Genomic DNA, 115,069 nt, shown 5'->3' with positions numbered 1-115,069 from the left:
CGGTCGCGGCTCGCGGGTCTGGGGTTCGGCACCGCCGCACCGGGGGTGTGGATCGCGCCTGCGCGGCTGCACGACGAGACCCGGCACACCCTCCGACGGCTGCGTCTCGATCCGTACGTCGACCTCTTCCGCGGCGAGCATCTGGGCTTCTCACCGACCGTCGAGTCCGTCGCCCGCTGGTGGGACCTGGCGGCCATCGCCAAGGAGCACGAGACGTTCCTCGACGGTCACGCGCGCGTGCTGCACGCCTGGCTGCAGCGTCCGGACACGCCGCCGGAGGAGGCCTACCGGGACTACCTCCTCGCCCTGGACTCCTGGCGTCACCTGCCCTACACCGACCCAGGTCTGCCCGCTCGTCTGCTGCCCGAGGACTGGCCGGGGACCCGTTCGGCGGCCGTGTTCCGGGGACTGCACGAGCGACTGCGGGACGCGGGGGCGCAGTTCGCGGGAGTGACCCCGCACGCGTCGTGAGTCACTCACTCAAACCCGTCGTCCCCGTGATCGCGCCCTACGCCGACAGCCGCGAGGCGGTGCGGCTCCGGCACGAGAAGAGCGGCACACCGTACGTCGAGGTGCGTGTCGCGACCCCGGTCGAGGTGTGCCGGGAGCGGGACGTGAAGGGGCTGTACGCCCGGCAGGCCGCGGGCGGGCTGACGGGGCTGACGGGTGTCGACGCCCCGTACGAGGCCCCGGTCGACCCCGAGCTGGTGCTGACGAAGCAGGACCGGACCCCGCCGGACTCGGCGGACGCGGTGTATGCGGTGCCGGCAGATCGGGGACTGGTGTGAGCCCGGCGGTTCTCGTCGCACCCAGGCAGGCTCCGCGCGCCGGCTCACCTGCGGCTCCCTCACCGGTTCCCGGGTCGCCTCCCGGACCGATGTCCGGACCGAGGCCCGGGCCGGCTCCCGTGCCGACTCCCGGGCCACCCGACTCTCGTGCCGACTCCCGGGAGTCGGCTGCCGGGTCGGCTCTCGGGTCTTTGCCCTCCCCCCCCCCGCCGCCTCAACTCGTCAGCGTGAGGCGGGGTTTGGGCGCGTCCGTGCGTCCCGTGCGCGGCGGCCTGCTGCCCGCGCGATAGGGGGCGGGCCACTCGGCGCCCGGGCCGCTGTAGCCCTGCTCGGCGGCCGCGTGCAGGGTCCAGTTCGGGTCGTAGAGGTGCGGCCGGGCGAGGGCGCAGAGGTCCGTTCGGCCCGCAAGGATCAGTGAGTTGACGTCGTCCCAGGAGGAGATCGCGCCGACCGCGATCACGGGGACCCGCACCTCGTGCCGGATCCGGTCCGCGAACGGTGTCTGGTACGAGCGGCCGAACTCGGGTCGCTCGTCGGCCACCACCTGGCCCGTCGACACATCGATCGCGTCGACGCCGTGCGCGGCGAAGGCGCGGGCGATCTCGACGGCGTCGTCGGCCGAAGTGCCGCCCTCGGCCCAGTCGGTGGCCGAAATGCGGACGGTCATCGGTCGTTCCGCGGGCCACACCGCGCGGACCGCGTCGAAGACCTCCAGCGGGAAGCGCAGCCGCTTGGTGAGCGTGCCTCCATAGGCGTCGGTTCGGTGGTTGGTCAGCGGGGAGAGGAAGCCGGACAGCAAGTAGCCGTGGGCGCAGTGCAGTTCGAGCAGATCGAAGTCGGACCGGGCGGCGCGGGCGGCGGCTGCGGCGAACTCCTGCCGGAGGTCGGTGAGTTGGGCTCGGGTGAGCGCGCGGGGCAGTCGGCTGCCCGGCTTGTACGGCAGCGGCGAGGCGGCCACCAGCGGCCAGTTGCCTTCGGGCAGCGGTTCGTCCATCCCCTCCCACATCCGTTTCGTCGACCCCTTCCGCCCGGAGTGACCGAGTTGGACGCCGATCGCGGTGCCGGGCGCCCGGTCGTGCACGAAGTCGGTGACGCGGCGCCAGGCTTCGGCCTGACGGCCGGTGTAGAGGCCGGTGCAGCCGGGCGTGATGCGCCCCTCGGGAGACACGCACACCATCTCGGTCATCACGAGTCCGGCTCCGCCGAGGGCGCGGGCGCCGAGGTGGACGAGGTGGAAGTCGCCGGGGAGGCCGTCGGTGGCCGAGTACATGTCCATGGGCGAGACGACGACCCGGTTGCGCAGGGTCAGGCCGCGCAGCCGGAACGGGGTGAACATCGGGGGTGTGCCGGGCGGGCAGCCGAACTCGCGCTCCACTGCGTCGGTGAAGTGGGGGTCGCGCAGGCGCAGGTTGTCGTGGGTGACGCGGCGGCTGCGGGTGAGGAGGTTGAAGGCGAATCGGCGGGGCGGCTGGTCGAGGTAGAGGCCTATGTTCTCGAACCACTCCAGGCTGGCCCGGGCGGCCCGCTGGGTGGAGGCGACGACGGGCTTGCGCTCCTCCTCGTAGGCGGTCAACGCGGTGTGCAGGTCGGGTTGTTCGTGCAGGCAGGCCGCGAGCGCCAGGGCGTCCTCGACGGCGAGCTTGGTGCCGGAGCCGATGGAGAAGTGGGCGGTGTGGGCGGCGTCGCCCAGCAGGACGATGTTGCCGTGCGACCAGCGCTCGTTGACGACGGTCCGGAACCTGGTCCAGGTGGATCGGTGGGACTTGAGCGAGCGTCCGCCGAGGGCGTCCGCGAAGATCTTGGCGCAGCGCTCGACCGACTCCTGTTCGTCGAGTTCGTCGAAACCGGTTGCCCGCCATACCTCTTCGCGCATCTCGACGATCACGGTCGAGGAGTCGGGCGCGTAGGGGTATCCGTGCAGTTGCATCACGCCGTGCGGGGTCTCGGCGATCTCGAAGCGGAAGACGTCGAAGGCGAAGTCCGCGGCGAGCCAGATGTAGCGGCAGCGGTGGCCCGTCACCCGGGGGCGGAAAGCCTGGGCGTACGCCTCGCGGGTGGTGCTGTGCACACCGTCGGCGGCGATGACGAGGTCGTACTCCTGCGCCAGCCGCGCGGGGTCCGGCGCCTCGGCGCGAAAGCGCAGGTCGACGCCCAGCGAGCGGCAGCGCTCGTGCAGGATCTCCAGGAGTCTGCGCCGGCCGAGGGCGGCGAAGCCGTGTCCGGTGGAGGTGTGCCGGCAGTCGCGGCGCACGATGTCGATGTCGTCCCAGCGGACGAAGTCCTGCTGGAGGGCGGCGTAGACCTGCGGGTCGGCGTGTTCGATGCCGCCGAGGGTCTCGTCGGAGAGGACGACGCCGAAGCCGAAGGTGTCGTCGGGGGCGTTGCGTTCCCAGAGGGTGATCTCGCGGGCGGGGTCGAGGCGTTTCAGCAGGGCGGCGGCGTAGAGACCGCCGGGGCCGCCGCCGATGACCGCGACGCGCCGGGGCCGGCCGGTGCCGTCGTGCGGCGGCGGGCCGCCCACTGCCGGTCGCGGACCTCCGGGAAGTCGCGGGTCGGCGCCGCCCGGCACCGTTGACGCCGGTGTCCGCGTGTCGGTCGACGTGATCACCGTCCCCGCCACCTCGGTCGACGTGGTCACGGCCCCCGCCACCTCGGTCGACGTGGTCACCGCCCCCGCCACCTCGGTCGTCATGGTCACCGCCCCCGCCACTTCGGCGGCCGCTTCTGCGTGAACGCCTCGTGGAACTCGGCGTAGTCCTCGCCGTTCATGAGCAGTGCCTGGGTGGCGGCGTCCAGTTCGACGGAGGCGGCGAGCGGCATGTCCAGTTCCGCGGTGAGGAGTGCCTTGGTCTGGGCGTACGCCAGTGCGGGTCCGTCGGCCAGGCGGCGGGCGAGTGCCTGGGCGGCCTCGTCGCAGCGACCCTCGTCCGTCAGTTCGCTGATCAGGCCGATGCGCTCGGCCTCGGGGGCGCGGACCGGCTCTCCGAGCATGAGCAGCCGGGTGGCGTGGCCGAGGCCGACGACCCGGGGCAGCAGATAGGCGGCGCCCATGTCGCCGCCGGAGAGGCCGACGCGGGTGAAGAGGAACGCGAAGCGGGCGCTGGGGTCGGCGATCCGGAAGTCGGCGGCCAGGGCGAGGACCGCGCCGGCGCCCGCCGCCACGCCGTGCACGGCGGCGATGACCGGGAACGGGCACTCCCGTACGGCCCGCACGACCTGGCCGGTCATCCGGTTGAAGTCGAGCAGCCGGGCGGTGTCCATGCCGAGGGTGGCGCCGATGATCTCGTCGACGTCTCCGCCGGAGCAGAAGCCACGGCCCTCGCCGGCCAGCACCAGGGCGCGGACCGACCGCTCCCGGGACAGCTCGGCGAGCAGATCGCGCAGGTCGGCGTAGGCGCCGAAGGTGAGGGCGTTGAGTTTCTCGGGTCGGGCCATGGTGACGGTGGCGATGCCGTCGGTGCGCGAGACGCGCAGGTGGTGCCAGTCGGAGGTGCGGGCGGCGGAGCCGGTGAAGGGACTCATGAGGGCGGCCTCCTCGACAGTCACTCCGAAGCTATCACCTTCTCGTGACTGTCGTCAGGAGTACGCGATAGAGGCCCCGGGAAGAATCGCTGTGTCACCGCACGGCATGTTCTCGTCACACACGTCACCGGTCGTCAATAAGGCGGTAACAACGGGATCAGGTGCGCGAGAGGGACCGTTGACCCGGGTAAGTCGCCGGGCAGGGGCCGAAGGTCCCGTACGGCGCCCGACGAGCGCCTCTGCCGGAGGCCGCCGTACCATTCCTGAAGTTGAAAGCAGGGCCACCTGATGTCGACCATCGGAACCTGCGCCATGAACGGACTCGCCTTGTACGAACGCCCCTCCGAGCCGCCCGCCTCCTGGCGTATCGCGCTGCCGCACTCCGCCGCGGCCGTGCCGGTGGCCCGTGCTCTGGTCCGAACGGCGCTGGCCGAGCTGAAGCACGGGGCGGACAGCGACACCGCGGAGCTGCTCACCGCCGAGTTGGTGGCCAACGCCGTGGAGCACACCGCAGGGGACGCTCCGATAGAGCTGGTGGTGGAGCTGCAGCCGACCGGCTGCCAGGTCGAGGTGCACGACCCCGACCCGGTGCCGCCCGGCGATCTCACCCACCCCTCCGGGGAGGAACCCGACCCCTGGCAGGAGCACGGGCGCGGGCTGCTGCTCATCCGCACCCTCAGCTCGTCCTGCGGTCACCGGCCCACCGAGCAGGGCAAGGCGGTGTGGTTCAGGCTGGCCGCCGTTCCGGCACAGTGGCGCCCGCACCCGGCGTGACGTCGGCCGCCCCGGCCGCGACGGGCGCGCCTCACGTCACCCGTCACCCGTCACCCGTCACCCGCAGGCTGTCACCCGTGAGCCCGTCACCCCTGAGCCGTCGACCATGGGCCGTGGCGTTTGTGGCGGGCGTGGCGTGTGAGTCCGGGCCGCCCGCTCAGGCGAGCGTCGCCACCAGTACGGCCTTGATCGTGTGCAGGCGGTTCTCGGCCTCGTCGAAGACGACCGAGTGGGCCGACTCGAACACCTCGTCCGTCACCTCGAGGGAATCCAGCCCGTGGGCCTCGTGGATCTCGCGCCCGACTTTGGTGCCGAGGTCGTGGAAGGCCGGGAGGCAGTGCAGGAACTTGACGTCCGGGTTTCCCGTGGCGCGCAGGACGTCCATGGTCACGGCGTACGGGCCGAGGGCGGCGATCCGCTCGTCCCAGACCTCCTTGGGCTCCCCCATGGAGACCCACACGTCGGTGGCGACGAAGTCGGCGCCCGTGACGCCCTCGGCGAGGTCCTCGGTGAGCAGGATCGCGGCGCCGGAGTCCTCGGCCAGCTTGCGGGCCTGCGCGACCACCTCGTCGGCGGGCCAGTACGCCTCGGGCGCGACGATACGGACGTCCATGCCGAGCAGGGCGCCGGTGATCAGGTAGGAGTTGCCCATGTTGAAGCGGGCGTCGCCGAGGTAGGCGAGGACGAAACGGTCCTCACCGAGGTTCTTGGCGCAGTGCTCGGTCATCGTGAGCACGTCGGCGAGCATCTGGGTGGGGTGCCAGTCGTCGGTGAGGCCGTTGAAGACGGGCACGCCCGCGTGGGCGGCGAGCTCCTCGACCTTGTCCTGGCTGGCCCCGCGGTACTCGATGCCGTCGTACATCCGGCCCAGTACGCGGGCGGTGTCCTTCACCGACTCCTTGTGGCCGATCTGCGAGCCGGAAGGGTCGAGGTAGGTGGTGGAGGCGCCCTGGTCGGCGGCGGCGACCTCGAACGCGCAGCGGGTGCGCGTAGAGGTCTTCTCGAAGATCAGGGCGATGTTCTTGCCGCGCAGGTGCTGGACCTCGGTCCCGGCCTTCTTGGCGGCCTTCAGCTCGGCGGCCAGCTCGATCAGGCCGCGGAACTCCTCCTCGGTGAAGTCCAGCTCCTTGAGGAAGTGGCGGCCGGCGAGGGCGGTCGGGACTGTCGCCATGGGGGTCGCTCCAGAAGTGCGGTGAAGAGATGCAGCATGGACTGCGGTGACGAGGACCCTCGGAAGTCTATACGACACTCAACATTTTTATACAGACACCCGAGCGACACCCGTACACCCGCACGGCACACCCACACGCGTGCCCAGACGCCATGCCCAGAAGACTCACCCAGAACGCCACGCCCAGAAGGCTCGCCCGCACGGCGCGCCGGTACGGCCACGTCCGTACGACCCATCCGCACGACCCATCCGTACGGCTCGCCCGCACGGCRCGCCKGTACGGCCACRTCCGTACGCACGCCAGCCCGGCACAACCGTCCGGCACACCTATACGGCGCTCCGTTCGACCGGGCAGCTCATGCAGCGCGGCCCGCCCCTCCCCCGGCCCAGCTCGCTGCCGGGGATCTCTATCACTTCGATGCCCTGTTTGCGCAGATGGGTGTTGGTGGTGACGTTGCGCTCGTAGGCGACGACGACGCCCGGCTCCACGGCGAGGACGTTGCAGCCGTCGTCCCACTGCTCCCGCTCGGCCGCGTGGACGTCCTGGGTGGCGGTGAGCACCCGGATCTCGCTCAGACCGAGGGCGGCGGCGATCGCGCGGTGCATGTGCTCCGGCGGATGGTCGGTGACCTTGAGCTCCTTCTCGCCGACGCCCGGCTCGATGGTGTACGAGCGGAGCATGCCGAGGCCCGCGTACTGGGTGAAGGTGTCGCCGTCGACCATCGTCATCACGGTGTCGAGGTGCATGAAGGCGCGCCGTTTCGGCATATCGAGGGCCACGATGGTCTGGGCCGAGCCCGCCGCGAACAGTTTGTGGGCGAGCATCTCGACGGCCTGCGGAGTGGTGCGCTCGCTCATGCCGATCAGTACGGCGCCGTTGCCGATGACGAGGACGTCGCCGCCCTCGATGGTGGACGGATAGTCCGCCTGCCCCTCGGACCAGACGCGGAACGTTTCGCCGCGGAACAGGGGGTGATGCCGGTAGATCGCCTCGAAGTGGACGGTCTCGCGCTGCCGGGCCGGCCAGCGCATGGCGTTGATCGCGACACCGTCGTAGATCCAGGCGGAGGTGTCCCGGGTGAAGAGGTGGTTGGGGAGCGGGTCGAGGAGGAAGTCGTCGAGGTCCATGACATGGAAGCGCACGGAGGTCGGTTCGGGATGCGCTTCCAGAAACTCCCTCTTGGTCATACCGCCGACGAGGGCCTCCACCAGTTCCGGGGCGGGGAGCTTCTCGAAGGCGGCGCGGAGGTGGTCGGTGGCGAGCACCCCGTATTCCTTCTCGTCGAAGACGCGGTCCAGGACGAGCGCTCGGGCCGCCGGGATCTCCAGGGCCTCGGTGAGCAGGTCGCCGAAGAGGTGTACGGCGACACCGCGGTCGCGCAGCACGTCGGCGAACCCGTCGTGCTCGGCGCGTGCCCGGCGCACCCACAGCACGTCGTCGAAGAGAAGGGTGTCCTTGTTGCTGGGGGTGAGCCTTTTGAGCTCGAGATCCGGCCGGTGAAGGATGACGCGGCGCAGCCGCCCGGCCTCGGAGTCGACGTGGAATCCCATGCCTCCATCCTGACCATCAGGGACCGTCTTCACCCCCTGCTGGACCGTTTCCGCATGAGCTTGTTCCCCCCTCGTCACCCTCGGGCACCTCCCACCCGTTCTCGTCCCCTTGACGACAAGGGGAACGCGCGACTATCGTTTTCTTATCGTCGCATTGACGAGAAACGGATCGAGGGGGGTCTCTCATGGCCGACATCACCCGGCGCCTGGGCTGGCGCCATCTGCGCGGCGCACCGACGGCGCATGTGCGCCACCACCGCTCCGGCAAGCTGGCGCACGACGGTCCCGGGCTCAGCTTCTGGTTCCGCTCGCTGAGCGCGGCGCTCTCCGAAGTGCCGGTGGACGACCGCGAGTTGGCGATGACCTTCCACGCCCGTACGGTCGACTTCCAGGACGTGACGGTGCAGGCGACGGTGACCTACCGGATCAGCGACCCGGCCGTCGCCGCCGCCCGCCTCGACTTCTCCATCGACCCCGACACCGGGATCTGGCGCAGTGCGCCCCTGGAGCAGCTCGGCACCCTGCTGACGGAGACGGCGCAGCAACACGCGCTGGACGTCCTCGCGCGTACGTCACTGGCGTCGGCGCTGGTGGACGGCGTGACGTCGGTACGGGAGCGGGTCGCGGCGGGGCTGGCGGCGGAGCCTCGGCTGCCGGCCACGGGCATCGAGATCGTGGCCGTGCGGGTCGTGGCGCTGCGGCCGGAACCGGAGGTGGAGCGGGCGCTGCGCACCCCGGCGCGCGAGCAGATCCAGCAGGAGGCCGACCGGGCGACGTACGAGCGGCGGGCGGTGGCCGTCGAGCGGGAGCGGACGATCGCCGAGAACGAACTTGCCAGCCAGATCGAACTGGCCCGCCGCGAGGAGCAGTTGGTTGAGCAGCGCGGCACGAACACCCGTCGCGAGGCGGAGGAGAACGCGGCGGCGGACAAGGTGCGCGCGGAGGCGGAGGCCTCCCGGTCCGTGCGGCTCGCGGAGGCGGAGGCCGCGCGGTCGGTCAAGCTGGCGGAGGCGGAGGCCGCGAAGCAGGTGCGGCTGGCGGACGCCGAGGCACAGCGCACGGAGCGGCTCACCCTGGCGGAGGCGGCGCGCACCGTCCGGCTCGCGGAGGCGGAGGCGGCCCGCTCGGTCCGGCTCGCCCACGCCGAGGCCCAGGCGGCGCGTGAGGTCGGCGAGGCGCGGGCCCAGGCGCAGGCCGCCTGGCTGCGCGTGCACGCGGACGTCGACGTGGCGACCCTGCACGCCCTGACCGGGACGCGTCTGGCCGAGAACCTGCCGCACATCGACAGCGTGACGATCTCGCCTGACGTCCTCACCGGGCTCCTGTCGAGGCTCGGCGCCGGGGAACGGGAATGAGTCTCGCCCCGCGGGCCGTGCTGGTCCACCGCACCACGGAGTACGAGGAGTTGGTGGCCCGGCACGGCACCCACGGCCAGGCCGCCTTCTTCCTCTCCTCGCGGGGCCGGGACATCGAGGAGGTCGCCGAACGCCACCGGCGCACCAGGCGGGCCATGGCGGAGGTGACGGCTGCCATTCCTCTGACCTGGCGTCAGACGCGGGTGGAGCGCGGGGACTTGGACCGCTTCCTCTTCGCCCCCGAGGACGTGGTGGTCGTGGTCGGCCAGGACGGACTGGTGGCGAACGTCGCCAAGTACCTGACCGGCCAGCCGGTGGTGGGCATCGACACCGACCCCGGCCGCAATCCGGGCGTCCTGGTCCGCCACCGCCCGGCGGACGCCCGGCTGCTCCTGCCCTCCGTGTTCGCCGCGGGCACCGGCACGGACGGGCTGACCATGGTCGAGGCGGTGGCCGACGACACCCAGCGGCTGCTGGCCCTGAACGAGATCTATCTGGGCGCCGCGGGTCACCAGACCGCCCGCTACCGCCTGGGCCTCGACGACGACGGGGGTGCCGTCGAGGCCCAGGCCTCCTCAGGGGTGCTGGTGGGCACCGGCACCGGGGCGACCGGCTGGATCCGGTCCGTGTGGCAGGAGCGGGGCGGCGCGGGCGACGGGGGCCCGCGCCTTCCAGGCCCGACGGAGGACCGGCTGGTGTGGTTCGTGCGGGAGGCGTGGCCGTCCCCCGCGACCGGCACCTCGCTGGTCGCGGGCGAACTCGCGGCCGGCGGCCGGCTGACGCTCACCGTCGAGTCGGAACGGCTCATCGCCTTCGGCGACGGGATCGAGAGCGACGCGGTGGAGCTGACCTGGGGGCAGCGGGTACGGGTGGGAAGGGCGGAGACGGCGCTGCGGCTCGTCGGTTGAGCCGCAGCGCCGCCTCCGGCCGCCGGGCACGGCGGCGGCTCCTCCACGGGCCTTCACCGTGCGGGCGGAACCGCCGCGCCGCACACCGGCGCCCCGCTCACAACCGCGGGTCCACCGGCTCCGACTCCAGGGCCAGCACGCCGAAGACCGCCTCGTGGACGCGCCACAGGGGCTCGCCCTCGGCGAGGCGGGCCAGGGCCTCCAGGCCGAGGGCGTACTCGCGGATCGCCAACGACCGTTTGTGGTTGAGGAAGCGCCCGCGCAGCCGGGTGAGGTTGTCGGGACGGGTGTACTCCGGGCCGTAGATGATCCGGAGGTACTCGCGGCCCCGGCACTTGATGCCGGGCTGGACCAGGCGGCCCTCGCCGCTGCGGACCAGGGCGCCCAGCGGCTTGACGACCATGCCCTCGCCGCCTCGGCCCGTCATCTCCAGCCACCAGTCGACACCCGCCTGGACCGACTCGGGGTCGGCCGTGTCGACGTAGAGACGGCGGGTCGTCTGGAGCAGACCCGTGTTGTCGTGTTCCACCAGCCGGTCGAGGAGCGACAGCTGCTCGTCGTGGGGCAGGTCGGCGAGGCTGCGGCCCTGGACCGCGAGGATCTGGAACGGGGCCAGCCGTACGCCCTCCAGACCGTCCGTCGTCCAGCAGTAACGGCGGTACGCCTCGGTGAACGCGGCGGCGTCCGAGGCGCGTTCACGCTGACGGGAGAGAAGGTCCCCGACGTCGACACCGCGTGCCGCCGCGCCCTCCAGGGCGGACAGGGCGCCCGGGAAGACCGCGCGGGACGCGGCGCCCACGGCCGCGTACTGCGAGCGGAGCAGACCCGATGCCTTCAGCGACCAGGGCATCAGCTCGGCGTCCAGCAGCAGCCAGTCCACCGTGCCGGAGGCGCTGCCGGGGGCGGCCAGCTCCGTCCAGAGACCGGCCTCGTCCACCGCGGTCCGTATCCGGCCGAGGATCTCCTCCGTCACGCTCTCGTCGTCGAAGAACGGCCGGCCCGTGCGGGTGTACAGGGACCCGGTGGGGCCGTCCACGCCGAAGCGCTTGCGCGCCGTTTCCGCGTCGCGGCACACCAGGGCCACCGCCCTCGAGCCCATGTGCTTCTCCTCGCACACGACCCGCGCGACACCGTCCTGCGCGTACTGCGCGAACGCCTCCGCCGGGTGCTCCAGGTAGCCCTCGACGTGCGAGGTGGCCGTGGGAGCCATCGTCGGCGGCAGGTACGGCAGCAGCCGCGGGTCCACCGCGAAACGGCTCATGACCTCCAGGGCCGCGGCCGCGTTCTCCTCGCGGATCGAGACCCGGTTCTGACCCTCGTAACGGGTTTCGACAATGCGTCGGCCCTGTACGTCCGCCAGGTCCAGCGGGCGGCCGTCGTGCCCGCCGGGTGCCTCGGAGCGCAGCGGCTTCGTCGGCTCGTACCAGACCTGCTCCGCCGGTACGTCGACCAGCTCGCGCTCCGGCCAGCGCAGCGCGGTCAGCTTGCCGCCGAACACGGCGCCGGTGTCCAGGCAGATCGTGTTGTTCAGCCAGGTGGCCTCCGGGACGGGCGTGTGGCCGTAGACCACCGCCGCGCGGCCCCGGTAGTCCTCGGCCCACGGGTAGCGCACCGGCAGGCCGAACTCGTCCGTCTCGCCGGTGGTGTCGCCGTACAGCGCGTGCGAGCGGACCCGTCCGGAGGTGCGGCCGTGGTACTTCTCCGGCAGACCCGCGTGACAGACCACGAGCCTGCCGCCGTCGAGGACGTAGTGGCTGACAAGGCCGTCGATGAACTCCCTTACCTCGGTGCGGAACTCCTCGCTCTCGCTCTCCATCTGCTCGATGGTCTCGGCCAGTCCGTGGGTGTGCTGGACCTTGCGGCCGCGCAGGTGACGGCCGTACTTGTTCTCGTGGTTGCCGGGCACGCACAGGGCGTTGCCCGACTTGACCATCGCCATCACCCGACGGAGCACGCCCGGGCTGTCCGGGCCCCGGTCGACCAGGTCACCGACGAAAACGGCCTGCCGGCCCTCCGGGTGGACGCCGTCCACATAACCCAACTTGCCCAGGAGGACGTCGAGTTCGAAGGCGCATCCGTGGATGTCTCCGATGATGTCGAACGGGCCGGTGAGGTGGGTCAGGTCGTTGTAGCGCTTCTCGGTGACGACCGAGGCGTTCTCGACGTCCTCGACGCCCCGCAGGACGTGCACCTTGCGGAAGCCCTCGCGCTCCAGGTGACGCAGCGAGCGGCGGAGTTCGCGGGTGTGACGCTGGATGACCCGGCGGGGCATGTCGGCGCGGTCGGTACGGGCCGCGTTGCGTTCGGCGCACACCTCCTCCGGCACGTCCAGCACGATGGCGATGGGCAGCACGTCGTACTGCTTCGCCAGGTCGATCAGCTGACGGCGGGCGTCCTGCTGCACGCTGGTGGCGTCGACCACCGTGCGACGGCCGGCCGCGAGCCGCTTGCCCGCGATGTAGTGCAGGACGTCGAAGGCGTCCCGGGTCGCGCTCTGGTCGTTCTCGTCGTCGGAGACCAGGCCTCGGCAGAAGTCGGAGGAGATGACCTCGGTGGCCTTGAAGTTGCGGCGGGCGAACGTGGACTTGCCGGACCCGGACGCACCGATCAGCACGACCAGGGAGAGGTCGGTGACGGGCAGGACGCGGCCCTGGTTCGTGGAAACCTGAGTGTCGGTCATGCTGCCTTCGCCTCCTTCTCGTTCACGCTGCTCATGGTGAAAACGGCCATCTGGGTGGGCGGACCGACCTCCGGGTCGTCCAAGCCGACCGGGACGAACTCGACGGCGTAGCCGTGCCGTTCGGCGACAGCGGCCGCCCAGCCGCGGAACTCCTCGCGGGTCCACTCGAAGCGGTGGTCGCCATGCCGGACGTGTCCTGCCGGGAGGCTCTCCCAGCGGACGTTGTACTCGACGTTCGGGGTGGTCATCAAAACCGTGCGCGGACGGGCGGAACCGAACACCGCGTACTCCAGGGCGGGCAGCCTGGGCAGGTCGAGGTGCTCGATCACCTCGCTGAGCACGGCCGCGTCGTAGCCCTTGAGCCGGGTGTCGGTGTAGGCGAGGGAGCTCTGGAGGAGCTGGACGCGGGAGGCCTGCCGCTCGCCCATCCGGTCCAGCTTCAGTCGCCGGGAGGCGATGGTGAGCGCGCGCATCGACACGTCGACCCCGACGATCTCGGTGAATCGCGGGTCCTTCAGCAGCGCCTGCACCAACTGGCCCTGTCCACAGCCGAGGTCGAGGACCCGGGCGGCCCCGGATTCCGTCAGCGCCGTGACGATCGCCTCACGGCGCAGCACGGCCAGCGGGGTCGGGCGCTCCTCCGTCTCGGCCTCCGCCTCGACCGCGTTGTCGATCTCCTCGACCTCGCTGTCGTCGGCCTCGGCGAGCCGGACCAGCTCCAGCCGCTCCATCGCCTCGCGGGTCAGCGACCAGCGGCGGGAGAGGTAACGACTGGTGATCAGTTTCTGCTGGGGGTGATCCGACAGCCATCCCTCACCGGCGCGCAGCAGCTTGTCGACCTCGTCGGAGGAGACCCAGTAGTGCTTGGCGTCGTCGAGGACGGGCAGCAGGACGTACAGGTGACGCAGAGCCTCGGCGACGGTGAGCGTCTCCGCCTCCAGGACCAGGCTCACATACCGCGAGTTTCCCCACTCCTCGAACTCCGTGTCGAGGGCCACCGGTTCGGCGTTCACGGCCCAGCCGAGCGGCTCGAACAGACCACGCACGAGGTCGACGCCGCCGCGGGCGGGCAGCGCGGGGACCTCGACACGCAACGGCCTTGTCTGCGAAGGGAGTTCGGGCTTCGCCGTGCACACACCGCGCATCGCGCTGGAGAACACGCCGCTCAGGGCGACCGCGAGCAGCGAGGAGGCCGCGTAGGGGCGGTCGTTGACGTACTGGGCGAGGGCCGCGTCCGGAGCACCGCCCCGGCCCTTGCCCTTGCCGCGCCGGACCAGCGCCACGGCGTCCACCTCCAGCAGCAGCGCCGCCGTGCAGCGCTCGGCATCGGCCTCGGGATAGAGGACGTGGGCCTTGCCGTAGGAGGTGGAGAACGCCTGCGCCTTGTCGGGATGCTTGTGCAGCAGAAAGCCCAGATCGGTGGCGGGGCGTTCAGGGGTGCCGGTGGTGCTGATCGTCAGGAACACGTGGGTGCCTCGGTGGGTTCGGAAGAAGAGCGGAAGCGCTGATCGTGCGCTCGCGCACTCCTACAACGTACAGAGAACGCCGCCGCGCCACTCACGATTTTCCCAGCCGATCGACGACCGTCCGCGCTGGTCAGACGGCGGGCGCCGGGGGTGGGGGGAGGAGGCGGGGGCGGGCCGGGAGCGGGCCGGGCCCCGCGGGGCGGGCGGTTCCGAAGCAATTGGCGCGGGACGGGCGGGACCGGCGGGACCAGGGGGACGGGTGGGACCGGCAGGACCGGTGGGACCGGTGGGACCGGTGGGACCGGCGGGACCGGCGGGACCGGCGGGACCGGCGGGACCGGTGGGACCGGCGGGACCGGCGGGACGTCCGCCCTTATGTGACTCCGTCGATTCGTCCGTGCGTCATACCGCCCGTCCGCTACTCCGTCCGTCTGCCATTCCGTCCGTCTGCCATTCCGTCCGTCTGCTACTCCGGTGGCCTTCGCCACGGGCTGACGCCCAGCTTTCCGGTGGTGCCTAGGTCCAGGTGGGGGGTCACCATCACCGGCTCGGCGTCGGACTCGGCACGCACCCGGACGTACGGGACGTCGACCGCGGTGCCGAAGCCGGTGGTGTTGCGCCACATCAGGCCGGCGTTCGCGCGTTCGCCGGGCTTCAGGGTGACGGGCCGGGGCGGGTCGTCGAACCCGGTGACGGTGGAGATGCCGCCGCTGCCCTGGAAGATCTTGACGCCGTCGATCGGCTCGTGGTCCTCGTCCAGGAGGGTCACCTGCGGGTAGCCGTCCACCGTGTAGTCCCGATCGCCGCAGTTCTCCAGGATGAGTCCCACGACGCGCAGTCCCATCGCGGCGTCGCCCTCGTCGGCGGAGACGCGGATCCCGGAGGCGGGGCAGACCCCGGGCTCGGTCGGAGCCTCGTCCGCCGGGACCTTCGTCACCTCACCCACCTTCACCGTCGTCACCTGCGACGCTCCCAGAACGAGCGGGCCCTGTCGTACCGTGCCCCGTACCGTCCGGCCTGCCCCCACCGAGCGCACGGTCACCCGCTCGTTGCCCATGGTCTCGCCCGCGCTCGTCGTGAAGTCGAAACGGACGGTGTACGTCAGCTCTTCGGTACCGGAGTTGGTGACCTCGTACGCGGCCGAGACGCCGGAACCGGCGGCGAGCCCGGTCGGGAGGCGCTCGGCCTTGACGGGGCCGCCGTCCGATGCGCTGGGGCCGGCGGAGGCCGAGGCGGAGGGAAGGGTCACCGAGGTGATCCGGACCCCGTCCACCGCGGGCTGGATGACCTGCGTCCGCGGCGTCGAGTCGCTCGCGCCGACTCCGCCGTTCCGGGTGCCGGCCTGTTCCGACCCGCACGCCGCGAGGAGCAACACGGCGGCGAGGGCCGGGAGAAGGGGGAGGGGTCTGCGCATCCGGCCACCTCATCAAGGCGCGGCCATGCCGACTGTGACGGAAGCCATACCTCCGGTCACAGCCGTGTCACAGATGATCGGCGGCACGTCCCGGCCGTCCGGACAATCGCGACAACGGACAACGAAGACAACGGAGATAACGGAGATAACGGAGACAACGATGTCCAAGCCCGGCCGGAAGCGCCGCCGTTCACGACCCCGATCGCCGCACTAGTTCAGCTGTGCCTGCACCTGCGCGGAGATCAGCTCCAGGTGATCCAGGTCGTGCAGGTCGAGGACCTGGAGGTAGAACCGCCGGGATCCGGCCTCGGCGTAACGGCCGATCTTGTCGACGACCTCGGCGGGAGAACCGGCCAGCCCGTTGGCCTTCAGCTCGTCGACCTCACGGCCGATCGCGGCGGCGCGCCGGGCGAGCTCCTGGTCGTCCTTGCCGACGCAGACGACGAGGGCGTTGGAGAAGGTGATCGCGTCGGCTGCGCGGCCCGCCTCCTGCGCGGCGGCCCGCACCCGTCCGAACTGGCGCTCACTGTCCTCGACCGAACCGAACGGCATGTTGAACTCGTCGGCGAAGCGGGCGGCCAGCCGCGGCGTGCGGGTCGCGCCGGTGCCGCCGATCAGCACCGGGATCCTCGCCTGCGCGGGCTTGGGCAGCGCGGGCGAGCCGGTGAGGTCGTAGTACGTGCCGTGGAAGTCGTACGTCTTGCCGGGCTCCGTCGCCCACAGGCCCGTGACGATCTCCAGCTGCTCCTCAAGCCTGCCGATCTTCTCTTTCGGGAAGGGGATCCCGTACGCCGTGTGCTCCTCCTCGAACCAGCCCGCGCCCAGGCCCAGTTCGACCCGCCCGCCGGACATCTGGTCCACCTGCGCGACCTGGATGGCGAGGACACCGGGCAGCCGGAACGTGCCGGCGGTCATCAGCGTGCCGAGGCGGATGCGCTTGGTCTCGCGGGCAAGTCCGGCGAGGGTGATCCAGGCGTCCGTGGGGCCCGGGAGGCCGCTCACGTCGCCCATCTTCAGATAGTGGTCGGACCGGAAAAAGGCGTCGAACCCAAGGTCCTCGGTTGCCTTCGCCACGGCGAGGAGGGTGTCGTAGGTCGCCCCCTGCTGGGGCTCGGTGAAGATACGCAGATCCATACCTCCATCCTGCACTCCGGCCTTCCCGTCAACCCCACCGGTCCCGTCTCCCCCGGCCGTCCCCGGTCGGGTGAAAATCGCTCGTGCCGTGCGTGGGGGGTTGCCCGGGCCAGTGACCCGCCCCTCGGGTGATCGTTGGGCGGGCGGAGCCGGACCGCCCGGCGCCCGCGCCCGGCCGGTCAGCGCCGGGACGTCACCCGCATAGGCCCTCCTCGCTAGGGGGCCAGGGCCGAGGAGGCCGTCATGTCCGAAGAGACCGTGCCGCAGCAGGGCGGGGGCCCCGCGGCAGCCCAGCCGAAAGGACTGCTGCAGCAGATGGAGGAGCTCATGGCGGCACTCAACGCGGATCTTTCCGCACTGGATGCGGATTTCCAGTCGGCCGGGGGTACGCGGCGGGGGCCGAGGGAAGAGGGTGGCACGGCGGGCTGAGCCTCTCCACCCGCTTCCCCCCCTCCCCTCCCCCCACCCCCCAACCCGCCCCTTGCGACCCTCTCTGGCATCTCTGCACCTGCGCCGGGCGCCAAGCCTCGGACGCCGAGCTTCGGGCGCCGCCCCTCGGGCACCAGGCACCGGGCGTTGACCCTCGGGCACCGGGCACCGGGCACCGGGCTTCGGGCACCGGGCACCGGGCGCCAGGTTCCAGGCGTCGAGACTCGGACGCCGAGCACCGGGCGCCGAGCACCGGCACCGAGCGCCGGGCGCCGGACAGGCCGGCTTTCCTCACCTCTCCGGCAACGCGCCCTCTCTCTCCTCCCGTTCCTCTCTCGCCGCCAGCTTGCGCAGCATCTCCAGGACCCGGTCCCTGGACTCGTCCGCCGCGTCGATGGCCTCCATGCACTTCCAGTACGTGCCCTGGTCGTCCGCCGAGCTGGCGAGGCCGACCAGGGCGATGCCGACCTCGCCCAGCAGGCCGCTCAGGTCGAGCAGCGCCCGACGGGCGTCGTCCAGTTCGGTGAGCCGGGCGGCGAGCAGGTCCCCGGGATCGAGGTCCGGCGCGCCCAGCACACCGCAGCCTCTGCCCGCCAGCTCGGTCAGTCCCAGTGCCTCGCCGCGCAGTTCGGGCGGGCCGGAGACGGCGAGGCGACTGCCGATCGCCTGCGCCAGGGCCTGCGCCTGCCACACCTCCTCAAAGATCCTTGCTCCCTCGCCGCTGCCCGCGAGCGCGCTCCTGCTCGTCAGGATGAGCCGCACCGCATCCATGCGCTGCCCCCGTCTGCCCGACGTGCTGCCCGCACGTCCGCCCGAACACCCGTGTCCACCAGTCCACTACCCAGAGTGAGGGTCTGTGGGGCGAAAAGCCAGAGGAAGACCGAAATCTGTGGACAACAAATCGATTTCGGTCCGCCGACTGACTGCGGAGAGTGAAAACGGACTGTTCGGCTCACCTCCGAGGTGCCGCCACGAAGCTGCCCCGAAGCCGCCACGAAGCCGTCTGGAAGCCGCCACGAAGCCGCCACGAAGCCGCCGCTGAGCCACCACGTCACTGCCGGAGTCGCCGCCGGGTCGCACCCGGTGGCAGTCGCGCCGACGCTACGGCGCCGGGAACCTGTGCTCGTTGCGGTCGATCTTCGCGTTCAGCGCCGCCAGCGGATCGACACCGAGCACTTCGCAGAGCTGGAGCAGATAGGCGAGCACGTCGGCGACTTCGTCCGTCACCCGGTGGGCGGTCTCCGGGTCCTCCATGACGTTCGCCGACTCCTCCGGCGTCAACCACTGGAAGATCTCGACCAGTTCCGACGCCTCCACGCTGAGCGCGGAGACGAGGTTCTTGGGGGTGTGGAAGGGCTGCCAGTTCCGCGCGGCCGCGAACTCGGCAAGTCTGCGCTGGAGCTTCGCCACGTCGAGGTGTTGTTCTGTCACGGACCCAGGTGTACCACCGTCACTCCCTCGGTCCGGGCGGCCCCGTACCCGTCGCCGACGGCGCCGACGCAGCGGATGTGCCCCCGCTCGGCCATCCGCACCGCCAGCCGCAGCAGTTCGGCTCGCTGGCGTACGTCGAGGCCGCGGTCGAGGCCGTCCGCGAGCAGGGTGAGGGTCTGCATCGCGGCGGGAACCTCGCCGGCCGGGTCCACGTCGAGGACGCCCGGTCCGGTGAGCAGCACCAGCGCGAGGGCGACGTACCGCAGTTCGCCGTAGCCCAGCCGGGCGAGCTCCGTGCGGCTGCCGTCCGCGCGGTGCACCAGTGCGCGGACCGTGCCGTCGGCCAACGGCTCGGCGCGCAGGTCCACGACCGGTCCCGTGGATCCGGCGGACAGCGCGGCCACCAGTTGCGCGTGCCGCCGTCCGCACTCCTCGCGGGTGCGCCAGAGGACGTCGGCGAGGTTGTCGCAGCCGGCGAGCAGCCTGCCTGAGCCGGTAGGGACGGGTACCCCCATCCAGTCCGGCTGCGGATCGCAGGCGAAGACGGACCGCAGGGCGACGACCATCTGTTCCGCGGCGGCCAGCACCTGCCGCTGTCCGTCGGTCTTGCCGGCCACGCGCAGCGGCAGCAGTGCGGTGCCGAGCCGGTCGTCAGGCAGGGGGGCGCGCGTCACCGGTGCGGAGCCGCCGGTGTGCCAGGCCGCCTGTACCGTGCGGCGCCCGGGATCGCGCAGCGCCGTCTCCAGCAGCACGACGCCCGCCGCGCTCAGCCGTTCCCCGACGATGCGCAGCTCGGGTTCGGCCTGCACGGCGACGTCGAGCAGAACCGGGCCGCCGGGTCCGTCGGCCGTGCAACCGATACGGAACCCCCGACGGCGCTGGCCATCGGGCCGCGACCCCTGCGGCACACACGCGGCCGGGTCGGCGAACACCTCGCCCAGCGGGGCCCCGCCCCCCAGCCGGGCCAACGCCTCGTAAGCCCGCAGCGCGCTGCTCTTGCCACTCCCGCTCGCCCCGACGAACAGCGTGACCGGCCCCAGCGGAAAACGGGCCCGGCGATGCCCCGCGAAGGCGGAGAGCCGCAGTTCGGTGACACAGGGCCGGACGTACCGCGCCTGGGCGGACGCCGCACGAAGACCCGGCGTGGGGGACGGATCATGTCGCTCGGCAAAGGACGGCGCCTGGGCGGGCACGGTACGGGCGACGTCCCCGGGCGACGGCTCGTCGGACGCCCGTGGAGGCAAGGCCGGGGGAGGTAAGGGCGTGGAGGAGGCGGAGGAGGACGCAAACGGCGAGGGCATATCCGGACCGTAGGACTCCGCCACCAGACGAACCGTTCCGCCCCGAAAAGCTTCCTACGATCGAGCGACCCGACGACCACGCAGAACCGACGACCACGCCGACCACATTGCCCACCGATCCCCGCCGACCCTGCCGACCCCGCCGACCCCGCCGAGTTGAGGATCCGAACAACCCAGAGGCCCCGGAAGCCCCGGAAGCTCCAAGGGACCGCGGTACGACTCCTGCGACTGAAGCGGTCCCGGCGACGCAGGGGGACTCAGAGGGCTGAGAGGACTCAGGGGACCGTCGCGGAGTGCGACAAGCGATGGGGGTGACGCGGCTGGCGAGCCGACGTGTCCGGGGGGCGTCGAGCAGCGCGCTCAGTGCGGCCGCTCGACGCCCACGGACCGCTCAGACTCCGGGAACCCCCGCCCCTTCCATGATCCCGCTGACCTCGGTGCCCGGCGGGGTCAGCAGGAAGACGTTGCGATCGACCCGGTGCATGCCGCTGGCCAGGCCGAAGACGACTCCCGTGGAGAAGTCCAGGACGCGCTTGGCGGTGTCGGTCTCCGCGCCTGTCAGGTCGAGCAGCACAGGGATGCCCGCCATCAGCGTCTCGGCGACCTCGCGGGCGTCAGCGAAGACGTTGACCCGCAGCACGACGAAACGGCGGCGGGTCTCCGTCTCCGCGTCGGGGAGCGAGCGGTGGCTCACCGCCGACGGCCACGCGTCCCGGCCCCGCAGCGGAACAACCTGAGCGAGCCCTTCCCACTGTTCATCGGTGACGTCGTAACGGTTCACCGGCACCCCCCGAACTGACTCGCCTTCAATGCCTGCACCAGCCATTCTTACGCCAAGTCACCCGTTCAGCCCAACAGCGACACGGTCCGCCACCGTCTCGGCTGCCGCGCAACGGCCTCCCACCTTGGCCGCACCGGAATCCTCACGTCCAGGCACACCCCGCCCACCAGCCCCGATAGGCGTTGTGAAACCGGTTGCCCGGCAGAAACAGCGCAAGTAACACCCACCGAAACCGAGATCCTGCGGCGTCCGCCGGACAGGGGTGAGGGGCTCACAATATGCGCAAGCGGGTAGCGCGACAGCGGCGGTACCGGCGCTGTCCGTGCTGTCGGCGTCGCTGTTCGTGCTGTCGGCGTCGCTGTTCGTGCTGTCGGCGTCGCTGTTCGTGCGGCGCTCGGTCCGGCGGTTACCGATCCGCCCCGGCCCGCGCCGTCCCGCCCCGCGCCGTGCCGGTCCCCGGCGCGTACGGCATCCGCCGTGACGGGACGACGCCCCCTGTGTGCATGCGGGTCACATCGGCCCGCCGCGCCGCCGCCGACAGGGCAGGGAGTGGTAGCGGATGGTCACCAGGAACCTCGGATGCCGCGCCGTCTCAGGCGACCGCGCGCGTGAAGCGGAGCGTGGTGGTGATCGTTGTCAGGCCGCCCATCATGCCGAGCTGGTTCAGGGTGATCCCGAACTCGTTCCGGTCCACGGTGAATGTGGCGTCCAGGGTGACCGCGTCGCCGTCCGCCCGGCTCAGGCGAGCGGTGAAGTCGTGCGGTCGGCTGATGCCGCGCACCGTCAGCCGGCCGGACACCTTCACGGCCCCGTCGGCGCCGAGTTCGGCCGCGCGCACCGCGTAGGTGATCTCGGGGTACTTCTCGACGTCGAAGAAGTCCGCGCTGCGCAGGTGGGTGTCCCGCTTGGCGTTCTTGGTGTCGATGGAGGCCGCGTCCAGGACCAGGGTTCCGGTGACGGTTCCGTCGGCGGCCACCTCACCACCGCCGCTGACGATGGCGAAGACTCCCTTGGCAGCGACCAGGCCCCACATCGACTTGTGCCTCAGGGCGACGGTGGAGGCGCCCGTGTCGAGCTGCCACAGTCCGGTTTCCACGGCGACGGTCATGGCCGTTCTCCTTGATAATCCAAATTTGGATGAAGCTGGGACGGCTCACGGTAGCCGGTAATCCAAACCTGAACAACCTGGTCGTGCAAATTTGGACCACAGATACACTCGTAGCTATGGCAGACCCCTCTGAGCACCCCACCGACCTGCCCTCATGCCCGTCCGCACAGGGCGCCGGCCTCCTGCCGACCGAACTGCGCGGCTGGATGATCCTGCTGGCCGCGACCGGAGCGGTTGAACAGCGGCTGCGCTCGGTGGTCAAGGAGCGGCTCGACGTCTCGCACGACGAGTTCCTGGTCCTGTGCCTGCTGGCGGAGCATTCCCGGGAAGGCCTCCGCATGACCCGTATCGCGGAGCTGCTGGGGCGGCCCAAGACACGGCTGACCTACCAGATCGCCTGTCTTCAGCACGCCGGTCTCGTGACCCGCAAGTCGGTCTGCGGCGACAAGCGCGGCGTGGAGGTGGCCCTCACCGACAAGGCCCGGAGCATGCTCCGGGAGGCGTCAGGCGCCCTGGCCGAGACGGTGACGGGGGCGCTGGCCCATGTCATGGGTCCCGAGCAGTGCGCCGCGATGAGCGGGCTGATACCGAAGACGGCCACGGCCACGGCGACGGCGACGACTACGGTCACAGCTCTGGAGCCGACTCCAGAGCCGAAGCCGAAGCCGGAACCGGAACCGGAGGCGGAGCTGGAGCCGAAACCGGAGCCGGAGCCGGAGGCCGAGCCGCAGCACTCCATCGTCTCCGACTGATGTCCGTCTCCGACTGATCTCCGGCTCCGACTGATGTCCGGACGCCGGACGCCCCACCGGCGGGTTCCGAGGAACACCACGGCAGGGCGGGGCGAGCGGGCAGCGGGGCGACGAGGCGGGTCGCCCTAACGGGAAGCGTCGGAGTACTCCTCCGCGGACGCGGCCTCCTCCGACCGCTCAGACCCCTCAGAGCCCTCAGACCGCTCCACCCGCTCCGCGTCCGCCGAGGCCTTACGGCCGGGCAGGACCGCGAAGACGATCATCGTGCCGGCGGCCATGATGATCCCGCCGACCAGGCTGGTCTGGGCGACACCGTGCGCGAAAGCCTCGTGCACCGCCTCGATCAGGGCCTGCGCCTGCTGCGCCCCGCCGGCGGGGTCCTTCGCGACCTGCTCGGCGACCGCCAGGCCACCGCCCACGGAGTCCTTGGCGGTCTCCAGCGCTGCGCCCGGAAGGTTGCCACCGACCAGGTCGGTCAGTTCGTCGCGGTACGCGGTGCCGAGGAGCGAGCCCAGGATCGCGATGCCGAGCGAACCCCCCAGCTCCAGCGCGGTGTCGTTGGCGCCGCCGCCGACACCGAGCTCACTCTCCGGGAACGAACCCATGATCGTGTCGGTGGCCGGGGACACGCTCAGGCCGATCGCGAAGCCCAGCATCATCATCGGCGCGAGGAAGTCCGCGTACGTCGAGCCCGTGTCGACCCCGGCGAGCAGGAAGACACCCGCCGTGCCGATCGCCATGCCGGACACGACCATCGCCCGGACCCCCAGCTTCGGGGTCAGCCGCCCGGTCACCGCGGCGCCGACGAAGACCGCACCGGCCAGCGGCAGCAGTCGTACACCGGTCTCCAGCGCGTCGTAGTCCAGCACGAACTGGAGGAACTGGGTGGAGTAGTAGATCGCGCCGAAGGTGCCGAAGAAGAAGAACAGCACCGCCAGCATCGACCCGCTGAAGGGCCGCAGCCGGAACTTGCGGACGTCCAGCATCGGATGCGGATGACGCAGCTCCCAGGCCACGAACCCCACCAGACCGACCCCGGCGACCACGGCCGCGGCGATCGGGCCGGTGCCCCAGCCGAAGTGCGGACCCTCGATGGTCGCGTACACCAGCGAGCCGACGGAGACGATCGACAGCAGTCCACCGACGTAGTCGATCCGGCCCATGCCCGCCGCCTTGGACGGCGGGACCAGCGCGAGCGCGCCGACGACGGCGACGACCGCGATGGGGACGTTGATCAGGAACGTCGAGCCCCAGGCATGACCCTGGAGCAGCCAGCCCGCGACCAGCGGACCGACGGCTATGGCCAGCCCCGAGGTGGCCGTCCAGGCCGTGATGGCCTTGGCCCGCTCACGCCGCGGGAAGATCGCGACCAGCAGTGACAGCGTGGCCGGCATGACGACCGCGGCACCGACTCCCATGATCGCGCGGGCCGTGATGACCAGCTCGGTCCGGTCCACGAGGCTACCCATCACCGAACCGCCCGCGAAGACCAACAGCCCGGTGACGAGCGCGCCGCGACGGCTGTACTTGTCGCCGATCGACCCCAGCACCAGCATCAGCGCCGCATACGGGACCGTGTAGCCGTCGATGACCCACTGAAGGTCACTGCTGCTCAGGCCCAGGTCCGTGGTCATGTCCGGCGCGGCCACGATCAGCGAGGTGTTCGCCATGACCACGATCAACAGGCTCAGACAGAGCACGATCAGCGCCGACCAGCGCTTGGCGTAGGGCCCGGTCATCTTCTCGACGGGCGTATTGACGGGGAAGGGCATGGGGGGCTCCTAAGAGAACGAGTTAATTGCCCATCGATGTGCAGACTAGTTTATTGCCCATCAGTGTGCAAATATTCCGATGCCCTGCTGCCCCGAGCACCGAGCTCCCAGCCCGAGGAGGCGAAGTGACCGGCCGACCGCCCCGCGCGAACGGCGGTGCCATGCCTCCCCACACCCCACCCCCGATCTGCCCGCCCCCAACGCCCGCGTCAGGGAGACGGCCTACGGGACCGAGCAGCGCCCGACGGGACCGAGCCGCGACCCCGATGCCGGGATCACCCGCCTCACCGGGATCGCCGACGCCACGAGTGCCCCGGCTCGCTCCGTCCTCACCTCGTGCACGATGAACGACCGCTTTCGTGCGCTCATCGGGCTCACATGGGGCTCACCCATCGGACTTCACCCATCGGCCTCGTACGCCGGTCTCGTAGCCGCCCTTCATGAAGGAGAGTTGATGTACCAGTCCACGTACGAGACCGGCGCGTCCTACGACACGACCGAAGCACCCCGCACCCGACGCAGGCGGCGACCGGCCGCCACGACCATCGCCCTTGCCGCCCTGCTCACGCTGATCCTGGTCCCCGTGACGGTCGACCGGCTCGTGACGGCACGGGTGGAGTCACGAACGGCGGAGGCGTTCCAGGAAGGCATGGGCACCCCGGCGCCACCCGAGGTCCACGTGCGCGGGTTCCCCGTCCTGACGCAAGTGGCCTCCGGCACCCTGCGACGGGTGGACATCACCGCCCATGACATCCCCGCCGACGGGTCGGCCCGCCCGCTGCCGCTGTCCGAACTCGACCTACGGCTGGACGGGCTGACCAGGTCCGACGACGGCAGCGAGGCGCGGGCCCGTTCGGCGGCGGCGACCGCCCGTCTGTCCTACCCGGACGTGTCCGAGGCCCTCGGCCTGGAGGTGTCCCAGGGCGAGGGTCCGGGCCGGATCAGCGCGGACATCCCGCTGCCTCTCGGCGGAGGGCAGGTCACGGTGACCACGACCGTCTCGGCGGCGTCCGGCAACCGGATCGCCTTCGACGACTTCCAGGTGGATGGCGGGCCGCTGCCCGCGGCCGGTGAAGCGGTGCTCGACCAGCTCTTCGCACAACCGATCCAGCTGCGGAACATCCCCGACGGCCTGACCCTGCGCTCCGTGACCACCACCGCCACCGGCCTCGACGCCCGGTTCACGGGCAGGTCGGTCACCTTCCGACCGGACGGAGCACAGTCGGCCCAGGACCTGTGAACGCAGAAGGCAGAAGCAGAAGACGGCAGACGGCAGACGGCATGCACCACCGAGAGGAGAGGGAACCCGGTATCTGAGCAACCGGGGAACCCGGGAACCCGGGAATTACGGCGACCCGAACGACTCAGGCCCCCGGCTCAGCACCCGCTGCTGCTGCCGAAACTGCCGCCGCTGCCGCCGCCGACACGACCTCGCCGACCACGGCCCGGGCCCGTTCCTCCGGCACCCCGGCCGCGACGAGCGTCACGACGGCCGTCCGGGTCCCGTCGTCCTCCAGCGCCCCGGTGTTGACCTCCTCCAGCAGCGCGACCTGCATCGCCTCGAGCCCCGCGCTCAGCACGGCGGGCGGCAGCTGCGTGTGGAAGACACCGTCACGCTGCCCGCGCGCCAGGATGTTGGTGACCTCGTCGCGGGCCGGGGAGAGGATCTCGGCGACACGCTCGTCGCCCAGGTCACGCCGGGCCAGCGCGAGGAGCAGCCGGTAGCGGTCGCCCACCGGCCAGATCGTGTGCACGAAGTGCGCGAGCGCCCGCTCGGCCGGCTCCTGCGGGGCCGTCGCGACCGCCAGTGCGCCGCGCAACGCCTCGGACGCCTCCTCCGCGAGTGCCTCCAACAGCGCCGCCCGTCCGGGAAAGTGGCCGAAGAGCGTCCGTCGTACGACGCCGGAGGCCCGCGCGATCTCCTCCAGCGTGACGTCCGGGTTCCGGCCGAGCTCCTGCCGGGCCGTGGCCAGAATGCGCGCCCGGTTGGACCGCGAATTACGCCGCTGCGGCTCGCGGGCCACGGAGTGGGTCACGGGAAACCTCGGGTGGTTCGGTGCGGACGAACGGATGACGGGCGCCCATTGTGGCCGATCTTCGCCGCGGGGGCGACTCGGATGCGACCAGGGTTTCACCCCGGCCGCGACCCGGGCGCGCCCCGGCCAGCACCCGGCTGCGCCTCGAAACGAGGGCAACGCCTCGCCGGGAGCAGCACCGGCCCGACGGCAAGGTCACACCGACGGCAGCATCAGACCGACAGCCGTGCCGGACCGACAGCCGCGTCAGACCGAGGCGGCCGGTTCCCGTGCCCCTGCCACGGCCGGGCCAGCCCGACCAGGGCGAGTCCCGCCCCCGCGGCGGCGGCCAGCATGATGAGGGCCATCGGCAGGGAGCTGTCCTCCCCGAACACCCCCACCAGCGGCGAGGCCAGTGCTCCGAAGAGGAACTGGAGTCCGCCGAGCAGCGCGGACGCAGCTCCCGGCGCCATCCGCCCCACCGCCTGTCCGATGCTCATGCCGCCCGGAAAGACCAGCCCGATGCCGCTCGCGGTCACGAACAACGTGACCCACGTGCCCAGGAGGCTCTCCCCCACGGACAGGACCAGCAGAACCTGCCCCAGCGAGCCCATCAGCACCACACCGACCCCGGCCGTGAGCAGGGTGTTCAGCCGCACGCCCCGCCCGGCGAGCCGGGAGAAGACCGTACCGGCGAGCAGCATGCCGACCGCGTTGGTGGCGAAGATGAGGGAGTACGTCGTCGAGGAGACGCCGTGGAGGTTCTCGAAGACGAAGCTGGAACCGCTGATGTAGGTGAACAGGGCCGCCGCGACGAAGGCGACGACCAGGACGTATCGCATGAACGCCCGGCGGCCGAGCAGCGTTCCCATGGCGCGGAACGTGTTCACGAACCCGCCGCTCCGACGCCGCTCGGGCGGCAGCGACTCCGGCACCCGGCGCACCACGGCCCGATCAGCAACTGCCCGACGACCAGCCCGGCCAGGAACGCCGCCCCAGGACCGCCCGTCACCAGAACCGCCCGCCTCTCCGCGCGCGTCCTGCTCTACGGTGCCAACAGTCACCTGGGATCGGGGAGGAACCGTGCAGCAGCCGAAGGCGGCACTCGCCGAACGCATCGCCGAGCGCAGAGGCGGAGGCGACGACCCGCGTGCTCTGGTCGGCGAGATGCGGCGCTCGGTCCTCCTGGTGCCGATGGCCGACGGAGGCCTCTGGTCGGTGCGTTCGGGCGGCGTGCGGTGGATCTGCGGGTTCACCGACGAGGCCGCGCTGGCCCGGTTCGCCCTGCGCCACGCGCGCGGTGACCAGCCCACGGACTACGCGGCGCTGCTGGGCGCGCGCATCGTCGACGAGATCGTGCCCGCCCTGGGCGAGCCCGCCGGTCTCGCCGTCGACATCGCCACCGAGGACGGGTCGATGTTCTTCCCGCCGGTCGTCGGCATCGTGCCGGACGCGGTCGCCGTCGACGCCGGTGCGGCGGGACAGGGGCCGCGGTCATGAGCGACGACGGAACGGACCTGCGGCTCGGCAAGGAGGCCGTCGCCAAGTTCACCCAGGGCGTGGGCGCGACCATCGACGAGCTGGGTGAACTCGGCGGCGCCACCGGCTCGGTGATGGGAAAGGGCTTCTCGGAGCTGGCGATGACCGGGATGGAGGCCGGGCACCACGGTCTGTCGGTCGACTTCGAGGACTTCTGCGAGCGCTGGGAGTGGGGTGTCCGTGCCCTGGTGAGTGACGCCAGCGCGATCGCGAACCTCCTCGGCCTGGCGGCGGGCACGCAGTGGGAGCACGACCAGTACGTGGCGGGCACGCTGAAGGTGGGCGTCAACTCCCTGATGGGCGGCAATCCGCACGCGAGCGAGGAGGAGATCGCCCAGCAGGACTGGGGCGATGTGTTCACACCGGACTACCTGAACCCGGACTGGAGCGCCGAGTCGTTCGACAAGGCCGGTCAGGACATGGAGCAGACCTGGAAGGACACCGGTCGCACCGTCCTCACCGAGGGCCACGGCGGTCAGCAGTCGCAGGTGCTCAACGACGCTCTGGGCATCTCCGACGACCAGTGGAACCAGGCGCTGGACGACACCTTCGGCCCTTCGCCGGAGGAACGCGCCCAACAGGAGCAGCAGGAGCCGCAGGAGCCGCAGCAGGGTGAGTCCGGGGGGAACTGACGGTGGGCATCGGCGACTTCATCAGTGACATCACGCCCGACTCGGTGGAGGACGCGGTCGAGGACGGCGTCGAATGGGTGGGCAACCGGGTCGAGGACGCGGGCGAATGGACCGCCGACCGGCTGGAGGACGTCGGCTGGGAGTCCGGTGCGGACTGGGTGCGCGAGCAGTCCCGTTCGGTCGCCAACCGGTTGGGCGCCGAGGTCGACGAGATGGACCTCGGGCAGACCGAGGACAAGACCAAGCTGATCTACGGCAGCGCGGACAAGATCCGCTCCACCGCCGGGAAACTCCGGGCTTTCCAGGCGGCCTTCGACAACGCGGGCGAGGGCCTCAAGGGCCTGGACTCCTCCCGGCTCAAGGGCGAGACGGCCGAGGCCGTGCGGACCGCGGTGAGCACCCAACCGCCCAAGTGGTTCACCGGTTCCGACGCGGTCGAGAAGGCGGCCGCCGCGCTGGAGGCGTTCGCCGGCACCGTCACCTGGGCCCAGGGACAGGCCCAGACGGCGATCGACAAGTGGAAGGACGGCGTCAAGGCCTCGGAGGACGCGGCCGACGCCCACCGCAAGAAGGTCGACGACTACAACAGCGCCGTCGACCGCTACAACGCCCAGCCCGCCGACAAGCGCGACCCGGCCTCGCTGCCGCCCAGGCCCGCGGCGACGTTCGACGACCCCGGCAAGAAACTGCTGCAGGATGCCCAGGACCTCCTCGCCGACGCCCGCAAGCAGCGGAACTCGGCCGCGGAGACCGCGCGTTCCGCGGTACGGGCCGCACGTGACCTGGCGCCGAAGAAGCCGTCGTACGCCGAACAACTGGGCGACGGCGTCCAGGAGCTGCAGATCATGGGGGACCACGTCGGCGGCGGTGTCATCAAGGGCACGGCCGGGCTGCTCAACTTCGTTCGCAGCGTGAACCCGATGGACCCGTACAACATCACGCACCCGGCCGAGTACGCCACGTCCCTCAACAGCCTGGCCGCCGGCCTGGTGGTGGCCGCCAACGACCCGGTCGGCACCGGCAAACAGATGATCAGCGACTTCATGAAGGACCCGGCCGAAGGCTTCGGCCGCTTGCTGCCCGACCTCGCGCTGACCGTGGCCACCGGGGGCGGCGGCGCCGGGGTGAAGGGCGTACGGATCGCCGAGGAGGCCGCCGACGCCGCGCGGCTGCGCCGCCTGATCGACGACGCCCCGGACGGGACCCACAGCCGACCGGACGGGGAGCGCCCGGCCGAAGGCACGGACCCGGTGGACCTCGCCTCGGGGCGGATGTTCCTGCCCCAGACCGACCTCGAGATCCCCGGCATCCTGCCGCTGCTCTTCACCCGCCGCACCGAGTCGGGCTGCACGGTCGGCCGCTTCCTGGGGCCCGCGTGGACGTCCACGGTCGACGAGCGTCTGGAGATCGACGCGATCGGTGTCCTCCACGTCACCGCCGAGGGACTTCTGGTGCCGTACCCGCACCCGGTCCCGGGCTCGCCCACCCGGCCGCGGACGGGCCGGGCCCGCACGCTGCTGGCCCGCGACACGGACGGCGGCTACACGATCAGCGCCCCCGACAGCGGCCTGGTCTTCCACTTCACCGCCCCGTCCGGCGGCGACCCGGGAGGCGACGGCGTGGCCTGGCTGTCGGGCATCACCGAACGCAACGGCCACGCCGTCGAAGTCGACCGCGGCGAGGACGGGCTGCCGCTGGCCCTGGTCCACTCGGCGGGTCACCGGGTGAACCTGTCCGTCGCCGACGGCCTGGTCACCGGCCTGTCCCTGGCCGGCGGGGGCGAGAACGGCGCGGACCTGCCGCTCATGGCCTACGGCTACGAGGACGGCGACCTCACCACGGTCACCAAGCCGTCGGGTGCCGTCACCACCTTCGTCTACGACGACCGCCGCCGCGTCATCGCCTGGATCGACTCCAACGGAAGCCGCTACGACTACGTCTACGACGACCGCGACCGCGTCGTGGCGGAGGGCGGCGAGGCGGGCCACGTCCAGATCACCCTGTCCTACACCGAACCGGACGCCGAGACCGGTCACCGCACGACGGTCCTGACCACGGCCGACGGCCGGGTCACCCGGCATCTGATCGGGCCCGGCTGCCGCGTCCTGGCCACCACCGACCCGCTCGGCCACACCACGCGGTTCCACCACGACACGAGCGGCAACCTCGTGGCCCGCACCGACCCGCTGGGCCTCACCACCGCCTTCGCCTACGACGAGGAGGGCCGGGTCGTCTCCGCCGTCCGCCCCGACGGCAGCGAACTGCGCACGGTGCGCGGGCCGTTCGGCCTGCCGGTAGAGGTCATCGGCCCCGACGGCACACGTATGGTCCACGCGTACGACGAGCGCGGCAACCGCACGGCGGTCACCGACCAGGCCGGGGCCACCACCCGCTACACGTACGACCACACCGGCCGGCTCACCTCGATCACGGACCCTCTCGGATCCACGACGCACGTGGTGTGTGACGCGGCGGGGCTGCCCGTGGAGGTGACCGACCCGGTCGGCGCCCTCACCCGCACGGAGCGGGACGCCCTCGGCAGGCCGATCCGCGTCACCGATCCGGTGGGCGGCGTCACCCGCCTGGAGTGGGACGCCGACGGGCAACTCGCCCGGCGCACCGGTCCCGACGGCTCCACCGAGTCGTGGACCCACGACGGCGAGGGCAACCTGCTCACCCGCACCGACCCGTCCGGTGGCGTCACCCGCTTCGAGTACACCCATTTCGACCTGCCGGCCGCCCGTACGCGACCCGACGGCGCGCGTTACGAGTTCGAGCACGACGCCGCGCTGCGCCTCACCCGCGTCACGAACCCGCAGGGGCTGGCCTGGACCTACGAGTACGACGCGGCCGACAACATCGTCTCCGAGACGGACTTCGACGGCCGCACCCTCACCTACCGGACGGACGCCGCGGGCCGGCTGGCCGCCCGCGTCGACGCGCTCGGCGGGACCGTCTCGTTCGAGCGCGACCAACTCGGTCGGGTGGTCGCCAAGGACGTCGACGGCCGGGTGACGAGCTACGCCTACGACCGGGCCGGGCGCCTGCTGGAGGCGGCCGGACCGGACGGTGAACTGCGCTACCGGTACGACCGTCGCGGACTCACCAAGGCGGAACTCGTCGACGGCCGGGCCGTCCTGTACGCCTACGACGTGCTGGGCCGCCGCACGCGCCGCACCACGCCCACCGGTCACGTCACCTCGTACTCCTACGGCGCCGACGGACTACCCCACCGCCTGACCAGCGGCGGTCACGGAATCGACTTCACGCACGACGCCGCCGGCCGGGAGGTCGCCCGCGTCTTCGACGACGCGATCACCATGACCTCCGCCTGGGACGAAGCCGGACGGCTGTCCACGCAGCAGATCACCGCCGAGGGCCGCGACGTCAACAGCCGCGCCTATTCCTACCGCGCCGATGGCCGGCTGACCTCGGTCGTGGACCGGCTGTCGGGCTCCCGCAGCTTCGATCTGGACCGGGTGGGCCGCGTGACCGCCGTCCACGCCGAGGGATGGACGGAGCGGTACGCCTACGACGACGCCGGCAACCAGACCTCGGCGTCCTGGCCCTCCGGCCACCCCGGCCACGAGGCCACCGGCTCGCGCGCCTACACGGGCACCACCCTCACCCGCGCCGGGGACGTCCGCTTCGAGTACGACGCCCTGGGCCGGGTCGTCCTGCGGCAGAAGACCCGCCTCTCCCGCAAGCCGGACATCTGGCGCTACACGTGGGACACGGAGAACCGCCTCACCTCCGTCACGACCCCCGACGGGACCCGGTGGAGGTACCGCCACGACCCGCTCGGCCGCCGCACCGCGAAACAGCGCCTGTCGGCCGACGGTGAGAGCGTGGTCGAGGAGGTCCGCTTCACCTGGGACGGCCTGACCCTGTGCGAACAGACGAGCCACCGGCCGGACGCGCCGAACACGGTCGCCCTCACCTGGGACCACCGTGATGTCGTCCCCCTGGCCCAGACCGAGCGGATCCTCACGGCCGACGACCGCCAGGAGGAGGTCGACCGGCGGTTCTTCGCCATCGCCACGGACCTCGTCGGCACACCGACCGAACTCATCGACGAGACGGGCGGCATCGCCTGGCGCACCCGGAGCACGCTCTGGGGCACCACGGCGTGGTCCCGGGACAGCAGTGCCTACACGCCTCTCCGCTTCCCTGGCCAGTACTACGACCCCGAGACCGGCCTCCACTACAACTGCTTCCGCCACTACGACCCCGAGACCGGCCGCTACACCTCGCCGGACCCTCTCGGTCTGGCTCCCGGCCCGAACCCGCTCGCGTACGTGGACAACCCGCACAGCGGGTGCGACCCGCTGGGCCTCATGCCCAAGTACACGAAGGAGGAGCGGGCCCAGAAGCGGATCGACAAGATCGTGGACGGCGTCGTCGACAGGGCGAACAACGCAGAGTTCAAGAAGCGTTTCGACTACCACGGCGACACCCGGCACGCCTTCAGCGACGAACGGGTCATCGAGATCCTCAAGAACCCGGACGCCGTGTACCACTCGACGGGCCAGGCCGGGACATTCACCTTCCGGCAGGGCGACGACATCGTCGTGGTCGACGGGCCCGGCAACACCCAGGGCCAGGCCATCACGGCGTACGGGCCGTCGGGCATCAAGGGCGGCTCCGGAGCCGAGGCCCTCGGCGGCAAACCCACGGACCCTGGTGCGCCGGTGACCGACGAGGCCATCGTGACAGGCAGGATTCCCGCCAAGGACGGCTTCCAGCCTCCGGCAGTGCGAATCAGATGAGGCAGTGATGACGACGAAACTGAAGTTCGACGGCGACTGGTACGCGACCGTGACGGACGACCCGCTCCCCCTCGCCCCCCGGCTTCTGGGCACCTTTGTGATCGTTTCCCCCTATGCCGACAGGGTGGAACGGGAGAAGTTCCTCGCGGACACGTTCGGCAGCCAGGACTGGCTGTGGGACGACCCCGACATCCTCCGCTTCGACCCGACCGGCCGACAGCTGGTCGGGGCTGAGTTCCAGATGCCGGAAGAGTCCGCGACGGCCGAGGACCGCGCCCGCCTTCCCGCCACGCCCGCGGTACGCCCGGGCGGGCTCCGCGCGGACGAGGTCAAGAACTTCCGGCACGAGATGTGCACGGTGCTGTGCCGCGCCCCCGGCGATACCGTGCTGACCTGTCTGCGCGACCTCGACGTCCTCGACGAGCCTCTGGAAGCCCGTATCGGCATCGCCCCCGACGTGGCGCTCCTCGTCCAGCAGGGCGCGGTCGTCGGCTGGAGCCTGACCGACCCGGTCCGGTACTTGACCTCTGGATTCGCCGCCCCCGACCCCGACCCGCCCGCACCCGCCACCCGCCGCCTGCTCACCGAATGCCTGGACCTGATCACCACGCCGCTGAACGACGACGTGGTCGACGGCGACCCCTCCGCCCTGGCCCGGCTCCGCACCGCCTACGAGTCCCTGCGCAACCAACCCGAGGACCGCCACCGCGCGGACGCGCTGCTCGCCCTGATCGCCACACTGGTGGAGGACTACGGGAACGGGTAACGATGGAATTCCCGCGGAAGTGAGCGACGTGGAGAATCGCGGGTATGGACCGATGGCAAGAGAAAGCAGATTCGAGGGGCCGAAATATCCGGGGTGCACAGCTGCTGACATAGATGATCGACGCGCTGGGGACGTGAGATCCGGGGCGTCGAGGTCGGTGCGGCTGGTCGGGATGCGTCCGCATCTCCGAGCGAGGAGCCACGTGTGGTGGAGCTGCGGATTTCTCCGGGTCGTCCCGCGGGTGAGACCGGTGCGGGAAACGCGTACAGCTGGGGCCCGCACCCCGAAGGATGCGAGCCCCAGCTGCAGATGGTGGGCGGGCGTCAGGCCGGAACGATGTTCTCGGCCGTCGGGCCCTTCTGGCCCTGCGCGATGTCGAAGGTCACCTTCTGGCCTTCGAGCAGCTCACGGAAGCCCTGCGCGGCGATGTTCGAGTAGTGGGCGAACACATCGGCGCCGCCACCGTCCTGCTCGATGAAGCCGAAGCCCTTTTCCGCGTTGAACCACTTCACGGTACCAGTAGCCATGTCATATCTCCTTTGGGGCAGTACATCGGAATCCGCACCGTGCGAACACCGTGTCGCCGCGATGATTACCCCGCCGGAAACGACCGGAAATACAAAAGCGCTCCCACCGTAGAAATGTCGGTGAGGGCACTTGGAGTTTCGGGAACCACAACTGCAACTTGGATCGACAGTAGCACGCCGAAACGACCCATGCACGCTACATAATTCCGCTCCCCCCGTCGCGGCAAAAACCCTCACTGCAGGGTCCGTGAAACTCTCGCTTCGCGGGCGCAGATATTTATCCACTCGAAGTGCAGCGTTCCGGGAGGAGCAGTCTCACCATCGCCTCGGGGCGCCCGGAGCATCAAACGGGCGTCACGTCCCGCCGAAAGGCAGCACACCGGAATCGGGCGCTCCTCGGTCATCCGGCGACGTCGACGCCGTAGCCCCGGGCAAGGGGGGCCAGGCCATGGTCATAGCCCTGCCCGACGGCACGCAGCCGCCAGCCCGCTCCCCGGCGGTAGAGCTCGGCGAGGATCATGGTGCGCTCGCTAGTGGCGGCATCGAGGGTGGCCCGTGCGGTCGGGGCCGCGCCGATCCCGCAGGTGGCCGTGATCTCGATGGCTCCGACGTCGGAGAAGGTCGCGGCACCGTCGATGGCGGCGGCGATGACGATCCTGTGGATCTCCAGGGGCAGGCGCTCCAGGTCCGCGGTGACGGCCTGCTCCGTCGGGCCGTCCGTGGCGAGCCGCACGGTGCCGTCCGGGTGCTCGGGGGCGCCGTAGAAGACGAAGTCCTCGTCCCCTGCCACCAGTTCCTGCGCGTCGACCGCGAAAGCGACGACGTCCACGTCGCAGGCGGTCTGCTGACGCCACGCAGCGGCCACCGTCCAGGCCGTGCCGGCGTCGGGCAGGTCGATGACGGCACCTCGCACCAGTACCTCGGCCGTGTCCGGTTGGTTCCCGGCCGTGCTCTGTGCCGGCGCGGATGTGGGTGCGAGAAGCCAGTCGGCGTCGTGGACGCGGAGCCCGAGGGAGGTGATGCGGCCCATGCGCCGGTCCGCCTCGCCGCCGGGGAGTACGACGACGTCGGACACGTCGGCCGAGAGGTTGACCGCCGCGGAGGCACCGAGGGCGACAGCACGAGCGCGCGCCCCGGCAGCCTCGTCGTGCGTGCCGCCCAGGACCAGGACCCTGCGTCCGGCGAGCGGCAGATCCGCCGTGCCGGTGGACGCGGCCGGCGTGGCGGTGCGCTGGACCGGGACGTGCGGCGTCGGCCCGGAGGGTGCGGTGGTCGTGCTCGCGGGCGTCTTCGTCGCGCGACGCTGCCGGGCGGCGCCCTTGGCCCGGCCGGGCTGCACACTCTCGAGCAGCCGCAGGTAAGTCGACTCGTCCACCACGGGGACACCCTCGTCCGCGGCGCGGCGCAGCTTCCCGGAGGCGGCACCCGGGTCGTTCGTGACGACGACGCTGGTCTGACCGCTGACCGAGGTCATCATGTTCAGCCCGGCCGCCACCGAGCGGGCGACCAGTTCCTCACGGGCGACGTGGGTGTCACCCGTGATGGCGACCTTCATGCCCTGGACCAGCGCCCCGCCCGACTCCGGACGACCCGGATTGCGATACGCGCACGGCGTCTTGGGGACATACGGCTTGTAGTCCTGGCGGGGTGGGCACTCCAGGAGCGGCAGGGACAGGCCCAGTCGTTCGGCGGCGCCCAGTGAGCCGCGCAGGATGCCGGAGAGCACCCGTACGTCGTCCTGCGCGTCATGGGCCTTCTCCTGGCGCACGCCGTAGTGCACGGCGAGGGTACCCAGCTTGAGATCGGGCGTCGCGGGCCCGACGAGGCGGTTGAGGGCCAGTGTGCACAGCCGTCTGCTGACCGGGACCCAGGAGCGGACGTGGGCGAACTCGTGGGCCAGGAAGTCGTAGTCGAACTGCGCGTTGTGGGCGACCAGGACGCGGCTGCCGAGCAGCGCGCCCACTTGCGGCGCTACTTCGCCGAAGGTGGGGGCGCCGGCGAGACGGGCGGGAGTGAGGCCGTGGATGTGCACAGGGCCGGGGTCGCAGCCCGGGTTGAGGAGGGTGGAGAACTCCCCTGTCCGGTTGCCGTGGGCGTCCAGCGTGAGGATCGCGAGCGAGAGCACACGGTCCCGGCCGGGCCTCAGCCCGGAGGTCTCCACGTCCACCAGCGCCCAGTCGTGGGAGTAGTCGGGAAGGACGGGCCACTTCGGGCTCGACGCCGACAGGGCCATGTGAGGCTCCCCCTCCCCCGGTGCGGTGAGCGGCACGCACTCTCCGCAGTGATGATCAACCGGGTGGGATTTTCGCACGCGATGGGCGCCTTTCGTGGTGGATCCGCGGCAAAGAGCCGACCCACCGGCACCGATCGAGGACGTCGGCACCCGCACCTCGCACGAGCGCGCGCACCGAACCCAGGTCGGATTTCCGCCGTGACCGGTCCTCAAGTCAGTTCCGGCCCCACCGGCGCGGGCGGATTCGGTGGATCACCGCCACAGGTCAGCCCCTGGCGGTTGCGGCGCGCTCGCCGGATGGCCGACGGGCGAGGGCCGGCCGGGTACATGCGGGGGCGACCCGTGAGTCCGACGGAAAGGCAGGCGACAGCTTCCACGCCGCAGAGCGCAAAGCCGCAGCTCAGGCCCCCTTCGCCACCGGCTCCAGAATCGCCACGCACTCCACGTGATGCGTCATCGGAAAGATGTCGGCTTGAACGGGTCTCGGAAAAGGCCAGGTCAGAGGCCATTTCTCCGCTCGCTGTGCCGCCTGCGGGAGGCCAGAGCGTCAAACGAGCGTCACGGCGTGCAGCACGTCCCTTCTCTCCGGGACGGAACAGGCGGCCACGATCAGCTGCCCCGGCATGGCCCGTCGGCACGGCAGGCAAACCTGTGGGCTTTCGGGCTGACCGACCGGTGCACCCGATGAAGCCGTACCTCTGCACTCCATCGAGAACGCCAGGGCCTCGTTTCTTCCAGGCCGACGGCTGCTCGCAGAGGGACAATGGGGACAATGAAACCTTGTCGGTTCGTGAGGCCGGCCTACCGGTGACTCGCCGACTCCGACGGCCGGTGGATCGGGCCGCTGATCCGGGTCAGGGGTCTGCCCGTGCCGTGGTTGGCCTGGGCGATGATCTCCGCGGTGATGGAGACGGCCGTCTCCTCGGGTGTGGAGGCTCCAAGATCGAGGCCGATGGGGGAACGCAGCCGGCCCAACTGGTTCTCCGTGACGCCCTGCTCCCGCAGGCGGCGCATGCGCTCGTCGTGGGTGCGCCGCGAGCCCATGGCCCCGACGTAGGCGACGGGCAGGTCGAGGGCCAGGCGAAGCAGCGGGATGTCGAACTTGGCGTCGTGGGTGAGGACGCATACGGCGGTACGCTCGTCCACGCCGGTGCGTTCCAGGTAGCGGTGGGGCCAGTCGACGACCACTTCGTCCGCGTGCGGAAACCGGGCGGGAGTGGCGAAGACGGGGCGGGCGTCGCAGACGGTGACGTGGTAGCCGAGGAAGCGGCCGGCCTGGCTGAGGGCTGCGGCGAAGTCGACGGCGCCGAAGACCAGCAGGCGCGGCCGGGTGGCATGGACGTGGACGAGGACGGACAGCCGTTCGGGGCATTCGTCTGCCTGCCCGCCGGTGTCGATGCGGACGGTGCGGCCCGCCCGCAGCAGGGCCCTGGCCCGGTCGGCCACAGCCCGGTCCGCCGGACCGCCGTCGACGCGCCCGTAGGCGGCATGGCCGCCGCCGAGCACGCTCAGCGTGGAGCCGAGGAGGCGCTCCGGGCCGTCCACGACCTGTGCCACGGCGACCGGTCGCCCTTGAGCGATCTCGGAGAGGGCCGTGGACACGTGCGGCTGGGCTGCGGGATCGATGCGCTGGACGAAGACGTCGAGCTCGCCGCCGCAGGTCAGACCGACGGCGAAGGCGTCGTCGTCGGAGTAGCCGAACCAGGCCCGCTGCGGAGTGCGCCGGTCACGGAGCACCTGCCGGCACAGTTCGTAGACCGCTCCCTCGACGCAGCCGCCGGAGATGCTGCCGACGGCGTTGCCGTCTTCGTCTACCGCGACCGACGTGCCGACCGGCAGAGGGGCGCTGCCGCGCACGCCGACGATGGTGGCCAGGGCGAAGGGGCGTGCCTCGCGGCACCAGCGGTGCAGTGTGTCCGCGATGTTCAGCATGGCAGTTCTCCACGGCAGGGCAAGGACGGGAAGGCGAGCGGGCCGCCGCCACGACGCGGGGAAACGTCACGCGGCGGCGGCCCTGGGAGGTCCGGCAGCCTCCGGGCAGGACGGGGCGGCCTGCCGGACGAGCGGTGTGCACCCCGCCGGACCGAAGTCCGCGGATCAGAGCAACGCCTCCGCGGTGATGGGCAGTTCGCGGATGCGGCGGCCGGTGGCGTTGAAGACCGCGTTGGCGATGGCGGGCGCCACCCCGATCATGACGAGCTCGCCGAGTCCCTTGACGCCGAGCGGGTCGGCCTCGCGGTCCTCGCCGTCCAGGTAGATCGCCTTGAGGTCGGGGATGTCGGCGTTGACGGGCACCAGGTAGTCGGCGAGGTTGGCGTTGACGATGCGTCCGTCGCGGTGGTCGGTGAGCGTGTGCTCCAGCAGGGCTGTGCCGATGCCGCCGACCATGCCGCCGAGGGCCTGGCTGTCGGCGAGCTTGGGGCTGATGATGCGGCCCGCGTCGTACACGCCGAGTACCCGCCGTACCCGCACCAGGCCGAGCGTCGCGTCGACGGCCACTTCGGCGAAGGTGGCGTTGTAGCCGTAGAAGGAGTGCCGCTCCGGGCCCGAGGGCGGCGCGAAGGAGCCGTCCGCTTCCAGGTGGGTGCGGTCGTTGCGGGCCAACAGCCGCTGGTACGTCTCACCGAGGGCCGGATTGTTCTTCACGTGCAGCCGCCCGCCCCGTACGACGATGTCGGCGGTCGGTACGCCGTACAGCGGTGATTCGCGGTCCTCGACGGCCAGTTGGATCGCCTGGCGGCGGACCTTGTTGCAGGCGTCGAGGGTGGCGGAGCCGACGCTGGCCATGGTCATCGAGCCGCCGTGCGGTGGGGTCGGCGGGTAGAGGGAGTCCCCAAGCCGGAAGGTGACCGTGCGCACGGTCAGCCCGAGGGCGTCGGCGGCGACCTGGGTCTGGGAGGTGTACGTGCCCGGTCCCATGTCAGTCGCGGCGGCCTCCACCACGGCGGTGCCGTCGGCGTCCAAGCGGGCTCGCGCCTGGGCGGGCATGCGCGCGGTGTCGTAGACGCCGGCGGCCATGCCCCTGCCGATCAGCCAGTCCCCCTCACGCGTCGAGCGGGGCCTGGGGTTGCGGCGGTGCCAGCCGAACTCCCGGGCACCGACGGTGTAGCACTCCCGCAGCCGGCGGGTGGAGAACGGCAACCCACTCGACTCGTCCTCGTTCGGCTCGTTGCGCCGACGCAACTCGATCGGATCGACGCCGAGCTTGTGGGCGACCTCGTCCATGGCCGACTCGATGACGAAGGAGGCCGTCTGGAAGCCGGGGCCGCGCATGTACAGCGGTGTGGGCAGGTCCAGCGGCACCGTCCGGTACCTCTGGGTCACGTTGGGCATGCTGTAGAGCATCTGCCCGGCTGCCAGGATGGACTCGGTGAACTTCTCGTACGACGACGTCTCGGCGTCCAGCTCGTGCGCCGCGGCGGACAGCCGGCCACGCCGGTCGCTGCCCAGGCGCAGGCGGTACTCGTACGAGGGCCGGAAACCGGTCCCGAGGTACATCTGCTGGCGACTGAGGACCAGCTTGACCGGGCGCTTCGTCACACGGGCGGCCAGCGCGGCGACGACCACGTGCGGCCAGCAGCGCAGCGCCGTGCCGAAACCGCCTCCGACGAACGGCGAGATGACCCGCACCGCGTCCGTCTCCAGGCCGAACACCGCCGCGAGTTCGGTCTGCGTGCCCACCACCCACTGGGTCTTGTCCCACACGGTGAGCCTGTCGCCGTTCCAGCGGGCGATGGTGGCGTGCGGCTCCATGGGGTTGTGGTGGTTGCGGGCCGTGCGGTATGTCAGGTCCAGCCGTACGGCCGCCGAGCGCAGGGCCGCTTCGGCGTCGCCGCGCGCGTAGTTGGTCGGCTCGTCCGGTTCGGCCTCGGTCAGGTCGGTCGAGGGTTGTTCGGCGTCGTAGCCGACCTTGACGAGGCTCGCGCCGTGCTGGGCGGCCTCCAGCGTGGTGGCGACCACGACGGCGACCGGCTGGCCGTGGAAGAGCACCCGGTCGTCCTGGAAGACCCGCAGCCTGCGCCCGGGCGGGTTGTTGGAGCCGGAGTTGTCGCGGTACGGCAGCTTCGGCGCATTGCGGTGATGGATCACCTTCAGTACGCCCGGAAGGGCTTCGGCGGCGCCGCTGTTGATCGACATGATGCGGCCGAGGCCGATGGCCGCGTCGACGATGACGGCGTGAACGGACCCGTCGACATCGTGCTCGGCGGCGTACAACGCCTTGCCCGTGACCTTGAGCCGGCCGTCCACCCGGGACAGCGGCGCACCCACGGCTGCCTGCGGCTGGGGGCTCACTTGGTACCTCCTACGACGCGCAGCTGGCGTTCGACAGTGCGCTTGAGCAGCTCGACCTTGAACCGGTTGTGTTGCAGGGGACGGGCGCCGTCCGCCGCCTTGGCGGCAGCGGCCGACCAGAGGGCCCCCGACGGGCGTTCACCGAGGAGGTGCTGCTCGACGGCGGGCAGTTTCCAGGGCACCGTGCCCACTCCCCCGGCGGCGACCTTGGCCTCGCGGATCACCCCACCGCGTATGTGCAGCGCGACGGCCGCCGACGTCAGGGCGAACTCGTAGGACTGCCGGTCCCGCACCTTGAGGTAGCCGGACCTGAGCGGGCGCGGAAGTGCGGGGATCTCGACCGCCGTGATCAACTCACCTTTACGCAGGGCCTGTTCGCGTTGAGGAGTGCTGCCGGGCCGCAGAAGGAAGTCGGCGAAGGGGACTTGGCGTGCTCCGTCCGGGCCCAGCAGGTGCACCCGGGCCTCCAGGGCGGCGAAGGCCACGGCCGCGTCGGACGGGTGCGTGGCCACGCAGGCGTCGGAGGTCCCGAGGATCGCATGGGTGCGGTTGAAGCCGTGCAGCGCGGCGCAGCCCGAGCCGGGCTCACGCTTGTTGCAGGCGGCGGTCACGTCCCGGAAGTACGTGCAGCGGGTGCGCTGCATGATGTTGCCGCCGATGGTCGCCATGTTCCGCAGCTGTGCCGACGCGCTCAGCTCCAGCGCCTGGGAGACGACGGGGTACAGGGTGCGCACCTTGGAGTGGGCGGCGGCCTCGGACATGGTCACCAGAGCGCCGATACGCAGGCCCCCGCGCTCGGTGACGGTGACCTCGCGCAGCGGCAGGCCGGTGATGTCGACCAGGGTCTCGGGGCGTTCGACGGTCTCACGCATGAGGTCGACAAGGGTGGTGCCCCCGGCGATGTAACGGCCGCCGCGTCGGCCGGCGTTGAGCGCCTCATGGGTGTCGGACGCCTTGGTGAAGTCAAAGGGATACATCAGGCCCTCACTTCCGGCCGGCGGTCTGCCCGACCGCGCGCACGATTTTGACGTAGCAGCCGCAGCGGCAGATGTTGCCGCTCATCCACTCGCGGATCTCCTCCGGCGAACCGGTATGACCTTCCTGGATGCAGCCGACGCCGGACATGATCTGTCCGGGGGTGCAGTAGCCGCACTGGAAGGCGTCCTGGTCGATGAACGCCTGCTGCAACGGGTGGAGTTGATCACCCTCGGCCAGGCCCTCGATCGTCGTGACCTCAGCGCCTTCCAGACGCACCGCGAGCGTCAGGCAGGCGTTGTGCCGCTGCCCGTCGACCAGGACGGTGCACGCCCCGCAGGCACCGGCGTTGCAGCCCTTCTTCGAGCCTGTGAGGCCGAGGTGCTCACGGAGCAGGTCCAGCAGAGAGGTGCGGTTGTCGACCGTCACGGTCCGGCGGGTGCCGTTGACCGTCAGGGAGACGCGACTGGAGGCCGGCGCCTCGGCAGCGCTCACCTCCTGCGCGTCGGCGAAGATCGTCCCTCCGATCACACTGCCCGCGACCACGGCACCGCCGACCGCGGTGCTGGTTGCGATGAACGTGCGCCGACTGGGTGCCGAGGAGGACTCGTCGGCTCCGGTGGGGGGAGGAACGTCGAATTCAGGGAGTTCAGCAGACATACGTACGCCTTCGCATCACGGACGGATCCGTCGTGCACGACAGAGGGACAGCAGGCGGGATCGTCGCCACCACGGGCATCGGTGACCGCTCACCTCGACAGGGGGCTGGTCTCGCGGGAAGTCTTGCACCACCGGCAACACTCGTGGCAGGGAGACTTTCCTCCCCCTTTACGCTCCGTCAGGAGCGAGTGGCCCACGTCATCGGGGGCAGTTGCGCACGGGGCGAGGCGGGACAGAACCGCGTCGCCCCCCGCTTATGGGTGCGTCCGCGTCGCTCACCACGTCGTCGCGTGTGGCGGACTGATCGTTCGCTCCGAGCAGGTCGCCGACACGGCCCCTCCCCCGGGACACCGTGACATCCCGTGTCGGCCCGGGGGGTGTGATCGAGGGGCGGGGTTACTGGTTGCGGGTGCGGGGGCCGTTGTACTGCTGGTCGGTGACCGGATCGGCCCAGGCGGTCTCTGGAGTGCCGTCGCCCGCGCCCTCCCACAGGGCGATGTGCTCCATGAACCGGTCGGGGGTGGCGCCGTGCCAGTGCTCCTCGTTCGGCGGACACGCGACGGTCTCGCCGGGGTGGGCCTCGAAGACGGTGCCGTCCCGGGTGCCGATCAGGGCGATGCCGGAAACGACGTGCAGGGTCTGGCCCAGGGCGTGGGAGTGCCAGTTGGTGCGGGCGCCCGGCGAGAAGCGCACCAGGTTGGCACGCATCCTGGACGGGGCCTGGCCGGCCACGATGACGTCCCACCACACGTCGCCGGTGAACCAGTCCGCCGGGGCCTTGCTGCTGGGCTGCTGCTTGATGAATTCCATGACGGAGCTCCAGTTTTGTCGATGCGTCGGTTGTCTCTAGCGGGCGACGTAGCCGCCGTCCACGGGGAGGGCGACGCCTACGACGAAGCCCGCTCCGGGACTGCACAGCCACAGGACGGCCTGGGCGATCTCCTCGGCCGTACCGAGGCGATTGATGGGCTGGTCGGCCTCGGCCTCGGCGCGGTCGAGTTCTCCCTTGGCGATCATGTCGCTGACCATGGGGGTGTCGATGGTGCCCGGGCAGATGGCGTTGACGCGGATGCCGCGCGGGGCGTATTCGAGTGCCGCGCTGCTCGTCAGACCGATCACGCCGTGCTTGGAGGCGTGGTACGAGGCTCGGCCGGGGAGGCCGACCAAGCCGCCGAGGGAGGAGCAGTTGACGATGGCGCCGCTGCCCTGGGCGCGCATGTGCCGAAGTTCGTGCTTCATGCAGGCCCAGATGCCACGGAGGTTGATTCCGTTGACGCGGTCGAAGCGTTCGGCGGGTTCGTCGGCCGCGTCGCTCGGCGGGATCTGGATGCCGGCGTTGTTGTAGGCCATGTCGAGGCGCCCGAAGGTCTCGACGGTGCGGTCGACCGCGGCGGCGACCTGGTCCTCGTCGCTGACGTCGCAGGTGAGGGCGAGGACTTGGTGCCCGGCGTCGGCGAGTTCCTTCGCGGCCGCGTTCAGGGCCGCTTCGTCGACGTCGGTGAGGGCGACGGCGGCCCCGGACTCGGCGAACGCCCGGGCGGTCGCCAGGCCCATGCCGGCGCCTGCCCCGGTGACGAGGGCGACCTGGCCGGTGAAGTCGTAGGTGGGATTCACGTCGTGGTCTCCGTTCAGTGCAGAGGTACGGGTGGCGCGAGTGGCGGCGGGCTGCCCGGATGCGCTGCGGCGGCACGACGCCTGGCCATGAACCCCCGTCAGACGGTCTGGCCGCCGTCGACGACCAGGGCGTGGCCGGTGGTGAAGGAGGCGGCGTCCGAGCAGAGCCAGAGCACGGCGGCCGCGATCTCGTCCGGTGTGCCGAGGCGCCCGATGGGCTCATCCGCGATCAGGGCGTCCCGTCCTCCGGGTGTGCTTTCGGCGAAGCGCTGGATCATCTCGGTGTCGATGATGCCGGGGCAGACGGCGTTGACCCGGACGTTGGACGACGCGTAGTCGAGGGCGGTCGAACGGGTCAGGCCGATGACGCCGTGCTTGGCCGCGGCGTAGGCCGCCTGTCCCTTGAAACCCTTGACGCCGGCGCCCGACGAGGCGTTGACGATCGCGCCACCTCCCTGCTGGAGCAGCAGGGGGATCTGGTGCTTCATGCACAGGAACATCCCGGTCAGGCTGACGCCGATGACGCGGTCCCACTCGTCCTTCTCGATGTCCGCGGCCGGTTTGACCGGCTGCTCGACGCCGGCGTTGTTGAAGGCGACGTCCAGGCGTCCGAATGCCTGAATGGTGTCGTCCAGCGCGGACCGCACGTCGTCTTCGCCGGTGACGTCACAGGTGAGGGCCAGAGCCTGCCCGCCCGCCTCCTCGATGAGCCGTGCGGTCTCCCGCAGGCCGTCCTCGGACCGGTCGGCGAGGGCGACCCGGGCGCTCGCGCGGGCGAAGGCGACGGCGGTGGTTCGGCCGATGCCGGAGCCGGCTCCGGTCACGAAGGCCACCTTGCCGGTGAAGTCCGCGGTGTTCGCAGTCATGTGCAGATTCCTCTCGCATGCTGGTACGTCGTCGGGTTCTGATCAGCAGGACGCGGATCCGGGCTTGAGTCAGTGCTGCGACGACACCTGCGCGGGTTCGTCGTGTCGCGTCTGGGTGGGAGCGCTGCTCCGGGCCACGATGCGGCCCTTGCGGGAAGTGCCGTGGACGGCGAGGGCGCTCAGGGGCAGCAGTGTGAGGGCGGCGATGACGGTGCCGACCAGGGGCGGCCCGGTCAGGCCGAGGGAGGAGTCCAGGGCCGTACCGGCAATCGCCGAGCCCGCGGCGATACCGGTGTTGAAGGCGGTGGTGGTCAGCGCCGAGGTGAGGGTGGGGGCGTCGCCGGCGAAGCGCATGGCAAGCGCGGTGACGACCGGGTTGACCGTGAAGCCGGTCAGGCCCATGAGGAAGACGAGCAGGGTGGCCGTCACCGGGTTGCCGGACAGCGGGATCATCAGGAGCAGGACCAGGGCGGTGGCCGCGGCGGCCGTGATGGTGGTGACCGTCGGACGTCGGTCGCCCAGGCGGCCTCCCGTGGTGGTGCCGCCCAGCGCGCCGACACCGAAGGCGATCAGGACGAGCGGTACGGCGCCTTCGGGGATACCCGCGCGGTCGGTCAGCAGCGGCGTGACATAGGTGTACGTCGCCAGCACACCGCCCATGATCAGCATCGCGGCGCCCAGCGCCAGCCACAGCCGGCCCTGCCGCAGAGCCCGGACCTCGGCCCCGAGGGACACCTCGGCGCGCTCCTCCTGGGCCGGGATGAAGCGCCCGATGAACACGGCGGCGAGCCCGGACAGGACGGCCAGGGCCCAGAAGGGGCCGCGCCAGCCGGTGAACTGGCCGGCGAAGGAGCCGACCGGCACGCCGACGACGTTGGCCAAGGTCAGGCCGCCGATCATGACGCCCGTGGCCCGGGTGGCGTTGCGCGGCCCCGCAGCGGTGGTGGCGACGACGAAACCGACAGACCAGAACGCACCGGTGGCCAGGGCCGTGACGACGCGGGCCAGGAGAACGATCGTGAAGGACGAGCTGAGGGCGGCGACCAGATGTCCGAGGCAGAACACGGACAGGGCCAGGACCAGCGTCTGGCGCTGGGGCAGGCGCAGGGTCGCCATGGCCATGGTGGGCGCGCCGATGATCATGCCGACGGCGAAGGCGGTGATCAGCAGGCCGGCGTGGGAGACGCTGACTCCGAGGTCACCGGCCAGTTCCGGCAGCAGGCCGGCGACGACGAACTCGGTGGTCCCCATCAGGAACGTGCCGGCGGCGAGCACCCAGACGACGAAGGGAAGCTTGCCGGGGGTGGTCCCGGATGCGGAAGGCATACGTGTGGTCTCTCCTTGCGTGGAATTCGGCGGATCGGGGGGTGGCTGAAGTCGTCACGGCGGATGGACGGACGGCGCAGCCAGGTCTTCGACGGTTCCATGGAACGGAACGGGTGAAAAGGGGAGGATCTTCTCCCCCTTTCTTTCGGCTGCTCTCCGTGACGGGCGAGAGGTGGCGTGGGTCAGGGCGCGGCTTCGATGGTGATCTCGTCGGCGGTGGCGAGCTGCTCGGCGCCGCCGTCGGCCATGTGCCCGAGGGGGACCAGGCCGACCGCGTAGGGGGCGTCGCGGTAGTAGGTGGCGAGCTGGTTCCAGGGGGCGTAGTACGCCAGGTCACCGACCTCTTGGTCGGCGCCTTCCGGGGCGCCGGAGGTGGACAGCTTTCGCGGCAGGTCGGCGATCTTCTCGGCCTGGTTGAAGTCGCGCAGGGACAGGGTGAGGGGCAGCTGGGCGGCGAAGTCCCGGGCGGTGGGGCTGTCGTTCAGGGTGGCGGCGACGTGGTGGCCGTTGAGCGTGAGCCGGATGTTCATGGCGGTTGTCCTGCCGGGTGAGGTGGTGGCGGCCGCAGTTGTCGAAACCTGCGGCGACGCGGGCTCGGAAGGAGAGGAGGAGGAAGAGGAGGAATCGTTGGTGCAGGCGGTCGCGACCAGCAGCAGGGCGGCGGCCGGGACCACACGCGCGAGAGCGCGACGGGGTGCCGGGTTCACGGGTCGTCCTGTGGCTAGTCGGGCAGGGGCTCGGAGTAGTGGCGGAAGCCGTCCCGCTGCTGGTGGATGTCGTACAGCCGCTGTGCCAGGGCGTCGGGGCTGCTGTGCTCGGCGTCGGGCCGGATGGCGCCCGGGATGATCAGCTGGGCGGCGTGGATGTTCTCCGGGGCGAGCGTGTCGTGCAGCATGCGGGCGTAGGCGCTTTCGGCGGCGAAGGCGATCGAGGTGCCGGCGACCTTCGGGTTGGGGCGTACGGCGCTGGAGCCGTTGACGAACAGCAGGGTGCCACGGCCGAGTTCGCGCATGCCGGGCAGGACGGCGTTCACGGCGGCGACGGGGCCCTTTACGGAGAAGGCGAGCGGCGCGTCCAGGTCGTCGGCGCCGGTGTCGAGGACCGGCTTCATGAAGTCGGCGCGCGGCACCGGGCTGTACTGGAGGATCTCGATGGGGCCAAGGTCCTTGGCGACCGCGTACAGGGCCGCGTCCAGTGACTCGATGTCGAGGACGTCGGCGGGGAAACCGCGCGCCTGAATACCCTCACGGGCCAGCTCAGCGGTCATCTCCTCCAAACGCTCGGCGTTGCGGGCGATGAGGGCGACGGTGTGGCCGGCGCTTCCGAAGCGGCGGGCGGTGGCCAGCCCGAGTCCCGGGCCGGCGCCGATGAGAGCGAAGGTCGTCATGGGGTTCGTCGTTCCTTGTGTGAGGCGGTGGCTCCCGCCCGCATTCGCGCTACCGTGATGCGGGCCCGACGGTGTGGATGCTGGGCGGGAGGGGGCCGAGGCAGGGACGATGTGCGCCCGGCGCCGTCCGGTGCGGCCGTACGCGAGGGCGGCGTGCGATCAGGCCAGGTTCTTGCTGAAGAACTCCTCCAGCTGGTCGAACGGGAGCAGGTCCGTCCTGTCGTACAGATCGACGTGGCCGGCGTTAGGGACGGCGTAGAACTCCTTGGGCTCGGCCGCGAGTTCGTAGGCGTCCTCGCTGAAGTACCGCGAGTGGGCGTTCTCGCCGACGACGAACAGGATGGGTCGCGGCGAGATCCACTCGATCTTCGACAGCAGCGGAAAGTTCATCAACGACATGCCGCTCGTCAGCGTGAACTGGGTGATGGAGTTCGGGTGGTAGCCCCGGGGAGTGGAGTAGAACTCGCCGAACTCACGGCCGACCGGGTTGGTGTTCTCGTCGAATCCGATGGGCGCGCCGCGCGGGGTCAGGGCGGGGGCGTTGGCCTCGAAGTCCGCGTACCGCTGCTCGGCGATCGCGTCGAGCATGGCGCCTCGCTCCTCCGCGGTGAGAGAGCCCTGCCAGCCCTCCGAGGCGATCCGGGCGATGTCGTACATGACGACCGTGGCGACCGCCTTGATGCGCCGGTCGACCTGGGCCGCGCTGAGCGCGAAGCCGCCGCTGCCGCACATGCCGACGACGCCGATACGGTCCCGGTTCACGAAGTCACGGGTGCCCAGGTAGTCGACGGCCGCATGGAAGTCCTCGGTGAAGACGTCGGCGGAGGAGACGTGTCGCGGGTCGCCGCCGCTGTAGCCGTTGTAGGAGGGGTCGAAGGCGAGGGCCACGAATCCGCGCCGGGCCAGGTTCTGGGCGTAGATGCCCGGGCCCTGCTCCTTCACGCCGCCGTACGGCGCGCCGACGATGATCGCGGGGTGTTCCTGCGAGGCGTCGAAGTCCTTCGGCTGGTAGAGGTCCGCGGAGATGGTGATCCCGTACCTGTTCTCGTACGACACCGGCTGGCGGGTGACGTTCTCGTCCAAGTCGAAGATGTAGTTGTCTGCTCCAGGCATTCTTGTCTCACTTCTGTGGCGCTTGACAGGGGCAGCCGGTCACGGGGGGGGTGGGGGTCAGGGCTTGAGGAGCGCCTTGATGGCGCGGCGCTCGTCCATGGCCTTGTAGCCCTCGGCGACCTGGTCCAGGGGCAGGGTGAGGTCGAAGACCTTGCCCGGGTTGATCCGGCCGGACAGGACGCGGTCGATCAGGTCGGGCAGGTAACGGCGGACCGGGGCGGGGCCGCCGCGCAGGCCGACGTGGGAGAAGAACAGCTCCTCGCCGTCAACCGACACGTCGTGCGGGACACCGACGAAACCGACGTTGCCGCCGGGCCGGGTGGAGTGCAGGGCCTGCCGCATGGACTCGGCGGTGCCCACGCACTCCAGCACGGAGTCCGCGCCGATGCCGCCGGTGAGGTCCTTGACGCGGGCGATGCCTTCGTCGCCGCGTTCGCTGACGATGTCGGTGGCGCCGAACTCCAGGGCGAGCCTCTGGCGGGACTCGTGCCGGCTCATGGCGATGATCCGCTCGGCGCCGAGTTCCTTGGCGGCGATGACGCCGCACAGGCCGACCGCTCCGTCACCGACGACCACGGCCGTCGAGCCGGGCTTCACCTCGGCGGCGAGGGCGGCGTACCAGCCGGTGCCCAGCACGTCGGACACGGCGAGCAGGCTCGGCACGAACTCGGCGTCCGGGTGCTCGTCGGTGGCGACGAGGGTGCCGTGAGCGTTGGGGATGCGCACGTAGTCGGCCTGGCAGGTGCTCATGAACTCGCGGTGCAGACAGGACGACTGCCAGCCGTTACGGCAGTTCACGCAGGTGTTGTCCGAGGTGGCGAAGGAGCCGACCACGAACTGGCCCGGCTTGACGTTGGCGACCTCGCTGCCGACCTCCTCGACGATGCCCACGTACTCGTGCCCCATCGGGTGCGGGTCGCCGATGGGTTCCGCGCCGCGGTAGGGCCACAGGTCCGAGCCGCACACACAGGTGGCGACCGTGCGAATGATCGCGTCTGTCGGGTTGAGGATCTTCGGGTCGTCGAGGTTCTCGAAGCGGACGTCGCCGGGGGCGTAGATGACTGCTCCGCGCATGGGGGGCTTCCTTCGGTGCGAGTATCGGTGAGCGCGCAGCCGGTGATCGCGATCGGCTGCTCGACATCGAGCCTCACACGCGAGGGCAAGCACGAAAAGCGGAGAAATTCATCCTGGGATGAGAACATCCTGGGAGTAAATTCTCCCCCCTTTCCCGGGTGGAATCGGTGTCATGCTGGGCAGCATGACCGCCAACGTCCCCCTCAATGAGCTGGGAGAATTCCTCAAGAAGCGCCGCTCCGAGCTGAGCCCCCGCACGGTCGGACTGCCCGAAACCGGCAAGCCCCGCCGGGTTGCCGGGCTGCGCCGCGAGGAGGTCGCCCAGCTCGCCAGCATCAGCACCGACTACTACACCAGACTCGAACAGGGCCGCATGCAGGCATCGGCGCCCGTGCTGGATGTCCTCGCCCGGGTGCTCCATCTGGATGACGACGAGCGCGGCTACCTCTTCCAGCTCGCGGGCAAGACCACCACCCGCGCGCGGCGCCGAGGCCGGCAGAAGGTCCAGCCGCAGCTCCAGCGTGTCCTGGACGACCTCACCGCCACCCCGGCCATCGTGCAGGGCCGGCGCGGCGACATCCTGGCCTGGAACGCGCTGGCCGCCGCTCTGGTCACCGACTTCTCCCGCGTCCCGGAAAAGCACCGCAACTACCCGCGGATCATCTTCACCACTCCCGCGATGCGCACCCTGTACGCCGACTGGAAGACCTCCGCGCAGATCGCCGTTGCCCAGCTGCGGATGGAAGCCGCGAAGTATCCCGAGGACCCCCGCCTGATCGAACTGGTCGGTGAACTATCCCTGCGCGACAAGGAGTTCGCCCGGTGGTGGGGCGAACACCACGTCGCCGCCCGCACCGTCGGCACGAAGACCCTCAACCATCCGGTCGTCGGCGAACTCGTCCTGGACTGGGACACCCTCACCGCCAACACCGACCCCGACCAGCACCTCACCGTCTGGACCGCCGCCCCGGGCTCCCCCACCCACGAACGACTGCGCATCCTCGCCTCCTGGGCCGCCGACCAGGACCTGCCCGCCTCCTCCCCCCTCAGCTGACCGCGACCGGCCGCCGCCGTAGGAGCAGCCGGCGGATCGTGCCGGTCGCGTGGCACAGAGGGAGGCCCGTGCCTGGCCTGGCCCCCGGGGACGCGACGCCGACCAATACCTGCCGGTCGCCTCCCCTCACCAGCTGACGGCGACGGGCCGCCCCCCGGAGGCGGCCGGTGGAGTCCTGTGGCAGGCGGAGCCACCCCCGACGAGGACAGGGTCGGCCGTCCCGACGCGGGACAGAGCAGTCGCAGGCGAGCAGGTCGGGCGAGCCACGCCCGGCCAGACCAGCTGACCGTCCACCTGACGCTCCGTCGGAAGCAGCGTCAAATGAGCGTCGAGACGGTTTCCCGTTATGCAGACCCGGTTGGGGGAGGCCGAGATGCACCTGGAGCACCTCACGATCACCCGCAAGACCGTCACCGGCCTCGCCGACCGACTAACGGCCGTCGCGCCGGACCTGCCAGAGCACTCGGACTACCCCCGCATCCTCGCCGCCTTCAACCACGCGTCCGGGCCGCTACGAGCCAAGGACGTCTGCGAAGCCCTCGGCCACGAACTGCTGTCCAAGAACGTCGAAGGCACCCGCGCCAAGCTGAAACGCCTGGTCAAACTCGGGATCCTCACCGAGGCCGACACCGACAACTTCGCCAGGAAGCAATAACCGACACAACCTCCACCAGCGTCCTTGCTCCCAACTCAGCAAGACACGGACATCACCCTACGACCCACCCACTGAGGGAGTACGACCACAGGGCGATACGGCAGGCGATGATGCTGCCAGCCTCGGCGGCGGGAACCAGGCGCCGGTAAGCGCCCCGAGCGGCAGGCCGGCCAACCGCTCGTTCTGCATCAGAGGGTGAGAAGCCAGAGGCTGAGTCCGACGAATGCGACCCCACTGACGCCGAAGGCAATAGCGAGTTTCGGGTTACGCAGCCGGGGTGTGTCGAGGCTTGCGAGGACGCCGAAGAAGCAGAAACCGGCGATAAGGAGTGCCCCGCATGCCATGAGGAAGTACTTCATCTCCATTGCCCCCGTGTTTGGTGTGTTCGTGGACGCTACGGCTTCCGCAGCCGCCAGACAGCGGTGGCCCAGCGACGTATTCAACGCACTCCTCTACATCAACCGCACCGGAATCCCCTGGAAATACCTCCCGCACGACTTCCCCAACCACGGCAGCGTCTACGCCTACTACGCCGCCTGGCGCGACGAGTCGGGAAGATGGTCGGATTCGGCGAGGGCCTGACCAATCACCTCCCCGGCCGCGACGCGTTGGGGCGGGGTCATCTCATCGACAGCCGAGAGGATCTGCCGGGCCAGGGTGGTTCCTTCGCCCGCCAGGGAATGCAGCACCTCGGCCTTGATGTTGGCGGGTCGCCACGGCCCCAACAGGAGTTCGACCCGGCGGCCGCGCTGCCCGTTCTCATGTCCGCAGGCGATCCCTGGACTCATTCAGGGATCCGGGGCGTGCCCACTGCGGTGACTATGCGTCACGGTCATTTCGCAGGGCCTGGATGAGCCAGGGGTACACCGGGATCAGGTTCGGTACTACCTGCCAGCCGTTGACGATCCACACCAGCCGCCAGTACCGGTCCACCCTGGGATCGTGCGCCTCTTCGAACTGCTGGGCCATCCAGTCCCGGAATTCTGTGTCAGGGGTGGTGCGCGCGAGCACCTCGGCGAAGCGGTGCACAAGGTCGTCGATGACGGGTGCGCCCCTGTCGCTGAGCGGATCGATACCCGACTCCATGGCCTCGGCCACCTTCTGACGGGTGAATTCCATCAGTTCCTCGCCGGCATCGCATTCGATGTCGAGCGGGCGCCCGGCGGCCTGACGTACGGCCGTCCGGCGCATCCGGGCACGGAAATCCTCGTCGCCGACCAGCTCGGCGAGCTCCACCCACGCGGCGACCTGCTCGCCGGTCGGATCATCGGGGAGGTCGGGNGGCCGTCCGGCGCATCCGGGCACGGAAATCCTCGTCGCCGACCAGCTCGGCGAGCTCCACCCACGCGGCGACCTGCTCGCCGGTCGGATCATCGGGGAGGTCGGGAGTGGCAGCGCGAACCATGGCCACCGCGGTCGGGTCGGCATCCACTGTGCCGAAGGTGCCATCCACGAAATCGTCGATCAAACGTCGGCGTTCCTCGCCGGACAACTGTGTGAGCCTGTGCATGAGTGTGGTCTCCTCAGGACTGGACCCGCGTCTGGCTACGACTCGCAGAACGCTCCGACGCAGTTGCAGCACCCGGATCTGGACGTCTATGGCGTCGGCGTGCGCCGCGGCGACTTCCGTCACCGAGAGCTCGCGGTCCAGTACCCGTTGAATAGTGGCCAGGTCCATGCCCAGCTCGCGCAGTGTGCGAAGGAGTTTCAGACGAAGCAGTGCGTCGAGGTCGTAGAGCCGATAGCCGGCGGGACTACGGGTGGTCGGCGCCACCACCCCCGAATCGGAGTAGAACCGGATAGTCCTCACAGACAAGCCGGTCCGTCGGGAAAGCTCCCCGATCGAGTAGAGGGTCGTAACGTCCATGCCCCCACTCTGCTGTCTCCAGTCACTGGAGACTCAAGGCCATTGTTCCCGAGCAGGGCCCCGACCACGAGACGTCCTCCGAGTTGCTGAAGCATGCGTCGCGTGCTCTTCGCTGACCGCCAGGATGAAACGGGCACGCCTTGCACGTGCTGGGCGAGCGATGGCAGCGACATGCGAGACCGCTCGCTGACGGCCTACGGCTACCAGCCCTTGGACTCATTCATCTAGGGGCGTGTCCGACGGATCGCGCAACCGTTCCGGGTTCGACTCGTTGGCATGTCATGGGGCGGGGGGATCTCACGAACGAGGAATGGGCCCGACTGAAGCCGCATTTGCCGAAGTCGGTTGAGCAGGGCGGCCGTTGGGCGAGCCACCGCAGGATCATCAAGGGAATCCCTGTACCGGCAGCGCACGGGGGGTGCCGTGGCGGGATCTTCCTGCGCGTTTCGGCTCGTGGAAGACCGTGTACGAGCGGCACAGACACTGGTCGGCGGACGGCACCTGGGACAGGATCTTCGCGGCCGTCCTGGCCGACGCCGACGCGGAGGGCCGCATCGACTGGTCGATGGTGAGCGTGGACTTCACCTCCTGCCGGGCGCACCAACATGCCGCCGGAGCCGTAAGAAGGCCCCGCGAGTCCCCGGGAAAAGACGCACGCCCTGGCAGCACCGCCCCGACGAGGGGTTCGGACGCTCCCGGGGCGGCCTGACCAGCAAAATCCACCTCGCCAGGGAAGGTGGGCGACGACCACTCGCCTTTCTGATCACGCCGGGTCAGTGGGGGGATGTTCCACAGTTCGTCCCCGTCATGGAACGGATCTGGGTGGGCCGACTCGATGGCGGCCGACCCCGCACACGCCCCGACCGCCTCGGCGGAGACAAGGCGTACTCCTCCCGCCACAACCGCCGCTACCTGCGCAGACGCCAGATCAAGCACACCATCCCCGAGCCGAAAGGCCAGCGGGCCAACCGCCAACGACGCGGCAGCAAGGGCGGCCTCCCCACCGGCTTCGACAAGACGATCCATGAGCGCGGGAACGAAGTCGAGCGAACGATCAACGCGCTGAAGAACTCCCGGGCCGTCGCGACGAGATACGACGAGGGCGCCTACGTCTTCCACGGCACCGTAACCGTCGCCGCAATCCGACTCTGGCTCCGCGTCTGAACGAGCGGGCCGCCGGTGCGGTTTATCCGGCGTGCTCGGCGGCACGCGCTGCGGACATCCCTCGGATGACTTCCAGAGTGTTCTGCACGACCTGCAGGGTGCTGACACGCATGCGCTCGGCGGCCTCGCTGTCGTGTTCTGCCCCGGCTGCCTGGCCATGGAACAGGACCTCGTTGGCGAAGGTCAGGGTCAGGCCGCCGGACTCATCCTCACCAATCTCGTTGTGAATCACCCACGTAGCGCGGTCGTCCCGGCGGTGGAAACTGACACGCTGACCTTCCTGGAAGGAGACATCCTCGCGGATCCGTTCACCGCGTACCACTACCTCGCGCACCAAGCCGTCCTGCCTGCGCTCCAGTACGGTGCACTCTGACATTCCGACAACGAACGGGACAGCATTCTCCGCTTTGCTGCGAAGACCAGCCCACACCTCGTCACGGTCAAGCACGTACTGACCAGCCTGAGACTGATCGTTGACGGGCTGAGTGACCTCGACGTGAATCACGACGGCTCCCATGACGTGGTAGATCGAACAGCGACTATCGCGTCAACTGCCGTGGAAGAAGATCCATTCCACCCGACCAACTGCAGAACGCGCCGGTTCCGGACTGTAAAACGTTCGGCCCTGTCTCGCATCCGGTGGTGACGGAGCGTGCTGTTGTCCGAGGAGGATTGCGGTGGCGAAGCAGGGTGAAGCCTGCTCGTCCGTGCATCTGGCGTGCGATCCGTTTGGTCTTGGTGTTGACGCCCTCGGTGGGGCCGTTGCTGTACGGAAGCGTGAGGGCGGCGATCACGGCGTCGATGTCCCGGTCCAGGCCCCGGGTGAAGGCGTGCAGGTGGGGCAGATCGGCTGTTCGGACTTGGGCGATCCAGCGCGTGAGCACGTCGGGATTGTCGGTGTGTGGAGTAAGAAGCGGGGCGAAGTCTCTGATGCCTGAGGCCAGTTGCGTGATCTCGGGGCAGGCGGCGGTGAGCTTGGCCAGGAGCTCGTGCTGCTCGGGCTTGAGGTTGTCGGGTCTGGTCAGCAGCATCCGGGCGAGTCGGCGTGGCGAGATATGGCTGCGGTCGGCGTCCGCGCGGCCTTGGTTGATGTACTTGTGCAGAAGGTTCGGGCAGCCCGTGAAGCCGAGGGTCTTGATCTCTTCGAAGAGGTGCTGGACGGGGACGCCGGGGTCTTCACTTCGGCGTTTGCGTAGGTGCTCGCGGTAGGGATCGACCAGGCCGGCACGGTACTTGGGGACGCGGAGCATGCGCTCGGGCCGGTCGGCTCGGGCGTAGCGTTTGACGGTGTTCAGGGCCAGTTGCAGTCGGCGGGCGCATCGAGCAGGCCCACGCCCTTCTCGAGCAGGCCAGGACCTGGTGCCGGCGTTCGAGGGTGGTCTGAGCGCGGGGCCCGTGGTAGATCGGTGCGTCCAGTACGGTGGCCCAGCAGGTGCTGTGTGCCTTCATCTCGCTCAGGGCGGCTTCGCACAGGTTCTTCCATAAATGCCAGCGATCACCGACTTGCACCGCGTCAGGCAGAGCGCGGCGGATGGCCTCGGCGTAGGTGGTTGAGCCGTCGCGGCACACGGCCTCGATGCCCGGATGTTCGTGCAGCCACGCTTCCAGGGTGTCGGCCGTGCGGTCGGGCAGTACGTCGATCCGCTCATGGGTCTCGGCGTCGATGATCACGGTGACATAGCGGTGCCGCCGGCGCAGGGCGAAATCGTCGACGCCGATCACGCGGGGCACCCGGCCGGTGGGCAACGGTATGCGCAGCAGGGTGCGCAGGGCCGTGTGACCACCGAATGTGAGACAGGGCCGCTCGTTTGACAGGCCCTCAGCACCGCGAACCGCAAGCTCATCGCGCCTTTGCTGCCCTGGCGCCAGGTCACCTCGGTGAACCGGCCGGCACCGGCCTCGACTGCGAGGGCGGAGACGGCCCGCGGTGGGATGCGGTAACGGGGCAGCGTCGGCGGCCCGAGCCCGCCATCAGCGGGGCCGATGCGGCTCGGCATCCTCCGGATGGGCGACTTCCTTTCCGGTCAGGGCCAGGACATAGGCCAGCCCTCGCTGCTCGAGACCGAGCCGGAATGGGGTGCTGACGCCGTAGCCGGCATCGGCGACCACCACCGGCGCCTTCAACCGCCAGGCGGCGAGTGTGTCGAGCAGGCCAAGCGCCAGACGCCACTTCTCCTGGTGGCCGGTGCCGTCGGGGACTCCGGCCCTGCGGCGGCGGTCCGGCTCATCCGCCCACTCGCGCGGCAGATACAACTGCCAGTCCAGCGGGCAGGACGCGGTGTCGGTGGCGGCATGGACGCTGACCGCGACCTGGCAATTCGCCCGCTTGCCGACCGCCCCGCAGTACTGCCGGGCCACCCCCACCGACGCGGTGCCGCACTTGGGGAACGACACGTCGTCGATCACCCACACCTCGGGCGTGATCGCCTCGGCCAGCCGCTCGGCGATCCGCCGCCGCACCGGCCGCGGATCCCACGGCGACTGGTTCACGTACTGCTGGCAGGGCCTGCATGTTCCCGTCCGGCAGCCGCTCAGCCATCGGCTGGACCGACTTCCGCCGACCGTCCAGCATCAGACCCCGCAGATAACACTCACCCCACCGCCGCTGATCCCGCCGCGGCACGGAAGCGAACACATCGGCAACGAACTCCGATAACTCACCCCGGAGCCGTTCCACCTCCCCCAATCTCATACCGGAGAGGATGCCCACCACCAGCAGAGATCACCCAACGTAACGAAGCACTACTAGGATGACCAGCGAGAACGCCCTGAGTGTCGGTGGCAACCGGTTCGAGCTTCTCGGGTAGGTGTCACCCAAAATGGCCTCTTGGTGGGTGCCGACCATCGCGGCCAACCCGTACGGGGGGGGCGAGGACAGCCCGGGCACCTCCGTTACGCCAGCCCGCCGGTGTCGGCCTGAGCCCCTGCAACCCAGCCCTGGAGCGCAGTCGGCTCTTCGGTCAATCTTTGGGCCGGTCTGCCTGGTTCGCCTCACGGAGAGCCACCCAGGCGTCCGCTACTGGACCGACGTGCCCGAGCTTATCGGGGTTGTTCACCGTGTGGATTGTCTGGATCTGGCCGTCGAGTAGGTCGAGCGCCCAGATGCTGAGGACCTGGCCGTCCCGGTCGCGGAAGATCGCGCCCGGCTGGCTGTTCACCTGCCGCGGCTCCACAACACCACCGCTCCTGATAACCAGCGGCACGAACGCCGCGAGCACCCGGACCACGTGCCCGGCACCAAGGACGACCGGCTTGAACCGCGGGGCCTTGCCGCCACTGTCGCCGATCATCGACACGTCGGCGGCCAGCAGCTCGGCCAGCCCGTCGACATCCCCTTCCCGAAAGGCGTCAAAGAACCGTTCGGCGAGTTCCTCGCGCTCCTTCCGGTCCGCCTCGAACCGGGCCCGGCCCGCGTCCATGTGACGGCGCGCCCGCACCGCGAGCTGGTGGCACGCCGCCTCCGATCGCCCCACGGCCGATGCGATCTCCGGGAAGCCGAAGGCGAACACCTCCCGCAACACGAAGACCGCGCGTTCGAGAGGGGTGAGCCTCTCCAGCAGGAGCAGGGCCGCCATCGACAGCGAGTCCGCCAGCTCCGCCGACCGCGCCGGATCCTCGTACGGGTCGGTCAGCAGCGGTTCGGGGAGCCACGGTCCGACATACTCCTCCCGCCGGACGCGGGCTGAGCGCAGCACGTCGATCGAGATCCGGGTGACCACGGTCGACAGGAACGCCTTGGCCGACCCGGGCTGGGTGGAGGTGGCCTGGTAGCGCAGCCAGGTCTCCTGGACCGCGTCCTCGGCCTCGCTCACACTGCCCAGAATCCGGTAGGCGATCGAGAACAGCAGCGGCCGCAGGTCCTGGAACTCTTCCGTCTTCGTCACGCCGGCTCCTCCTTGAATCTCTGCCGCCACGAGGGTGGCGTCGGCTCCCAGCTGGAGAAGCCGCGCCCCTCGGCCATCAATTACCACTGCCTGTCGTGTGGCCGACAGCAGGGCCGGGCACCTGCGGACCGGCTATGGCGCCCGGCCCGCCGAACGCCCCGTTGTCCAGGGCCACCATCACCAGGGCACCGGGCCCTCCTCACTGAAGAATCCGGCGGTCGGGCCATCCGCGCCGAGCATGGCCAGGCGCACCACGCCTGCGGCACCCTGCGCGACCGTAAGGAATCCGGTGTGGTTGTTGCTGTCCGTGTCGACGAAGCCGGGGGCGACTGCGTTGACAAGGATGCCGTCCTTCCGCAGCTCATTGGCGTACTGCACGGTCAGCGCGGTCAGTGCGCTCTTGGACGGCGAATATGCAGCCGACGGCAGCAGTGCCGCGAAGGGGCCGTCCGGATCGCTGGTGAGACTCAACGACGCGGCGTGGCTGCTGACGTTGACGATGCGTGGCGCCGACGACCGCCGCAGCAGTGGAATCATGGCGTTGGTCACCGCAATCACCCCGAAGACGTTGGTCTCGAACACCGCCCGGACCATGTCCAAGTCGACAGAACTGGGGACTTGGTCGTGGGCCTCTTCGGGCGAGACCTGCCCAGAGCCGGTGATGCCGGCGTTGTTGATCAGTACGTCGAGGTAGCCGAAGCGCTCCTCAACCTGCTTCGCGGCCTCCTGGACGGTGGCCTGGTCGGTGACGTCCAAGGCGACGGCGTGCGCGTCTCCGCCGGCCGCGCGCACCGCCACAGCGGCTTCCTCACCGCGCCGCAGGTCTCTGGCACCGATCAGGACCGTCATGCCCAGCGCAGCGAGTTGCTCGGCAACCCCACGACCGATCCCCTTGTTCGCCCCGGTAACCAGCGCGACCTTCTGATGTGTCGTCCGCTCGCTCATGCCCAGCTCCCTGTTGTCGAGGTGGGGTTCTTCTCAGAACCTGTCTTCGCAACCTGAGACGAGACAGCCCGGTCGTCTCTGACACGCGGGCAGAATCAACTGTTCTCGGTCGAGGCGATCTGGTCAGAGTCAGGCAGGACGGTCTACTCGCCTTCGAGGTTCACGAAGCAGCAACCGGTGATGACCTACAACAGCGAAGATTGATCCATTGCGGAAGCTTCAGCTCTCACAGTTGCGGTGAGACTGGCCGTCCGAGAAACGCGGCAAGCCGATCGATGGCAGGAGCGGTCTTCTCGACGGGCTGGGGCTCGGCCATTCGTCCCGTTCGGGACTGGGTGGAGAGTTGGACCTGAGCGAACGCCAGGCTCTGCTCGGAAACATCTGCGGGCAGCCGGGCAGGGATGCCGGTGGCCTGGGCGAGGTCCCATCCGTGAGCGAGCAGATCGTACAGGCGGATCTGCAAGCGCTCGGCGCCCGTGGCCCTACCCAAGGGGCCGCGATAACTCCGCTCGAGTACCCCCGGACGGGAGAAGGCGGCCTGCAGCAGAGCACTCGAGGACCGGTAAGCTCCGACCGCGTCGTCACCGAGGCGGTCTGCCCCGCGTTCGGGCATCGGGCCACCCTCGATCATGGCTGCGACCGCCAGGTCCATGCCGACCAGGTGGTCGACCACCTCACGCACATTCCATTCCATTCCGTGCACGGCGTCGGCGCCTTCCACTGCGCGGCGCGGATCTCGGCGATCAGGTCACCGACGGCTTCACATGCGCGTGCAAGATTTTCAAAATCGCGCCGCGTCGGCCGTCGCCAGTGCGTCCGGCAGCTCCTGACGGGTGAGATCCGTGCAGTAAGCGGGGGTGCCGGGCTGTTGCCGCCACGATTGTGCGAGCGGCCCCGCGTCGAGGGCGTCGAACCCGGTGTCCTCAACGAGTGCCATGGCCAGGTCACGCTCTCGCGGACTGTCGGCCGCGACGGGCAGCGCGATGCGGTCCGCGCTTCCCGCCGGCTTGTTCCTGTGCGCGAACGACTCGGCTCCGATCGAGTTCCACGCCTTGACGATGGGCCGGCCCAGCTGCTCGGCAGCCCACACACTCTCGGCCTGGCCGGCCTCGATCGCCGCGATCCCGCTGTCTCGGTGCGGGTAGTAGTTCGACGTGTCGATGACCACCGTGTCAGTCGGCACCGTGGCGATCAGTGGTGCGACTTGCGGAATGCGGGCGAAGGGAATGGAGAGGATCACGGCGTCGACGTCCACTACGGCTTCCGACGAAACGGAACCCCGGTGTCTGTGACCGGGGTTCTCGGGGCTGCGGGCCGGCCGCGGACGCGGTGGTGCGGGTGAGTAATGGCGGCCTTGCCGAAGTGAGCCCCGTTCTTCGTGTTCGTCGTGTGTGTTCGCGGCGTGCCGGCGTTGCCGCTCTCGTGTCGTTGCGTGGACGAGAGCGGCGCCGGGTGTCTCAGCGGTGGGCGGCGCGGTTCATCTCGACGACGTCGTCGACGGTGGGGTTGGCGCCGAGGGCGGCGATGCGTTCCGGGAGGCTGTCGCGGATGGCGGCGTCCTTGGTGCGGTCGGCTGCGGCCAGGGCCGCGGGCAGCTCGTCGAGGGTCAGTTCGGTGCAGTAGGCGGGACTGTTGGGCTGCTGGCGCCAGGAGTCGGCCAGGGTGCCGACGTCGTAGGGGTCGAAGCCGGTGTCGTCCACGAGCTGCATGGCCACGCGCCGCGCCTCCTCGTTGTCACCGGCGACGGGGATGGCGAGGCGGCCGGGTGCTCCGGCCGGAACACCCTTGGCCCGCTGGGTCTCTGCCAGGGCGGCGTTCCATGCCTTGACCACGGGGCGGCCCAGCTGCTCGGCGGTGTACACGCTCTCCACCTGGCCGTTGTCGACCGCCTCGATCGGCTCGCTGAGCATGCCGGGGTAGTAGTTCGCGGTGTCGATGACCACCGTCTCGTCGGGCACCGACGCGAACAGGTCCGCCAGCTGGCCCGCCACCCCGAACGGGATCGACAGGACGATGACATCCCGGCCCTGGACGGCGTCGGCGAGGTCCACCGCGCGAGCCCCGGACTCCAGCACCTCCGCCCGGACGGCCTCGGGGCCGCGGGCATCGGCCACCTGGACGTCATGACCAGCCGTGCTGAGCTTGACAGCGAGGTTGCCGCCGATGGCACCGGCGCCTATGACAGTAATTTTCATGATTTGTCCCTTGAGAGGTTGTGCCGCCCCTGAGGGCAGCGCGAGGTGATGGCCGTGCGGTGGTGCCGCCTGGCGTTGCGGGGGGCGGGGCGCCTGGCGGTCTACGCCTGGGGGTCCCGCTGGCGGTAGCCGCTCGCGATGAGGGTGCGGAGCCGGTCGAGCGACTCCTCCTCGGTACCGGTGCCCTTGATCCAGGCCACGGAGCAGGCCGCGAGGAACAGGTCGTGCCCCCGCACCGAGGCACGCACGTGTCCCGCGCGCTGCGCTGCTCGCACGTACTGGTCGGTGGCGGTGATGAGGATGTCGCAGGGAATCGTGAGCGGGCTGTCCGGCTCCTGTGCGCGGGCCGCGGCCATGAGCGGTTCCGGCAGGCCGCTGTAGGCGCTGAAGTACTCCTCCATCGCCCGCAGCCACTGATCCAGCGCCTCGGCGGGGTCGCCGAGTTGCTCGATGCCTGTCTGGCGGGCCACGAGTTCCTCGGAGCGGGTCTGTAGCACGGCCGCGAGCAGCGCCTCCCGGGTGGGAAAGTGCCGGTACAGAGTGCCGGGCCCCACGCCCGCCTCCTTGGCCACCGACTCCAGGGAGGTGCCGACCCCGTGCCGCAGGAAGTGCCGCTGCGCGGTCTCCAGGAGGGCCGCGCGGTTGCGCTGGACGTCCGCGCGCGGCTTGCGGCCCCGCTGTTCACCGGCACTCATGCGCCCTCCTGCCTGCCGTGGTCCTGCGGACGCATCAAAACGGATGCTGCCTCCGTATGCATTCAAGACTAAAACGGAGGCGGCATCCGGTCAAACCGGCGGCCCGACCACGGGAGCCCGGAAGTGCAGGGGCCGACATATCTGGCCGCAGAGCGCAGGGCAGAAGCCGTGCCGGCTGCACCATTCCAGGGTGCCCTTGTCCGGCCCCTGCAGCACGAACCGGCCCGGTCCCCGGTCCGGGACGTCAGGGGGTGAGCTGCTGGCGTCCGATGACGGAGAGCAGTTCGAGTTTGCTGTGGCTCTCCGTGCCGGGGCGGGTGGTCAGCACCACCAGAGTCTGGGCGCGGTTCTCGGTGTACAGGAGCTGGACGTCGACGTCGATGCGGCCGAGTTCGGGATGGAGGAGGGTCTTGCAGTCGCCGTAGCGGGCGACCTCCTGCAATTCCCACATGCGGACGAACTCGGGGCTGTGTTCCTGGAGTTCGGCGAGGATCCGGGCGGCTCGGGGGGTGTCGCTGCCGGCTGTCAGCGCGGCCCGCAGGCGTGCCGCCTGGGCACGGCCGTGGCTTTCGTGGGTCTCCTCGGGATACACCAGGCGCTCGGCCGGGTCCATGAACCAGCGGTAGTAGCCACTGCTGGCCAGACCGGTGTGACGGGTCTGGTCGCCGAGCAGCGCGACGGCCAAGGGGTTCATCGCGAGGGTGTCGACCAGGTCGGTGGTTACCAGGGCCGGGGTATCGTCCAGGCGGTCCAGGACCCGCATCAGTGTCGGGCTGACGTGGTCGGAGCGGTGGAAACGGGCCGGGGCGTTGTGGCCGATGAGGACGAAGAGATGATCGCGTTCATCCAGGGTCAGCCGCAGCGCCCGGGCGAGCGCCGCGGTGATCTGTACGGAGGGCTGCGGAGCACGCTGCTGTTCCAGCCGGGCGTAGTAGTCGGTGGACATGCCGGCGAGCTGCGCGACCTCCTCGCGGCGCAGCCCCTGCGTACGCCTGCGCGGCCCCTCGACCAGCCCGACGTCGCGGGGCCGTAGCGTCTCGCGCCGGTGGCGCAGGAATGCCGCCAGTTCTCTCTTGTCCATGCCCTCATCCTCGTGGCATCCCGCCCGGCTATCCAGAGACCGCCGATCCATGGCTGAGCACTCCCTTCCCGCCTGCGCAAGCCCACTCGGTCGGCCGACGTCGAGGCACTCGCAGCGAGAAGTCTCGATGGTCACCGGACGGGCATGACCCGCTGGGCAATGCGCCGCCCCTTGGCAGTGCGCCGCAGGCCGCCGGTACGGAAGACGGCCTGCGGCGACGGTCCCCCGTCAAGGACGCCCGCTTGGGACCGGTCCCGGGCCTCGTCGCCCGGCCCGGCCGGCCCGACGATGTTCACCGTGCCGGCCGGGCGCTCGCGTGCCCGTCGGCCCTCAGGACGCAGCCGGCCCCCTCTCGTGCGACGACCGGGGCGAAGCCGAAGACGCTTCCTTACCGTTCCGCATCCTCGGTGAGGACCACCCCGAAGCGGGTCCCGCTCGCGTTCGTCCCTCATGTGGCCCCACAGGACCCGCCCGCGTGCTGCTGGTTCCGCGTCGGTCACTACAGGTCGGTCAGCTACCGGTCATCATGGCGAGGACGTCGTCGTAGGAGCCGGTGGCCACCGCGTCGCGGATGAACCTTGCGGGCTCGACGACCAGCTCCTTCGCGTCGGGCTTCTCACGCAGCAGATCGAGGACCTCGGTGAGGAAGTCGTCCAACGGCATGGACTGCTCGCTGTCCTGCTGGCCCATCAGGGTCGTGCGCACGCCCGCCGGGACCACCTCTATCACCTGGACACCGGCGTCAGCACTGGCGAGCTGGATACGCAGGCTCTCGGAGAAGGAGTGCAGCGCGGCCTTGGTCGCGCTGTAGGTCGGCGTGATCGGGAACGGTACGAACGCCAGCGCGGAGGTGACATTCATGACGACCGCGTCGTCCTTGCCCACCAGCAGCGGCAGGAAGGCGTACGTCATCCGGATCGTGCCGAGCAGATTGGTCGCGACGTGATCCTCGGCGACCTGGAGTCCTGCCGGGTCAAGGACGCTCTCCAGCAGCTGAATGCCGGCGTTGTTGACCAGGACGTTCAACCCCGGGTGGCTCGCCGCCACGGCCTCACGGGCCCGGGCAATCGAGTCAGGGTCCGCGACATCGAGGACGACCGCGTCGATACCCGGGTGCTCGGCCGTGATCTCGTCAAGGAGTTCCTTGCGCCGGCCGGCGACAATCACCTTGTTGCCAGCCTCGTGCAGACGCACCGCCAGGCCGAGACCGATGCCAGAGGTGCCGCCGGTGATCAGGATCGTGTTGCCAGTCATCTTCATGGAGGTCTTGCTCCTTCGGTACGGCGGGCCGGTGACCACCCGCAGCCTCGACCGTAAGAGCGCCCGCACAGGGGCGGGAGAGGAAGGTTTGTCCATGGATCGGCAGTCTCTGCCTCGTGAAGAGAACGCCGGCCGTCGGGCCGGGTCCTGCGCAGAAACTGGACGGGGGCCGCTGGCCGAGCAGTCGCGAAGGCGCATCGCGTCGGCGAAACGCTCGGCTACGAGGGCGTCGTCCAGGAGCTCATCGCGCGCTCACGCAGCGACTTCGCGCAGCCGAGCCTGCTCGTCCTCGAGACCGCCTGGTTGATCGACCGGCACGGCGCCAAGGTGGCGACGGCGGGCGCGGCGACTTTTACGGCTGCTATCTCAGCACGCGCTACCGACCCGCGCCTGGCGTCCAACTCCTGAGCCCGCGTGCAGTCTGAGTTTGATCATTGACCTCGCTGCTGTTTCAGGCGCACGAGCCTCGTGACGCCCCATCAGAAGCAGCGTCGAACGAGCGTCAAGACCCTCCCCCACCGCCCCCTCACGAAGCTGGGGCAGAGTGTTCATCGCCCGCACCCCGCTCTTCGAAGCAGCAGGTGAGGCATGTGGCGCGAGCCTGCGACGCACTCCACGCGATGGACTGAGGGAAACAGGTCGGGCACACCTCGACGCACCTGAGCAGTCCAAGTAAATCGCAGGTCAGGGCGCCTTTGAAGCCGGTTCGAGAATCGCCACGCACTCCACGTGGTGCGTCATCGGGAACAGATCGAACGCCCGGAGCATCCGCACCTTGTAGCCGCCGTCGCGGAAGTACGCCAGGTCGCGTGCCAGGGCCGCCGGGTCGCAGGCCACGTACGCGATCTTCCGGGCGCCGAGGGAGGCCAGGTGTTCGACCGTCTTCTTGCCCGCGCCCGCGCGCGGCGGGTCGAGGACGATCAGGTCGACCTCGGTGATCCCGGTGCGCGGCAGCACCGCCTCGACCTTGCCCTGTTCGATCCGTACCCGCTCGAACCCGGCGAGGTTGTGCCGGGCGTCCTCCACGGCGCGCTTGCCGGACTCGATGCCGAGCACGGCGCCCTTGTCGCCGAGGCGGTCGGCGAGGGCGCCCGCGAAGAGGCCGACGCCGCAGTACAGGTCGAGCGCCATGTCGCCCTTGCGCGGCAGCAGGCCCTGCATGACCGCCTTGACGAGGGTGTCGGCCGCCTGCGGATGGACCTGCCAGAAGCCGCCGCTGCCGACGCGGTACGTCCGGCCGTCGGCCCGCTCGCGCACGAAGGCCCGGCCGTGGACGCGGTGGATGCCGCCGTCGTGCTCCTCGACGCGCATGACGGAGACGGGCCGGTCCAGCTCGACGAGGGGAAGGCGGGCGCCCGGGCGGGGCTCGAGGATGACCATGCGGTCCTGGGAGCCGGTCGCGGCGATCGCGTCGACGGAGGCCATGCCCGACCAGTCGCGGTCCTCGATGCCCAGCTCGCTGACGCCCGGCGCCGCGATCATGCAGTGCTCGATCGGCTCGACCTCGTGCGAGCGGTGGCGCCGCAGGCCGGCGTTGCCGTCGGCGTCGACCGCGTACTGGACGCGGGTGCGCCAGGCGGGCACCTCGCCGGCCGGCAGTTTGTCGCCCTCGGCCGGCATCACGGTGCCGTCCCAGCCGGCCTCCTCGGGCGTGAGGCCCGCGAGCCGCTGCAGCTGCTCGGCGATCACCTCGCCCTTGAGGCGGCGCTGGGCGCCCGGCTTGGCGTGCTGCCAGTCGCAGCCGCCGCAGCGGCCGGGTCCGGCGTACGGGCAGGGTGCCTCGACGCGGTCCTTGGACGCCTCCAGCACCTGTACCGCGTCCGCGCGCAGGTACCGGGCCCCTTCCTCGCCCTCGGTCACCCGGGCCACGACCCGCTCGCCGGGGAGCGTGTGCCGGACGAACAGCACCTGGCCGGCGTCCGTCCGGGCGATGCAGTGGCCGCCATGGGCGACGGGGCCGATCTCGACCTCGTATTCCTGCCCCACGAGCGACACCGCCTGCGACTTCTTCGGTTCTGCCTGCATGGCGGGGTGACTCCACAACGTCGAACGAGGAACGGCCGGACAACAGCCCACCAGTCTACGTGGCTGTCGTCCGGCCGTTCACCACGCGCCGGGGCGGGGGTCAGGGGCCGAGGGGCGACGGGCCGCCCGGCGTGCGGGTCACTTCTTCGGGTCCGGCTTCGAGGGGCCCGCGGCGCTGCCGGAACCGGTGCCCGTCGGCTCCTTCGGGTGACCCTGCTGCGCGGGACCGCGTCGCACCGAACCCGGGGCGTTCCACTCCTGGCGCCTGCGGGCCCGCTTCTTCGCCACCTCGGACGACTGGAGCTGGTACGGGACGGACGTGACCATGACGCCCGGCGTGAACAGCAGCCTGCCCTTGAGCCGCAGGGCGCTCTGGTTGTGCAGCAGGTGCTCGTACCAGTGGCCGACCACGTACTCCGGGATGATCACCGACACCGCGTCGCGCGGCGACTCCTGGCGCAGGCTCTTGACGTACTCGATGACCGGCCGCGTGACCTCGCGGTAGGGCGAGTCGAGGACCTTCAGGGGTACGTCGATCCCGCGCCGCTCCCACTCGTCGCGCAGCGTCCTCGTCTCGGCCGGGTCGACGTTCACGGTGAGCGCCTCGAGGGTGTCGGAGCGCATCAGCTTGGCGTAGGCGAGGGCGCGCAGCGTCGGGCGGTGGATCTTGGAGATCAGCAGCACCGAGTGGACGCGCGAGGGCCGGACGGTGTCGTCGCTGGGGCCCTCGGGAGCGGCGATCTCCGCGGAGACGCCGTCGTAGTGGCGGCGGATCGCGCTCATCGTCCCGTAGAAGATCACCATGCCGAGCAGGGCGACCCAGGCGCCGTGGGTGAACTTGGTGACCAGGACGACGATCAGGACCAGTCCGGTGAAGAAGGCGCCGAAGGTGTTGATCGCCCGGGAGCGGATCATGTGCCGGCGCTTGAGCTGGTCGGTCTCGGTGGCCAGGAGGCGGTTCCAGTGCCGGACCATGCCGATCTGGCTGAGCGTGAACGACACGAACACGCCGACGATGTACAGCTGGATCAGCCGCGTGGAGTCGGCCCCGTAGATGATGACCAGCAGCGTGGCCGCGCCGGCGAGCAGCACGATGCCGTTGGAGAAGGCGAGGCGGTCGCCGCGGGTGTGCAGCTGGCGGGGCAGGTAGCGGTCCTGGGCCAGGATCGAGCCGAGCACCGGGAAGCCGTTGTAGGCGGTGTTCGCCGCGAGGAACAGCACCAGGGCGGTGGCCGCGGCGAGGACGATGAAGAGGAAGCTGTCCTTGCCGAAGACGGCCTCGGCGACCTGGGTGATCACCGGGTTCTGGACGTAGTCGGCGCCGACCGCGACCCCGTTGTGCAGCAGGTCGACGGCCGGGTTCTCGGCCATCCGGACCTTGGTGAACAGGGCCAGCACGATGATGCCGCAGAACATGGTGACGGCCAGCAGGCCCATCGCCGCGAGCGTGCTCGCCGCGTTCTTCGACTTGGGCTTGCGGAAGGCGGGGACGCCGTTGGAGATCGCCTCCACGCCGGTGAGCGCCGCACAGCCGGAGGAGAAGGCGCGCAGCAGCAGGAAGACCAGGGCGAACCCGGCCAGGCCCTGGTGCTCGGCCTTGATCGTGTACTCGGCCGTCGGGGCCCGCATGGTGTCGTCGAGCACCAGCCCTCGGAAGGCGCCCCAGGCGATCATGATGAAGACGCCCGCGACGAAGACGTAGGTCGGGATCGCGAAGAGCTTCCCGGACTCCTTGACGCCGCGCAGGTTCATCAGCGTCAGCAGCACGATCACGGCGACCGCGCAGGCCACCTTGTGCTCGACCACGAACGGGATCGCGGAGCCGAGGTTCTCGATGCCGGAGGCGATGGAGACCGCGACGGTCAGGACGTAGTCGACGAGCAGCGCGCTCGCGACGGTCAGGCCGGCCTTGGGGCCGAGGTTGGTGGTGGCCACCTCGTAGTCGCCGCCGCCACTGGGGTAGGCGTGGACGTTCTGCCGGTAGGAGGCGACCACCGTGAACATCAGCACGACGACCGCGAGGGCGATCCAGGGACTGAAGTGGTAGGCCGACACGCCCGCGATGGACAGGACCAGCAGCACCTCCCCGGGCGCGTAGGCCACGGAGGACAGCGGGTCGGAAGCGAAGACGGGCAGGGCGATGCGCTTCGGCAGGAGCGTTTCTCCGAGCCGATCACTGCGCAGTGCGCGCCCGATCAGAATCCGTTTGGGCACGTCGGTCAGTTTGGACACAACAGAGGATCGTAGGCCTTCGAACACGGGACCGCCCACCCTCCCCCGGCCTCAGCCGGGTGATGGCGTGCCGCGTCTGCCTCCCGGGTGAATTCGGCCATGCCCGTGCTGCGGATTCCGCGACCGCACCGATCCCCATGTCTATATGACAATCCCCGCCCGCTGCCGCCCCCTTGGAGGGTCCATGCACACGACCGCGGAGATCATCGGCGCCGTCGGCACCCTCGTCGGCCTCGGAATCCTTACCTTCCTCAGTCTCTGGAGCATCAGCCGCCGCTGATCGCGTAAAGCGTGCACGGGGGTGCCCTGCGCCGACCGCACGTGTGTAGCTTGGGCGACGGTCTGAGACCCTGTTCAAAGCCAAGCCAGAATTTTTATTGACTTCTTGACTTCTTGACCTCGGAAGGACGGTCGTGCACATCGTCATCATGGGCTGCGGCAGGGTGGGTTCCGCCCTCGCGCAGACCCTGGAGCAACAGGGGCACACGGTCGCCGTGATCGACCAGGACCCCACCGCCTTCCGACGACTGGGCTCCGGTTTCGGTGGCCGGCGGGTCACCGGAGTCGGCTTCGACCAGGACACCCTGCGCGAGGCGGGCATCGAGGAGGCCGGCGCCTTCGCCGCCGTGTCCAGCGGCGACAACTCCAACATCATCGCCGCCCGGGTGGCCCGTGAGATGTTCGGCATCGAGAACGTCGCCGCGCGTATCTACGACCCCCGGCGCGCCGAGGTCTACCAGCGCCTCGGTATCCCCACCGTCGCCACCGTCCGCTGGACGGCGGACCAGATGCTGCGCCGGCTGCTTCCCTCGGGGGCCGAGCCTCTGTGGCGCGACCCCACCGGAGGCGTCGAACTCGCCGAGGTGCACGCCGCCGCGTCCTGGGTCGGCCACAAGATCAGCAAGCTTCAGGAGGAGACGGGCGTCCGCGTCGCGTTCCTCACCCGCCTCGGCGAGGCGATCCTGCCCACCTCCCAGACGGTGCTCCAGGAGGGCGACCTGGTGCACGTGATGCTGCGCAGCGACGAGGTCGAGAAGGTCGAGGCCTCGTTCGCCGAGGGCCCCAAGGAGGACGGTCACTGATGAGGGTCGCCATTGCCGGAGCCGGCGCCGTCGGCCGCTCGATCGCGGGCGAGCTGCTGGAGAACGGCCACGAGGTCCTGCTCGTGGACAAGGCGCCGACCGCCATCTCGGTCGAGCGCGTCCCGCAGGCGGAGTGGCTGCTGGCCGACGCCTGCGAGATCACCTCCCTCGACGAGGCGGCCCTCCAGCGTTGCAACGTCGTGATCGCCGCGACCGGCGACGACAAGGTCAACCTGGTCGTGTCGTTGCTGGCCAAGACGGAGTACGGCGTCCCGCGCGTCGTCGCCCGGGTGAACAACCCGAAGAACGAGTGGCTGTTCAACGAGTCCTGGGGCGTGGACGTGGCCGTCTCCACCCCGCGTCTGATGTCGGCCCTGGTCGAGGAGGCGGTGAGCGTCGGCGACCTGGTCCGGCTGCTCCGCTTCAGCCACGGCGACGCCAACCTCGTCGAGCTGACCCTCCCCGAGGAGTCGGCCCTGGCCGGCACCCAGGTCGGCGACGTGGAGTGGCCGGAGGACACCTCGCTGGTCACCATCATCCGCGGCACCCGGGTCCTGACCCCGACCCGCGAGGACTCCCTCGAGCCGGGCGACGAACTGCTCTTCGTTGCCGCCCAGGCCAGGGAGGAGCAGCTGGAGGACCTCCTGTCGGTCCGCAAGGAGGACACCGGCAGCTGACCTTCGGTCCGAGACACACATGTGAGGGGGCGCCCGGAGATCTCCGGGCGCCCCCTCACATGTGTGTCTCTCAGCCCGTCCGGCGTTTCGGGACGGGCCCCAACAAGTCCTCACCACCCCGTACGAGTCCTTGTCAGCCCGTCCGGCGTTTGAGGACGAGGCCCGTTCAGGGCCGAAGGGGGTCTGGGGGCGCAGCCCCCAGGGACGGTCACCCCGACACCGGGAGCTAACCCTCCCGACGGTGCCGCCCACCAGCCTCCGACGCCTCCGACGCCCCCGCGGCAGCGGCCGCGGCCTTCTCCTCCGCCTCCATCTCCGCGAACACATCGATCGGCGCGGGCGCCTTCGCGAGGAAGACCCACGTCAGCCAGACGGCGAGCAGGAACGGCGGGATCTTCAGCGCGATCAGCACCCAGCCCAGCTGCGCGGTGTCGGCCCACCAGTACAGCGGGAACAGGATCGCGCACTTGGCGAGCAGGATCAGCCCCCACGCCCAGCTGGCCTTGGCGTACGCCTTCTTGCGGCCGGGGTTACGGGTCCGCCAGGAGAGGTTCTCCTTGAAGACCGGGCCCAGGATCAGGCCGATCAGCGGTACCCCGCACAGCGTCGTGATGATGTAGGCGAGGGCCAGGCCGAGCGTGTAGAGCATGCCCGGCAGATAGAAGTCCTTGGCGTTGCCGGTCATCATCGCGAAGACGACACCGAACGCCACGCCGAAGACCCCGCTGAAGGCGTGCTTGACCGTGTCCTTCAACGCCAGGCGGACCACGACCAGGATCAGCGACACCGCGAGCGCGGCGATCGCGGACATGTGCAGATCCTTGTTGATCGTGAAGATCGTGACGAAGAGCAGGCCGGGCACGACCGTCTCGACCATGCCCCGCACCCCGCCGAACGCCTCGAAGAGCGCGGCCTCGGTCACCGCCCGGGCGTCGGCCGCGGTCGTGTCGTCCGCGGTCGTGTCTTCGGTCGGCTTGTCGAGCGACGTCACCGGCTACTCCCTACCCAGGGGTCTCAGTTCGTACTTGGGGTTGAACAGCACCCGGCGGCCCCGGCTCATGGAGACCCGCCCCGATGCGATGAGTCTGCGCCCCGGCTCTATGCCCACTATGGAGCGCCTGCCCAGCCACACCACGTCCAGTGCCGCGGTGCCGTCGAACAGTTCGGCCTCCAGGGCCGGGACTCCGGCGCGTGGCCGCAGAGTGACCGTGCGCAAGGTACCAGTAACCGTGACGATCTGGCGGTCCTGGCAGTCTCCGATCCGCGTACATCCGGCCGTCTCGGTGTCCTCCCGCAGCTCCTCGGACTCCAGGTCCTCCTGCGAGGAGGAGAGCCGGTCGAGCATGCGCCGGAACCGGCCCACCGGCTTTTCGGAACGAGGGACAGCACTCATGTCTGAAGGGTACCGGGGCACACCCGCCGAGCCGTAGCCGCCGCCCCACCCCTCGCACTAGCGCTCGAACCGGTACCCCATCCCGGGTTCCGTGACGAAGTGCCTGGGATGCGAGGGATCCGCCTCCAGCTTGCGTCTCAGCTGCGCCATGTACACCCGGAGGTAGTTGGTCTCCGTCCCGTACGACGGCCCCCACACCTCCTGGAGCAGCTGCTTCTGGCTGACCAGCCGGCCGGTGTTGCGCACCAGCACCTCCAGCAGATGCCACTCCGTGGGGGTCAGCCGTACGTCCTTCCCGGCCCGGTTGACCTTCTTCGCGGCCAGGTCGACGGTGAACCCGTCGGTCTCCACCAGGACCTCGTCCTCACCGCCCCCGGCGGGTTCCGCCCTGCGCACCGCGGCGCGCAACCGGGCCAGCAGCTCGTCCATGCCGAACGGCTTGGTGACGTAGTCGTCGGCACCCGCGTCCAGCGCCTCGACCTTCTCGTCCGAGGAGTGCCGGGCGGACAGCACCAGGATCGGCACCCTGGTCCAGCCGCGCAGTCCCTTGATCACCTCGACGCCGTCCATGTCCGGCAGCCCCAGGTCGAGGACGATCACGTCCGGGTGGCGGGCGGCCGCGAGCCGCAGGGCGGTGGCGCCGTCGTGGGCAGCGTCGACCTCGTACCTGCGGGCCTTGAGGTTGATCACGAGGGCCCGCACGATCTGCGGCTCGTCGTCGATCACGAGCACTCTCGTGGGGGCCTGGGGCGTCCCCTCGGCCGGGCTCAGCATGAGGCGTGCCTTTCGGGTTGTGCGGGTTGCGCGGCTTGCGGCTCGATGCGCTGCCCCGCCGCGCGGACGGTGAGGACCATCGTGAGGCCGCCGCCGGGGGTGTCCTCGGCGTTGAGGGTGCCGCCCATGGCCTCGGCGAAGCCACGCGCCACCGCGAGACCCAGCCCCACCCCGGCCCCGCGCGGAGCGTCACCGTAGCGCTGGAAGGGGGCGAATATCCGCTCCTTGGCCTCATCGGGAACGCCCGGCCCGCGGTCCACGACCCGCACCTCGACCCGGTCGGACATCGCGCTCGCCGAGACCAGCACGGGCTCGCCGCCCGGACTGTACTTGACCGCGTTCTCCACGAGGTTGGCGACCGACCGCTCCAGCAGTCCGGCGTCCACGGCGACCATGGGCAGCGACTCCGGGATGTCCAGCTCCACGCTCGCCGACGGGTCGGGCACTCCGCCGAGCGCCATCGGCACCACCTCGTCCAGGTCGATCTCCCGGATGATCGGCGTGACCGTACCCGTCTGGAGGCGGGACATGTCCAGCAGGTTGCCCACCAGGTGGTCGAGGCGGTCCGCGCCCTCCTCGATGCCCTCCAGCAGCTCCGCCTGGTCCTCCTCGGACCAGGCCACGTCGTCGGATCTGAGGCTCGACACGGCCGCCTTGATCCCGGCCAGCGGGGTCCGCAGGTCGTGGCTCACGGCCGCCAGCAGGGCCGTGCGGATGCGGTTGCCCTCGGCCAGCGCGCGGGCCCGGTCGGCCTCCTCCTGGAGCCGCCGCCGGTCCAGTACGACGACCGCCTGCGCGGCGAAGGCGGCCAGCACCCGCCGGTCCTCCGCGGGCAGCAGGCGCCCGGTGAGCGCCAGCGCCAGGTGGTCGCCGACCGGCACCTCCACGTCCGCGTCCTCGGGCCGCTCGACCGGTCGCCCGAACCCGACGTGACCCGCGCGGGTCCACGGCGCGCTGTCGTCCACCCGCTCCAGCAGGGCCGCCGACTCCATCCCGAAGGTCTCGCGCACCCGTTCCAGCAGCGCTTCCAGGCTGGTCTCGCCCCGCAGGACGTTGCCGGCCAGGTAGGACAGGATCTCCGACTCGGCCCGCAGCCGGGCCGCCTGGTGCGTACGCCGGGCCGCCAGGTCCACCACCGAGGCCACCGACACCCCCACCCCGACGAAGATCACGATGGCGACGATGTTCTTCGGGTCGGCGACCGTCCACCGGTGCAGGGGCGGTGTATAGAAGTAGTTCAGCAGCAGCGAGCCCACCGCCGCGGAGGCCAGCGCAGGCAGCAGCCCGCCGAGCAGCGCCGCCGCCACCGTCACGGCCAGGAAGAGCAGCATGTCGTTGGCGAGGCCGAGATGGACGGTGTTCAGCAGCAGCGCCAGCAGCGCCGGGCCCACCACACCGACCAGCCAGCCCCAGATGATCCGGGCCCGCCCGAGCCGGGCGCCCCGGGCCACCGGCAGTCCGCGTCCCTTGGCGACCTCGTCGTGGGTGACGATGTGCACGTCGAGGTCGGACCCCGACTCCCGGGCGACCGTCGCGCCGACCCCGGGCCCGAAGACGTACTGCCAGGCCTTGCGGCGCGAGGAGCCGAGCACGATCTGCGTCGCGTTGACCCCGCGGGCGAAGTCGAGCAGCGCGGCCGGGATGTCGTCGCCGACCACGTGGTGGAAGGTGCCGCCCAGGTCCTCCACGAGGGTGCGCTGGACCGCCAGTTCCTTGGGGGAGGCGGAGGTCAGCCCGTCGCTGCGCGCGATGTACACGGCCAGCACCTCGCCGCCGGCGCCCTTCTCCGCCAGCCGCGCCGCCCGCCGGATCAGGGTGCGTCCCTCCGGGCCGCCGGTCAGCCCGACCACGATCCGCTCGCGCGAACCCCAGATCGCCGACACCCGGTGCTCACTGCGGTACTGCTTCAGGTACTCGTCGACCCGGTCGGCCACCCACAGCAGGGCGATCTCCCGCAGGGCGGTGAGGTTTCCGGGCCGGAAGTAGTTGGACAGGGCCGCGTCGACCTTGTCCGGCTTGTAGATGTTGCCGTGGGCCATCCGCCGCCGCAGCGCCTGCGGTGACATGTCCACCAGCTCGATCTGGTCGGCGCGCCGGACGAACTCGTCGGGCACCGTCTCCTGCTGCCGCACTCCCGTGATCGACTCCACGACGTCGCCGAGAGACTCCAGGTGCTGGATGTTCACGGTCGAGACCACGTCGACACCGGCGGCGAGCAGTTCCTGCACGTCCTGCCAGCGCTTGGCGTTGCGCGAGCCCGGGACGTTGGTGTGCGCGAGTTCGTCCACCAGGGCGACCCGCGGGGCGCGGGCGAGGACCGCGTCCACGTCCATCTCGGTGAAGGTGCCGCCGCGGTGGTCCAGTTCCCTGCGCGGGACCTGTTCGAGGCCGTGGAGCATCACCTCGGTGCGCTGGCGCCCGTGGTGCTCGACGAACGCCACCACGCAGTCCGTGCCGCGTTCCACCCGGCGGTGCGCCTCGGACAGCATCGCGTACGTCTTGCCCACGCCCGGTGCCGCACCGAGGTAGATCCGAAGCTTTCCGCGTGCCATGGCCTCATTGTCTTCCTGTGACTCCTGCGTACGCAGCGTCGACCTTACGGCCAACGGTTCCGACATAAGGGACGAGCTGAAGGGTGAGGGACGCCTTTGACGCAACCCTGACGCGGCGAGACGACCACCGGCGCCCCTCACCCCTTCATCGGACGAGCCCCCCGGATCGGTTCACGCACCGGGTCACGCGGGATTGTCCCCGTGGGTGAGGGTCTCCCAGGCGACGAACAGGTTGTTGCTGCCGGCCGGGCGGTTCCGCAGGGTCAGCGTCTGGGTGTTGGTCATCGCGATGCCCAGACGGTTGTGCAGCGCGTTGTAACCGACTTCGGTCACCGGGCCGAGCGCCTGGTTCAGCGAGCCGCCGCACAGCCAGCTCGGGACGGCCGCGCCGAGCTCGTACTTGGCCTGGAAGCCGAGGGCCTGCCGCAGCCGCTCGCCGACGTCGGTGCCGTACAGGTCCTGCCCCTGGATCCGGCTGGTCTCGGCGACGTGCGAGATCGCGGAGATGCCGTACCCGGTGTGGGTGAGGTCGCGGCAGGTCTCCTGGGTCAGGCCGGTGACGAAGGTGCCCTGCCCCTGCCAGTAGGCGACGACCTTGTCCCGGGTGTTCAGGTTCTGGCTCGGCACGGTCTTCGGCAGCTCGCCGTCGGAGGCCAGGTAGACGTAGGCCGCCGTGCGGGTGCGGAACTTCGCCATGGCCTTGTCGTAGGAGGTCCTGTCCTCGAGGAAGACGGAGATGCCGATCGCCGCCTCCGTCATGGACAGCTCCCAGTTCCCGTTGGAGTTGGAACCGTTGATGACCTCGGGCAGGTAGACGTCCCGCAGCATGGTCGCGAAGCGGCCGGAGTTGGCCCAGCCGCCGCTGTACGTGTACTTGATGATCTCGGCGGCCCTCGGCCAGGACGAGCCGGCCCAGCCGGTCTGGAGGGGCGCGTTGCTGTTCGTATGGTCCTTGACGACGGCCGACCAGGCGTCCATCAGCTCGATGGCCTTCTTCGCGTACCGCTCGTCCCGCGTGACGTACCAGGCGAGGGCGTCGGTGTACGCCGCGAGGGCGTCCTCCCGCTCGTCCGTGCAGCCGTAGTTCGGGTTGGAGTAGGACCCGCACTCGACCACGGCGCGGGGCTTGGGGGTGCGGCTCAGACTGGCGTACTTGCCGGCCAGAAGCTGGTCGAAGGCGCCCTTCCAGGGCTGGGCCGCGGAGTCGACCTTGCCGCGGACGAAGTCCAGTTGCGCCCGGGAGACGGTGACCCCGGGGTGGGCGAAGGTGGCGGGGGCGGCTTGGGCCCGGGGGACGTTCGGGGACGCGAGAGCGCCCAGGACCAGGGCGGTGACGGTCACAAGGAATGCGGTTCGACGCACAGCAGCTCCGTTCTCGTTCTTGTATGTGAACACAGAGCGCCCTTATGAACTCAGGCGTTGAGCGGAGACCGTAGGTCCAGACCAATACCCCGTCAAGGGTTCACACACGAGGAGCACGCAAGACGCTCACACGACAAAGGGCCGCACCCCGTGCGGGGGTGCGGCCCTTTCAGCCGTCGCGGTCGGCCGTCGGTGGACTAGCGGACCTCGGTGATCTCCGGTCCGCGCTGGAGCTGGCCCATGCCGCCGGAGAAGCGGGAGCCCTCGTCCTGCTGCTGGACACCCTCGGGGACCATCTGCGCGTCGTTCGGCAGCTTGAGGACGATCGGGTCGCGGGGCGCCATCGGGCCCTCACCGCGGACCACGACGGTGTCCCGGAAGATCTGCTCGAGCAGACCGGCCGCCTGCGGCTGCACCGCGCCCTGACCCGAGATCACCCCGCGCAGGAACCAGCGGGGACCGTCCACACCGACGAACCGCACGACGTGGAAGCCACCCGTGCCGTCCGGCAGCTGCACCGGCACCTGGGCCCGCAGCTCCCAGCCCAGCGGGCCTTCGACCTCGTCGACGATGCCACCCTGCTGAGTGATGCCGGAGCCGATCTCCTCGCGCACCTCGCCCCAGATGCCCTCACGCTTGGGAGCGGCGAAGGCCTGGAGCTGGATGGCGCTGTCACGCAGGACGACGGTCGCCGCGACGATCGCGTCACCGGCGACCTCGACCCGCAGCTCCATGCCGTCGACCCCGGGCACGAAGATCCCGCCGAGGTCCACACGGCCCTCGGCCGGGTCGCGCACCTCCGAGTCGTCCCAGGGCCCGTCGGGCCGCGGCTCGGGCTCGAGCCGCACCCGCTCGCGCTCGCCCTCTACCTCGTCCGCCTCAGCGTCGACACTGTCGACGACCTGCTCGGCCTCGCCGGCCGCGTCCTCGGCGGCACCCTTCTTCTTGCGACGTCCGAACACGTCACTGTCCTTCCCGGTCGGATACGACCGAAGCGTATCGATTCCCACCCGTCGCGCCGCCCTCGGCGGCCGAGGCGCTTGTACCGCTTTCACCGCCCACGGCGGCATGCCCGCCGGTGGACCCGAAGCCCCCTGCGGCCCGCGCCGATTCGGGAAGCTCCGCCACCTCCTGGAAGCGGACCCTCTCGACCTGCTGGACGACCAGTTGGGCAATCCGGTCGAAGCGCTCGAACCGCACGGACTCGCGCGGGTCGAGATTCACCACGATCACCTTGATCTCCCCACGGTACCCGGCATCAACCGTCCCCGGGGCATTCACGAGGGCTACTCCGCACCGGGCGGCCAGCCCCGAGCGCGGGTGCACGAAGGCCGCGTACCCCTCGGGCAGGGCGATGGACACCCCCGTGGGCAGCACGGCCCGCTCCCCCGGAGCGAGTTCATGGCTGCGTGTGGTGCGCAGATCGGCCCCGGCGTCACCCGGGTGCTCGTACGTCGGAAGCGGTACGTCGGGGTCGACGCGCCGGATCAGGACGTTCAGGGGGTCGCGGCTCACGGGTTCACCTCGAAGGCGCGGGTGCGCCTGATCTGGTCCGGGTCGCTCATGGCGGCCTGGATCTCGGCCTCACGGCCGTGGCTCACGAAGTGCTCGACCGCGACCTCGACGAAGAGTGCGTCGGCACGGACGGCGAGCGGCCCGTCGGGGCCGCCGATCCGCCCGGTGGCACTCGAGTAGATCTTGCGCCGGGCGACCGCCGTCACCTCGGCCTCCAGGTAGAGCGTGGTACCGACGGGCACGGGGCGCACGAAGTCGGTCTCCAGCCGTCCGGTCACGGCGATCGTCCGCAGGAGCCAGTTCAGTGAGCCGAGCGTCTCGTCGAGGGCGGTGGCCAGGATCCCGCCGTGTGCGAGGCCGGGCGCGCCCTGGTGCGCGGGCTGCACGGTGAACTCGGCGGTGACGGTCACGCCCTCGCCGGCCCGCGCCTCCAGATGCAGTCCGTGCGTCTGCTCGCCGCCACATCCGAAACAGTGTTCGTAGTGGGCACCGAGAAGCTCACCGGGAACGGGAGCGTCGGGGTGCCGAACGGGTTTCACGGCATCGGCCGGAGGCTCAAGAGCTGCGGAAGTACCACTCACAGCCGCAGACCTTACCCGCGCGTCCGCCATATCAGGACACCGTGCCAAGCTTGGCCCCATGCAGCTCTCGACCACCCCGTACGAAGAACGCCTCACCGCCCCACGATCGTGGTGGTTCGTCTCGTTCCTCGTGGGTGTCTCCATGGCCCTGATCCTGCTGCCCTTCGGCACCCTGCCGCTGCTCGGCGGTCTGGTCGGCGGCACCGCGGCCGCGGCGGTCGTGGCCAGCTCCTACGGGTCCCTCCGGATCCGCGTCGTGGGCGACTCGCTGATCGCGGGCGAGGCGAAGATCCCGGTCGCGGCCCTGGGCGCGGCGGAGATCCTGGACGCGGACGGGGCGCGCGCCTGGCGCACGTACAAGGCCGACACGCGGGCCTTCCTGCTGCTGCGCTCCTACATCCCCACGGCCCTGCGGGTCGAGGTCACCGACCCGGCCGACCCGACCCCCTACCTGTACCTGTCGACGCGGGAGCCGGAGCGCCTGGCAGCGGCGCTGAAGGCGGCGCGAGAGGCGATGGCGTAGCCGCAGCCCTCAGCGCCCGAGCCCTCCGGGCCTCTCGGGGTTCTCAGGGTTCTCAGGGTTCCCGGAGATTTCGGGATTGCCGGGCCCCAGGGGGTTCAGGGGGTTCTCGGGGATCTCACCGATGGCCAGGGCATCCGCCGGCTTCTCCAGCGGCGGCAGCGCCGGCAGCGCGTCCCACGGCACCTGCATCTTCCGCAGGTCGGCCCGGACCTTCGCGGCCACCCTCCGGGTGTCCCGCCGGTTCATGACCGCGCCGACGGCGGCGCCCACCATGAAGGGCATCAGCATCGGCAGATCGCGGACCATGCGCTTCATGATCTGCTGGCGCAGCTCACGCTTCATCTGGCCGCCGAGCGCCGAGTTGACCGTGGACGGCTTCATGACGTCGACGCCGCGTTCGCCCGACCATGAGCGCAGATACGCGGTGCTGCGGTCCTTGAGACCGCCCGCCGGCCGCACTCCGTAGACCTCGTGGAGTTCGGCGATCAGTTTCAGCTCGATGGCCGCGACGCCGGTGATCTCCGCGGCCAGTTCGGTCGGCATGGCGGGCGGCACGGGAAGCATCGCCGCCGCCCCGATGCCCGCGCCGACGGTGGACGTGGCGTTCGCCGCGCCCGACACGAGTTTGTCCGCGAGCTGCTCGGGCCCGAGACCGGGGAACTGCCTGCGCAGCGTCTGGAGGTCCCGTACGGGGACTCGTGGAGCAAGGTCGATGATCCGGTCGGCGAGGTGCCCCAGCCCCGCCCTGGCGCGGTTCCCGCCCTTGCGGACGCCTTCCAGGGCCAGGTCCTTCGCCTTGTCCCGGATGACCGCCGCCCGTCGCTTGGCGACGGGGGCGGCGTTCCGCGTCGGCGCCGGGAGGTCAGCCCGGTCAGCCGCGCGTTCGAGCGAGGCCGATCCCGCCGGGACCACTCCCGTACCGGATGAGCCTCGCTCGTCGTCACGCACGCCGTGAGGGCCTTGGGAAGGCCCCTTGTCCGTTCCCCGCAGGGGGAAGCGGCGCTTCCGAGGTGGGGTCGAGCCAGTCACGGCCGACCCCGCCTCAGTCGCAGTCGCGGCAGATCGGCTGGCCGTTCTTCTCCCGGGCCAGCTGGCTGCGGTGGTGCACCAGGAAGCAGCTCATGCAGGTGAACTCGTCCTGCTGCTTCGGCAGCACCCGGACGGCCAGTTCCTCGTTCGAGAGGTCCGCGCCGGGCAGTTCGAGCCCCTCCGCGGCCTCGAATTCGTCGACGTCCACTGCGGACGCGGACTTGTCGTTCCGCCTGGCCTTCAGCTCTTCGAGACTGTCTGAGTCGACGTCGTCATCGGTCTTGCGTGGGGTGTCGTAATCGGTAGCCATTTCGCCTCTCCCCCTCTGGGTGTCTGCGGTGTCTCCAGCGCACGTAACGCGTGAGAGGCCGGACTTGTGCCCGCCTCGAGGCGGAGATTTTGCCTCACATCAAGGTCTGTTACTCAATCGACACCCAACCGAACTCCTCACGAGTGATCGGCTTGGATGGCGATCGGGACCGTACACGGTCCGATTGCCGCACTTCAAAGGCGTCTCACCGTGTACTTCCCGTGATCAGGACCCCTGAAAACCCGGATTTTCCGGGCTTTACGACGGCATTCATGATCACGGAGAGTAGATGGCCGGAAATTCGCCCTTGTGATCGATCACACATGGGGAAGCCAGGTCGGGACCCAGAAAATTCCGCGCAAAGCGAACATCCCCGCGTGTGTCGGCGACATGATCTCAGACGGGGAAAGTGACCCGCATCACGAGCCCACCCCCCTCGCGCGGCTGGGCCGCGATATGACCGCCGTGCGCCCGGGCAACGGACCGCACGATGGACAGGCCCAACCCGACCCCCTTGTCGCTGCCCGTCCGCTCCGTGCGCAGGCGACGGAAGGGTTCGAACAGATTGTCGATCTCGTAGGCGGGCACGACCGGCCCGGTGTTCGACACGACGAGGACCGCCTGCCCGTGCTGGACCTCGGTGGTCACCTCGACCCAGCCGCCCTCGGACACGTTGTACCGTACGGCGTTCTGCACGAGATTCAGCGCGATCCGCTCCAACAGGACACCGTTGCCCTGAACGACGGCGGGTTTCTGCTCCCCGCGGATCACCACCCCCTTGGCCGACGCCTCCCCGTGCACCTGGTCGATGGCCTGCCCGGCGACCTCCGCGAGGTCGACCGGCTTGCGCTCGACGATCTGGTTGTCGCTGCGGGCGAGCAGCAGCAGCCCCTCGACGAGCTGCTCGCTGCGCTCGTTGGTGGCCAGCAGCGTCTTGCCGAGCTGCTGGAGCTCCACGGGCGCCTCCGGATCGGACAGATGCACTTCGAGCAGCGTCCGGTTGATCGCCAGCGGGGTCCTCAGCTCGTGCGAGGCATTGCCCACGAAGCGCTGCTGGGCCGTGAAGGCCCGCTGGAGGCGCTCCAGCATGTCGTCGAAGGTGTCGGCCAGCTCCTTCAGCTCGTCGTCCGGCCCGTCCAGCTCGATACGGCGGGACAGGTCCGACCCCGCCACCGCGCGCGCGGTGCGGGTGATCCGGCCGAGCGGGGACAGCACCCGGCCGGCCATGGCGTAGCCGAAGGCGAAGGCGATCACGGCGAGGCCCAGGAGGGCCAGCAGGGAGCGGCTGAGGAGGTTGTCCAGAGCTGCCTGGCGCTGGTGGTTCATGCACTGGCTGATCGCGTCGTTGAACTCGCCCAGCGTCTGGCCGCTCGCGAGCCCGGGACAGTCGGTGCTGGAGACCTTCAGGTTCCCGACGTCGATGATCTTGAACAGCGGCTGGTTGCCGGTGTGCAGGGCCTGTGCGGCCAGCAGGTAGATGATCGACAGCAACAGGATGCCGGCGATCAGGAACATGCCGCCGTACAGCAGCGTGAGCCGTATGCGGATGGTCGGTCGCAGCCACGGGAAGGGCGACTGCGGGCTCCGGGGAGCCCAGGTGGGCTTCGGGGGTGCCTGGGGAGGGGCGGGAGTCGATGCCACGGCGGATCAGATCCGGTAGCCGGAGCCGGGGACGGTGACGATCACCGGAGGTTCGCCCAGCTTGCGGCGGAGCGTCATGACGGTGACGCGGACGACGTTGGTGAACGGGTCGGTGTTCTCGTCCCAGGCCTTCTCCAGGAGCTGCTCCGCGGAGACCACCGCGCCCTCGCTGCGCATCAGCACCTCCAGGACGGCGAACTCCTTGGGCGCGAGCTGGACCTCCTTGCCGTCGCGGAAGACCTCGCGGCGGTTGGGGTCGAGCTTGATGCCGGCCCGCTCCAGGACGGGCGGCAGCGGCAGGCTGGTGCGCCGGCCGAGGGCACGCACGCGTGCGATCAGCTCGCTGAAGGCGAAGGGCTTCGGGAGATAGTCGTCGGCGCCGATCTCCAGACCCTCGACGCGGTCGCTGACGTCACCGGAGGCCGTCAGCATCAGCACGCGCGTGGGCATGCCGAGTTCGACGATCTTGCGGCAGACGTCGTCGCCGTGGACGAGGGGGAGGTCCCGGTCGAGGACGACCACGTCGTAGTCGTTGACGCCGATGCGCTCCAGGGCGGCCGCACCGTCGTACACGACGTCGACGGCCATGGCCTCCCGGCGCAGTCCGGTGGCCACCGCATCGGCGAGCAGCTGCTCGTCCTCGACGACGAGTACGCGCACGTCGCTGTCCTTCCTGTGTCCACCCGCGTAGCGCTCCATGAGCGCCCGGGGGCAGGGGTTTCGGTGAGTGTGGCCTCCATCCTGCCCTTTTCGGCCATAAGTCGGCGGTAAGACGGGTGCGCGGAAGATGAAGGGCCGGTGTGAAGCCCGGGAATGCGAGATTTTCTCGTGAGGTTGAGGTTTCCACGGAAGGGAGCGGGGGGAGGACGGCTTTACACCCCGCGATCACGCTCTGCATGTGCCGCAACACCATGCGGTACTCCGCGGTCCGTTTGCCGCAGAGCGGGCGTGGGTGTCCGGCACCGTCGCCGCCCGGCAGGGCAGCGCTGGGCACCTGTGGCAGACGTGATCGCCCCTTCCCAACCGGCACACCCCCGTGCCACCGACCCACGACCCAGGACGAGGGGGCGCAGCATGGACGCATTCACCGCAGGACTTCTGCACCGCATAAGGACGACCGAGTCCGACCTGACGCGGGCTCGCGACGAGGGCGACGACTTCCTCGTCGAGGTGGAACAGGCCGAGCTCGACGACCTGCGCCGCCTCGCCGCCGAGCACGGTGTGGAGGTCGGCGCGACGAGCGTCGCCTGAGGCAGTTCGCAGCAGACGGAGGGGCCCCGGCGAATCCAGCGCCGGGGCCCCTTCGCGTGTGCGCGGGAGCGGCTCAGTCGTGCCAGGCGCCGAAGTCCTCCAGGAGTCGCTGGAGGGGCTCGAAGACGCCGGGGGTGGCAGCCACCGTCAGGTCACGTGCGGGGCGCTCTCCGGGCCGCCCACCGGTCAGCGCGCCCGCCTCCCGGGCGATCAGGTCGCCCGCCGCGAGGTCCCAGGGATGCAGCCCGCGTTCGTAGTAGCCGTCGAGGCGGCCCGCTGCCACGTCACACAGGTCGACCGCGGCAGAGCCACCGCGCCGGATGTCCCGCAGCAGCGGGATCAGCCGCTGCGCCACGTCGGCCTGGTGGGTGCGGACCTCGGTGACGTAGTTGAAGCCGGTGGAGACCAGGGCCTGCTCGAGGGGCGCCGCGGCACGGCAGGACAGGGCCCGCTCGCCTTCCCGGGCGCCGCTCCCCCACGCCCCGCCGCCGCGCACCGCGTGGTACGTCTCGCCGCGCATCGGGATCTCGACGACCCCGACGACGGTCTCGCCGTCCTGCTCGGCGGCGATGGAGACGGCCCAGGTGGGCAGTCCGTAGAGGTAGTTGACCGTGCCGTCGAGGGGGTCGATCACCCAGCGGATGCCGCTGCTGCCCTCGCTGGAGGCGCCCTCCTCGCCGAGGAAGCCGTCGTCGGGGCGGTGTTCGCAGATGAGGCCCGTGATCAGTTTCTCGGCCGCGATGTCCATCTCGGTGACCACGTCGATCGGGCTCGACTTGGTGGCGGCGACCGCGAGGTCGGCCGGGCGGCCGTCCCGCAGCAGTTCGCCGGCCCGGCGGGCGGCCTCCTTGGCGAGTTCGAGCAGTTCGGTGTGCAGGGGGTCGGTCACGCCGTTCCTCACGCGTAGGGGCTGTCGGCGCCCGCGGCGGCGGGCCTGGGGGCGCGGGCGGGGCAGCAGCCGACCGGGCACAGGTTGTGGCTCGCGCCGAGCGCCCCCAGGGCGCACGGGGTGACCTGGAGGCCGCTCTCCGCGGCGGCGCGCTCCAGGACGAGCTCACGGATCGCGGCGGCGAAGCGCGGGTCGGCGCCGACGGTGGCCGAGCGGCGGACCGGCAGGCCCAGCTCCTCGGCCTTGGCCTTTGCCTCCGTGTCGAGGTCGTAGAGGACCTCCATGTGGTCGGAGACGAAGCCGATGGGGGCCATCACGACGGCCGGGACGGCGGCCGCGTGCCGCTCCTCCAGGTGGTCGCAGATGTCGGGCTCCAGCCAGGGGATGTGCGGGGCGCCGGAGCGTGACTGGTAGACGAGCTGCCACGGGTGGTCCACGCCGGTGCGCTCGCGGACGGCGTCGGCGATGAGCCGCGCGGTGTCCAGGTGCTGCTTCACGTACGCGCCGCCCTCGCCGTGGTCCTCGGCCGGGCCGGAGGTGTCCGCGGAGGCGTTCGGGATGGAGTGGGTCGAGAAGGCGAGGTGCGCGCCGTCCCTGACGCCCTCGGGGAGATCGGCCAGCGACCGCAGCACGCCCTCGATCATGGGCTCCAGGAAGCCGGGGTGGTTGAAGTAGTGCCGCAGTTTGTCGACCTTGGGCAGCTCGAGCCCTTCGGCCTCCAGCGTGGCCAGCGCGTCGGCGAGGTTCTCGCGGTACTGGCGGCAGCCGGAGTACGAGGCGTAGGCACTGGTGGCGAGGACGAGGACGCGGCGGCGGCCGTCGGCGACCATCTCGCGCAGGGTGTCCGTGAGGTACGGGGCCCAGTTGCGGTTGCCCCAGTAGATCGGCAGGTCCAGGCCGTGGTCGGCGAAGTCCTTGCGCAGGGCGTCCAGCAGGGCGCGGTTCTGGTCGTTGATGGGGCTGACCCCGCCGAACAGGAAGTAGTGCCGGCCCACTTCCTTGAGGCGTTCCTTGGGGATGCCGCGCCCGCGCGTCACGTTCTCCAGGAACGGAACCACGTCGTCCGGGCCTTCCGGGCCGCCGAAGGAGAGCAGGAGCAGGGCGTCGTAGGGGGTGGCATCGAGCGCGTCTCGCATGACTCGATCCTGCCACCCCCCTCCGACAGCCGGGAAACGGCGGGGTACCGGCCGGGCGCCGGCTGCGGCCGGATGCGTTAGGGTTACCTAACTTCGTAAGCTGTATGAGCTGCGTTCACGCCTTACCGGTTCCACCGGGCTCACCGCCCGCCTTACCGAGTCCCTGCCGAGCCGCCTTCCCCCACGCCGCGCCGAGCCCTCACGCGCGCGTGCCCGGACCCACCGGAGACCCCGTGCCCAGCCCCTACCGCGCTCTGTTCGCCGCCCCCGGCTCCAAGGGCTTCTCCGCCGCGGGGTTCGTCGGCAGGATGCCGCTGTCGATGATGGGCATCGGCGTGGTCACGATGGTCTCCCAGCTCACGGGGCGCTACGGGCTCGCGGGCGCGCTGTCGGCGACCATCGCGCTGGCGGCCGCCGCCTTCGGGCCGCAGATCTCGCGGCTGGTCGATGTCCACGGTCAGCGCCGGGTTCTGCGCCCCGCGACCCTGGTCGCGCTCGCCGCCGCGACCGGGCTGCTGCTGGCCGCGCACTTCGAGTGGCCGGACTGGGTGCTGTTCGTGTGCGCCGCCGGGATCGGCTCCGTGCCGAGCCTCGGCGCGATGATCCGGGCCCGCTGGGCGGCCCTGTACCGGGGCACACCCCAGCTGCACACCGCGTACTCCTTCGAGTCCGTGGTGGACGAGGTGTGCTTCATCTTCGGGCCGATCATCTCCATCGGCCTGTCCACGGCCTGGTTCCCGGAGGCGGGGCCGCTGCTGGCGGCCTGCTTCCTCGCCGTCGGCGTCTTCTGGCTCACCGCCCAGCGGGCCACCGAGCCCGCGCCGCATCCGCGCGAGCAGCGCGGCGGCGGTTCGGCCCTGCGCTCGCCCGGACTCCAGGTTCTGGTGGCCACCTTCGTGGCGACCGGAACGATCTTCGGGGCCGTCGACGTGGTCACCGTCGCCTTCGCCGACGAGCAGGGCCACCAGGGCGCCGCCAGTGTCGTCCTGGCGCTCTACGCGGCCGGTTCCTGCGTGGCCGGGCTCGCGTTCGGCCTGTTGCACCTCAAGGGAACACCGGAACGTCGCTGGCTGCTGGGCGTGTTCATGATGGGCGTGAGTATGATCCCCCTCCTACTGGTCGGAAACTTGCCGTTTCTGGCCGTGGCGCTGTTCTTTGCGGGTCTGACCATCGCTCCCACGATGATCACCACGATGTCCCTCATCGAAGAGCACGTACCACGCGCACAACTGACCGAGGGCATGACCTGGATCAGCACCGGGCTCGCGGTCGGCGTCGCGCTCGGCTCCTCCATCGCCGGCTGGGTCATCGACGCGGCGGGGGCACGGGCCGGGTACGGGGTTCCGGCGGTGTCCGGAGCCGTCGCGGTCGCGGTCGGTTTCCTGGGGTACCGCCGGCTGAGCAGGCCGGCGCCGGGTCGGGGAGGCACTGTTGAGCAGGACAGCGAGCGGGAAGAACGGCACGTGGCGTAACTGGGGCGGCAATGTCGCCGCACGCCCCGTGCGGGAGGTCACGCCCGCCTCCGTCGACGAACTGGCCGAGGCGGTGCGCCGGGCCGCCGAGGACGGGCTGAAGGTGAAGGCGGTCGGCACCGGCCACTCCTTCACGTCGATCGCGGCGACCGACGGTGTATTGATCCGCCCTCAACTCTTGACCGGCATCCGCAACATTGATCGCGACAACATGACGGTCACCGTCGAGGCCGGCACCCCGCTCAAGAGACTCAACCTGGCGCTCGCGCGCGAAGGCCTGTCGCTCACCAACATGGGCGACATCATGGAACAGACGGTGTCCGGGGCGACCAGCACCGGCACGCACGGCACCGGCCGTGAGTCCGCCTCGATCGCCGCCCAGATCAAGGGCCTCGAGCTCGTCACGGCGGACGGCTCGGTACTCACCTGCTCCGAGAAGGGGACCGAGGAGGAGCGCTCCCTCTTCGCCGCCGCCCGCATCGGCCTGGGCGCCCTCGGCATCGTCACCGCGATCACCTTCGCCGTGGAACCGATCTTCCTGCTCACCGCGCGGGAGGAACCGATGCCCTTCGACAAGGTCCTCGCCGACTTCGACGAACTGTGGGCCGAGAACGAGCACTTCGAGTTCTACTGGTTCCCGCACACTGGCAGCACCAACACCAAGCGCAACAACCGCAGCGCGGGCCCCCGCAAGCCGGTGGGCCAGGTCTCCAGCTGGATCGAGGACGAGTTCCTCTCCAACGGGGTCTTCCAGGTGGCCCAGTGGGTGGGCCGAGCGGTGCCCGCCACGATCCCGACGATCGCGCAGGTGTCCAGCAAGGCCCTGTCCGCGCGCACGTACACGGACATCCCCTACAAGGTGTTCACCTCTCCGCGCCGGGTGCGCTTCATGGAGATGGAGTACGCCGTCCCGCGCGAGGCGGTGACCGAGACGCTGCGCGAGCTGAAGGCGATGCTCGACCGCTCGGGCCTGCGGGTCAGCTTCCCCGTCGAGGTGCGCACCGCGCCCGCCGACGACATCACCCTGTCCACCGCTTCCGGCCGTGACAGCGCCTACATCGCCGTCCACATGGTCAAGGGCACGCCCTACCAGGGGTACTTCACCGCCGCCGAGCGCATCTTCACCGCCCACGAGGGGCGGCCGCACTGGGGCAAGGTGCACACGCGGGACGCCGAGTACTTCGCCGGCATCTATCCGGGCTTCGGCGAGTTCACGGCGCTGCGGGACCGGCTGGATCCTGACCGTCTGTTCCAGAACGACTACTTGCGGAGGGTTCTGGGGGCGTAGCGGACTCCGTGGGTTCGGGGGTCGCCGAGTCACCGGCCCCCGTGCCGCCCTCCGGGGCCGTGGAAGTCGGCGCCGTCCCGGCCGTCGCACCGCCTGCGGAGTCGTCGCCCGCGCCCTCCCCGCTGTCGCTGCCGCCGTCCGGGGAGGAGGTCCCGCCCGAGGACGGCGCCTCCCCGGTCGAGGGGGAGGAGGGCGAGGACGAGGAGGGTGACGGCGTCGGGTCCGCGTCCTCGTCGGAGGAACCCGGCGAGGTACCGGACGAGGAACCGCCGCCCGAGACCGCCCCGGTGACCGTCGTGCCCTGGTCGCCGCTGAAGCTGTCGCCCGACACCAGCTCGTACGTGGTGATCCCGGCCATCGCGACCCCGAAGACGAGCGCGGCCGCCACCACCGGCCGCCTGCGGCGCCCGCTCCGGGCGCGGTGGACGGTGCCCTCGGTGAACTCGCCCGGCGCGGGCTGCGCGCGCACCGTCGGTTTCGCAGCCACCCGTGGGGCGCGGACCTTGGCGTCGCGGAGCTGTGTGTCACGGACCTGTGCGTCGCGGAGCTGTGTGTCACGGAGTTGCTCGCCGGTACGACTGAAGAAGTGCTGGAAGAGCGATCCGCCACAGGTGGCGACGACACTGACCAGACCCGCACCGAGGATCGTGCCGTAGACCCCGAAGTACGAGGCGAGTTTCGCGGCCACCACCGCGGCCACGGCGCTGCCCGCGACCTGAGGCACGCTCAGGTCGATCCGCTTCCGTTTCACCTCCTCCCCGGCGCTCGACTCACCGACGACTTCGGGCCTTTCACGCATACCGGGAGCTTGCCTGCCTTTCCCGCACTTGATCAATCAACTGCACGAGAAGGGGACGTACGGACGAAACCGATAGTTCCTTTTCGGGAGATTGCGTGAACTACGCCACGTCCAAGATCGATAAACGCCCACGACGGACGGTCAAATCCCGCCTCTCCACAGAAGTTGGATGGCGCGCCAATCCACGCACGTGGCCCAAATGGAGTACTGTTGCGAGCCCTGGGCCCGGTCTCCCTCCAGGATGTCCGGAGCCTCGCTGGACCGCTTGAGGGGGGCTAGTTGCACAGGGTGACGGTGTTGGTCACTTAGCGTGGCGGATAGGTAACCGTGCCATAACGGCGGCGCAGGGCCTGTGCCCGACACGCCGGGCAACTCGGCAAGGTTGTGGCAGGCTGCACCCGGGCAGGCCACACTCGACTAGCGGAAGCAGCGACGCACGTGACGTCGGCAGGCACCACCCGGGAGGTCCCCATGCCCGAACTGCGTGTCGTGGCCGTCTCGAATGACGGCACACGGCTGGTGCTGAAGGCTGCGGACAGCACGGAGTACACGCTTCCGATCGATGAGCGTCTGCGCGCCGCCGTCCGCGGCGACCGTCCCCGCCTCGGCCAGATCGAGATCGAGGTGGAGAGCCATCTCCGCCCCCGTGACATCCAGGCGCGTATACGTGCCGGTGCCACCGCGGAAGAAGTCGCCCAGATGGCCGGCATCCCCGTCGACCGTGTGCGCCGCTTCGAGGGCCCCGTGCTGGCCGAGCGCGCCTTCATGGCCGAGCGGGCCCGGAAGACTCCGGTCCGTCGGCCCGGCGAGAACGCCGGACCCCAGCTCGGCGAGGCCGTCCAGGAACGGCTGCTGCTGCGCGGCGCCGACAAGGACACCGTCCAGTGGGACTCGTGGCGTCGCGACGACGGCACCTGGGAAGTCCTCCTGGTCTACCTGGTCGCGGGCGAACCGCACTCGGCGAGCTGGACGTACGACCCGCCGCGGCGGCTCGTCCAGGCCGTCGACGACGAGGCGCGTTCGCTGATCGGCGAGTCCGACGACCTGGCCGCTCCCGAGCCCAGCTTTCCGTTCGTCCCGCGCATCGCACGGCTGCCGCGCGACCGTCCGCTGGACCGCGCGCTCGACCGGCCCAGCCTGCCGGCCCAGCCGCCCGAGCCGGCCGAGGAGAGCGCCGGCGAACGGGAACGCGACTCGCTGACCAGCCTGTTGGAGGCGGTGCCGAGCTTCCGCGGCGACATGGTCGTCCCGGAGCGCCCGGCGGAGCCCGCTCCGGAGGAGCCCGACGAGCAGGAGCCCGACGCCGAGGAACCCCCGGCGCCGGCCGCCTCCGCCGGATCCGCCTACGCGGACGTCCTCATGCCGCGTTCCGTCGGCAGCCACCGCGACCGTCTCGTCGGCGCCACCGACCGCCAGGCCGAGGCGGACGGCGTCCGTCCGGGCCGCCGGGCCGCGGTGCCGAGCTGGGACGAGATCGTGTTCGGCACCCGGCGGAAGAAGCAGGAGTAACCGGCCCTCGGGCAACTCGCCCGAGGCGTCGGCCGGTTCACGGAAGCCGGTGGGCACATCCGTACATACGCAGGAGAGGGCCGCACCTGTTCGGTGCGGCCCTCCCCCATGTGTCCGCGCGGCCGGACTACCGGGGGTCGGGGCCCACGGCGACGGGCCGGGCCGGGTCCGAGGACCACTCCGACCAGGAGCCGACGTACAGGGCCGCCGGAATGCCCGCGACAGCCAGGGCCAGTACCTCGTGCGCGCCGGAGACACCCGAGCCGCAGTACACGCCGACCTCGGTGCCGTCGGACGCCCCCAGCGCCTTGAAGCGGTCCCTCAGCTCCTCGGCGGACAGAAAGCGGCCGTCCGGGCCCACGTTGTCGTTCGTGGGCGCGGAGACGGCACCCGGAATGTGGCCGCCGACCCGGTCGATCGGCTCGACCTCACCCCGGTACCGCTCCCCCGCGCGGGCGTCGAACAGCACTCCGGAGCCGGCGAGAGCGGCGGCTCCGTCGGCGTCGAGGAGTCCCGTGGCGCCCGGCACCGGCTCGAAGTCGCCCTCCACGCGCGCGGGGACCTCGCCGGAGAGATCTCCCCGCCAGGACGGCAACCCGCCGTCGAGGACCCGCACGTCCGGGTGACCCGTCCAGCGCAGCAGCCACCACGCGCGGGCCGCCGCCCAGCCCTGCCCGCCGTCGTACACGACCACCGGCCTGCCCGCCGAGACACCCGCCCGGCGCATCGCGGAACCGAACAACGCGATGTCGGGCAGCGGGTGCCGGCCGCGGCCGCCCGGAGCCCCCGCGAGCTCCCGGTCCAGGTCGACATAGACCGCGCCGGGCACGTGCCCGGCCTCGTACGCGGCGCGCCCGTCGAACGGCGGCTCCCCCGCCGCCTTCGCCACGCTGAGCTGCCAGCGGACGTCGAGGACGACGGGCGGGTTCTCCCCCGCCAGGTCGCCGGCCAGTTCCGATGCGGTGATGATGGCGTTCATGGTCACCATCCTCGCGCACGGGGTGGCCCCATCGCTCATGTCCGGCTACTCTGCTCGGCCGGACAGGCTCGATCACGCGGCGTGCGGGATCGAGCACATGCCGTACAGGCGATCGACATACAGCGACAACCGCACGTAAACCAACGAGAAACCCCCTATCAGGCATCCTCCGAGGGCGGAAGCGACACGGCCACCGCAAGGGGCTGAGGAGAGAGTGACGATGACCGAGGCAGGTGGGTCGGCCGGCCCGATCGGCGCAGCACACGCCCGGTATGCGCCCGGTACACCCTGCTGGGTGAGTCTGATGGCGCACGGGTTGACCGCGACGCAGGAGTTCTACGGCGAGCTGTTCGGCTGGGAGTTCAGGCCCGGCCCGCAGCAGCTGGGCCCCTATGTGCGGGCGCTGCTCGACGGACACGAGGTGGCGGGGATCGGTCAACTGCCCCCGGACCGCCACCTGCCGGTCGCCTGGACGCCCTATTTCGCCTCGGACGACGTGGACACGACTGCCGAAACGGTCCGGCTGTGCGGCGGCACGATCGGCGTCGGCCCGCTGGACGCCTCAGACGCCGGACGGCTGGCCATCGGCTCCGACCCCTCCGGCGCCGTCTTCGGCGTCTGGCAGGCGGCGGCGCACGTGGGCACCGCCATCACGGGCGTGCCCGGCACTCCCGCCTGGAACGAGCTCACGACCTACGAGGCCGCGGGCGTCCGCAAGTTCTACGAGACGGTCTTCGGCTACGAGGAGACGGTGGTGTCCGCCGACTTCGACCACGTGACCCTGCATGTCGCCGGCCACCCGGTCGCCGGCATCCACGGGGTGGGCGCCGCGCTGCCCCGGGACCGGGGGCCGCACTGGACGACGTACTTCGAGGTGGCCGACACGGACGCGGCGCTCGGTCTCGTCGTCGACCTCGGCGGGCAGGTCCTCGAGCCGGCCCAGGACAGCGAGCACGGGCGCGTGGCGGGCGTGGCCGACCCCGAGGGGGCCCGCTTCTCCCTGATCCAGGGACCCCGGTGAGGGACGGTCTCCCAAGCCGTCGGCGGCTAGACCGGCTGCACCGGCAGCACGTCCGGCGACAGGGCCGCCGCCCGCGCCGACGCCGAGGTCATCCGGCGGCGGTGGTGGCGCCTGCACAGGACCTCGTAGCCGACCGTGTCCGCCTGGTCGACGTCCCCGACGACGACCTGGGCGCCCTCCACGACCATGACCCCGCCCACCGTGCGGGCGTTGTGCGTGGCGCGCGCGCCGCACCAGCACAGGGCCTCGACCTGGAGGACCTCGACGCGGTCGGCGAGTTCGACGAGCCGCTGGGAGCCGGGGAACAGCTTGGAGCGGAAGTCGGTCGTGATCCCGAAGGCGTAGACGTCGATGTCCAGGTCGTCGACCACGCGCGCGAGCTGGTCGATCTGCTCCTCGGCCAGGAACTGCGCCTCGTCCGCGATCACGTAGTCCGCGCGGCCGCCCTGCGAGAGGTGGTCGACGAGAGAGGCGTAGAGGTCCTGCCCGTCCTCGACCTCGACCGCGTCGGTGACCAGGCCCAGGCGGGAGGACAGCTTGCCCTCGCCCGCGCGGTCGTCCCGCGTGAAGATCATGCCCTGGAGGCCGCGCGAGGAGCGGTTGTGCTCTATCTGCAGAGCCAGCGTCGACTTCCCGCAGTCCATGGTTCCGGAGAAGAAAACCAGCTCGGGCATGGGGAGTTGAGCGCCTTTCGGAGAAGGTGGAGGAGAAACGGTTCTGGGCGTCAGGAGCGTACTTCGAGCAGCGGGACCAGCTGCTCGGCAGGGGTCATCGAGCCGTGGTTGCCGACCATCGCCGACTCCTTGGGCTCCCGTTCGGAGGCGATGATCAGCACGTCGTCCCGGGCGGCCGCGACCACGTCGCCCAGGCGGTGGTACACCCGCTCGTCGACCTGCGGCCCGAACCAGCCCGCGGCGATCGCCTCGTCGCGTGAGGCGATCCAGAACTGCTCGCCGAGCACCTCGCGCCAGCAGGTCAGGACGTCGTTCTCGGCGCCCGGTACGGCGTAGACATGACGGGCGCGGCCCTCGCCGCCCAGCAGGGCGACCCCGGCGCGCAGCTCCCAGTCCGCGTCGAAGTCGATGCGGTGCTCCTCGTCGAAGGGCACGTCGACCATGCCGTGGTCGGCGGTGACGTAGAGCGCGCTGCGCGGCGGGAGCTGCTCGGCGAGGCGCTGGACGAGCCGGTCGACGTACATGAGCTGGCCGCACCAGGTGTCGGAAGCGACGCCGTAGCGGTGCCCGGCGCCGTCCAGTTCCGCGTAGTACGTGTAGACGAGGGAGCGGTCGCCGGCGGCCAGTTGCTCGGCGGCGAGGTCCATGCGCTCCTCGCCGGTCAGCCTCCCGTGAAACGTTCCGCCGCTGAGCGCGACCTTCGTCAGCGGGGTGTTCTGGAACGTGGGGGACGACACCTGGGCGGCGTGCACACCCGCCTCGTGGGCGAGCTGGAAGACGGTGGGGTACGGCTGCCAGGCGCCCGGGGCCGTCCACGGCTGCCAGCGGAGCTGGTTCATCAGGGCGCCGGTCGCCGGGTTGCGCACGGTGTAGCCGGGCAGGCCGTGCGCGCCCGGGGGAAGGCCGGTGCCGACGGAGGCGAGGGAGGTCGCGGTGGTCGCCGGGTAGCCGGCGGTGAGCGGACGTCCGGTGCCCCCGCGGGAGCTGCCGAGCAGCGCGTGGAGATAGGGCGCCTCGTCGGGGTGGTCCTTGATCTGCTCCCAGCCGAGGCCGTCGATCAGGAAGACGCAGTTGCGGTCGGCCGGGGTCAGCTCCGGGATGGCCGCGGTCGTGCCGGGTACGCCCATGCCCGCGGCCAGTGTGGGCAGCAGGTCGGCGAGGGACCCGGAGCCGTACTCGGGGACGGGGGCGGAGCCCACGGCGAGCGGTTCGGGGAATTCCCAGGGCGCGGAGTCGAAGGGGGTGGGCACGGAGCGCGACATCAGCGGGTTACGTCCGCGGTCGCCTCGGACAGCGACTGCGCGAAGACGAGCGCCTGGCGGACCGTCTCCGGGCCGTCTCCGGCCTCGCTCACGCGCAGGCTGAGGTCGTCCGCCGTCGAGCTGCCGGTGTAGCCGTGGTCGGCGTCGCAGTTGGGGTCACCGCACGCGGCCGGCTCCAGGTCGATGCGGGAGACGGCGCCCCAGCCGATGGTCAGCACGATCTCGCGCGGCAGGGTGCCCGGCGTGTACGACTCCGGGTTGGCGACCACCCGGCTGAGGACGACGGACGAGATCCGGCCGAGCTTCACGGACTCCGTGGACGTCGTGGCGTACGGCGTCGGAGAGGTGGTGTCGGCGGCCTGCTCGTCGGTGTGGCTGACGATGAAGCGGTTGCCGGTGAGGACGAGCACGGTCACATGGCGGCGCACCTCGTTCTGGTCGAACGTGGTCTCCTGGTGGACCAGGTACGACCGGATCGGCTCGCCGCCCACGGCGGCCTCCACCGCCTCGGCCACGAGGGCCGGGTAGTAGCCGCTGCGCTCGATCGCCGCGCGCAGCCCCTGGGTCGTCGTACTGGTCTTGGCCATGCCCTCCATCCTACGGGGACCCACTGACTGCGAGGCACCGCTCAGGACCGCTTCGGTACGTCGGCGGCGACCGGGGCGCGCTCCGTCCGTGATCCGTGGGACGCCTCCGCGGGGCGGGCCACTGCCCGGACGGCGCGTCCTCGCGCGCGTGCCCGACGACGTGCTCCCGGACGGTCCGCTCAGTACGTCGGCAGCGTCCTCGGCCCGAGGTCGTCACGCGCCGGTGGGGGTGCGAGGCGGACGGAGGCACCGAGGACGCTCAGCCCGTGCGGGGCGACGACGACCGGCTCCAGGGTGACCGCGACGACCTCCGGGTGGTCGTCGACCAGCCGCGACACCCGCAGCAGCAGCTCCTCGAGGGCGGCGGTGTCGACGGGTGTGGAGCCGCGCCAGCCGAACAGGAGCGGGGCGGTCCGGATGGACCGGATCAGCGAGGCCGCTTCGCGGTCGGTGACCGGAACGAGCCGGTGCGCCATGTCTCCGAGCAGCTGTGAGGCGGCCCCGGCGAGCCCGAAGGACAGTACGGCTCCGGCCGCCGGGTCGATGACCGCGCGGACGACCGTGTCGACCCCGCGGGGTGCCATCGCCTGGACGACCGGGCGGATCTCCTCCGGCCTGCCGAAGAGCTCGGCCAACTCGGCGTACGACCGGCGCAGTTGCTCTTCGTCGGCCACGTCGAGCCGTACGCCGCCCAGGTCTGCGCGGTGCCGCAGGTGCGGGGCGGTGGCCTTGAGGGCGACGGGGTAGCCGAGGGCGGCCGCGGCCCGCGCCGCCTCGTCCGGGGTGGGTGCCGGGATGGCCCGGCGGGTGCGGATGCCATAGCGGCCGAGCAGCTCGCACGTCTCGTCGGTGCCGAGGGTCAGGCCCTGCCCGCGCGCGAGGAGCCCGCCGATCATCTCGGCGGCACCCTTCTCGTCGATGTCCTCGTACTCGGGCACCTTGCCGGCGTCGGCCGCCTCGCGCCGCCAGTGGGCGTACTTGACGGCCTCCGCGAGCGCGCGGACGGCGCGTTCGGCGGCGGGGTAGGCGGGGATGAGGTGCGTTCCCTCCGGTGCCGCGACGGCGGTGGGCACCGACGGCGCGCCCTCGGGGGCGTCGGTACGCGCGTGTGCGGCCGCTTCGGCGCGCGGCGCGGTGCTCGCCGCGGCGGACAGCGCCATGGCGAGGCCGCCGAGTTCCACGTGCACGACGAGCACCGGTTTGGCGGGAGCGGCCGCCGCGGCCGACCGCAGGGCCTCCGCGAGTTCCGCGTCCCCGGGCGACCGCTCGCCGATCGCCGGGATCGCCGTCACGACCACCGCGTCGCACGTCTCGTCGGCGAGCGCCCGGGCCAGCGCCGCGTGGAAGTCCTGGGCCGAGGCCTCGGTCGTCAGGTCCAGCGGCGGCAGCGGACGCAGCCCTTCCGAGAGACAGGCGTCGTACGTCAGCAGGCCCAGCGACTCGGAGTTGCCGAGAATCGCCACCCGCGGGCCCGTCGGCAGCGGCTGACGGGCGAGCAGCAGGCCCGCGTCGACCAGTTCGGTGATGGTGTCCACGCGGATCACGCCGGCCTGCCGCAGCAGCGCCGACACGGTCGCGTGGGGCAGCCGGGTCGCCCGTACGGCGTGCCCCTGCGGGGCGGAACCGGCGCCCTGGACGACGACCAGGGGCTTGGCGGCCGCCGTGCGCCGCGCGAGGCGGGTGAACTTGCGCGGGTTGCCGATGGATTCCAGGTACATCAGGGCGACGTCGGTGTCGGGGTCGTCGTACCAGTACTGGAGGACGTCGTTGCCCGAGACGTCCGCGCGGTTGCCGGAGGAGACGAAGGTCGATACGCCGGTGACGCCGGTGACGCCGCCGCCACGCCGGTGGAGGCGGGACAGCAGGGCGATGCCGATGGCGCCGGACTGGGCGAACAGGCCGATCCGGCCGGGTCTCGGCATCTCCGGGGCCAGCGAGGCGTTCAGCCGCACCTGCGGGGAGGTGTTGATGACTCCGAAGGCGTTGGGGCCGATGATCCGCATGCCGTACGCGCGTGCGTGCCGCACGAGTTCGCGCTGGCGCTCCCGCCCGTCGGGACCGCTCTCGGCGTAGCCGGCGGAGAGGACCACGAGTCCCTGCACGCCGTGCTCGCCGCACTCGACGACGGCCTCGGGGACCTGCTCTGCGGGGACGGCGACGACCGCGAGGTCGACGGGCTCCGCAATGTCGCGCACCGAGCGGTGGGCGGGCACCCCGTCCAGTTCCTTCAGATCCTCGGGGAAGGCCTTGTTCACGGCGTACAGCCGCCCGGTGAAGCCCGCCTCGCGGAGGTTGCCGAGGACGCTGCGGCCGACGCCGCCGGGGCTGCGGCCGACGCCGACGACGGCCACGGAACCGGGCGCCAGCAGCCGCCCCACGGAGTGCGCCTCGGCGCGCTGTTCCCGCGCGCGCTGCACGGCGACTGAGCGCTCGGTGGGTTCGAGGCCGAACTCCAGGCGCACGACGCCGTCCTCGAAGCTGCGCTTCTGGGTGTACCCGGCGTCCGTGAACACCTTGATCATCTTGTTGTTGGCGGGGAGCACCTCGGCCGCGAAGCGGCGGATGCCCCGCTCGCGCGCCACGGCCGCGATGTGCTCGAGCAGCGCGGAGGCGACACCCCTGCCCTGGTGGGCGTCCTGGACGAGGAACGCGACCTCGGCCTCGTCGGCCGGGGCCGAGGCGGCCATGCCGTCGGCACCGATGCGGTCGTAGCGTACGGTGGCGATGAACTCGCCGCCGACCGTGGCCGCGAGTCCCACCCGGTCCACAAAGTCGTGGTGCGTGAAGCGGTGGACGTCCTTGTCGGACAGGCGCGGGTAGGGCGCGAAGAAGCGGTAGTACTTCGACTCGTCCGAAACCTGCTCGTAGAAGCTGACCAGGCGCTCGGCGTCATCGACGGTGATGGGGCGGATGCGCGCGGTGCCGCCGTCGCGCAGCACCACGTCGGCCTCCCAGTGGGCGGGGTACTCGTGCCGGTCCGACGCGCTCTGCATGGGGCCCAGAGTACGGCTCGCGTACGACAACGGCGCGAGGCAGTCTGTGGAGGACGCACGTCGGATCGAGGCCGCGATCCGACGACCACGTCGGGAAGAGACACACGACCCCTCCCTCACACGCTTCACGTGTGGAACACTGGTCTAGACAACCTGAACACTGAAGGGCAGCATCACATGGCTGAGCGCCGCGTCAACGTCGGCTGGGCCGAGGGCCTTCACGCCCGCCCCGCTTCCATCTTCGTCCGGGCCGCCACGGCCGCAGGTATCCCGGTGACGATCGCCAAGGCCGACGGCAACCCCGTCAACGCGGCCTCCATGCTGGCCGTTCTCGGCCTGGGCGCCCAGGGCGGCGAGGAGATCGTCCTCGCCTCCGAGGCCGACGGCGCGGACGCCGCTCTCGACCGCCTGGCGAAGCTGGTCGCCGAGGGTCTCGAGGAGCTCCCCGAGACCGTCTGAGCGCGCAGCCCCCTGCCGCCCGAACCGCCGCCGCACACGCGGAAGCGGTTGCGCGTCGCCGGGGCAGCTCAATTGACGGTGGCGGTGTTCGCCACTCCGAAGGTGTCGTCCTGCTAAACCCCGAAGGGCTCGTCCGAATTATCGGGCGAGCCCTTCGCATTTCCCGTCACGGGCAGCAGAAATAATCCCCCGCGAATTATCCCCCTCTTTGTATACGGCCCTCGTGTTAATGCCGCAGACCCGTCATGTTTACGGGAGGTTGCGAAGTCCTCACACGGTCGGCGCGCTCGGGACCGCCGGAAAAGCGCAGCCGGTGCGCGGCCGTCGCGCGCTCGGTGTGCAGCGCCGTGATCGCCCGCGCGCGCTCGCCGTCGCCGCGCGCCACCGCGTCCACGATCGCGCCGTGCTCCGCCCAGGACTCCACGGGGTTGCCCGGCGCCTCGACCGCGTACATCCAGGCGATCTTGTGGCGCAGCTGGGTGAGCATCGACGTCAGGGCATGGCTTCCGGAGGACTGGGCGAGCGTCTCGTGGAACCAGCCCCCCAGGGAGCGCAGATCCTCGCTGTTGCCCCGCCTGGCCCGCTCCTGGCCCAGCCGGACGAGGCCGCGCAGCACCTTCAGATGGGCCTCGGTGCGCCGCTGGGCGGCCCGGGAGGCGCCGAGCGGCTCCAGGAGCATGCGCATCTCCAGCAGGTCCGCGGCCTCCTGCTCGGTCGGCTCGGCGACGCACGCGCCCGCGTGCCGCCGTGTGACGACGAAGCCCTCCGCCTCCAGCGTGCGCAGCGCCTCTCGGACGGGGACGCGGGAAACGCCGTAGCGGCGGGCGAGGAGTTCCTCGGTGAGGCGGCTGCCGCGCTCGTAGACACCCGCGACGATGTCGTCCCGAATGGCCGTGCACACCGAGTGCGCCGGAATACGCATGACGGACCTCCGCCTTAATCCCCGTGAAACGTCGACGATTGACGTGTGTTCCGTGACTCTATTGCAATGAGCGGGGATTTCCGATGGCGGGCCGGAATCCAGGGATATTTTTTGGACAGCAGTGCCTCGAAAACGGCGAAAGCCCCGGCCGGGAGGGCCGGGGCAAGACGATCTGTCGCCGTGGGTCGTCAGACGTTCACGCCGTGGTTGCGGAGGTAGGCGACCGGGTCGATGTCCGAGCCGTACTCCGCGGTGGTGCGGGCCTCGAAGTGCAGATGCGCGCCGGTGACGTTGCCGGTGGCGCCGGACAGGGCGATCCGCTGGCCCGGGGTGACCTGCTGGCCCACCGACACCTCGATGGACGACAGGTGACCGTACTGGGTGTACGTCCCGTCGTTCATCTTGATGACGATCTGGTTGCCGTACGCCCCGCCCCAGCCGGCCTCGACGACGGTGCCCATGCCGACCGCGTGCACGGTGGTGCCGCTCGCCGCGTGGAAGTCGATGCCGGTGTGGCTGCCGGAGGACCACAGGGAGCTGCTGGCCTGGTAGCTGGTCGACACGTAGGAGCCGGTGATCGGCGAGACGAAGGTGTTGAGGCGCTTGCGCTCGGCCTCGCGGGCCGCACGCACGCGTGCCTCGCGCTCCTCCACGGCCTTCTTGGCGGCGGCCTGCCGGGCGGCCTCCTCGAAGGCCGCGTGCTTCTGCACGGCGACCTGGTCGTCGACCTGCTCCGCGACGGCCTCGGAGGCGGTGACGACGGGGATCAGCCCGGTCTGCTCGGGGCTGGGCTCGGCGGCGAGGGCCGGGGAGGCGGCGACGGTGGCCATCACGCCGGTGGTGGTGAGCGCCGCGACGCCCGCCGCGCGAGCGGTGGTCCGCTGCATCCGGCCGGGACGACGATGCTTGCCGGGCGCGCAGGTGAACGCCATGAAGTCGGGTGTGTCCTTTCCTTCCCTCTCGCCTACCGGGTTAGCTGACGGGTTCGGAGCAGGAAGGTCTCCTACGGACCCCCTCGCGTTCACGCGCGGGCGTCCGATTCACCCCAGGGACTTCACAAGTGGGTCCCCGGCTCCCCTGGCTCGCGCCGTACGGGGACTCGGCGATGACTGTCCGGTGCCGCGGCTGCGGCGCACTGCCTGACGAACAGTCCGGATGAAGCTAAGCGGCGCGGGTTTCAATCCTCAAACGGATCCCGGTTTTTGTAGCGCATCCCACAGGGCAGACGGGCAACCTCCGCATCAATTCGGACATACGGAGGCCCTGGTGACGCTCGGTCGACCAGGGCCCCCACACGCGCGTGCCGCCGCCTACTCCGCGGACACGGCCTTTGCCTACTCCGCGGGCACGACCTTCACTTCGCCGATGCCGAGGGCCTCGACCGGCTCCTTGATCTGGGCCGCGTCACCGACGAGGACGGTCACCAGGCGGTCCACCGGGAAGGCGTTCACGGCCGCCGCGGTGGCCTCCACCGTGCCGGTCGCGGCGAGCTGCTGGTACAGCGTGGCCTGGAAGTCGTCGGGCAGGTGCTGCTCGACCTGGTCCGCCAGCGTTCCGGCGACGGCCGCCGCGGTCTCGAACTTCAGCGGCGCCACACCGACCAGGTTCTGCACGGCGACGTCACGCTCGGCGTCGGTCAGCCCCTCGGCGGCGAGGGTGCGCAGCACCTTCCACAGGTCGTCCAGAGCGGGACCGGTGTTCGGGGTGTCGACGGAGCCGCTGATGGCGAGCATCGCGGCGCCCGAGCCGTCCGGGGCGGACCGCAGGACCTGCCCGAACGCGCGGACACCGTAGGTGTAGCCCTTCTCCTCGCGCAGGACGCGGTCCAGGCGGGAGGTGAGGGTGCCACCGAGGCAGTACGTGCCGAGCACCTGAGCGGGCCACACACGGTCGTGCCGGTCGGCGCCGATCCGGCCGATCAGCAGCTGCGTCTGGACGGCGCCGGGACGGTCCACGATGACGACCCGGCCGGCGTCGTCGGCGGTCACCGGCGGCACGGGCCGCGGCTGGGCCGAGGAGCCCGTCCAGGCGCCCAGGGTGTCGCCGAGGAGCGCCTCCAGGTCGACACCGGTGAGGTCGCCGACGACCACGGCGGTGGCCGTGGCGGGACGCACGTGCTTCTCGTGGAAGGCGCGTACGGCGGCGGAGTCGATCTTCTCGACCGTCTCCACGGTGCCCTGGCGCGGCCGCGACATCCGCGCGGTGGCCGGGAAGAGCTCCTTGGAGAGCTCCTTGGCGGCGCGCCGGGAGGGATTGGCCAGCTCGTGCGGGATCTCGTCCAGGCGGTTGCGGACGAGGCGCTCGACCTCGCTGTCGGCGAACGCGGGGGCCCTGAGGGCGTCGGCGATCAGACCGAGGCCCTTGGGCAGGCGCGAGGCCGGCACTTCGAGGCTCAGCCGGACACCGGGGTGGTCCGCGTGCGCGTCCAGAGTGGCGCCGCAGCGCTCCAGTTCGGCGGCGAACTCCTCGGCGGAGTGCTTGTCGGTGCCCTCGGAGAAGGCCCTCGCCATGATCGTGGCGACGCCGTCGAGGCCGGCCGGCTCGGCGTCCAGGGGCGCGTCGAGGAGGATCTCGACGGCGACGACCTGCTGGCCGGGACGGTGGCAGTGCAGCACGGTCAGGCCGTTGGCGAGAGCGGTGCGCTCGGGCGCCGGGAACGCCCACGGCTTGGCCTCGCCCGCCCGGGGCTGGGGGTGGAAGTCCATCGTGGCGAGCTCGGTCACCGGGCCGCCTCCTCGTTCTCGTCCTGGTCGGCGGGGGCTTCGGCGGCGGTCGGCTCGTAGACGAGCACCGCGCGGTTGTCGGGGCGCAGGCGGGCCTTGGCGACCTCCTGCACCTCCTCGGACGTCACGTCCAGCACGCGCTGCACGGCGGTCAGGGCGAGCTGCGGGTCGCCGAACAGGACGGCGTACCGGCACAGTTCGTCGGCGCGGCCGGCGACGGTGCCGAGCCGGTCGAGCCACTCGCGCTCCAACTGCGCCTGGGCCCGCTCCATTTCCTCGGCCGTGGGCCCCTCCTCGGCGAACCGGGCGAGCTCCTCGTCGATGGCGGCCTCGATGACGGGCACCTCGACGTCTCCGGACGTCTTGACGTCCAGCCAGCCCAGGGAGGGCGCTCCGGCGAGCCGCAGCAGGCCGAAGCCGGCCGCGACGGCCGTACGGTCCCGGCGCACCAGCCGGTTGTACAGCCGGGAGGACTCACCGCCGCCGAGGACGGTGAGCGCCAGGTCCACGGCGTCGCACGCGCGCGTGCCGTCCTCGGGCAGCCGGTAGGCGGCCATCAGCGCGCGGGCCGGCACCTCCTCCTCGACGATCTCGCGCAGCTGCTCGCCGATGACGTCGGGCAGCCCGCCGTCACGGGGCGCGGGCTTGCCGTCGTGTCCGGGGATGGAGCCGAAGTACTTCTCGACCCAGGCGAGCGTCTGCTCCGGGTCGATGTCACCGACCACGGAAAGGACCGCGTTGTTGGGCGCGTAGTACGTCCGGAAGAACGCGCGCGCGTCCTCAAGGGTCGCCGCGTCCAGGTCGGCCATCGAGCCGATCGGCGTGTGGTGGTACGGGTGGCCTTCCGGGTAGGCCAGAGCGGTCAGCTTCTCGAAGGCCGTGCCGTAGGGGACGTTGTCGTAGCGCTGACGGCGCTCGTTCTTGACGACGTCGCGCTGGTTCTCCATCGACTCGTCGTCCAGCGCGGTGAGCAGCGAGCCCATGCGGTCGGCCTCCAGCCAGAGGGCGAGCTCCAGCTGGTGGGTGGGCATGGTCTCGAAGTAGTTCGTGCGCTCGAAGCTGGTGGTGCCGTTGAGCGAGCCGCCGGCCCCCTGGACCAGCTCGAAGTGTCCGTTGCCCTTGACCTGGCCGGAGCCCTGGAACATCAGGTGCTCGAAAAGGTGAGCAAGGCCCGTACGTCCCTTGACTTCGTGGCGTGAACCGACGTCGTACCAGAGGCACACCGCCGCCACGGGGGTCAGGTGGTCCTCCGAGAGCACCACGCGCAGGCCGTTGGCCAGGCGGTGCTCGGTCGCTGTCAGGCCCCCGGAGCCTGCCTGGGCTGTGGCCGTGTGACCCATGGGCATGTACGTCCCTTCCGATCGCGGACGCGGTCGTCGAAACCGCGGTTTTCCTGCCGGTCCTGCCACTGTATGCAAGCGTGCCGACGGTCCGCGAAGTTCCCGGACGACATACGCCGAGAGCGAGATCGCGTAGCCTGCGGGCAGCCGTGGAGGAGATGCCTCTGCGTTCGGGCCGGACGGCCGACGCCGGGTCCTCGCCCGTGCTGTCAGTGCCACGGTCCACAATGGTCCGCGTCAGATCCCGTATCACGCCCCAGCAAGGAGCCGGCAGCGATGGCCCGCCGCAGCACGAAGACCCCGCCGCCCGACGAGTCGTTCGAGGAGCGGATCCTCGACATCGACGTCGTCGACGAGATGCAGGGCTCCTTCCTCGAGTACGCGTACTCGGTCATCTACTCCCGCGCCCTGCCGGACGCCCGTGACGGCCTCAAGCCGGTGCACCGGCGCATCGTCTACCAGATGAACGAGATGGGCCTGCGGCCCGAGCGCGGCTATGTGAAGTGCGCGCGCGTGGTCGGCGAGGTCATGGGCAAGCTGCACCCGCACGGCGACGCGTCGATCTACGACGCCCTGGTGCGGATGGCCCAGCCCTTCTCCATGCGGGTGCCGCTGATCGACGGCCACGGCAACTTCGGCTCGCTGGGCAACGACGACCCGCCGGCCGCCATGCGGTACACCGAGTGCCGCCAGGCCCAGGCGACGAGCCTGATGACGGAGTCGATCGACGAGGACACGGTCGACTTCTCGCCCAACTACGACGGCCAGGAGCAGGAGCCGGTGGCGCTGCCCGCCGCCTTCCCGAACCTGCTGGTCAACGGCGCGTCCGGGATCGCGGTCGGCATGGCCACCAACATGCCGCCCCACAACCTGGGCGAGGTCATCGCGGCCGCCCGCCATCTGATCCGCTATCCCGGCGCGGATCTGGACGCCCTGATGAAGTACGTTCCGGGTCCCGACCTGCCCACCGGCGGCCGGATCGTCGGCCTCTCCGGCATCCGGGACGCCTACGAGAACGGCCGCGGCACGTTCAAGATCCGCGCGACGGTGTCGGTGGAGACCGTCACGGCCCGCCGCAAGGGCCTGGTCATCACCGAGCTGCCCTTCACCGTCGGGCCCGAGAAGGTCATCGCCAAGATCAAGGACCTGGTCGGCTCGAAGAAGATCCAGGGCATCGCCGACGTCAAGGACCTCACCGACCGCGCGCACGGTCTGCGCCTGGTCATCGAGATCAAGAACGGCTTCGTGCCGGAGGCGGTCCTGGAGCAGCTGTACAAGCTGACGCCGATGGAGGAGTCCTTCGGCATCAACAACGTGGCGCTGGTCGACGGCCAGCCGCTCACGCTGGGCCTCAAGGAGCTCCTGGAGGTCTACCTCGACCACCGCTTCACCGTGGTGCGCCGCCGCAGCGAGTTCCGCCGCAGCAAGCGACGTGACCGGCTGCACCTGGTGGAGGGCCTGCTGACGGCGCTCGTCGACATCGACGAGGTCATCCGGCTGATCCGCTCCAGTGACAACAGCGCGGAGGCGAAGCAGCGCCTCATGGAGCGCTTCTCGCTGTCGGAGATCCAGACCCAGTACATCCTGGACACCCCGCTGCGCCGGCTCACCAAGTACGACCGCATCGAGCTGGAGGCGGAGAAGGAGAAGCTCAACGAGGAGATCGCCGAGCTGACCCGAATCCTGGACTCGGACGCGGAGCTGCGCAAGCTGGTCTCTGCCGAACTGGCCTCGGTGGCGAAGAAGTTCGGCACCGAGCGCCGTACGGTCCTGCTGGAGTCGTCGGGTACCACGGCCGCCGCCGTGCCCCTCCAGGTCGCGGACGACCCGTGCCGTGTCCTGCTGTCCTCCACGGGTCTGCTGGCCCGCACGGCGAACGGCGAGCCCTTCACGGAAAACGCCGAGGACGCCGAGGACGGGGGCGGCAAGCGCACCAAGCACGACGTGATCGTCTCGGCGGTGTCGGCCACCGCGCGCGGGGAGATCGGCGCCGTGACCTCCTCGGGCCGCCTGCTGCGGATCAACGTCGTCGACCTGCCGCAGCTCCCGGACACGGCCTCCGCGCCGAACCTCTCGGGCGGTGCCCCGCTGGCGGAGTTCGTCTCCCTGGAGGGCGACGAGACGGTGATCTGTCTGACCACACTCGACGAGTCGTCCCCCGGCCTGGCCATCGGCACGGAACAGGGCGTCGTCAAGCGGGTCGTGCCCGACTACCCGACCAACAAGGACGAGCTGGAGGTCATCACCCTCCGGGACGGCGACCGGATCGTCGGGGCCGTCGAACTGCGGACCGGCGAGGAGGATCTGGTCTTCATCGCCGACGACGCCCAGCTGCTGCGCTATCAGGCCTCGCAGGTGCGGCCGCAGGGCCGTGCGGCGGGCGGTATGGCGGGCATCAAGCTCACCGAGGGCGCGAAGGTCATCTCGTTCACGGCCGTGGACCCCGCGGTGGACGCGGTGGTCTTCACGATCGCGGGCTCGCGCGGCACCCTGGACGACTCCGTCCAGACGACCGCCAAGCTCACCCCGTTCGACCAGTACCCGCGCAAGGGCCGTGCCACGGGCGGTGTGCGCTGCCAGCGGTTCCTGAAGGGCGAGGACTGCCTGTCGCTGGCCTGGGCGGGTCCCGTCCCCGCCAAGGCGGCGCAGAAGAACGGCCTGCCGGCCGAGCTGCCGGAGATGGACCCGCGCCGTGACGGCTCGGGCGTGTCCCTGACGAAGACGGTCTCGGTGGTGGCCGGGCCGTATCGCAAGGCGGAGGATCGCCCGCGCACCGGATGCACTCGGGTGATCCGACAACGCGGCGGGGTGCCGTGCCGGGCGTCGCGCGCCCGGCGGGAATTGCCAGACGCGCCCTAGGCCTCGGGCCCGGCCTCCTGGAAGGCCTCGTCGTCGGGGGCTCGTACGTACCGCAGGACGCCCCACATGCCGTGCTCGTCGGCGTGTGGGGCGTCGTCCTTGCACGCCTCGAGTTCCTTGCCGAGCGTGGCGGCGTCGATGCCGGAGCCGATGAGGACGAGCTGGGTCAGGCGGGCGGCGCCCGCGCGGGCGTCCGCGGCCGGCCAGGGCTCCGGGTAGAAGCGGAGAAAGCGCCCGACGGCGTGCACGGCGTACCGGTTGGCCGGGTCGTGCGGGCCGAAGTCGACATACCCCTTGATGCGGTACAGCCCCTCGAGCCTGCTGTCGAGGAACTCCATCAACCTGCGGGGGCCGAGGGGAACTTCGGAGGTGAAGGAGAGGCTGTCGTAGGAGCTGTGGAGGTGGTCGGCGTGATCGTCCCCGGAGTGGTCGTGCAGGTCGTCGAAGGAGAGCTGCCCGACCCGCTCCTCGCCCGGCCGGCAGTCGAAGAGGAACTCGGGGTCGACCCGGCCGTAGGTGGCGGGGACGACGGCGGCCCGGTCGGTGAGGGAGCGGACGAGTCCGAGGACCCGGTCGGCGTCGGGCGCGCGGTCGAGTTTGTTCACCACGACGAGGTCGGCGAGGGCGAGGTGCCGGTCGATCCCGGGATGCTTCGCCCTGGTCTCGTCGAACTCGGCGGCGTCGACGACTTCGACGAGCCCGCCGTAGACGATGCCGGGATGCTCACTGGCCAGCACCATCCGCACGAGTTCCTGGGGTTCGGCGAGACCGCTGGCCTCGATGACGATGACATCGATGCCGGCCGCCGGCCCGGCGAGCCGTTCGAGGTAGACGTCCAGTTCACTGGCGTCGACGGCGCAGCACAGGCAGCCGTTGCCGAGGGAGACGGTCGAGTCGCCGAGCGCACCGGCCACGGCCATGGCGTCGATCTCGATGGCGCCGAAGTCGTTCACGATCGCCCCGATGCGGCTCCCGCCGCTGCGGTGCAGGAGATGGTTGAGCAGGGTCGTCTTGCCGGAACCGAGGAATCCGGCGAGTACGACGACCGGGATCTGCTGCGGACTGCGGCTCTGCGACACGTGCGACCTTTCCGAAACCTACGCGTGCACCGGCGCGCGGCCCCGGCGCGCGTACGAGGAGTGAATGCCGCCCCAGGATACGAGCCGTGGGAATCACCGCGAAGTGAACGATTGTTAGCAGCATCCGCGGGGCAGACCCTGGGCAAGGCACCCTGGCGTGCGACCCTCGCTTCCCTCCGTGCGCCTCCCCTCCGCCTCCCCCGCCGATCAGAGCCGCTCGGCACTCTGGGAGACGGCAAGCGCCGCCCACCGCTCGCCGGTCCCCGTCATGTCCACCCGCACCCCGACGACCGGCGCACGGCCGCCCGATCGGGGGTTTTTGACATGGCCACACAGAGGTTTGGGGTACGCGGACTCGGTGCAGTCGCCGCGGCTGCCGCCGGCATGGCCGCGGGCGCCCTCGTCACCATGGCGGCACAACGCCATGCGCTGGAGACCCTGCGGGTACGGCTGGAACACCTGGAACGGACCGCCCACTCCCAGCAGCACACCAATCTGGCCAACCAGCAGCGCCTGCACTGGGAATTGCTGAGCAAAGCCATCGACGACCCCGAACTGGCGGAAGTGCTGGACCTCTTCGAGGCGCCCGTTTCCACCAAGCAGCGGCGCCAGTACCTCTACGCCAACGCTCTCTACACGAACGCGCTGTTTTATTACCGGATAGGCAACATCTCCCGCGAGGAGTTCTTCGGGTACATTCGAGGCATTCTCCAGAACCCTGTGGTACGGGAGTACTGGTACGCCACAAGACACCAGCGGGCGACCATTGCCGACGGTTCGGACGAAGCGGAACTCGGCCGAATGGTGGACGAACTCCTGACGCAACTCGAGGAGTCGGACGCCGACGAATGGTGGGTGGTGGGGGAGCCGCCGAGCCCGTGAACTCCCCCCGGCCGTCGGCGCACTCCGGCAGCCGAGGGCTCACGCTCCGGGGCTCGCACCCCCTCGCGCGGAATCACACCCTCGGCCCATTACGAAAAGGTCAAGTCGGCAGTTAGGTGAGGCGTCAGGGAGTTGACTCGCGCTTGATCGCGTAGAGGACCCCACCAGATCGTCGCCTACGCCGCCGGATGACGAGCGACCCCACAGGGCCCGTCTTGCACCGCGCAGTCGTCGTGCGCAAACCAACGGACCCAAGGAAGCAACAGTGAGTCAGATCATCCGTCGGATCGGTGCATCTCCGCGCGCTCGCGGAAGCGTGAGCGGAGCCAATTGCCCCGATATTTTCGAACTTGCCGATGGTAATTTCGCCGTTATCGGCACGGATGCCACGGATTCACTGGACCCGGATCTCCCCTCCGATGCCTCACGCGGTGACCACGAGAGAATTGTCGTCATCACCCGCGAGACCCTGATTCGCGCGAAGGCCGATATTCCGGACCTTTAGGCTTTTCGGGAGGATGGCCCGGCCGGCCCGGCCGCGATGCCGGGCCCTCCTCGCGTACGGGTGCCCCCAGGGTGTGTTCACGCCACCGCGGGCACCTCGGCCGGCGCCCCCGGCCCCACATACCGCGCGACCGGGCGGATGATCTTCGAGTCCTCCGCCTGCTCCAGGATGTTGGCGCTCCAGCCCACCACCCGCGCCGCCGCGAACGTCGGGGTGAACATCTCGCGCGGCAGCCCGCAGAGCTCCATGACCACGCCCGCGTAGAACTCCACGTTCGTGTGCAGCTCCCGGCCGGGCTTCAGCTCGGCGAGGATCCCCTCGACATGCCGCTCCACCTCGACGGCGAACTCGACGCGTGGGCCTCCGAACCGCCGGGCGATCTCGCGGAGCATGCGCGAACGCGGGTCCTCCGTGCGGTAGACGGCGTGGCCGAAGCCCATGATGCGCTCGCCGGCCAGGACACGCTCGCGGATCCAGGGATCGATGCGGTCCGGAGTGCCGATGGCGTCCAGGGTGTCCAGGGCCCGGCTGGGCGCGCCACCGTGCAGCGGCCCCGACAGCGCGCCCACCGCCCCCACGAGGCACGCGGCCACATCCGCCCCGGTCGAGGCGATGACCCTGGCCGTGAAGGTTGATGCGTTGAAGCCGTGATCAATGGTGGAGATCAGGTATTGCTCGATCGCCCGGGCCCGCTCCGGATCGGGCTCGACGCCGGTCACCATGTAGAGGTAGTTCGCCGCGTACGGCAGGTCCTCGCGGGGCTCAACGGGAGCGAGGCCGCGTCCCAGCCGGTACAGCGCGGTGAGCAGCGTGGGTACGGCCGCGGCCGCGGCGACCGTGTCCTCGCGGCGCCGGTCCGCGTCGACGTCGTACACCGGCCGGAAGCCCTTCGCCGCGCCCAGCAACGACAAGGCCGTCCGCATCCCGGCCAGCGGATTCGCGTCCGCACCGGCCGCCGCCAGGGCGGGCAGGGCGGCGGCCACCTCCTCGGGGAGGCCCCGCAGTGCCGCGGTCTCGGCGGCGAAGGCGGCGCTCCGTCGCCCGTCCGGCAGTTCGCCGTGGACCAGGAGGTGCCAGACGTCCTCGAAGCGGCGGGTGCGCGCGAGGTCCACGGCCGAGTACTGGCGGTAGTGGTAGAAGCCCTCACGCCCTCGGACGTCACCGACCTCCGTGTCGGCGACGACGACGCCCGCGAGTCCTCGCGGCACGTCCATGGATGGGGCGGCTGACAGGTTGACGGACATGTTTCCTCCCTGAACTTGATTCGACTGTCCATGCTTGACTAGATCTCTGTCAATATTGATTGAGTCAATGTATGTGTCTTGTGGATACGGTGACCCTCATGCGCGATCACGAGCCCGGACCCGGCCACCCCGAACGACGGCTGAGCACCAAGGAGGCCGCCGAACTGCTCGGAGTGAAACCCGAGACCGTGTACGCGTACGTCAGCCGTGGCCAGCTGAGCAGCCGACGCACGCCCGGGGGCCGGGGCAGCACCTTCGACGCCAAGGAGGTCGAGGCGCTCGCGCGGCGCAACAAGCGGGAGAGCAGCGGGAGTCCGGGCTCCGGGGCGGAGCTGTCCGTACGCACGCGCGTCACCTTCATCGACCAGGACCGCTACTACTTCCGGGGCGTCGACGCGGTCGAGCTGGCCTCCCGGCACTCCTACGAGGAGGTCGCGGAGTGGCTGTGGACCGGCCGGCTGCGGCCCGGCGTCACCTTCACCGCGCCCGAGACGTCCGTCGAGGCCGCCCGACGCGTCGTCGGGGCGCTGCCCGAACACACCGGCCCCACCGACCGGTTGCGGGTCGCCGCCGTCGCCGCCGCGGCCGCGGACCCCCTGCGGTTCGACCTCTCCGAGGACGCCGTGCTCGGCACCGCCCGCATTCTGATCCCCACCCTCGTCGCCGCCCTGCCCCCGAAGCTGCCCACGCACCGCGACGACGGCCCGCTCGCCCTGCGCCTGTGGGGCCGCCTCAGCGGACGGCCCGCCGACAAGGCACAGCTGCACGTCCTCGACACGGCCCTCGGCCTGCTCGTCGACCACGACCTGGCCGCCTCGACGCTCGCGGTGCGCGTCGCCGCCTCGGCCCGTGCGCACGCCTACGCGGCCGTCTCCGCCGGGCTCGGAGTGCTCGAGGGACCGCTGCACGGCGCGGCCGGGGGCCTGGTCCACCGCATGCTGCTCGAAGTGCTCGACGTCGGCAGTGCCGCCCCGGTGATCGCCGAGGAGCTGCGCGCGGGCCGCCGCATCCCGGGCCTCGGTCACCAGCTCTACGCCGGCGAGGACCCACGCGCGCGTGCCCTGTTCGCCCTCCTGGAGGAGATTCCCGCTGCCGGGCCGGCCCTCGCCGCGGCCCGGGACATCGTGGCCACGACCGCGCGCCACGCACCGCTGCACGCCAACGTGGACCTGGCGCTCGCCGTCCTCACCGTGTCCAGCGGCATGGAGTCCTCGGCCAGCGAGACGATCTTCGCCGTCGCCCGTACGGCGGGCTGGATCGCCCACGCCCTGGAGGAGTACGGCGAACGCCCCCTGCGGATGCGCCCGAGCGGGCACTACGTGGGGCCGAAGCCGCCCCAGCCGCTGCCGACGTAGGAGGACCGGGGGAAACCGTCACCGGCGGGTCGGCGTCACCGTTCTGGGCGCCGGCCCGCTCGGGCACCCCGCACTCGGACGGCCTGCAGCGCTGCGACCAGGGGTGACGCCCAGGCGGGCCGGGATGCCCCGTCCGTCGCCGCACGCGTAGGCGTGCCCGCACGGCCGAGCACAGGCCCCGGCCGGAAGTCACGCTCCGGCAAGTCAGGTTAGGCTCACCTCTGTGAGTACGTGCGCGACCGTCTCGCGGGATCTCGACGAGCCCATTTCCGGAACCGCGGCCACGGCAACGACCTGGCTCCTCCTGGAACAGCCCGGCCCCTGGGGTGCCAAGGCGCTGGTGTCGAGCCACCTGGACCCGGCCCTGGGCCGCGCCCTGGACGCCGCCGCGCGGGACACGGGAGTACGCGTCGCGCTCATCCGCCGCCCCGGGCGCCACGCGGACTTCGGCGCACCGCCCCTGCGGCAGGTGTACGCGGCCCACACCGTCCCCGGAAACGTGTGGCTGCGCAGCGCCACCACCCACGACCCACGGCAGCTGCTGGACCTCGACTTCGCCGCGCTCGGCAGGGGCGACCACCGCACCTTCGACACCGCGCTGCGGGGCGGGCCCCACACGGGCGACCCGCTCGCCCTCGTCTGCACCAACGGCAAGCGTGACCGCTGCTGCGCGCTCCTCGGCCGCCCACTGGCCGCCGAACTGGCCGCCTCGGGGGTGCGGGGCGCCTGGGAGGTCACCCATCTGGGGGGTCATCGCTTCTCCCCCACCCTGCTCGTCCTGCCGTACGGGTACGCGTACGGCCGCGCCGAGGCCCATGCCGTCCAGGAGGTCCTGGACGGCGTCCGGGACGGGCGGATCGTCGTGGAGGGGTGCCGGGGCCGTTCGGCCTGGGAGCGGCCCGGCCAGGCGGCGGAACTGGCGGTGCGCTCGGCGACCGGAGAGGACGCGGCGGAGGCGCTGAGCGTCGTCAGGACCGCGGGCGGCGCGCCGCGCTGGGAGGTGACCGTCGCACACCGGGACGGACGCCACTGGCAGGTCGTCGTCGACCAGGGCGCTTCACTGCCGGCCCGGCCGGAGAGCTGCGGCACCTCGGTCCTCGGTTCACCTGCACGGATGGACGTGGTGGCGGTACGCGAGCTGGCCGGGACGGCCCTGGTGGGCTGACCCGCCTCCGCACACCACGCGGCCGCACGCCGCGCGGGCGGGGAGGAATCGTTTCCTGTTGAGTCGGTCAAGAGATCCACACCACCCAGCCCTACGGCTGCGCCGGTCCACCCACGTACCGTCTTGGGTATGAGCCCCACTCCCCCCGTCCGCCGCCTGCGCCTCGGAATGCCGCGGCGCATGTTCTCGCAGGTCCTGCTCATGCAGCTGACGATCGCCGCGGGAGTCGTGGTGCTCGCGACCGGGCTGTTCCTCGCTCCGCTCAGCGATCAGCTGGACGACCAGGCGATGCGCCGTGCCCTCGCCATCGCGCAGACCACCGCGGCTGTGCCGCAGATCGCCGAGGACCTCAGGAGCACTCGGCCGTCGGTCGACGGACCGGTGCAGCGTGAGGCCGAACGGATCCGCAAGGCCAGCGGCGCGGAGTACGTCGTGGTGATGGACCTGCACGGCACCCGCTGGTCGCACGCCGACCCCGCGCAGGTCGGAGGCCATGTGTCGACGGACCCGAGCCAGGCCCTGGCGGGCAAGGACGTCATGGAGATCGACAGCGGCACCCTGGGCCGCTCGGCCCGCGGCAAGGTGCCCCTGCGCGACGGCGACGACAAGATCATCGGCGCGGTCTCGGTCGGCATCGAGTACGACAGCGTGCGCGCCCGCCTGATCCACGCGATCCCCGGACTGTTCGCCTATGCGGGCGGCGCCCTCGCCGTCGGCGCCCTGGCCGCCTGGCTGATCTCCCGGCGGGTCCAGCGACAGACCCGCGATCTGGCCTTCTCGGACATCTCGGCGCTGCTCTCCGAGCGTGAGGCGATGCTGCACGGCATCCGGGAAGGCGTCGTCGCCCTGGACCGCGCCGGCCGCGTCCGGCTGCTCAACGACGAGGCCCAGCGCCTTCTCGGCATCGGGGAGGAGGCGGTGGGCGCGTCACCCGACGAGGCGCTCGGCGACGGACGTACGGCCGATGTCCTGGCCGGCCGGGTGACCGGTACGGACCTGATCGCGGTCCGCGGCCAGCGCGTCCTGGTCGTCAACCGCATGCCCACCGACGACGGCGGCGCCGTGGCCACCCTGCGCGACCGCACCGAACTGGAGCAGCTCGGGCGCGAACTCGACTCGACGCACGGCCTCATCGACGCGCTGCGCGCCCAGGACCACGAGCACGCCAACCGAATGCACACGCTTTTGGGGCTGCTCGAACTGGAGATGTACGACGACGCGGTGGACTTCGTCGGGGAGGTGGTCGGCGATCACCGGGCGACCGCGGAGCAGGTGACCGAGAAGATCGGCGACCCGCTGCTCGCCGCCCTGCTGGTCGGCAAGGCGACCGTCGCGGCCGAGCGCGCCGTCGCCCTGTGGGTCTCCGACCGCACCCGGCTGCCCGATCGCCTGATCGACCCGCGCGGCCTGGTCACGGTGGTGGGCAACCTCGTGGACAACGCGCTCGACGCCGTCGCGGGCACACCGCACGCGCGCGTGGAGGTCGAACTGCGCGCGGAGGGCCGTACCGCGGTCCTGCGGGTGCGCGACACCGGCCCCGGCATCCCGGCCGAGCAGCGCGAGTTGATCTTCACCGAGGGCTGGTCCACGAAGAAGCCCCCGGCGCACGGCAAGCGTGGGATCGGACTCTCCCTGGTGCGCAGGCTCGCCGAGCGGCAGGGCGGCCACGCCACGGTGGACGAAGCCGACGGCGGGGGCGCCGAGTTCACCGTCGTCCTGCCCGAGGCCCTCACCGAGCCCGACCTGGAACCCGCGCTGGCGGCACCGGCGAAGAACACTGCCGAAGAGGAATCACGATGATCGAGGTCCTGGTCGTGGACGACGACACCCGGGTCGCCCAGGTCAACGCCGCCTACGTCGAGAAGGTGCCGGGCTTCCATGTGGCCGGCGAGGCCCACAGCGCGGCCGACGCGCTCCGCCAGCTGGAGCTGCTGCCCCGCCTGGACCTCGTCCTGCTGGACCACTACCTGCCCGACGAGACGGGTCTCGAAGTCGTCCAGGAGATGCGCCGGCGCGGTCACCAGACCGACGTGATCATGGTGACCGCCGCGCGG

The 115,069-nt window shown here is 70.7% G+C and carries 96 protein-coding genes, 7 pseudogenes and 1 riboswitch (2 of these 104 cut by a window edge); of the genes and pseudogenes, 33 read left to right on the top strand and 70 right to left on the bottom strand.

What is annotated here, in order from left to right:
• Together ASD48_RS34285 and ASD48_RS34280 are read left to right on the top strand one after the other, a co-directional pair.
• On the top strand, positions 1 to 471 hold the 3' portion of the coding sequence (locus ASD48_RS34285) for a PaaX family transcriptional regulator C-terminal domain-containing protein (RefSeq protein ID WP_057605762.1). 357 nt of this gene lie to the left of the window's left edge; 471 of the gene's 828 nt are visible here — the last part of the coding sequence; the start codon falls outside the window, past its left edge; the stop codon is at positions 469 to 471.
• A gap of 17 nt (positions 472 to 488) precedes the next feature.
• A pseudogene (locus ASD48_RS34280) lies at positions 489 to 788 on the top strand (adenylyl-sulfate kinase); the annotation flags it as partial.
• Positions 789 to 1,002: 214 nt separating this feature from the next.
• Here the strand turns inward: ASD48_RS34280 and ASD48_RS34275 are convergent.
• On the bottom strand, positions 1,003 to 3,309 hold the full coding sequence (locus ASD48_RS34275; RefSeq protein WP_057605761.1) for a bifunctional salicylyl-CoA 5-hydroxylase/oxidoreductase: 2,307 nt from the start codon (positions 3,307 to 3,309) through the stop codon (positions 1,003 to 1,005).
• Positions 3,310 to 3,376: 67 nt separating this feature from the next.
• On the opposite strand from ASD48_RS34275, the gene ASD48_RS44540 reads away from it, so the two are divergent.
• A complete protein-coding gene (locus ASD48_RS44540) occupies positions 3,377 to 3,520 on the top strand; it encodes a hypothetical protein (RefSeq protein ID WP_157880758.1) in 144 nt (47 codons plus the stop codon).
• Here ASD48_RS44540 and ASD48_RS34270 read toward each other — a convergent pair.
• Positions 3,483 to 4,310: an enoyl-CoA hydratase family protein gene (locus tag ASD48_RS34270; protein ID WP_057606097.1), complete on the bottom strand. Its 828-nt coding sequence runs from the start codon at positions 4,308 to 4,310 to the stop codon at positions 3,483 to 3,485. The two genes, ASD48_RS44540 and ASD48_RS34270, sit on opposite strands and share 38 nt — an antisense overlap.
• 312 nt (positions 4,311 to 4,622) lie before the next feature.
• Between ASD48_RS34270 and ASD48_RS34265 the strand changes: the two genes are divergently transcribed.
• Positions 4,623 to 5,084: an ATP-binding protein gene (locus ASD48_RS34265; RefSeq protein WP_057606096.1), complete on the top strand. Its 462-nt coding sequence runs from the start codon at positions 4,623 to 4,625 to the stop codon at positions 5,082 to 5,084.
• Positions 5,085 to 5,241: 157 nt separating this feature from the next.
• Here the strand turns inward: ASD48_RS34265 and argF are convergent, their stop codons facing one another.
• Together argF and ASD48_RS34255 are read right to left on the bottom strand one after the other, a co-directional pair.
• Positions 5,242 to 6,255, bottom strand: a complete 1,014-nt coding sequence (gene argF / locus ASD48_RS34260) for an ornithine carbamoyltransferase (RefSeq protein ID WP_057605760.1) — start codon at positions 6,253 to 6,255, stop codon at positions 5,242 to 5,244.
• Positions 6,256 to 6,582: 327 nt separating this feature from the next.
• On the bottom strand, positions 6,583 to 7,806 hold the full coding sequence (locus ASD48_RS34255) for an arginine deiminase (protein WP_057605759.1): 1,224 nt from the start codon (positions 7,804 to 7,806) through the stop codon (positions 6,583 to 6,585).
• A 185-nt stretch (positions 7,807 to 7,991) separates the two neighbouring features.
• On the opposite strand from ASD48_RS34255, the gene ASD48_RS34250 reads away from it, so the two are divergent.
• Positions 7,992 to 9,161, top strand: a complete 1,170-nt coding sequence (locus tag ASD48_RS34250; protein WP_057605758.1) for an SPFH domain-containing protein — start codon at positions 7,992 to 7,994, stop codon at positions 9,159 to 9,161.
• Complete coding sequence (locus ASD48_RS34245; protein ID WP_057605757.1) at positions 9,158 to 10,069, top strand: NAD(+)/NADH kinase; 912 nt, start codon at positions 9,158 to 9,160, stop codon at positions 10,067 to 10,069. The genes ASD48_RS34250 and ASD48_RS34245 overlap by 4 nt, the downstream gene beginning before the upstream one ends.
• 97 nt (positions 10,070 to 10,166) lie before the next feature.
• On the opposite strand, the gene ASD48_RS34240 is transcribed toward ASD48_RS34245, so the two are convergent.
• The 4 genes from ASD48_RS34240 to ASD48_RS34225 all read right to left on the bottom strand — a co-directional run bounded on the left by ASD48_RS34240 (position 10,167) and on the right by ASD48_RS34225 (position 16,763).
• Positions 10,167 to 12,749 (bottom strand): polynucleotide kinase-phosphatase, encoded by a 2,583-nt coding sequence (locus ASD48_RS34240; protein WP_057605756.1) that lies wholly within the window; start codon positions 12,747 to 12,749, stop codon positions 10,167 to 10,169.
• A complete protein-coding gene (locus ASD48_RS34235; protein ID WP_057605755.1) occupies positions 12,746 to 14,215 on the bottom strand; it encodes a 3' terminal RNA ribose 2'-O-methyltransferase Hen1 in 1,470 nt (489 codons plus the stop codon). The genes ASD48_RS34240 and ASD48_RS34235 overlap by 4 nt, the downstream gene beginning before the upstream one ends.
• Before the next feature lie 466 nt (positions 14,216 to 14,681).
• Entirely contained in the window at positions 14,682 to 15,629 is a 948-nt protein-coding gene (locus ASD48_RS34230) for a DUF4232 domain-containing protein (RefSeq protein WP_057605754.1), read from the bottom strand.
• Between the two features lie 210 nt (positions 15,630 to 15,839).
• Positions 15,840 to 16,763 carry an LLM class F420-dependent oxidoreductase gene (locus tag ASD48_RS34225; RefSeq protein WP_057605753.1) on the bottom strand — a complete coding sequence of 308 codons (924 nt, stop codon included), beginning with the start codon at positions 16,761 to 16,763 and terminating at the stop codon, positions 15,840 to 15,842.
• A gap of 243 nt (positions 16,764 to 17,006) precedes the next feature.
• Here ASD48_RS34225 and ASD48_RS34220 point away from each other — a divergent pair, with 243 nt between their 5' ends.
• Positions 17,007 to 17,192, top strand: coding sequence for a hypothetical protein (locus ASD48_RS34220; protein ID WP_057605752.1), 186 nt, complete (start codon positions 17,007 to 17,009; stop codon positions 17,190 to 17,192).
• A 291-nt stretch (positions 17,193 to 17,483) separates the two neighbouring features.
• Here the strand turns inward: ASD48_RS34220 and ASD48_RS34215 are convergent, their stop codons facing one another.
• From ASD48_RS34215 to ASD48_RS34195, 5 genes are all read right to left on the bottom strand, one after another.
• On the bottom strand, positions 17,484 to 17,963 hold the full coding sequence (locus tag ASD48_RS34215) for a DUF6099 family protein (protein WP_079074146.1): 480 nt from the start codon (positions 17,961 to 17,963) through the stop codon (positions 17,484 to 17,486).
• A 330-nt stretch (positions 17,964 to 18,293) separates the two neighbouring features.
• Positions 18,294 to 18,623 carry a nucleotide pyrophosphohydrolase gene (locus tag ASD48_RS34210; protein ID WP_057605750.1) on the bottom strand — a complete coding sequence of 110 codons (330 nt, stop codon included), beginning with the start codon at positions 18,621 to 18,623 and terminating at the stop codon, positions 18,294 to 18,296.
• Complete coding sequence (locus ASD48_RS34205; RefSeq protein WP_199876105.1) at positions 18,620 to 19,924, bottom strand: ATP-binding protein; 1,305 nt, start codon at positions 19,922 to 19,924, stop codon at positions 18,620 to 18,622. Before ASD48_RS34205 ends, ASD48_RS34210 begins: the two co-directional genes overlap by 4 nt.
• Positions 19,925 to 20,315: 391 nt before the next feature.
• Positions 20,316 to 20,705, bottom strand: coding sequence for a cell division protein SepF (locus tag ASD48_RS34200; protein WP_028806047.1), 390 nt, complete (start codon positions 20,703 to 20,705; stop codon positions 20,316 to 20,318).
• A gap of 592 nt (positions 20,706 to 21,297) precedes the next feature.
• The gene (locus tag ASD48_RS34195; RefSeq protein ID WP_057605748.1) at positions 21,298 to 21,813 is read right to left on the bottom strand and encodes a YceI family protein; all 516 of its coding nucleotides are present in this window, start codon (positions 21,811 to 21,813) and stop codon (positions 21,298 to 21,300) included.
• A 116-nt stretch (positions 21,814 to 21,929) separates the two neighbouring features.
• On the opposite strand from ASD48_RS34195, the pseudogene ASD48_RS34190 reads away from it, so the two are divergent.
• Positions 21,930 to 22,403: pseudogene (locus tag ASD48_RS34190) on the top strand (winged helix DNA-binding protein); the annotation flags it as partial.
• 287 nt (positions 22,404 to 22,690) lie between these two features.
• Here ASD48_RS34190 and ASD48_RS34185 read toward each other — a convergent pair.
• Entirely contained in the window at positions 22,691 to 24,337 is a 1,647-nt protein-coding gene (locus tag ASD48_RS34185; RefSeq protein WP_057605747.1) for an MFS transporter, read from the bottom strand.
• Between the two features lie 454 nt (positions 24,338 to 24,791).
• Here ASD48_RS34185 and ASD48_RS34180 point away from each other — a divergent pair, with 454 nt between their 5' ends.
• Complete coding sequence (locus ASD48_RS34180) at positions 24,792 to 25,577, top strand: DUF2993 domain-containing protein (RefSeq protein ID WP_057605746.1); 786 nt, start codon at positions 24,792 to 24,794, stop codon at positions 25,575 to 25,577.
• A 124-nt stretch (positions 25,578 to 25,701) separates the two neighbouring features.
• Here ASD48_RS34180 and ASD48_RS34175 read toward each other — a convergent pair whose 3' ends face one another.
• A complete protein-coding gene (locus ASD48_RS34175; protein ID WP_057605745.1) occupies positions 25,702 to 26,373 on the bottom strand; it encodes a TetR family transcriptional regulator in 672 nt (223 codons plus the stop codon).
• Positions 26,374 to 26,585: 212 nt separating this feature from the next.
• Positions 26,586 to 27,224, bottom strand: coding sequence for a hypothetical protein (locus tag ASD48_RS34170; protein WP_242432816.1), 639 nt, complete (start codon positions 27,222 to 27,224; stop codon positions 26,586 to 26,588).
• Positions 27,225 to 27,435: 211 nt separating this feature from the next.
• On the opposite strand from ASD48_RS34170, the gene ASD48_RS34165 reads away from it, so the two are divergent.
• From ASD48_RS34165 to ASD48_RS34150, 4 genes are read left to right on the top strand one after another with little or no spacing between them, the layout of a single operon-like run.
• Complete coding sequence (locus ASD48_RS34165; protein ID WP_199876103.1) at positions 27,436 to 27,852, top strand: hypothetical protein; 417 nt, start codon at positions 27,436 to 27,438, stop codon at positions 27,850 to 27,852.
• Entirely contained in the window at positions 27,849 to 28,523 is a 675-nt protein-coding gene (locus tag ASD48_RS34160) for a hypothetical protein (RefSeq protein WP_057605744.1), read from the top strand. The genes ASD48_RS34165 and ASD48_RS34160 overlap by 4 nt, the downstream gene beginning before the upstream one ends.
• Before the next feature lie 2 nt (positions 28,524 to 28,525).
• Positions 28,526 to 33,292, top strand: a complete 4,767-nt coding sequence (locus ASD48_RS34155) for a putative T7SS-secreted protein (protein ID WP_057605743.1) — start codon at positions 28,526 to 28,528, stop codon at positions 33,290 to 33,292.
• A 7-nt stretch (positions 33,293 to 33,299) separates the two neighbouring features.
• A complete protein-coding gene (locus tag ASD48_RS34150; protein WP_057605742.1) occupies positions 33,300 to 34,058 on the top strand; it encodes a hypothetical protein in 759 nt (252 codons plus the stop codon).
• A 323-nt stretch (positions 34,059 to 34,381) separates the two neighbouring features.
• Here the strand turns inward: ASD48_RS34150 and ASD48_RS34145 are convergent, their stop codons facing one another.
• The 14 genes from ASD48_RS34145 to ASD48_RS34080 all read right to left on the bottom strand — a co-directional run bounded on the left by ASD48_RS34145 (position 34,382) and on the right by ASD48_RS34080 (position 50,126).
• Positions 34,382 to 34,585, bottom strand: a complete 204-nt coding sequence (locus tag ASD48_RS34145) for a cold-shock protein (protein WP_006136369.1) — start codon at positions 34,583 to 34,585, stop codon at positions 34,382 to 34,384.
• Positions 34,586 to 34,985: 400 nt separating this feature from the next.
• Positions 34,986 to 36,818: a TerD family protein gene (locus tag ASD48_RS34140; RefSeq protein ID WP_057605741.1), complete on the bottom strand. Its 1,833-nt coding sequence runs from the start codon at positions 36,816 to 36,818 to the stop codon at positions 34,986 to 34,988.
• 801 nt (positions 36,819 to 37,619) lie between these two features.
• Positions 37,620 to 38,750 carry an XdhC/CoxI family protein gene (locus ASD48_RS34135; RefSeq protein ID WP_057575521.1) on the bottom strand — a complete coding sequence of 377 codons (1,131 nt, stop codon included), beginning with the start codon at positions 38,748 to 38,750 and terminating at the stop codon, positions 37,620 to 37,622.
• A 165-nt stretch (positions 38,751 to 38,915) separates the two neighbouring features.
• Complete coding sequence (locus tag ASD48_RS34130) at positions 38,916 to 41,111, bottom strand: xanthine dehydrogenase family protein molybdopterin-binding subunit (RefSeq protein ID WP_057605740.1); 2,196 nt, start codon at positions 41,109 to 41,111, stop codon at positions 38,916 to 38,918.
• Positions 41,108 to 42,088, bottom strand: a complete 981-nt coding sequence (locus tag ASD48_RS34125) for a xanthine dehydrogenase family protein subunit M (protein ID WP_057605739.1) — start codon at positions 42,086 to 42,088, stop codon at positions 41,108 to 41,110. Before ASD48_RS34125 ends, ASD48_RS34130 begins: the two co-directional genes overlap by 4 nt.
• A gap of 7 nt (positions 42,089 to 42,095) precedes the next feature.
• Positions 42,096 to 42,746, bottom strand: a complete 651-nt coding sequence (locus ASD48_RS34120; RefSeq protein WP_057605738.1) for a (2Fe-2S)-binding protein — start codon at positions 42,744 to 42,746, stop codon at positions 42,096 to 42,098.
• Positions 42,747 to 43,142: 396 nt separating this feature from the next.
• On the bottom strand, positions 43,143 to 43,556 hold the full coding sequence (locus ASD48_RS34115) for a cupin domain-containing protein (protein ID WP_057605737.1): 414 nt from the start codon (positions 43,554 to 43,556) through the stop codon (positions 43,143 to 43,145).
• Between the two features lie 36 nt (positions 43,557 to 43,592).
• A complete protein-coding gene (locus tag ASD48_RS34110) occupies positions 43,593 to 44,360 on the bottom strand; it encodes a glucose 1-dehydrogenase (protein ID WP_057605736.1) in 768 nt (255 codons plus the stop codon).
• Between the two features lie 98 nt (positions 44,361 to 44,458).
• The gene (locus ASD48_RS34105) at positions 44,459 to 45,226 is read right to left on the bottom strand and encodes an SDR family oxidoreductase (protein WP_057605735.1); all 768 of its coding nucleotides are present in this window, start codon (positions 45,224 to 45,226) and stop codon (positions 44,459 to 44,461) included.
• A gap of 69 nt (positions 45,227 to 45,295) precedes the next feature.
• Positions 45,296 to 46,552 carry an MFS transporter gene (locus ASD48_RS34100; RefSeq protein ID WP_057605734.1) on the bottom strand — a complete coding sequence of 419 codons (1,257 nt, stop codon included), beginning with the start codon at positions 46,550 to 46,552 and terminating at the stop codon, positions 45,296 to 45,298.
• Between the two features lie 182 nt (positions 46,553 to 46,734).
• Positions 46,735 to 47,082, bottom strand: coding sequence for a cyclophilin-like fold protein (locus tag ASD48_RS34095; RefSeq protein ID WP_057605733.1), 348 nt, complete (start codon positions 47,080 to 47,082; stop codon positions 46,735 to 46,737).
• Positions 47,083 to 47,273: 191 nt separating this feature from the next.
• Entirely contained in the window at positions 47,274 to 47,939 is a 666-nt protein-coding gene (locus ASD48_RS34090; RefSeq protein ID WP_057605732.1) for an SDR family NAD(P)-dependent oxidoreductase, read from the bottom strand.
• 159 nt (positions 47,940 to 48,098) lie between these two features.
• Positions 48,099 to 49,052, bottom strand: a complete 954-nt coding sequence (locus tag ASD48_RS34085; protein ID WP_057605731.1) for an alpha/beta hydrolase — start codon at positions 49,050 to 49,052, stop codon at positions 48,099 to 48,101.
• A gap of 57 nt (positions 49,053 to 49,109) precedes the next feature.
• Entirely contained in the window at positions 49,110 to 50,126 is a 1,017-nt protein-coding gene (locus tag ASD48_RS34080) for a zinc-dependent alcohol dehydrogenase family protein (protein ID WP_057605730.1), read from the bottom strand.
• Between the two features lie 172 nt (positions 50,127 to 50,298).
• On the opposite strand from ASD48_RS34080, the gene ASD48_RS34075 reads away from it, so the two are divergent.
• From ASD48_RS34075 to ASD48_RS42790, 3 genes and pseudogenes are all read left to right on the top strand, one after another.
• Complete coding sequence (locus tag ASD48_RS34075) at positions 50,299 to 51,180, top strand: helix-turn-helix transcriptional regulator (protein WP_078907469.1); 882 nt, start codon at positions 50,299 to 50,301, stop codon at positions 51,178 to 51,180.
• 346 nt (positions 51,181 to 51,526) lie between these two features.
• Positions 51,527 to 51,835: a hypothetical protein gene (locus ASD48_RS34070; protein WP_242432815.1), complete on the top strand. Its 309-nt coding sequence runs from the start codon at positions 51,527 to 51,529 to the stop codon at positions 51,833 to 51,835.
• Positions 51,836 to 52,267: 432 nt separating this feature from the next.
• Positions 52,268 to 52,384 (top strand): annotated as a pseudogene (locus ASD48_RS42790) (transposase); the annotation flags it as partial.
• Between the two features lie 733 nt (positions 52,385 to 53,117).
• On the opposite strand, the gene ASD48_RS34055 reads toward ASD48_RS42790, so the two are convergent.
• A partial coding sequence (locus ASD48_RS34055) for a MerR family transcriptional regulator (protein WP_206780423.1) occupies positions 53,118 to 53,702 on the bottom strand: 585 nt, incomplete at its 3' end.
• 281 nt (positions 53,703 to 53,983) lie between these two features.
• On the opposite strand from ASD48_RS34055, the pseudogene ASD48_RS42785 reads away from it, so the two are divergent.
• A pseudogene (locus tag ASD48_RS42785) lies at positions 53,984 to 54,866 on the top strand (IS5 family transposase).
• 22 nt (positions 54,867 to 54,888) lie between these two features.
• Here the strand turns inward: ASD48_RS42785 and ASD48_RS34040 are convergent.
• The 13 genes and pseudogenes from ASD48_RS34040 to ASD48_RS33980 form a co-directional block, all read right to left on the bottom strand.
• Positions 54,889 to 55,371: an SRPBCC family protein gene (locus ASD48_RS34040; protein WP_063887534.1), complete on the bottom strand. Its 483-nt coding sequence runs from the start codon at positions 55,369 to 55,371 to the stop codon at positions 54,889 to 54,891.
• Between the two features lie 34 nt (positions 55,372 to 55,405).
• A pseudogene (locus ASD48_RS43875) lies at positions 55,406 to 56,645 on the bottom strand (ISL3 family transposase); the annotation flags it as partial.
• A gap of 62 nt (positions 56,646 to 56,707) precedes the next feature.
• Positions 56,708 to 57,558 (bottom strand): annotated as a pseudogene (locus ASD48_RS34030) (IS701 family transposase); the annotation flags it as partial.
• A 268-nt stretch (positions 57,559 to 57,826) separates the two neighbouring features.
• Positions 57,827 to 58,750, bottom strand: coding sequence for an RNA polymerase sigma-70 factor (locus ASD48_RS34025; RefSeq protein WP_057605725.1), 924 nt, complete (start codon positions 58,748 to 58,750; stop codon positions 57,827 to 57,829).
• A gap of 177 nt (positions 58,751 to 58,927) precedes the next feature.
• Positions 58,928 to 59,695, bottom strand: coding sequence for an SDR family NAD(P)-dependent oxidoreductase (locus ASD48_RS34020; RefSeq protein WP_057605724.1), 768 nt, complete (start codon positions 59,693 to 59,695; stop codon positions 58,928 to 58,930).
• A gap of 226 nt (positions 59,696 to 59,921) precedes the next feature.
• Positions 59,922 to 60,377, bottom strand: coding sequence for a TIGR03086 family metal-binding protein (locus ASD48_RS34015; protein WP_157880757.1), 456 nt, complete (start codon positions 60,375 to 60,377; stop codon positions 59,922 to 59,924).
• Positions 60,378 to 60,476: 99 nt separating this feature from the next.
• Positions 60,477 to 60,950, bottom strand: a complete 474-nt coding sequence (locus ASD48_RS34010) for a hypothetical protein (protein ID WP_199876099.1) — start codon at positions 60,948 to 60,950, stop codon at positions 60,477 to 60,479.
• A gap of 202 nt (positions 60,951 to 61,152) precedes the next feature.
• Positions 61,153 to 61,890 (bottom strand): NAD(P)-binding domain-containing protein, encoded by a 738-nt coding sequence (locus tag ASD48_RS34005; RefSeq protein ID WP_057605722.1) that lies wholly within the window; start codon positions 61,888 to 61,890, stop codon positions 61,153 to 61,155.
• Between the two features lie 101 nt (positions 61,891 to 61,991).
• On the bottom strand, positions 61,992 to 62,585 hold the full coding sequence (locus ASD48_RS34000; protein ID WP_057605721.1) for a TetR/AcrR family transcriptional regulator: 594 nt from the start codon (positions 62,583 to 62,585) through the stop codon (positions 61,992 to 61,994).
• 244 nt (positions 62,586 to 62,829) lie between these two features.
• Positions 62,830 to 63,666, bottom strand: a complete 837-nt coding sequence (locus tag ASD48_RS33995) for a helix-turn-helix transcriptional regulator (RefSeq protein ID WP_057605720.1) — start codon at positions 63,664 to 63,666, stop codon at positions 62,830 to 62,832.
• Positions 63,667 to 64,176: 510 nt separating this feature from the next.
• Positions 64,177 to 64,926 carry an SDR family NAD(P)-dependent oxidoreductase gene (locus ASD48_RS33990; RefSeq protein WP_046917627.1) on the bottom strand — a complete coding sequence of 250 codons (750 nt, stop codon included), beginning with the start codon at positions 64,924 to 64,926 and terminating at the stop codon, positions 64,177 to 64,179.
• A 684-nt stretch (positions 64,927 to 65,610) separates the two neighbouring features.
• Entirely contained in the window at positions 65,611 to 66,951 is a 1,341-nt protein-coding gene (locus ASD48_RS33985; RefSeq protein WP_057605719.1) for a class I SAM-dependent RNA methyltransferase, read from the bottom strand.
• A gap of 138 nt (positions 66,952 to 67,089) precedes the next feature.
• Positions 67,090 to 69,183, bottom strand: coding sequence for an APC family permease (locus ASD48_RS33980; protein ID WP_057605718.1), 2,094 nt, complete (start codon positions 69,181 to 69,183; stop codon positions 67,090 to 67,092).
• A 413-nt stretch (positions 69,184 to 69,596) separates the two neighbouring features.
• Here ASD48_RS33980 and ASD48_RS33975 point away from each other — a divergent pair, with 413 nt between their 5' ends.
• Complete coding sequence (locus ASD48_RS33975; protein ID WP_057605717.1) at positions 69,597 to 70,265, top strand: TrkA family potassium uptake protein; 669 nt, start codon at positions 69,597 to 69,599, stop codon at positions 70,263 to 70,265.
• Positions 70,265 to 70,942, top strand: coding sequence for a TrkA family potassium uptake protein (locus ASD48_RS33970; RefSeq protein ID WP_020125145.1), 678 nt, complete (start codon positions 70,265 to 70,267; stop codon positions 70,940 to 70,942). The genes ASD48_RS33975 and ASD48_RS33970 overlap by 1 nt, the downstream gene beginning before the upstream one ends.
• A 226-nt stretch (positions 70,943 to 71,168) precedes the next feature.
• Here ASD48_RS33970 and ASD48_RS33965 read toward each other — a convergent pair whose 3' ends face one another.
• From ASD48_RS33965 to ASD48_RS33930, 8 genes are all read right to left on the bottom strand, one after another.
• Positions 71,169 to 71,933 (bottom strand): DUF3159 domain-containing protein, encoded by a 765-nt coding sequence (locus tag ASD48_RS33965; protein WP_057605716.1) that lies wholly within the window; start codon positions 71,931 to 71,933, stop codon positions 71,169 to 71,171.
• Positions 71,934 to 71,936: 3 nt separating this feature from the next.
• Positions 71,937 to 72,335, bottom strand: a complete 399-nt coding sequence (locus tag ASD48_RS33960; protein ID WP_054243622.1) for an OB-fold nucleic acid binding domain-containing protein — start codon at positions 72,333 to 72,335, stop codon at positions 71,937 to 71,939.
• A gap of 57 nt (positions 72,336 to 72,392) precedes the next feature.
• Entirely contained in the window at positions 72,393 to 73,109 is a 717-nt protein-coding gene (locus ASD48_RS33955) for a response regulator (RefSeq protein ID WP_057605715.1), read from the bottom strand.
• Positions 73,103 to 75,661, bottom strand: a complete 2,559-nt coding sequence (locus tag ASD48_RS33950) for a sensor histidine kinase KdpD (protein WP_057605714.1) — start codon at positions 75,659 to 75,661, stop codon at positions 73,103 to 73,105. The genes ASD48_RS33955 and ASD48_RS33950 overlap by 7 nt, the downstream gene beginning before the upstream one ends.
• 183 nt (positions 75,662 to 75,844) lie before the next feature.
• Positions 75,845 to 77,023, bottom strand: coding sequence for an alginate lyase family protein (locus ASD48_RS33945; protein ID WP_057605713.1), 1,179 nt, complete (start codon positions 77,021 to 77,023; stop codon positions 75,845 to 75,847).
• Between the two features lie 197 nt (positions 77,024 to 77,220).
• Positions 77,221 to 77,985 (bottom strand): DUF3710 domain-containing protein, encoded by a 765-nt coding sequence (locus ASD48_RS33940; protein ID WP_057605712.1) that lies wholly within the window; start codon positions 77,983 to 77,985, stop codon positions 77,221 to 77,223.
• A gap of 1 nt (position 77,986) precedes the next feature.
• A complete protein-coding gene (gene dut, locus ASD48_RS33935; protein ID WP_054243626.1) occupies positions 77,987 to 78,538 on the bottom strand; it encodes a dUTP diphosphatase in 552 nt (183 codons plus the stop codon).
• On the bottom strand, positions 78,535 to 79,119 hold the full coding sequence (locus ASD48_RS33930; RefSeq protein WP_057605711.1) for a PaaI family thioesterase: 585 nt from the start codon (positions 79,117 to 79,119) through the stop codon (positions 78,535 to 78,537). Before ASD48_RS33930 ends, dut begins: the two co-directional genes overlap by 4 nt.
• Positions 79,120 to 79,177: 58 nt before the next feature.
• On the opposite strand from ASD48_RS33930, the gene ASD48_RS33925 reads away from it, so the two are divergent.
• Positions 79,178 to 79,642, top strand: coding sequence for a DUF3093 domain-containing protein (locus ASD48_RS33925; RefSeq protein WP_057605710.1), 465 nt, complete (start codon positions 79,178 to 79,180; stop codon positions 79,640 to 79,642).
• A 9-nt stretch (positions 79,643 to 79,651) separates the two neighbouring features.
• On the opposite strand, the gene ASD48_RS33920 is transcribed toward ASD48_RS33925, so the two are convergent.
• The 4 genes from ASD48_RS33920 to ASD48_RS33905 form a co-directional block, all read right to left on the bottom strand.
• On the bottom strand, positions 79,652 to 80,671 hold the full coding sequence (locus tag ASD48_RS33920) for a hypothetical protein (RefSeq protein ID WP_242432814.1): 1,020 nt from the start codon (positions 80,669 to 80,671) through the stop codon (positions 79,652 to 79,654).
• Positions 80,672 to 80,684: 13 nt separating this feature from the next.
• Positions 80,685 to 80,981: a DUF4193 domain-containing protein gene (locus ASD48_RS33915; RefSeq protein WP_003993510.1), complete on the bottom strand. Its 297-nt coding sequence runs from the start codon at positions 80,979 to 80,981 to the stop codon at positions 80,685 to 80,687.
• A 396-nt stretch (positions 80,982 to 81,377) separates the two neighbouring features.
• Positions 81,378 to 82,622: a HAMP domain-containing sensor histidine kinase gene (locus tag ASD48_RS33910; protein WP_057605708.1), complete on the bottom strand. Its 1,245-nt coding sequence runs from the start codon at positions 82,620 to 82,622 to the stop codon at positions 81,378 to 81,380.
• 6 nt (positions 82,623 to 82,628) lie between these two features.
• On the bottom strand, positions 82,629 to 83,282 hold the full coding sequence (locus ASD48_RS33905; protein WP_020125132.1) for a response regulator transcription factor: 654 nt from the start codon (positions 83,280 to 83,282) through the stop codon (positions 82,629 to 82,631).
• 414 nt (positions 83,283 to 83,696) lie between these two features.
• Here ASD48_RS33905 and ASD48_RS44945 point away from each other — a divergent pair, with 414 nt between their 5' ends.
• Positions 83,697 to 83,873 carry a hypothetical protein gene (locus ASD48_RS44945; RefSeq protein ID WP_199825099.1) on the top strand — a complete coding sequence of 59 codons (177 nt, stop codon included), beginning with the start codon at positions 83,697 to 83,699 and terminating at the stop codon, positions 83,871 to 83,873.
• Positions 83,874 to 83,946: 73 nt separating this feature from the next.
• Here ASD48_RS44945 and ASD48_RS33900 read toward each other — a convergent pair whose 3' ends face one another.
• A complete protein-coding gene (locus ASD48_RS33900) occupies positions 83,947 to 84,762 on the bottom strand; it encodes an inositol monophosphatase family protein (RefSeq protein ID WP_057605707.1) in 816 nt (271 codons plus the stop codon).
• Between the two features lie 8 nt (positions 84,763 to 84,770).
• A complete protein-coding gene (locus tag ASD48_RS33895) occupies positions 84,771 to 85,898 on the bottom strand; it encodes a ferrochelatase (RefSeq protein WP_057605706.1) in 1,128 nt (375 codons plus the stop codon).
• Between the two features lie 233 nt (positions 85,899 to 86,131).
• On the opposite strand from ASD48_RS33895, the gene ASD48_RS33890 reads away from it, so the two are divergent.
• Together ASD48_RS33890 and ASD48_RS33885 are read left to right on the top strand one after the other, a co-directional pair.
• Positions 86,132 to 87,370 carry an MFS transporter gene (locus tag ASD48_RS33890; RefSeq protein ID WP_057605705.1) on the top strand — a complete coding sequence of 413 codons (1,239 nt, stop codon included), beginning with the start codon at positions 86,132 to 86,134 and terminating at the stop codon, positions 87,368 to 87,370.
• Positions 87,330 to 88,658 carry a D-arabinono-1,4-lactone oxidase gene (locus tag ASD48_RS33885; protein ID WP_057605704.1) on the top strand — a complete coding sequence of 443 codons (1,329 nt, stop codon included), beginning with the start codon at positions 87,330 to 87,332 and terminating at the stop codon, positions 88,656 to 88,658. Before ASD48_RS33890 ends, ASD48_RS33885 begins: the two co-directional genes overlap by 41 nt.
• Here ASD48_RS33885 and ASD48_RS33880 read toward each other — a convergent pair.
• Positions 88,582 to 89,457, bottom strand: a complete 876-nt coding sequence (locus ASD48_RS33880; RefSeq protein WP_057605703.1) for a hypothetical protein — start codon at positions 89,455 to 89,457, stop codon at positions 88,582 to 88,584. The genes ASD48_RS33885 and ASD48_RS33880 overlap by 77 nt on opposite strands.
• A 471-nt stretch (positions 89,458 to 89,928) precedes the next feature.
• Here ASD48_RS33880 and sepH point away from each other — a divergent pair, with 471 nt between their 5' ends.
• Entirely contained in the window at positions 89,929 to 90,966 is a 1,038-nt protein-coding gene (sepH, locus tag ASD48_RS33875; protein ID WP_057605702.1) for a septation protein SepH, read from the top strand.
• A gap of 127 nt (positions 90,967 to 91,093) precedes the next feature.
• On the opposite strand, the gene ASD48_RS33870 is transcribed toward sepH, so the two are convergent.
• On the bottom strand, positions 91,094 to 91,945 hold the full coding sequence (locus ASD48_RS33870) for a sulfurtransferase (RefSeq protein WP_057605701.1): 852 nt from the start codon (positions 91,943 to 91,945) through the stop codon (positions 91,094 to 91,096).
• 220 nt (positions 91,946 to 92,165) lie between these two features.
• Between ASD48_RS33870 and ASD48_RS33865 the strand changes: the two genes are divergently transcribed.
• Positions 92,166 to 92,966, top strand: coding sequence for a VOC family protein (locus ASD48_RS33865; RefSeq protein WP_057605700.1), 801 nt, complete (start codon positions 92,166 to 92,168; stop codon positions 92,964 to 92,966).
• Positions 92,967 to 92,992: 26 nt separating this feature from the next.
• On the opposite strand, the gene ASD48_RS33860 is transcribed toward ASD48_RS33865, so the two are convergent.
• The 4 genes from ASD48_RS33860 to ASD48_RS33845 form a co-directional block, all read right to left on the bottom strand.
• A complete protein-coding gene (locus ASD48_RS33860) occupies positions 92,993 to 93,640 on the bottom strand; it encodes a thymidine kinase (protein ID WP_020125121.1) in 648 nt (215 codons plus the stop codon).
• Between the two features lie 50 nt (positions 93,641 to 93,690).
• Positions 93,691 to 94,902: a nucleotide pyrophosphatase/phosphodiesterase family protein gene (locus ASD48_RS33855; RefSeq protein WP_057605699.1), complete on the bottom strand. Its 1,212-nt coding sequence runs from the start codon at positions 94,900 to 94,902 to the stop codon at positions 93,691 to 93,693.
• Complete coding sequence (locus ASD48_RS33850) at positions 94,902 to 95,498, bottom strand: DUF5998 family protein (protein WP_054243638.1); 597 nt, start codon at positions 95,496 to 95,498, stop codon at positions 94,902 to 94,904. Before ASD48_RS33850 ends, ASD48_RS33855 begins: the two co-directional genes overlap by 1 nt.
• A 170-nt stretch (positions 95,499 to 95,668) precedes the next feature.
• On the bottom strand, positions 95,669 to 98,482 hold the full coding sequence (locus ASD48_RS33845) for a bifunctional GNAT family N-acetyltransferase/acetate--CoA ligase family protein (protein ID WP_057605697.1): 2,814 nt from the start codon (positions 98,480 to 98,482) through the stop codon (positions 95,669 to 95,671).
• Between the two features lie 177 nt (positions 98,483 to 98,659).
• On the opposite strand from ASD48_RS33845, the gene ASD48_RS33840 reads away from it, so the two are divergent.
• Entirely contained in the window at positions 98,660 to 98,941 is a 282-nt protein-coding gene (locus ASD48_RS33840) for an HPr family phosphocarrier protein (RefSeq protein WP_020125117.1), read from the top strand.
• A gap of 226 nt (positions 98,942 to 99,167) precedes the next feature.
• On the opposite strand, the gene ASD48_RS33835 is transcribed toward ASD48_RS33840, so the two are convergent.
• From ASD48_RS33835 to ASD48_RS33820, 4 genes are all read right to left on the bottom strand, one after another.
• Positions 99,168 to 99,863 carry a GntR family transcriptional regulator gene (locus ASD48_RS33835; protein ID WP_057605696.1) on the bottom strand — a complete coding sequence of 232 codons (696 nt, stop codon included), beginning with the start codon at positions 99,861 to 99,863 and terminating at the stop codon, positions 99,168 to 99,170.
• A 188-nt stretch (positions 99,864 to 100,051) separates the two neighbouring features.
• Positions 100,052 to 100,795 (bottom strand): M23 family metallopeptidase, encoded by a 744-nt coding sequence (locus ASD48_RS33830; RefSeq protein WP_057605695.1) that lies wholly within the window; start codon positions 100,793 to 100,795, stop codon positions 100,052 to 100,054.
• 14 nt (positions 100,796 to 100,809) lie between these two features.
• Positions 100,810 to 100,978, bottom strand: a riboswitch (cyclic di-AMP (ydaO/yuaA leader).
• Positions 100,979 to 101,197: 219 nt separating this feature from the next.
• Positions 101,198 to 102,586: a pitrilysin family protein gene (locus tag ASD48_RS33825; protein ID WP_057605694.1), complete on the bottom strand. Its 1,389-nt coding sequence runs from the start codon at positions 102,584 to 102,586 to the stop codon at positions 101,198 to 101,200.
• A complete protein-coding gene (locus tag ASD48_RS33820) occupies positions 102,583 to 103,932 on the bottom strand; it encodes a pitrilysin family protein (protein ID WP_057605693.1) in 1,350 nt (449 codons plus the stop codon). Before ASD48_RS33820 ends, ASD48_RS33825 begins: the two co-directional genes overlap by 4 nt.
• A 270-nt stretch (positions 103,933 to 104,202) precedes the next feature.
• Here ASD48_RS33820 and ASD48_RS33815 point away from each other — a divergent pair.
• Positions 104,203 to 106,671, top strand: a pseudogene (locus tag ASD48_RS33815) (DNA topoisomerase IV subunit A); the annotation flags it as partial.
• A gap of 110 nt (positions 106,672 to 106,781) precedes the next feature.
• On the opposite strand, the gene ASD48_RS33810 reads toward ASD48_RS33815, so the two are convergent.
• The gene (locus tag ASD48_RS33810; RefSeq protein WP_057605692.1) at positions 106,782 to 107,864 is read right to left on the bottom strand and encodes a CobW family GTP-binding protein; all 1,083 of its coding nucleotides are present in this window, start codon (positions 107,862 to 107,864) and stop codon (positions 106,782 to 106,784) included.
• Positions 107,865 to 108,188: 324 nt separating this feature from the next.
• Between ASD48_RS33810 and ASD48_RS33805 the strand changes: the two genes are divergently transcribed.
• Together ASD48_RS33805 and ASD48_RS42775 are read left to right on the top strand one after the other, a co-directional pair.
• Positions 108,189 to 108,746, top strand: a complete 558-nt coding sequence (locus ASD48_RS33805; protein ID WP_057605691.1) for a DUF6082 family protein — start codon at positions 108,189 to 108,191, stop codon at positions 108,744 to 108,746.
• Positions 108,747 to 109,011: 265 nt separating this feature from the next.
• Positions 109,012 to 109,251, top strand: a complete 240-nt coding sequence (locus ASD48_RS42775; protein ID WP_230194432.1) for a hypothetical protein — start codon at positions 109,012 to 109,014, stop codon at positions 109,249 to 109,251.
• 77 nt (positions 109,252 to 109,328) lie between these two features.
• Here ASD48_RS42775 and ASD48_RS33800 read toward each other — a convergent pair whose 3' ends face one another.
• On the bottom strand, positions 109,329 to 110,495 hold the full coding sequence (locus tag ASD48_RS33800) for a citrate synthase/methylcitrate synthase (protein WP_057605690.1): 1,167 nt from the start codon (positions 110,493 to 110,495) through the stop codon (positions 109,329 to 109,331).
• Positions 110,496 to 110,593: 98 nt separating this feature from the next.
• Between ASD48_RS33800 and ASD48_RS33795 the strand changes: the two genes are divergently transcribed.
• The 4 genes from ASD48_RS33795 to ASD48_RS33780 form a co-directional block, all read left to right on the top strand.
• Positions 110,594 to 111,850, top strand: coding sequence for a citrate synthase (locus ASD48_RS33795; RefSeq protein WP_057606094.1), 1,257 nt, complete (start codon positions 110,594 to 110,596; stop codon positions 111,848 to 111,850).
• 223 nt (positions 111,851 to 112,073) lie between these two features.
• On the top strand, positions 112,074 to 113,015 hold the full coding sequence (locus ASD48_RS33790; RefSeq protein WP_057605689.1) for a sucrase ferredoxin: 942 nt from the start codon (positions 112,074 to 112,076) through the stop codon (positions 113,013 to 113,015).
• A gap of 129 nt (positions 113,016 to 113,144) precedes the next feature.
• Positions 113,145 to 114,815, top strand: a complete 1,671-nt coding sequence (locus tag ASD48_RS33785) for a sensor histidine kinase (RefSeq protein WP_079074143.1) — start codon at positions 113,145 to 113,147, stop codon at positions 114,813 to 114,815.
• Positions 114,812 to 115,069: the beginning of a response regulator gene (locus tag ASD48_RS33780; protein WP_054243652.1), read on the top strand. The gene runs 423 nt beyond the window's last position; the window shows 258 of its 681 coding nt (coding positions 1–258); the start codon lies at positions 114,812 to 114,814; its stop codon lies off the right edge, out of view. Before ASD48_RS33785 ends, ASD48_RS33780 begins: the two co-directional genes overlap by 4 nt.

Origin of the sequence: Streptomyces sp. Root1310, assembly GCF_001426425.1 — a bacterium.
GTDB lineage: Bacteria > Actinomycetota > Actinomycetes > Streptomycetales > Streptomycetaceae > Streptomyces.
This window is presented reverse-complemented; position numbering and strand designations above follow the sequence as displayed.

Bases quoted from the DNA above. Each gene is read 5' to 3' on its own strand.
- ASD48_RS34270 (WP_057606097.1), bottom strand. From the start codon at position 4,310: ATGAGTCCCTTCACCGGCTCCGCCGCCCGCACCTCCGACTGGCACCAC.
- ASD48_RS34265 (WP_057606096.1), top strand. From the start codon at position 4,623: ATGAACGGACTCGCCTTGTACGAACGCCCCTCCGAGCCGCCCGCCTCC.
- argF (WP_057605760.1), bottom strand. From the start codon at position 6,255: ATGGCGACAGTCCCGACCGCCCTCGCCGGCCGCCACTTCCTCAAGGAG.
- ASD48_RS34255 (WP_057605759.1), bottom strand. From the start codon at position 7,806: ATGGGATTCCACGTCGACTCCGAGGCCGGGCGGCTGCGCCGCGTCATC.
- ASD48_RS34250 (WP_057605758.1), top strand. From the start codon at position 7,992: ATGGCCGACATCACCCGGCGCCTGGGCTGGCGCCATCTGCGCGGCGCA.
- ASD48_RS34245 (WP_057605757.1), top strand. From the start codon at position 9,158: ATGAGTCTCGCCCCGCGGGCCGTGCTGGTCCACCGCACCACGGAGTAC.
- ASD48_RS34240 (WP_057605756.1), bottom strand. From the start codon at position 12,749: ATGACCGACACTCAGGTTTCCACGAACCAGGGCCGCGTCCTGCCCGTC.
- ASD48_RS34230 (WP_057605754.1), bottom strand. From the start codon at position 15,629: ATGCGCAGACCCCTCCCCCTTCTCCCGGCCCTCGCCGCCGTGTTGCTC.
- ASD48_RS34225 (WP_057605753.1), bottom strand. From the start codon at position 16,763: ATGGATCTGCGTATCTTCACCGAGCCCCAGCAGGGGGCGACCTACGAC.
- ASD48_RS34220 (WP_057605752.1), top strand. From the start codon at position 17,007: ATGTCCGAAGAGACCGTGCCGCAGCAGGGCGGGGGCCCCGCGGCAGCC.
- ASD48_RS34215 (WP_079074146.1), bottom strand. From the start codon at position 17,963: ATGGATGCGGTGCGGCTCATCCTGACGAGCAGGAGCGCGCTCGCGGGC.
- ASD48_RS34205 (WP_199876105.1), bottom strand. From the start codon at position 19,924: ATGCCCTCGCCGTTTGCGTCCTCCTCCGCCTCCTCCACGCCCTTACCT.
- ASD48_RS34195 (WP_057605748.1), bottom strand. From the start codon at position 21,813: ATGACCGTCGCCGTGGAAACCGGACTGTGGCAGCTCGACACGGGCGCC.
- ASD48_RS34185 (WP_057605747.1), bottom strand. From the start codon at position 24,337: ATGCCCTTCCCCGTCAATACGCCCGTCGAGAAGATGACCGGGCCCTAC.
- ASD48_RS34180 (WP_057605746.1), top strand. From the start codon at position 24,792: ATGTACCAGTCCACGTACGAGACCGGCGCGTCCTACGACACGACCGAA.
- ASD48_RS34170 (WP_242432816.1), bottom strand. From the start codon at position 27,224: ATGGGAACGCTGCTCGGCCGCCGGGCGTTCATGCGATACGTCCTGGTC.
- ASD48_RS34160 (WP_057605744.1), top strand. From the start codon at position 27,849: ATGAGCGACGACGGAACGGACCTGCGGCTCGGCAAGGAGGCCGTCGCC.
- ASD48_RS34150 (WP_057605742.1), top strand. From the start codon at position 33,300: ATGACGACGAAACTGAAGTTCGACGGCGACTGGTACGCGACCGTGACG.
- ASD48_RS34145 (WP_006136369.1), bottom strand. From the start codon at position 34,585: ATGGCTACTGGTACCGTGAAGTGGTTCAACGCGGAAAAGGGCTTCGGC.
- ASD48_RS34140 (WP_057605741.1), bottom strand. From the start codon at position 36,818: ATGGCCCTGTCGGCGTCGAGCCCGAAGTGGCCCGTCCTTCCCGACTAC.
- ASD48_RS34135 (WP_057575521.1), bottom strand. From the start codon at position 38,750: ATGCTGAACATCGCGGACACACTGCACCGCTGGTGCCGCGAGGCACGC.
- ASD48_RS34125 (WP_057605739.1), bottom strand. From the start codon at position 42,088: ATGTATCCCTTTGACTTCACCAAGGCGTCCGACACCCATGAGGCGCTC.
- ASD48_RS34120 (WP_057605738.1), bottom strand. From the start codon at position 42,746: ATGTCTGCTGAACTCCCTGAATTCGACGTTCCTCCCCCCACCGGAGCC.
- ASD48_RS34115 (WP_057605737.1), bottom strand. From the start codon at position 43,556: ATGGAATTCATCAAGCAGCAGCCCAGCAGCAAGGCCCCGGCGGACTGG.
- ASD48_RS34105 (WP_057605735.1), bottom strand. From the start codon at position 45,226: ATGACTGCGAACACCGCGGACTTCACCGGCAAGGTGGCCTTCGTGACC.
- ASD48_RS34100 (WP_057605734.1), bottom strand. From the start codon at position 46,552: ATGCCTTCCGCATCCGGGACCACCCCCGGCAAGCTTCCCTTCGTCGTC.
- ASD48_RS34095 (WP_057605733.1), bottom strand. From the start codon at position 47,082: ATGAACATCCGGCTCACGCTCAACGGCCACCACGTCGCCGCCACCCTG.
- ASD48_RS34090 (WP_057605732.1), bottom strand. From the start codon at position 47,939: ATGACGACCTTCGCTCTCATCGGCGCCGGCCCGGGACTCGGGCTGGCC.
- ASD48_RS34085 (WP_057605731.1), bottom strand. From the start codon at position 49,052: ATGCCTGGAGCAGACAACTACATCTTCGACTTGGACGAGAACGTCACC.
- ASD48_RS34080 (WP_057605730.1), bottom strand. From the start codon at position 50,126: ATGCGCGGAGCAGTCATCTACGCCCCCGGCGACGTCCGCTTCGAGAAC.
- ASD48_RS34075 (WP_078907469.1), top strand. From the start codon at position 50,299: ATGCTGGGCAGCATGACCGCCAACGTCCCCCTCAATGAGCTGGGAGAA.
- ASD48_RS34070 (WP_242432815.1), top strand. From the start codon at position 51,527: ATGCAGACCCGGTTGGGGGAGGCCGAGATGCACCTGGAGCACCTCACG.
- ASD48_RS34020 (WP_057605724.1), bottom strand. From the start codon at position 59,695: ATGAGCGAGCGGACGACACATCAGAAGGTCGCGCTGGTTACCGGGGCG.
- ASD48_RS34005 (WP_057605722.1), bottom strand. From the start codon at position 61,890: ATGAAAATTACTGTCATAGGCGCCGGTGCCATCGGCGGCAACCTCGCT.
- ASD48_RS34000 (WP_057605721.1), bottom strand. From the start codon at position 62,585: ATGAGTGCCGGTGAACAGCGGGGCCGCAAGCCGCGCGCGGACGTCCAG.
- ASD48_RS33995 (WP_057605720.1), bottom strand. From the start codon at position 63,666: ATGGACAAGAGAGAACTGGCGGCATTCCTGCGCCACCGGCGCGAGACG.
- ASD48_RS33990 (WP_046917627.1), bottom strand. From the start codon at position 64,926: ATGAAGATGACTGGCAACACGATCCTGATCACCGGCGGCACCTCTGGC.
- ASD48_RS33985 (WP_057605719.1), bottom strand. From the start codon at position 66,951: ATGCAGGCAGAACCGAAGAAGTCGCAGGCGGTGTCGCTCGTGGGGCAG.
- ASD48_RS33970 (WP_020125145.1), top strand. From the start codon at position 70,265: ATGAGGGTCGCCATTGCCGGAGCCGGCGCCGTCGGCCGCTCGATCGCG.
- ASD48_RS33960 (WP_054243622.1), bottom strand. From the start codon at position 72,335: ATGAGTGCTGTCCCTCGTTCCGAAAAGCCGGTGGGCCGGTTCCGGCGC.
- ASD48_RS33955 (WP_057605715.1), bottom strand. From the start codon at position 73,109: ATGCTGAGCCCGGCCGAGGGGACGCCCCAGGCCCCCACGAGAGTGCTC.
- ASD48_RS33950 (WP_057605714.1), bottom strand. From the start codon at position 75,661: ATGGCACGCGGAAAGCTTCGGATCTACCTCGGTGCGGCACCGGGCGTG.
- ASD48_RS33925 (WP_057605710.1), top strand. From the start codon at position 79,178: ATGCAGCTCTCGACCACCCCGTACGAAGAACGCCTCACCGCCCCACGA.
- ASD48_RS33915 (WP_003993510.1), bottom strand. From the start codon at position 80,981: ATGGCTACCGATTACGACACCCCACGCAAGACCGATGACGACGTCGAC.
- ASD48_RS44945 (WP_199825099.1), top strand. From the start codon at position 83,697: ATGGACGCATTCACCGCAGGACTTCTGCACCGCATAAGGACGACCGAG.
- ASD48_RS33895 (WP_057605706.1), bottom strand. From the start codon at position 85,898: ATGCGAGACGCGCTCGATGCCACCCCCTACGACGCCCTGCTCCTGCTC.
- ASD48_RS33880 (WP_057605703.1), bottom strand. From the start codon at position 89,457: ATGCGTGAAAGGCCCGAAGTCGTCGGTGAGTCGAGCGCCGGGGAGGAG.
- sepH (WP_057605702.1), top strand. From the start codon at position 89,929: ATGCCCGAACTGCGTGTCGTGGCCGTCTCGAATGACGGCACACGGCTG.
- ASD48_RS33870 (WP_057605701.1), bottom strand. From the start codon at position 91,945: ATGAACGCCATCATCACCGCATCGGAACTGGCCGGCGACCTGGCGGGG.
- ASD48_RS33865 (WP_057605700.1), top strand. From the start codon at position 92,166: ATGACCGAGGCAGGTGGGTCGGCCGGCCCGATCGGCGCAGCACACGCC.
- ASD48_RS33860 (WP_020125121.1), bottom strand. From the start codon at position 93,640: ATGCCCGAGCTGGTTTTCTTCTCCGGAACCATGGACTGCGGGAAGTCG.
- ASD48_RS33855 (WP_057605699.1), bottom strand. From the start codon at position 94,902: ATGTCGCGCTCCGTGCCCACCCCCTTCGACTCCGCGCCCTGGGAATTC.
- ASD48_RS33850 (WP_054243638.1), bottom strand. From the start codon at position 95,498: ATGGAGGGCATGGCCAAGACCAGTACGACGACCCAGGGGCTGCGCGCG.
- ASD48_RS33845 (WP_057605697.1), bottom strand. From the start codon at position 98,482: ATGCAGAGCGCGTCGGACCGGCACGAGTACCCCGCCCACTGGGAGGCC.
- ASD48_RS33840 (WP_020125117.1), top strand. From the start codon at position 98,660: ATGGCTGAGCGCCGCGTCAACGTCGGCTGGGCCGAGGGCCTTCACGCC.
- ASD48_RS33835 (WP_057605696.1), bottom strand. From the start codon at position 99,863: ATGCGTATTCCGGCGCACTCGGTGTGCACGGCCATTCGGGACGACATC.
- ASD48_RS33830 (WP_057605695.1), bottom strand. From the start codon at position 100,795: ATGGCGTTCACCTGCGCGCCCGGCAAGCATCGTCGTCCCGGCCGGATG.
- ASD48_RS33820 (WP_057605693.1), bottom strand. From the start codon at position 103,932: ATGCCCATGGGTCACACGGCCACAGCCCAGGCAGGCTCCGGGGGCCTG.
- ASD48_RS33805 (WP_057605691.1), top strand. From the start codon at position 108,189: ATGGCCACACAGAGGTTTGGGGTACGCGGACTCGGTGCAGTCGCCGCG.
- ASD48_RS33800 (WP_057605690.1), bottom strand. From the start codon at position 110,495: ATGTCCGTCAACCTGTCAGCCGCCCCATCCATGGACGTGCCGCGAGGA.
- ASD48_RS33795 (WP_057606094.1), top strand. From the start codon at position 110,594: ATGCGCGATCACGAGCCCGGACCCGGCCACCCCGAACGACGGCTGAGC.
- ASD48_RS33785 (WP_079074143.1), top strand. From the start codon at position 113,145: ATGAGCCCCACTCCCCCCGTCCGCCGCCTGCGCCTCGGAATGCCGCGG.